Annotated in this window: 83 protein-coding genes and 5 pseudogenes; 43 read left to right on the top strand and 45 right to left on the bottom strand. The window is 71.9% G+C overall.

Going from position 1 to position 93211, the window contains the following annotated elements; all coding sequences use genetic code 11:
• Positions 1-91: 91 nt before the first annotated feature.
• Positions 92-385: pseudogene (locus ACF1A1_RS36235) on the bottom strand (IS630 family transposase); the annotation flags it as partial.
• 227 nt (positions 386-612) lie between these two features.
• Between ACF1A1_RS36235 and ACF1A1_RS36240 the strand changes: the two are divergent.
• The 3 genes from ACF1A1_RS36240 to ACF1A1_RS36250 all read left to right on the top strand — a co-directional run bounded on the left by ACF1A1_RS36240 (position 613) and on the right by ACF1A1_RS36250 (position 1957).
• Positions 613-891: a hypothetical protein gene (locus ACF1A1_RS36240; protein ID WP_392005978.1), complete on the top strand. Its 279-nt coding sequence runs from the start codon at positions 613-615 to the stop codon at positions 889-891.
• 176 nt (positions 892-1067) lie between these two features.
• Positions 1068-1547: a nuclear transport factor 2 family protein gene (locus ACF1A1_RS36245; protein ID WP_392005980.1), complete on the top strand. Its 480-nt coding sequence runs from the start codon at positions 1068-1070 to the stop codon at positions 1545-1547.
• A 185-nt stretch (positions 1548-1732) separates the two neighbouring features.
• Complete coding sequence (locus tag ACF1A1_RS36250) at positions 1733-1957, top strand: hypothetical protein (protein ID WP_392005982.1); 225 nt, start codon at positions 1733-1735, stop codon at positions 1955-1957.
• 63 nt (positions 1958-2020) lie between these two features.
• Here ACF1A1_RS36250 and ACF1A1_RS36255 read toward each other — a convergent pair.
• The 3 genes and pseudogenes from ACF1A1_RS36255 to ACF1A1_RS36265 form a co-directional block, all read right to left on the bottom strand.
• Positions 2021-2791, bottom strand: a pseudogene (locus ACF1A1_RS36255) (transposase).
• 309 nt (positions 2792-3100) lie between these two features.
• Positions 3101-3703, bottom strand: a complete 603-nt coding sequence (locus tag ACF1A1_RS36260) for a hypothetical protein (protein WP_392005984.1) — start codon at positions 3701-3703, stop codon at positions 3101-3103.
• Between the two features lie 377 nt (positions 3704-4080).
• Positions 4081-4203: a hypothetical protein gene (locus ACF1A1_RS36265; protein ID WP_392005986.1), complete on the bottom strand. Its 123-nt coding sequence runs from the start codon at positions 4201-4203 to the stop codon at positions 4081-4083.
• Between the two features lie 188 nt (positions 4204-4391).
• Between ACF1A1_RS36265 and ACF1A1_RS36270 the strand changes: the two genes are divergently transcribed.
• Positions 4392-7211, top strand: coding sequence for a tetratricopeptide repeat protein (locus tag ACF1A1_RS36270; RefSeq protein ID WP_392005988.1), 2820 nt, complete (start codon positions 4392-4394; stop codon positions 7209-7211).
• Between the two features lie 262 nt (positions 7212-7473).
• Positions 7474-8034 (top strand): hypothetical protein, encoded by a 561-nt coding sequence (locus tag ACF1A1_RS36275; protein WP_392005990.1) that lies wholly within the window; start codon positions 7474-7476, stop codon positions 8032-8034.
• 81 nt (positions 8035-8115) lie between these two features.
• On the opposite strand, the gene ACF1A1_RS36280 is transcribed toward ACF1A1_RS36275, so the two are convergent.
• Positions 8116-9081: a trypsin-like serine peptidase gene (locus tag ACF1A1_RS36280; protein WP_392005992.1), complete on the bottom strand. Its 966-nt coding sequence runs from the start codon at positions 9079-9081 to the stop codon at positions 8116-8118.
• Positions 9082-9384: 303 nt separating this feature from the next.
• Entirely contained in the window at positions 9385-9786 is a 402-nt protein-coding gene (locus tag ACF1A1_RS36285; RefSeq protein ID WP_392005994.1) for a hypothetical protein, read from the bottom strand.
• Positions 9787-10257: 471 nt separating this feature from the next.
• Here ACF1A1_RS36285 and ACF1A1_RS36290 point away from each other — a divergent pair, with 471 nt between their 5' ends.
• Positions 10258-10809, top strand: coding sequence for a DinB family protein (locus ACF1A1_RS36290; RefSeq protein WP_392005995.1), 552 nt, complete (start codon positions 10258-10260; stop codon positions 10807-10809).
• A 159-nt stretch (positions 10810-10968) separates the two neighbouring features.
• Here the strand turns inward: ACF1A1_RS36290 and ACF1A1_RS36295 are convergent, their stop codons facing one another.
• From ACF1A1_RS36295 to ACF1A1_RS36310, 4 genes are all read right to left on the bottom strand, one after another.
• Complete coding sequence (locus ACF1A1_RS36295; protein ID WP_392005997.1) at positions 10969-11433, bottom strand: hypothetical protein; 465 nt, start codon at positions 11431-11433, stop codon at positions 10969-10971.
• A gap of 894 nt (positions 11434-12327) precedes the next feature.
• Complete coding sequence (locus ACF1A1_RS36300) at positions 12328-12864, bottom strand: AAA family ATPase (protein WP_392005999.1); 537 nt, start codon at positions 12862-12864, stop codon at positions 12328-12330.
• A gap of 219 nt (positions 12865-13083) precedes the next feature.
• The gene (locus tag ACF1A1_RS36305; protein WP_392006001.1) at positions 13084-16455 is read right to left on the bottom strand and encodes a S8 family peptidase; all 3372 of its coding nucleotides are present in this window, start codon (positions 16453-16455) and stop codon (positions 13084-13086) included.
• 277 nt (positions 16456-16732) lie between these two features.
• Positions 16733-18097 carry a pyridoxal phosphate-dependent decarboxylase family protein gene (locus tag ACF1A1_RS36310; RefSeq protein ID WP_392006003.1) on the bottom strand — a complete coding sequence of 455 codons (1365 nt, stop codon included), beginning with the start codon at positions 18095-18097 and terminating at the stop codon, positions 16733-16735.
• A gap of 117 nt (positions 18098-18214) precedes the next feature.
• Between ACF1A1_RS36310 and ACF1A1_RS36315 the strand changes: the two genes are divergently transcribed.
• Together ACF1A1_RS36315 and ACF1A1_RS36320 are read left to right on the top strand one after the other, a co-directional pair.
• Entirely contained in the window at positions 18215-18706 is a 492-nt protein-coding gene (locus tag ACF1A1_RS36315) for a MarR family winged helix-turn-helix transcriptional regulator (RefSeq protein WP_392006005.1), read from the top strand.
• A gap of 98 nt (positions 18707-18804) precedes the next feature.
• Positions 18805-18930, top strand: a complete 126-nt coding sequence (locus ACF1A1_RS36320; RefSeq protein ID WP_392006007.1) for a hypothetical protein — start codon at positions 18805-18807, stop codon at positions 18928-18930.
• A gap of 230 nt (positions 18931-19160) precedes the next feature.
• Here ACF1A1_RS36320 and tpg read toward each other — a convergent pair whose 3' ends face one another.
• Together tpg and tap are read right to left on the bottom strand one after the other, a co-directional pair.
• The gene (gene tpg / locus ACF1A1_RS36325; RefSeq protein ID WP_392006009.1) at positions 19161-19715 is read right to left on the bottom strand and encodes a telomere-protecting terminal protein Tpg; all 555 of its coding nucleotides are present in this window, start codon (positions 19713-19715) and stop codon (positions 19161-19163) included.
• Between the two features lie 12 nt (positions 19716-19727).
• Complete coding sequence (gene tap / locus ACF1A1_RS36330) at positions 19728-22058, bottom strand: telomere-associated protein Tap (RefSeq protein ID WP_392006011.1); 2331 nt, start codon at positions 22056-22058, stop codon at positions 19728-19730.
• 181 nt (positions 22059-22239) lie between these two features.
• Here tap and ACF1A1_RS36335 point away from each other — a divergent pair.
• Positions 22240-22515: pseudogene (locus ACF1A1_RS36335) on the top strand (IclR family transcriptional regulator C-terminal domain-containing protein); the annotation flags it as partial.
• A 5-nt stretch (positions 22516-22520) separates the two neighbouring features.
• On the opposite strand, the gene ACF1A1_RS36340 reads toward ACF1A1_RS36335, so the two are convergent.
• Genes ACF1A1_RS36340 through ACF1A1_RS36350 form a run of 3 tightly spaced genes read right to left on the bottom strand, consistent with a single transcriptional unit; the run spans position 22521 to position 24685 of the window.
• Positions 22521-22832 (bottom strand): hypothetical protein, encoded by a 312-nt coding sequence (locus tag ACF1A1_RS36340; RefSeq protein ID WP_392006013.1) that lies wholly within the window; start codon positions 22830-22832, stop codon positions 22521-22523.
• Positions 22829-24214: a hypothetical protein gene (locus ACF1A1_RS36345; protein ID WP_392006015.1), complete on the bottom strand. Its 1386-nt coding sequence runs from the start codon at positions 24212-24214 to the stop codon at positions 22829-22831. Before ACF1A1_RS36345 ends, ACF1A1_RS36340 begins: the two co-directional genes overlap by 4 nt.
• Before the next feature lie 6 nt (positions 24215-24220).
• Entirely contained in the window at positions 24221-24685 is a 465-nt protein-coding gene (locus ACF1A1_RS36350; protein ID WP_392006017.1) for a hypothetical protein, read from the bottom strand.
• 538 nt (positions 24686-25223) lie between these two features.
• Between ACF1A1_RS36350 and ACF1A1_RS36355 the strand changes: the two genes are divergently transcribed.
• On the top strand, positions 25224-25766 hold the full coding sequence (locus ACF1A1_RS36355) for a GNAT family N-acetyltransferase (protein ID WP_392006019.1): 543 nt from the start codon (positions 25224-25226) through the stop codon (positions 25764-25766).
• 377 nt (positions 25767-26143) lie between these two features.
• Positions 26144-26272, top strand: a pseudogene (locus ACF1A1_RS36360) (DNA-binding response regulator); the annotation flags it as partial.
• A 22-nt stretch (positions 26273-26294) separates the two neighbouring features.
• On the opposite strand, the gene ACF1A1_RS36365 reads toward ACF1A1_RS36360, so the two are convergent.
• Entirely contained in the window at positions 26295-26765 is a 471-nt protein-coding gene (locus tag ACF1A1_RS36365; protein ID WP_392006134.1) for a hypothetical protein, read from the bottom strand.
• Positions 26766-27743: 978 nt separating this feature from the next.
• Here ACF1A1_RS36365 and ACF1A1_RS36370 point away from each other — a divergent pair.
• Positions 27744-28421 carry a serine hydrolase gene (locus tag ACF1A1_RS36370; RefSeq protein ID WP_392006020.1) on the top strand — a complete coding sequence of 226 codons (678 nt, stop codon included), beginning with the start codon at positions 27744-27746 and terminating at the stop codon, positions 28419-28421.
• A gap of 394 nt (positions 28422-28815) precedes the next feature.
• Complete coding sequence (locus tag ACF1A1_RS36375) at positions 28816-29673, top strand: hypothetical protein (protein ID WP_392006022.1); 858 nt, start codon at positions 28816-28818, stop codon at positions 29671-29673.
• 786 nt (positions 29674-30459) lie between these two features.
• On the opposite strand, the gene ACF1A1_RS36380 is transcribed toward ACF1A1_RS36375, so the two are convergent.
• Positions 30460-30813: a hypothetical protein gene (locus ACF1A1_RS36380; RefSeq protein ID WP_392006024.1), complete on the bottom strand. Its 354-nt coding sequence runs from the start codon at positions 30811-30813 to the stop codon at positions 30460-30462.
• Positions 30814-31171: 358 nt separating this feature from the next.
• Here ACF1A1_RS36380 and ACF1A1_RS36385 point away from each other — a divergent pair, with 358 nt between their 5' ends.
• Positions 31172-31909 (top strand): flavodoxin family protein, encoded by a 738-nt coding sequence (locus ACF1A1_RS36385; RefSeq protein WP_392006026.1) that lies wholly within the window; start codon positions 31172-31174, stop codon positions 31907-31909.
• 101 nt (positions 31910-32010) lie between these two features.
• Here the strand turns inward: ACF1A1_RS36385 and ACF1A1_RS36390 are convergent, their stop codons facing one another.
• Both ACF1A1_RS36390 and ACF1A1_RS36395 read right to left on the bottom strand, forming a co-directional pair.
• Positions 32011-32877, bottom strand: a complete 867-nt coding sequence (locus ACF1A1_RS36390) for a GyrI-like domain-containing protein (RefSeq protein ID WP_392006028.1) — start codon at positions 32875-32877, stop codon at positions 32011-32013.
• Between the two features lie 739 nt (positions 32878-33616).
• The gene (locus tag ACF1A1_RS36395; protein WP_392006030.1) at positions 33617-34408 is read right to left on the bottom strand and encodes an MBL fold metallo-hydrolase; all 792 of its coding nucleotides are present in this window, start codon (positions 34406-34408) and stop codon (positions 33617-33619) included.
• Between the two features lie 121 nt (positions 34409-34529).
• On the opposite strand from ACF1A1_RS36395, the gene ACF1A1_RS36400 reads away from it, so the two are divergent.
• Positions 34530-35126: an ABATE domain-containing protein gene (locus ACF1A1_RS36400; protein WP_392006032.1), complete on the top strand. Its 597-nt coding sequence runs from the start codon at positions 34530-34532 to the stop codon at positions 35124-35126.
• A 231-nt stretch (positions 35127-35357) separates the two neighbouring features.
• Here ACF1A1_RS36400 and ACF1A1_RS36405 read toward each other — a convergent pair.
• Positions 35358-35694: pseudogene (locus tag ACF1A1_RS36405) on the bottom strand (SDR family NAD(P)-dependent oxidoreductase); the annotation flags it as partial.
• Positions 35695-35735: 41 nt separating this feature from the next.
• Between ACF1A1_RS36405 and ACF1A1_RS36410 the strand changes: the two are divergent.
• The 3 genes from ACF1A1_RS36410 to ACF1A1_RS36420 all read left to right on the top strand — a co-directional run bounded on the left by ACF1A1_RS36410 (position 35736) and on the right by ACF1A1_RS36420 (position 37013).
• A complete protein-coding gene (locus ACF1A1_RS36410) occupies positions 35736-35951 on the top strand; it encodes a hypothetical protein (protein ID WP_392006034.1) in 216 nt (71 codons plus the stop codon).
• A 235-nt stretch (positions 35952-36186) separates the two neighbouring features.
• Complete coding sequence (locus ACF1A1_RS36415) at positions 36187-36813, top strand: hypothetical protein (RefSeq protein WP_392006036.1); 627 nt, start codon at positions 36187-36189, stop codon at positions 36811-36813.
• 44 nt (positions 36814-36857) lie between these two features.
• A complete protein-coding gene (locus ACF1A1_RS36420; RefSeq protein ID WP_392006038.1) occupies positions 36858-37013 on the top strand; it encodes a hypothetical protein in 156 nt (51 codons plus the stop codon).
• A gap of 684 nt (positions 37014-37697) precedes the next feature.
• On the opposite strand, the gene ACF1A1_RS36425 is transcribed toward ACF1A1_RS36420, so the two are convergent.
• The 3 genes from ACF1A1_RS36425 to ACF1A1_RS36435 all read right to left on the bottom strand — a co-directional run bounded on the left by ACF1A1_RS36425 (position 37698) and on the right by ACF1A1_RS36435 (position 39615).
• Positions 37698-38156 carry a nuclear transport factor 2 family protein gene (locus tag ACF1A1_RS36425; RefSeq protein WP_392006040.1) on the bottom strand — a complete coding sequence of 153 codons (459 nt, stop codon included), beginning with the start codon at positions 38154-38156 and terminating at the stop codon, positions 37698-37700.
• 488 nt (positions 38157-38644) lie between these two features.
• Complete coding sequence (locus tag ACF1A1_RS36430) at positions 38645-39172, bottom strand: hypothetical protein (protein ID WP_392006042.1); 528 nt, start codon at positions 39170-39172, stop codon at positions 38645-38647.
• 143 nt (positions 39173-39315) lie between these two features.
• Entirely contained in the window at positions 39316-39615 is a 300-nt protein-coding gene (locus ACF1A1_RS36435; RefSeq protein ID WP_392006044.1) for a hypothetical protein, read from the bottom strand.
• A gap of 244 nt (positions 39616-39859) precedes the next feature.
• On the opposite strand from ACF1A1_RS36435, the gene ACF1A1_RS36440 reads away from it, so the two are divergent.
• Together ACF1A1_RS36440 and ACF1A1_RS36445 are read left to right on the top strand one after the other, a co-directional pair.
• Positions 39860-40387: a SigE family RNA polymerase sigma factor gene (locus ACF1A1_RS36440; RefSeq protein WP_392006046.1), complete on the top strand. Its 528-nt coding sequence runs from the start codon at positions 39860-39862 to the stop codon at positions 40385-40387.
• Positions 40388-40516: 129 nt separating this feature from the next.
• Entirely contained in the window at positions 40517-41719 is a 1203-nt protein-coding gene (locus ACF1A1_RS36445; RefSeq protein ID WP_392006048.1) for a hypothetical protein, read from the top strand.
• A 298-nt stretch (positions 41720-42017) separates the two neighbouring features.
• Here ACF1A1_RS36445 and ACF1A1_RS36450 read toward each other — a convergent pair whose 3' ends face one another.
• From ACF1A1_RS36450 to ACF1A1_RS36460, 3 genes are read right to left on the bottom strand one after another with little or no spacing between them, the layout of a single operon-like run.
• Complete coding sequence (locus tag ACF1A1_RS36450) at positions 42018-42716, bottom strand: PaaI family thioesterase (RefSeq protein ID WP_392006050.1); 699 nt, start codon at positions 42714-42716, stop codon at positions 42018-42020.
• Positions 42717-42762: 46 nt separating this feature from the next.
• Complete coding sequence (locus ACF1A1_RS36455) at positions 42763-43773, bottom strand: zinc-binding dehydrogenase (protein WP_392006052.1); 1011 nt, start codon at positions 43771-43773, stop codon at positions 42763-42765.
• Positions 43766-44215: a 4-oxalocrotonate tautomerase family protein gene (locus tag ACF1A1_RS36460; protein WP_392006054.1), complete on the bottom strand. Its 450-nt coding sequence runs from the start codon at positions 44213-44215 to the stop codon at positions 43766-43768. The genes ACF1A1_RS36455 and ACF1A1_RS36460 overlap by 8 nt, the downstream gene beginning before the upstream one ends.
• A gap of 210 nt (positions 44216-44425) precedes the next feature.
• Here ACF1A1_RS36460 and ACF1A1_RS36465 point away from each other — a divergent pair, with 210 nt between their 5' ends.
• A complete protein-coding gene (locus ACF1A1_RS36465) occupies positions 44426-45073 on the top strand; it encodes a TetR/AcrR family transcriptional regulator (protein WP_392006056.1) in 648 nt (215 codons plus the stop codon).
• 142 nt (positions 45074-45215) lie between these two features.
• On the top strand, positions 45216-45959 hold the full coding sequence (locus tag ACF1A1_RS36470; protein ID WP_392006058.1) for a class I SAM-dependent DNA methyltransferase: 744 nt from the start codon (positions 45216-45218) through the stop codon (positions 45957-45959).
• 132 nt (positions 45960-46091) lie between these two features.
• Here the strand turns inward: ACF1A1_RS36470 and ACF1A1_RS36475 are convergent, their stop codons facing one another.
• Both ACF1A1_RS36475 and ACF1A1_RS36480 read right to left on the bottom strand, forming a co-directional pair.
• The gene (locus ACF1A1_RS36475; protein WP_392006060.1) at positions 46092-46742 is read right to left on the bottom strand and encodes a response regulator; all 651 of its coding nucleotides are present in this window, start codon (positions 46740-46742) and stop codon (positions 46092-46094) included.
• On the bottom strand, positions 46739-47986 hold the full coding sequence (locus tag ACF1A1_RS36480) for a sensor histidine kinase (protein ID WP_392006062.1): 1248 nt from the start codon (positions 47984-47986) through the stop codon (positions 46739-46741). The genes ACF1A1_RS36475 and ACF1A1_RS36480 overlap by 4 nt, the downstream gene beginning before the upstream one ends.
• Before the next feature lie 130 nt (positions 47987-48116).
• On the opposite strand from ACF1A1_RS36480, the gene ACF1A1_RS36485 reads away from it, so the two are divergent.
• Positions 48117-48899 (top strand): class I SAM-dependent methyltransferase, encoded by a 783-nt coding sequence (locus ACF1A1_RS36485; protein WP_392006064.1) that lies wholly within the window; start codon positions 48117-48119, stop codon positions 48897-48899.
• 374 nt (positions 48900-49273) lie between these two features.
• On the opposite strand, the gene ACF1A1_RS36490 is transcribed toward ACF1A1_RS36485, so the two are convergent.
• The 3 genes from ACF1A1_RS36490 to ACF1A1_RS36500 all read right to left on the bottom strand — a co-directional run bounded on the left by ACF1A1_RS36490 (position 49274) and on the right by ACF1A1_RS36500 (position 52839).
• On the bottom strand, positions 49274-50224 hold the full coding sequence (locus tag ACF1A1_RS36490; RefSeq protein WP_392006066.1) for a serine hydrolase: 951 nt from the start codon (positions 50222-50224) through the stop codon (positions 49274-49276).
• Positions 50221-51126 (bottom strand): LysR family transcriptional regulator, encoded by a 906-nt coding sequence (locus tag ACF1A1_RS36495; RefSeq protein ID WP_392006068.1) that lies wholly within the window; start codon positions 51124-51126, stop codon positions 50221-50223. Before ACF1A1_RS36495 ends, ACF1A1_RS36490 begins: the two co-directional genes overlap by 4 nt.
• A gap of 243 nt (positions 51127-51369) precedes the next feature.
• On the bottom strand, positions 51370-52839 hold the full coding sequence (locus tag ACF1A1_RS36500) for an FAD-binding protein (protein ID WP_392006070.1): 1470 nt from the start codon (positions 52837-52839) through the stop codon (positions 51370-51372).
• A 581-nt stretch (positions 52840-53420) separates the two neighbouring features.
• Between ACF1A1_RS36500 and ACF1A1_RS36505 the strand changes: the two genes are divergently transcribed.
• The 4 genes from ACF1A1_RS36505 to ACF1A1_RS36520 all read left to right on the top strand — a co-directional run bounded on the left by ACF1A1_RS36505 (position 53421) and on the right by ACF1A1_RS36520 (position 59552).
• Positions 53421-53573, top strand: coding sequence for a hypothetical protein (locus ACF1A1_RS36505; protein ID WP_392006072.1), 153 nt, complete (start codon positions 53421-53423; stop codon positions 53571-53573).
• Positions 53570-55717: an RNA polymerase recycling motor ATPase HelR gene (gene helR, locus ACF1A1_RS36510; protein ID WP_392006074.1), complete on the top strand. Its 2148-nt coding sequence runs from the start codon at positions 53570-53572 to the stop codon at positions 55715-55717. Before ACF1A1_RS36505 ends, helR begins: the two co-directional genes overlap by 4 nt.
• Before the next feature lie 379 nt (positions 55718-56096).
• Positions 56097-57746, top strand: coding sequence for a PucR family transcriptional regulator (locus ACF1A1_RS36515; RefSeq protein ID WP_392006076.1), 1650 nt, complete (start codon positions 56097-56099; stop codon positions 57744-57746).
• 345 nt (positions 57747-58091) lie between these two features.
• A complete protein-coding gene (locus ACF1A1_RS36520; protein ID WP_392006077.1) occupies positions 58092-59552 on the top strand; it encodes an amino acid permease in 1461 nt (486 codons plus the stop codon).
• A gap of 113 nt (positions 59553-59665) precedes the next feature.
• Here the strand turns inward: ACF1A1_RS36520 and ACF1A1_RS36525 are convergent, their stop codons facing one another.
• Positions 59666-60523, bottom strand: a complete 858-nt coding sequence (locus tag ACF1A1_RS36525; protein WP_392006079.1) for a DMT family transporter — start codon at positions 60521-60523, stop codon at positions 59666-59668.
• 360 nt (positions 60524-60883) lie between these two features.
• On the opposite strand from ACF1A1_RS36525, the gene ACF1A1_RS36530 reads away from it, so the two are divergent.
• Complete coding sequence (locus ACF1A1_RS36530) at positions 60884-63160, top strand: catalase (RefSeq protein WP_392006081.1); 2277 nt, start codon at positions 60884-60886, stop codon at positions 63158-63160.
• 96 nt (positions 63161-63256) lie between these two features.
• Complete coding sequence (locus ACF1A1_RS36535) at positions 63257-63736, top strand: MSMEG_6728 family protein (protein WP_392006130.1); 480 nt, start codon at positions 63257-63259, stop codon at positions 63734-63736.
• Between the two features lie 22 nt (positions 63737-63758).
• Here the strand turns inward: ACF1A1_RS36535 and ACF1A1_RS36540 are convergent, their stop codons facing one another.
• Entirely contained in the window at positions 63759-65186 is a 1428-nt protein-coding gene (locus ACF1A1_RS36540) for a 3-hydroxybutyrate oligomer hydrolase family protein (RefSeq protein WP_392006083.1), read from the bottom strand.
• Between the two features lie 892 nt (positions 65187-66078).
• Positions 66079-66621, bottom strand: a complete 543-nt coding sequence (locus tag ACF1A1_RS36545; protein ID WP_392006085.1) for a DUF1707 domain-containing protein — start codon at positions 66619-66621, stop codon at positions 66079-66081.
• Between the two features lie 90 nt (positions 66622-66711).
• On the opposite strand from ACF1A1_RS36545, the gene ACF1A1_RS36550 reads away from it, so the two are divergent.
• On the top strand, positions 66712-66930 hold the full coding sequence (locus ACF1A1_RS36550; protein WP_392006087.1) for a hypothetical protein: 219 nt from the start codon (positions 66712-66714) through the stop codon (positions 66928-66930).
• 18 nt (positions 66931-66948) lie between these two features.
• On the opposite strand, the gene ACF1A1_RS36555 is transcribed toward ACF1A1_RS36550, so the two are convergent.
• Positions 66949-67356, bottom strand: coding sequence for a DUF6336 family protein (locus ACF1A1_RS36555; RefSeq protein WP_392006089.1), 408 nt, complete (start codon positions 67354-67356; stop codon positions 66949-66951).
• Between the two features lie 462 nt (positions 67357-67818).
• A complete protein-coding gene (gene pip, locus ACF1A1_RS36560; RefSeq protein WP_392006091.1) occupies positions 67819-68799 on the bottom strand; it encodes a prolyl aminopeptidase in 981 nt (326 codons plus the stop codon).
• 47 nt (positions 68800-68846) lie between these two features.
• Here pip and ACF1A1_RS36565 point away from each other — a divergent pair, with 47 nt between their 5' ends.
• The 3 genes from ACF1A1_RS36565 to ACF1A1_RS36575 all read left to right on the top strand — a co-directional run bounded on the left by ACF1A1_RS36565 (position 68847) and on the right by ACF1A1_RS36575 (position 73063).
• Entirely contained in the window at positions 68847-69323 is a 477-nt protein-coding gene (locus ACF1A1_RS36565) for a MarR family winged helix-turn-helix transcriptional regulator (RefSeq protein WP_392006092.1), read from the top strand.
• A gap of 310 nt (positions 69324-69633) precedes the next feature.
• Positions 69634-72498: a DNRLRE domain-containing protein gene (locus ACF1A1_RS36570; RefSeq protein WP_392006094.1), complete on the top strand. Its 2865-nt coding sequence runs from the start codon at positions 69634-69636 to the stop codon at positions 72496-72498.
• A 34-nt stretch (positions 72499-72532) separates the two neighbouring features.
• Positions 72533-73063, top strand: coding sequence for a hypothetical protein (locus tag ACF1A1_RS36575; RefSeq protein WP_392006095.1), 531 nt, complete (start codon positions 72533-72535; stop codon positions 73061-73063).
• Positions 73064-73186: 123 nt separating this feature from the next.
• On the opposite strand, the gene ACF1A1_RS36580 is transcribed toward ACF1A1_RS36575, so the two are convergent.
• The 4 genes from ACF1A1_RS36580 to ACF1A1_RS36595 form a co-directional block, all read right to left on the bottom strand.
• On the bottom strand, positions 73187-73765 hold the full coding sequence (locus tag ACF1A1_RS36580) for a DM13 domain-containing protein (protein WP_392006097.1): 579 nt from the start codon (positions 73763-73765) through the stop codon (positions 73187-73189).
• A gap of 157 nt (positions 73766-73922) precedes the next feature.
• The gene (locus ACF1A1_RS36585) at positions 73923-75563 is read right to left on the bottom strand and encodes a sigma-70 family RNA polymerase sigma factor (RefSeq protein WP_392006099.1); all 1641 of its coding nucleotides are present in this window, start codon (positions 75561-75563) and stop codon (positions 73923-73925) included.
• Between the two features lie 201 nt (positions 75564-75764).
• On the bottom strand, positions 75765-75989 hold the full coding sequence (locus ACF1A1_RS36590; protein WP_392006101.1) for a hypothetical protein: 225 nt from the start codon (positions 75987-75989) through the stop codon (positions 75765-75767).
• A 687-nt stretch (positions 75990-76676) separates the two neighbouring features.
• Complete coding sequence (locus ACF1A1_RS36595; RefSeq protein ID WP_392006103.1) at positions 76677-77195, bottom strand: hypothetical protein; 519 nt, start codon at positions 77193-77195, stop codon at positions 76677-76679.
• Here ACF1A1_RS36595 and ACF1A1_RS36600 point away from each other — a divergent pair.
• Together ACF1A1_RS36600 and ACF1A1_RS36605 are read left to right on the top strand one after the other, a co-directional pair.
• On the top strand, positions 77194-77364 hold the full coding sequence (locus ACF1A1_RS36600) for a hypothetical protein (RefSeq protein ID WP_392006105.1): 171 nt from the start codon (positions 77194-77196) through the stop codon (positions 77362-77364). The genes ACF1A1_RS36595 and ACF1A1_RS36600 overlap by 2 nt on opposite strands.
• Positions 77365-77483: 119 nt before the next feature.
• Positions 77484-78017: a DoxX family protein gene (locus ACF1A1_RS36605; protein WP_392006106.1), complete on the top strand. Its 534-nt coding sequence runs from the start codon at positions 77484-77486 to the stop codon at positions 78015-78017.
• Between the two features lie 218 nt (positions 78018-78235).
• Here ACF1A1_RS36605 and ACF1A1_RS36610 read toward each other — a convergent pair whose 3' ends face one another.
• A complete protein-coding gene (locus ACF1A1_RS36610) occupies positions 78236-78757 on the bottom strand; it encodes a GNAT family N-acetyltransferase (protein ID WP_392006108.1) in 522 nt (173 codons plus the stop codon).
• Here ACF1A1_RS36610 and ACF1A1_RS36615 point away from each other — a divergent pair.
• Together ACF1A1_RS36615 and ACF1A1_RS36620 are read left to right on the top strand one after the other, a co-directional pair.
• A complete protein-coding gene (locus ACF1A1_RS36615) occupies positions 78756-79346 on the top strand; it encodes a helix-turn-helix domain-containing protein (RefSeq protein WP_392006110.1) in 591 nt (196 codons plus the stop codon). The genes ACF1A1_RS36610 and ACF1A1_RS36615 overlap by 2 nt on opposite strands.
• On the top strand, positions 79343-80542 hold the full coding sequence (locus ACF1A1_RS36620) for an MFS transporter (protein WP_392006111.1): 1200 nt from the start codon (positions 79343-79345) through the stop codon (positions 80540-80542). Before ACF1A1_RS36615 ends, ACF1A1_RS36620 begins: the two co-directional genes overlap by 4 nt.
• 264 nt (positions 80543-80806) lie before the next feature.
• Here ACF1A1_RS36620 and ACF1A1_RS36625 read toward each other — a convergent pair whose 3' ends face one another.
• A complete protein-coding gene (locus ACF1A1_RS36625; RefSeq protein ID WP_392006113.1) occupies positions 80807-81250 on the bottom strand; it encodes a prolyl oligopeptidase family serine peptidase in 444 nt (147 codons plus the stop codon).
• A 310-nt stretch (positions 81251-81560) separates the two neighbouring features.
• The gene (locus ACF1A1_RS36630) at positions 81561-83969 is read right to left on the bottom strand and encodes an ATP-binding cassette domain-containing protein (RefSeq protein WP_392006115.1); all 2409 of its coding nucleotides are present in this window, start codon (positions 83967-83969) and stop codon (positions 81561-81563) included.
• Positions 83970-84817: 848 nt separating this feature from the next.
• Between ACF1A1_RS36630 and ACF1A1_RS36635 the strand changes: the two genes are divergently transcribed.
• Entirely contained in the window at positions 84818-85192 is a 375-nt protein-coding gene (locus ACF1A1_RS36635) for a helix-turn-helix transcriptional regulator (protein ID WP_392006132.1), read from the top strand.
• A gap of 10 nt (positions 85193-85202) precedes the next feature.
• Positions 85203-85619, top strand: coding sequence for a VOC family protein (locus tag ACF1A1_RS36640; RefSeq protein ID WP_392006116.1), 417 nt, complete (start codon positions 85203-85205; stop codon positions 85617-85619).
• 199 nt (positions 85620-85818) lie between these two features.
• Here the strand turns inward: ACF1A1_RS36640 and ACF1A1_RS36645 are convergent, their stop codons facing one another.
• Positions 85819-86142 (bottom strand): alpha-amylase, encoded by a 324-nt coding sequence (locus ACF1A1_RS36645; RefSeq protein WP_392006118.1) that lies wholly within the window; start codon positions 86140-86142, stop codon positions 85819-85821.
• A gap of 400 nt (positions 86143-86542) precedes the next feature.
• On the opposite strand from ACF1A1_RS36645, the gene ACF1A1_RS36650 reads away from it, so the two are divergent.
• From ACF1A1_RS36650 to ligA, 3 genes are all read left to right on the top strand, one after another.
• Positions 86543-87808, top strand: a complete 1266-nt coding sequence (locus tag ACF1A1_RS36650) for a glycosyltransferase family 4 protein (RefSeq protein WP_392006120.1) — start codon at positions 86543-86545, stop codon at positions 87806-87808.
• On the top strand, positions 87805-88659 hold the full coding sequence (locus ACF1A1_RS36655; protein ID WP_392006122.1) for a transferase: 855 nt from the start codon (positions 87805-87807) through the stop codon (positions 88657-88659). Before ACF1A1_RS36650 ends, ACF1A1_RS36655 begins: the two co-directional genes overlap by 4 nt.
• Before the next feature lie 106 nt (positions 88660-88765).
• A complete protein-coding gene (gene ligA, locus ACF1A1_RS36660) occupies positions 88766-90862 on the top strand; it encodes an NAD-dependent DNA ligase LigA (protein WP_392006124.1) in 2097 nt (698 codons plus the stop codon).
• A 20-nt stretch (positions 90863-90882) separates the two neighbouring features.
• On the opposite strand, the gene ACF1A1_RS36665 is transcribed toward ligA, so the two are convergent.
• Positions 90883-91911 (bottom strand): saccharopine dehydrogenase NADP-binding domain-containing protein, encoded by a 1029-nt coding sequence (locus ACF1A1_RS36665; protein ID WP_392006126.1) that lies wholly within the window; start codon positions 91909-91911, stop codon positions 90883-90885.
• 100 nt (positions 91912-92011) lie between these two features.
• Between ACF1A1_RS36665 and ACF1A1_RS36670 the strand changes: the two genes are divergently transcribed.
• Complete coding sequence (locus ACF1A1_RS36670; protein ID WP_392006128.1) at positions 92012-93037, top strand: helix-turn-helix domain-containing protein; 1026 nt, start codon at positions 92012-92014, stop codon at positions 93035-93037.
• Positions 93038-93211: the final 174 nt, after the last annotated feature.

Below are 93211 nucleotides of genomic sequence, written 5' to 3' on the forward strand. Positions count from 1 at the left end.
CGTCCGTGAGTTCGTGTCGCCGCACCATACGGGCGTCCTGCCCGGCCAACTACGAGATCCACCCAGCCCAGCAAGAGCCATCAGAAACGACCTAGTTCTCTGAGTCCGGGATTCCGTCCCGACAACTGGCGAGGCGTTCGAGGATCTCGTCTGCGGTCTTCCTCCATACGTAGGGCTTCGGATCGGTGTTCCGTGCGGCGATCCGGGCACGGAAGTCCTCCTCCAGGACCTGGACGGACTGGTGGGCGCCTCGCCGTATCCGCTTGTTGGGCAGTTCCGCGAACCAGCGTTCCACCGGGCTGAGCCAAGACGAGCTGGTGGGCGTGAAGGGCAGGTGGAAGTGGGGGTGGCCCAGCAGCGAGGTCTTGATGGCCGGGGTCTTGTGGATCACCGGCAGCATCAGGAACGCGGCATGTCACCCAGGGCGGGCCGGATCACGGGGGTGGGCCCTTTCGTGGTGTTCCGTTTCAGGTATGCGGTGATCTCGTCGCGGCGGGGCTGCGGCCGGTGCTGCAGCAGCGGTGGCGGGGCGGGCGGGTGGCGAGTCGCTGGGGCGAGTCGTTGGGTCGATGCGGTCGATCCAGGCGGTGGTGTTTGCGGGGGGCCGGGCAGGTGGGGGGACGGCTCAACCGCGTGGTCGCCGTCGCCATGGTGCACGGTCCCGCCGCCGGACTCGACCTGCTCGCGACCCTGCAACCCGACAAGCGCATGGCACGCCACCGCCGCCTGCTCGCCACCAGGGCCCACCTCATGGAGATGCTCGGTCAGCACGACGCAGCGGCGGACGCTTACCGCGATGCCGCCCGACGCGCCACCAGCGCACCGGAACGGCGCCACCTGGCCTCCCGCGCAGCACGACTCTCAGTCCGGTCGGGTGTTGGGCCTGCCTGAAACCCCGGACGCGCCCATTGTCCAGGGGCTATCACGCTCGAACTCCAAAGGCTGCGGACGCAACGGCAGCCGTGACTGTGACGGGTTGGCCGTGGTGATCGATCCACACGCTCGGTCGGTTGGACTCCGGGCAGACGCCTTGACCTCAAGCATGCTTGAGGAAGGAGGCTGTTGCCATGGACACCGAAGAGATGCGGCGGCAGCTGCAAGCCCTGACCGACCGCGCTGATATCACCGACCTGCTGGACCGCTACCTGCGTTCCCTGGACAACGGCATGTTCGACGAGGAGTGGGCTCGCGCGTTCCACACCGAAGACGTCACCGCGGAGATGCCCGTCGGCACCGTCCATGGCCGCGATGCCCTGCTGGCCCGTATCCGGCGGGCCATGGCGCTGTTCGACCGGACCGTGCATGTGGGCACCAACACCGTCATCGAGATCGACGGCGCCCGGGCCACTGCCCGTGGCGCCCAGCTGAGCACCCACGTGCTGGCAGATGGCTCGGGCAGCGTCTTCATCTCCGCCGGCCATGCCGACACCGAACTGGTCAGGACGGCTGACGGCTGGCGGATCTCCGCCTCGTCGCTGCGCGTGGTGTGGACCCAGGGATCTCCGCCGCGGCTGCCGGACGAATTCGCCTCTCCGCCCGCGGCCTAAGAGGTGTCCCGTAACGATCGGCGCCACCCCCTGAGAGTCCGTTGCCTCTGCGACAGGAGGTCGAGGATTCGCCCTGGGAAGGCTGGGGCTAGGTTCTTCGCATGCCTTCGCATCTCAGTCATGGTGCTTCCGGAGCCCTCCGACGCTTCGCTGGATGGCTCGCCCGGGGGTCGGTAGGCCACCCAATGCTGGAGGGGGTCGACTACTGGGAGGAGTTGCGTGAGTCGCCCTCCCAGATGGAGATCTGCGTCGCGATCTTCGCCAACGTCCTCGAACTGGATGAGCAGGGAGAACCGGTCAACGAGAAGCACGCGGAGCGCAGGGCCGCAGCCTGGCTCTACCGATACTGCACCGGGGAGCTGCCCCCGGGGGAGCCGGACATCGAGCCGTGGGAATGCCAACTTCATTGACCGTTGACGTGCGACGTCATGCGATTAAGGCAGCCCCGCCCTCGATCGCCCTGCGCGGTGGGGCTATCCGGTGAGGGCGAGGTTGTGCAGTCGGGCGATGCCGTGCATCGCGTGGTGTACGCCGTCGCCCCGCAGGCGGCAGTCGCGCAGGAGCTTTTACGTCTTCATCCGGGCGAATACATGCTCGACACGGGCGCGGACCTGCTTGTGGGACTTGTTGTGGGCGGCTTTCCAGGCCGGTAGTTCCTCGTCCTTGCAGCGCCGTCGGTGCGGGATCACCAGGCCCGTTCCGCGGTAGCCGCCGTCTGCAATGGTCATCGTCTTGCCGACGGCGTCCCTGGCGCCGGATTCGGCCCAGGCCCGAGCGTCATGGCGATTGCCCGGCAACGGTCGGCCGACCACGACGACCAGGCAGGTGTCTGCGTCGACGACGACCTGGTGGTTGGTGGAGTAGCGGTAGTTCTTGGACTGCTCAGCGACCTTGTGGTCACGGGTGGGCACCAGGGTGCCGTCCACGATGAGCACGGTGCCCTTCGTGAACCGCTTGCGCGGTTGCAGCGCGAGCTGCGGTCCGACATGGTCGATCACTCGATTGGCTGCCGACTTCGACACCCCGAACAATGGGGCCAGCTGCCGCAGCGTCAGGTTCGTTCGCCAGTACGCAGCAACGAGCAGCACCCGGTCGGCAAGCGGCAGCTTCCAGGGCCGGCCTCGGCCCGGCTCGCCGGCGCTCTCCCGGCGCAGCTGGGTCACCAACTTGCTGAAGGTACGCGGGCTCAGCCCGGTGAACGGGGTTATCCAGGACGGATCCGACGCCGTGACCACAACAGTCACAACCAAGATCATGGCGCAGCAAGATCGCTAACGGGAAAGCCCTTAGTTGTATTGACCGGCAGGGGGGACGGCACCCGTGGGCGGCGATGGGCCGACCATCACCGCACGCTCGAGGCCATCGCCTGGAAGCACCTTGCCTTGTGGTCGCAGCCCAGCGCACGGAACTCGGGCAGCACGGGCAGTCGCTGCGGCGCAGGCCGGCGACCTGGCCGCGGCGCCGCCCCGCCCTCGGGTGCGCCAGAACATGGAGTGACCCGCCGGGGCGACCGGGGCGATCGGCGTCGCCCCGGCAGAAGTGCCTCGCCGACGTCAGAACATCGGCTCGTCCAGCTGTGGCTTCAGCCGCACCTCGGTCACGCTCACACCCTCCGGCGCCCCGAACGCCTCGACCATCACCCCGAGGTAGGTGCCGGTGACTTGGAGAGCGAGGTGGTCGCCGTCCCACTGGCGCAGGTCGATGCGTGCCCGAGGGGAGCCTCCGGAGTCCGTCATCCGGTGGATCCGCGACGCCGGGTAGTCCAGTTCCGTCAGCTTGGCGTGCAGCGCCTCGTAGCTGCCGTTCGCGCCGGCCTGCCAGAACGCGTCGTTGATGCGCTCCGCGTGCACTTCGCCGGCGCACTGCTCGACAGCGGTCAACGGCACCTCCTCGACCGGAACGGGCTGGGTGGAGTCGATGCCCTCGGACTCGGACGAGGGCTCGGACACGTCATCGACGACGCCACCGCCGCCGGGCGGCACCGGGGTGCAGTAGTCCGTGATGCCGGTCGTCAACTGGACGAACCGCGCCTCCGCATCGCTGTCGGTGGCGGCAGCGGCGTTCTGGGCGCCGAACCCGCACAGGACGACACAGCCAAGGGTGGCCGCCAGCACGGACTTCACCCGCGTGGACTTGGGAAGGCATCTTGATCTCATGCACGTACATTGCAGGCCGCCGACCGCCTCCGACATGAGTACACGTACTCAATCCACCAGGTCCGCCGCCGACAGCACACCCGCAAGTCCAGCCAGGAAACGGGGAAAGCGGCCGCAACGGGGATGTGCGTCCCGGCCACCACCCCCCTACGTGGTGGTGACCTGCACGGATTTCAGGACGCGGCGAGGGCTCGCGCACCATCTACCGCAGCACCCAGCGCAACAGATGCCGCGGCCCCTGGGGCCCTTCTCGGTCGGGTGAAGCCCGCGCATCGCAGGACCTCCGGGCTCGCTGCCGCGTAGCTACTCGATGCCCTTGCGGGCGCGATGCGGTGTCTGGTGCCGTGCCCGCGTTGGTCTGCGCCGGACTGGTGGCGTCACTTGTCCTTGAGGAGCCAGGCGACGAAGGCGTGGGCGGCGCCGGAGAGGGCGCCTGCGGCGAGGCGAACGAGCAGGGCCAGGCGGCTGGGGCGGTCGGCGGGGGGCGGGGTGGTGGTCATGGTGCTCCTTTCGAGGACGGTTCCGGCCGCCGGGGTGTTCCCAGCGGTGATGCCATCAGCTCGCGTCCAAGGGGTTTCCGGCGAAGGGGGTGCGGTGGGGTGGGGGGCGGCTAGCCTGGTCAGCCGGGGAGTACGGGTTTTCCAGCGGTGCTTTTTCCTGGGAAGCCATATGGCCGGGGGAGAGCGTGATGGCAGGTGCCGCGGACCGGTTCTGGGCGGAGTTGAAGGCGTTACACGAGGCGGCCGGCCGGCCGACGCTGGAGAGTCTGGGGAATCTCCGGGGGGCGAAGCGGCCGGGGCGTGCCACGATTGACAACTGGCTGTCGGGTCGGACCGTCCCCGGGGGCGACAATCAGGCGTACTTCCTGATGATGGTCGCCGAGCTGGAGGACCGGGCCGCGAAGGCAGGAACGTACGTGGCGCGGCCGCAGGGTTCGTGGTCGCTGCTCCTCAAGGCGGCGCGGGCGGAGCGGGACGAGGCGCGCGGCGGGCGGCCGCGCGGTGCGCGTCCGCCGGCCGAGAGTGCGGGCCCGGTGATGCTCCCCGCGGGTCCGCGTGATCTGGTCGGCCGTCGCAAGCCGCTGGAGGGAGTTCTGGCCTGCTTGAGGCCCGACCAGACGTTGGACGCGAGCCCGCAGCCGGGAGCGGTGGTGGTGTCGGCGGTGGCCGGGATGGGCGGGGTCGGCAAGACCGCGTTGGCCCTGCACGCAGCGCACCAGGCGGGTCGGCGCGGATGGTTCCCCGGCGGCGTTCTCTTCGCGGACCTGCGGGGGTACAGCACGGACCCCGAAGTCGGCCCGGCGGCCGTGGCCGACCGGTTCCTGCGCGCGCTGGGTGTGAAGGCCAAGGACCTGCCTGCCGGTGCGCAGGAGAAGCTGGATGCCTGGCGGATCCTCGTCAACGACCTGGCCGGCAAGGGCCGCCCGCTGCTGGTGGTGCTGGACAACGCCCGCACCGCCGACCAGGTGGCACCCTTGCTGCCCCCCTCCCCGCACCGCGCTCTGGTCACCTCCCGCCAGACCCTGTCTGCGCTGCCCGACGTCCGCCGCGTCACCCTCGACGCCCTCGAACCCTGCCACGCGCTCGATCTGCTGGAACGCGCCCTGCGCGCCGACCGCGCCGATGACGACCGCGTCGCAACCCAGCGCGAGGACGCCCAGCGCCTGGCCGCTCTGTGCGGCCACCTCCCCCTGGCCCTGCGCATCATCGCCGCCCTGCTGCGCGATACCCCCACGCGCTCCCTCGCCGACCAGGTCCAGGACTTGGAGGACGTCCGCACCCGCCTGGACGCCCTCGCCTACGACGACAACGACAGCGAAGGTCGGCCGCTGGCGATCCGGGCCACCTTCGAACTGTCCTACCGACACCTGACCGCCGACCAGGCCCGCGCGTTCCGCCTGCTGGCCGCTGCCCCCGGCCCCGACATCTCCACCAGCGCCGCCACTGCCCTACTCGACCACCCTCGCTCCCCTCGCCTGCTGGCCGCCCTGGCCCGCGCCCACCTGCTGCACGCCGACCCCGACCGCCCCGACCGCTGGTCCATGCACGACCTGGTCCGCCTCTTCGCCGACGACCACGGCCGCACACACGCCGACACCGACCAGCGCACCGCCGCCCAGGTCCGCCTGCTGGATCACTGCACCACCCTCGCCGCGGCAGCCGACACCCACCTGGAAACCAGGGGCAACCAGCTCGCCTCCGACCGGTTCGGCGGCCGGAGCCAGGCCTTGGCGTGGCTGGACGCCGAACACCTCTTCCTCGTCAGCGCCGCCTCGTTCGCACGCACTTTGGGCCACACAGCCGCAACGGATCTGGTTTTCGCGCTCGCTCGCTTCTTCGAACGCCGCCGCCACATCGACGACTGGATCGCCCTTGCCACCGCGGCCGCGGAGATCTACGAGCAGGCCGAGGACTACCCCAACCAAGCCGCGGTACTGGTGACGCTGGGGCATGCCTACGTGAAAGCGCGGCGTTTCGAAGAAGCCATCGACGCGCTGCCGTTCGCGGCTGCCGTCTTCCAGGTGATCGGTGACCGCCGATCTCAGGCCGTGGCACTGACCCCTTACGGGCTCGCCTTGTGGGAGGCGCGCCGGTTTGATGAGGCGATCACCGCGCTGAGCACCGCCGTACGCTTCTACGAGGAGGTGGGCGACCACCACGGCAGAGCCGGAACGCTCACCGATCTCGGACTCGTCCTCGCCCAGGTTGGACGCTTTGCGGAGGCGATCGCCGCACACGTCCAAGCGGTTGTCGTCCATCGGGAAACGGGTGACGATCACGGCCGTGCCGCAGCGTTGACCAACCTGGGAGCCGCCCTGATACCGGTACGTCGGTTCGATGAGGCGATCACCGCGCTCAGCACTGCGGCCGACACCTACCGGAACGCTGGTGACCAGCATGGCGAAGCCGCGGCACTCGCCAACCTCGGAGCCGCGTTCTGGCGAGTACAGCGATTCGACGATGCGATCAGGACGCTGCGCGACTCCGAGCGCATCCACCACGACGCGGGCAATCCCCACGGCAGAGCGGGAGCACTGACTGACCTCGGGGCGGTCCTGGCGCAGGCCGGCCGGCTTGAGCAGTCGATCAGCGAACTGCGTACCGCGGTCACCATCTATCAGCAGCTCGGTGACCTGAATCGAGAAGCCAGAGTGCTGGCCAATCTCGGAGGCGCGCTGACGAAAGCGGGCCGTCACGACGAGGCCTTGACCGCTCTCACCGCGTCCGCCGCCGGCACGAGGCAGACCGATGACCGTCACGGCGAGGCCGTGGCATGGAACAATCTCGGCAACCTTCACACGGAGACGAAGCGCTTCCAGAAGGCGATCACCGCGTATACCCGTGCGGTCGCCGCCTACCGGGACTCCGGCGATCGACACGGCGAGGCGGACGCACAGAACAATCTCGGCCACGCCCTGCGAAAGGCCAGGCTCCTCCAAGAGGCCATCGACGCCTGCACCGCCGTCGCGGACGGCACCGGAGACGACCACGGTGAAGCCGCCAGCTGAGCGGGTTTTGCGGTGACTCACAACGAGCACGGCTCCGGTACGACGGGAGCGGCTCGCGTCCGCAGGAGCCGTCGATGACCCGCCGGGTGTGAGCGTCTCCCAGCGCCCAGCGCCCAGCGCCCAGCGCCCAGCGCCCACAGCACGATCACTCAGACCGGCACCGAGTCCCACGCCCTCACCCACACCAAAGCCCTGGCCGAACAGATGCAGGCCGGCTGACCGGGCACCACACAGGAGAGGCCACTGGGTAGTCGATCGTTAAATGAGTAGCGTGTTGTTACGGGTGTCGGAACACTGCGTCGGTGACCCATACGGCACTGCCTCAACTGCTTCGACCTCGTGCCCTGGCGCCCGGAGATCTCGTCGTCATCGCGTCGCTGTCCGGGCCGCTCCATTGATCGGCGGCCTGCTCAATCGCCTCGTGCTGGCGCAGGCGACGCCTTACGCGCTGCCGCTCGAGTGGTTCGACGGCGCGGTGCTGTTCTGGGAGGAGACGGGCGGCCTGGCATCGCACGTGTGGAGCTATCTGCAGATACTGCGACACTGCGGCATCCTCGATCGAATCTCCGGCATGGTCGTGGGCGTTCCGCACGCGATCAGTGGACTCGAGGCGCCCGCCGCGTCCCCGACGCTCCCCGAGATGGTCCTCGACGTCCTCGGCGACCGTGACATCCCCGTCCTGGGCAACGTCGAGTTCGGACACGCAGGCCCGAATCTGCCGATGCCGGTCGGCATCCGCGTCGGCCTCGATGCCCGGCAGCGGACATTGTCGCTGCTCGAACCGGCGGTACGACCGCACGCGATGACGGAACCGGTCGGCTGAACAACGCGGAACAGCGGGCATGGGCCGGAGAGCAGGGGTGAGGTCCGGCGGGACTCGCCCGCCGGACCTCGTCAGGGTCGGTCAGGACGTCTGGGCCTTGTCGTAGAGGGCCTTGGCGTCATTGCCGAAGTACGGGCCGAACATCCGGTTCGGCAGGAAGGTGTAGCCGAAGCTGTTCACCGAGACCTGCAGGCCCGTGCCGGCCGACTCGCTGAAGCCGGTGAACCAGGGGCCACCGCTGGAGCCGCCGGTCATGTTGCAGCCGAGGCTGTGGTCCTGCGAGAACAGGAAGTCCTTGGAGGAGTTCCCGCTGCAGTAGACGAGCTTGGAGCCGTCGTACGGCGACGCGGCCGGGAAGCCGAAGGCGTACATCGGCTTGTTGTAGCCGCCGTTGAACTGGATGCCCTGGGCTCCGGTGACCGAGGTGAGCTTCTGGCCGTTCAGCGGGGCGACCACGGCCGCGCCGATGTCGTAGTTGATGTCCTCGCTCGCCTCCCACTGAGGTGTGGTCAGTGTCTTGGACGCGGTCCACTGTCCGTACGGCGCGCTGCCGTTGTCGTACGCCGGGACGAAGATCCAGTTGGTGTGCCAGCTGCCCTGGTACTTCACGCAGTGCCCGGCCGTGATCACCGTGCTGGCGTTCTGGCTGGTGACCGCGTTGCCCGAGCAGGAGGCCGTACGCCCCTGGAAACTGAAGAACACCCGGCCCGAGGTCTTCACGACCGCGCCGCCGCCGGTCCACGCGCCGCCCGCCTGCGGGAACGCGGTGGGCGCGACGGTCGTCGTCCTGCCGCCCGGCTTCGGTGTCTTGAGGCTCTTGAGCGCGCTGGGACTGAGCGACAGGTCGAGCGGGGTGGCGCCGCGCATCCGCTCGGCGGTCCAGAAGCTACTGGCCTGGCGCTGCTCGGCGGCGGATGCGACACGGGCGGCGGGGGCCTCGGCGGGCCCGGGGGTGGCCGCGCTGGCCGCGCTCGCGGCGGACAGACCGCCGGTGAGCAGGGCGCCCACTGTCAACAGGATGGCCGTGGCTGTGCGTTGGCGTCTCACGCAGGTCTCCTTCTGCCAGGGCAGGTGGGGGCTGAGAACGGTGCGGATCGGCTTGCGTGAGGCAGCGTGCCACGAGAGCGGGGTGTTTGTCAGGGGCGCGTCAGGCGTAGGTTGCGGGGGCATGGGAGCGGGGCTCTCGTAGGACTCCGTCAGGTCGGAGTGGGTGCTGGTGCACGGTGTCTGCGTGATGTCCTGGCAAGGGGTGGTGGCAGGTGGTGCCGGTGCCGTGCCGGTGCCGGTCCAGCCACAGGATCGACGCCGACCGCGACGGCTGCAGCAAGCGGCCAGTTCGGGTGCCGGGCATCAGTCCCAGGAGTTGAAGAGCGTCGCGCCAAGGTTCCCCGGCCGCCAATGCTTGATCTGATGCCACTCCGCCGCAGACAGAGCAGAGGTGTCCGACTCCGCCAGCGGTGACAGGAGCCGTCTTGCGCTCAATACGACAAAGCCGACGTCGCTGAGTACGGTGGCCCAACTCGGAGATTCCCGGAATTCGTCGGTGTACCAATAGCGCCGGTCACCGACGAAGGCAACCAGTGGGTAGTGAGCGTGGAACAGCGCGGTATGCGTGCCACCCCGATCACTGATCGTGGCACTGTGGAAGTTCTGCGGGTACTCCTGCTCCGCGAAGTCCTCGACCTGCCCACCCGCAGCCCGCGCCGCGGCATACCAGGCGGCACGGCACGCCCTGGGATCAGTACTCGGCACGGGCGGGTCACTCAAGTCGCGGAACCCGGTTACCCCCCTCTCCAAGCGGAAAGCAACCTGTGCCCCGTCCACCTTCACCCCCAGCTGGCCGTTCCGAGTTTGACAGCACAACCTACTGACAGGCAGCCCCCGTTGGCACCGGCAAGTAGCCAAGGGTGTCGACCACCCGGTGGGGCTGCACCCCGGGCGGGCTGGGATGGCCCTGCCGTCCGGCAGTACTGCGGCGCCGGCGTGCGGTGCTGCCCGGGTCTGCGGGAGTGCACCTGCCCAGCCATCCGCCGTGGCACTGCCGGTCCGTCCGCGACCTCAACGCCAGGATCCGCGCGTGCATCGACGGCTGGGACGGCCGCGCACACCCGAGCGGCCGGAGGAAAACCGCCGACCTCCGGATCGTCAAGAACGCCAACCACGTAGAAGGCCACTGGCGTAGAGCATTAGCGACTCGGGCCCTCACGGACGAGCATGGAAGGCATGAGTGACCAACCCGGACGATGGACCCAGGCAACCGTCTACCCCGACATGTGGGCTGACCCGGACGACGACCCCCGCAACACCGATGGAGTCGGTCTGGACGGCGAACTTGCCACGCTGCAGGATTTCCTGACGAACTACCGCATGACCCTGCGGATGAAATGCGAGGGCCTGGACGCGGAGCAACTGGCCCGTCGGTCGGTTCCGCCGTCGACGATGTCCCTGCTCGGCCTGATTCGGCACCTCGCCGAGGTGGAGCGGGACTGGCTCAACTGGATCAGCGACGAACCGCTGCCTGCGCTGTACGGCGAGGGCGACGCGGACGGAGCTGTCGCCGAGCAGGCCGAGGTCGACGCCGCCTACTCCGCGCTGGCGCGCGAACAGGCCGCGACCGACGCCGAGTTGGCCAAGCACCCGGATCTGAGCGAGCGATTGGGGAAGGACAGGATCGCAGTTCGGGAGCTGATGGTGCACAGGATCGAGGAGTATGCGCGCCACTGCGGGCACGCCGACCTGCTGCGCGAGTGCATCGACGGAAGGGTGGGGCAGTGACGGGGCATCCGGGCTGCGTTGTCGTTCGCCGCGATTCCGTATGCGCCTCGGGCAGCCCCACCGCGTCATCCAATCCGGCGAAGCCATGGGGGTCACAGCGCTGGAGCCCGATCCGATCCGGCAACCGCTCGCCCGCCGACGACCGCACCCAGACCTACCTCAATCCTCGGTCACGGTGCCGTCAGGCCAGAACTGCAGGAGGAAACAGGCCCCCACGAGGTCGCTTGCCGCTGCCCCCCAGGGGAGTTCCTCAGGCTTTTCACGTCGACTGATTCGCAGCTGCCATCGGCCGGGCGATGACAGCTGCGGTCCCTTGGCCGAGCCCGCGTCGCTTTGATCCACCAAGAGGCGTGCCGTGGGCAGATCCAGCGACAGGCACACCTGATCAGGCCAGTACGCTTCATCGATCTCAGCGGCTCCGTCCCACCCCTCCACCCGAAGCCTCGCGCGGATGATCAAGCTGTCGGCCGTCTCCAGGAACACCGAGCCGGAACTCGCACGAACCCAATCACTTCCTGGTGCGCGGTCCGGCAGTCCTTCGCCCTCACACGCTTCATCAACCAGCCCGAACATGCCATCCACGACATATACGTCCTGCTGCATGGCGATCGACATCCGTGCCATCCAGGTCTCCTCCTGCCAACAAGAAGGCGTTCATGGCGCCGTGCCGGCACACTCCGGCCGGTGCGCATCGCAATCGTGTGTCTGATCCTGCCGGACATGATGATCACAGACCCACCTCGCGCCGCACACTCCAACCCGGCGCATGTAAGCGGTCACAGCGCCAGTGACGCTGATGCGTGTGCCGGTCGCGACTGCTATGGCCCGCGCGTTCGATGGGCCCACGCCGCGGGTGGGGTCGGGGTTGGGGTCGACGATTACGCCACCCGCAAGGCGCCTGCCAGGCGGGACCCCGAACGAAGTCGCAGTCGGCCGGGCGGTGAAATCGCCCACGCTGCCTCCCCCGTCACCCAGCCGCAGGCAGCGTCGGCGGGAGCCGTCCGCCTGTTCGCCGTGGCGGGCGGTCCTGCTGGTGTGTCCAGAGATCGAGGTCGGCGGCGGCGACGTAGCGTCTTGGGCCGCTAGACGACACCGGCCAAAGCCGGCGGCGGGATTCGAACCCGCGTTGCTCTCTTTGCAGGAGAAGTAGCCGCAGCCTGCGCACCTGGACACTGTCACCATAGCCGCGTGCCCTGCGCGCAGGGCACGTCAATAACTCCCCGCCGGCCGGGGAGCGGCGGGGACAATCCCGCAACCTCGTTGCAGACGGCGGTGAACAGGTCATCTCCGTTACAGCGATGAGCTGTTGATGGTCGATCGGTGTGGTGGGAGGCGTTCACCGGGCTGCGGGGCGAGCCCGGGCGGCTGCTGAGGCTTTCCGGGAATGCTGCCCGTCGTTCCCAGCGGACGCAGGCGTCGGCGGCCGTGCAGCCGCGCGGAACGCCGCTCGATCAGTTCGCCATGCGAGTCGAGAGCGACGTCGGTATGCAGCCGCCTTCGGCTCTGCCCCGCGCCCTGTCAGTGTTCGAGCGCGGGAAGGCAGGCCAGGCCGGTGTCGAGCATGATGCGGTCGACCGTCTCGTTCAGGGTGCTGTCGGCACCGATGACGGTTTCGATGCCGCCGGGCAGCAGATCAAGCTCCCGGTACCAGTCACGCAGCTGCGGCTCGCCGACCTCGTTCGCGATCGGCTTGGTGGCGTGGCGGGCGAGGGTCTGCTCGAGCGGCACGTGCAGGTAGTAGGCGTGGGTCGGGCCGCGGTGGTCGGCCCGTAGCTGGGCGAGCATCTCGCCGTAGCGGTCGGCGTACAGGATCCCTTCGACGACGACGTGGTACCCGGCGTTGAGGGCGTAGCGGGCCGTCAGGTCGATCAGGCCGATGTTCGCCGCGCCGGGTCGGTCCCGCTCGCGCAGCACGATGCGGCGCAGGTTGTCCTGGCCGACCAGGGCCAGGCCGCGGCCGAACTTCTCACGGATGCCGGCCGCGACGGACGACTTCCCCGACGCGCTGTTGCCGCGCAGCACGACCAGCCGGGTTTCCTCGGTGCCCACCGTCATGGCGGTCACGCTACCGACGGACGGTGACACCGGCGGGGCGTTTCCCGGGCACTGCCCGCACCATCGCCCCGCACGGGTGACCCCTCCCCCGCGACGCGCGGCCGGCGGACGAAGCTCGGCGGAGGCGGAAACCCGCCTCTCATTGGCCGGGCCAGAAGAGACATGGTGGAGCGGCCCGGCCGATGGCTGTCGGCCGGGCCGCCGTGGCACCGTGCGGGCTCACTTGCCCCGGTAGGCGTTGCGGATCGTCTGGGTCAGGGTGTTGCCCTGCTTGTCGACCACGACGGCGCGCAGTGAGATGCCCTGGCCGGCCGTGGGGTTGCGGACGAGGAACCCGCTGTTGCCCACCTTCACCTTCGTCCAGGTCTTGCCGTCGTAACTGACCTCGACGGTGAGCGACTCGAGGTTGTCGCCGGCGGCGGCGCCGAGGACGGTCACCGGCACTCGGGTGAGCGCTCCGGCCCTCGCCGTCGAGTCGAGGCCGAGGCGCGGCGCGAAACGGACCACGGAGACGGGCAGCGCCTCCTCGGCGGTGGTGTGGCCCGAGGTGAAGGTCCAGTCCGCCGAGACCTCGGTGGGGGCGGCGGAGGGGCCGCCGCGGGTGGCCGTGGCCGTGAGCCGGAAGTCTCCGGTCTCCGCCGGGACGGTGACGCCGTTCCAGCAGCGCAGGAGGTCCGGTGAGGAAGCGACCTCGATCCCGTCCCGGTACAACGTGGCCGAGAAGGAGTCCTCGTTGGTGTAGCTCGAGTTGCCCGCACCGTCCCTGAGGAGCTCGAGGCACGCCGTGATCCGGTCACCGTCGCGCGTGACGCCCTCGCCGGTTCCCAGTGCGGGACCGAAGACGCCGACACCCATGGCACGGCGGTACGACGCTCCGGCTTCGTACCGCTGTATCCCCGCGCTGACGGTCTGCTCGGGGTAGCTCCCCGTGTCGTCGAGCTGGTCGAGCCACATGACCCAGTCGTGACCCGCCGTGCTCACATACGTCGTCGTCGCCACGGGCAGCGGACGTCTGACGTTCGGGCTGAAGATGGAGCCGAAGATGTCCGGGACGATCGGGCGAGCGACGAGTCCCCCCTGCTTTCCGGGGACCGTGGCGCCGAGCCGTGTGCCGATCCGCGCCATCTCCTCCGGCTTCGCCTGCCGTGCGAAGCCCGTGGCCAGGCGGTTCACCTTGTCGCCGTAGACGAACCGGTACTCCTTCGTGTCATTGACGTCGAAGGCGCTGAACTCCTGGTACAGGGTGCCCTCGGTCGCGAAGTCCGGACCGAGTTGTGCGCTGCGCATGGTCGCGAAGGACGTACCGATCATGCCGGTCGAGGTGGTGAAGTCGGGGGTGACGAGCTCGGTGAACATCTCGGCGTGCACCCGTTCCGCGTCCGGGTCGAAACCGGTGATGTCGATCGGCTTCGCGGTGCGCGCGTCCAGCGTGACCGTCGTGTCCTTCGTGACCTCGAAGTGTGGTGCCGTGATCCGGCTCCGCACCCCGTCCGAGCCGGTGATCGTCGCATCGAGGTAGTAGACCCCCTTCGGCAGGCGCGCCGTGTAGGTGCCCGTGCGGTTGACGCTCGCGTAGTCCTCGCCCGCGACGCCGGCACCGGTGAGCCGCAAGAGCTCGGGCCAGTAGTCGGTGGCCGGCTCGCCGTCGGCGCCGATGTGCCGCACCGTCACGTCGTACGTCTCGGTCTCACGTTCGACGGCTGCCGTCGTCCTGACGTTCTGGTCCGTGCCCCGGGCCGTCACGACCGCGGTGTACACGCCGTTGAGGTCGCCTCCGGGCCGGGTGTCGGCCGTCAGACCGACCGTGGCGGTCCCGTTGGCGGGAACGGTCAGCCGCTGCGCGTCGAGCGTGAACATGCCCGCCGGCGCGGGCTTTGCGTCGGGTCCGACGGCGGCCACCGACAGGTCGAAGGCGACCGGCTCACTGCCGAGGTTGCGGTAGGTGATCCGCTCGGTGGCGGGTGCGTCGTCCGCGTGGGGGTAGGACTGCCGGGCGAACGTCACCGATGTGGGCTCGGTGACCACCGTCTGTCCGAGAGCCGCGGCGACGTCGACGCGACCGCCGCCCTCCGCCGACGCACCCGCGCCGGCCGGCCGGGCGGCGGCGACGAGCGCGGCCTTGAGCTGCGCGCTCTTCCAGTCGGGATGCCGCTGCTTGAGCAGCGCCGCCGCGCCAGCCACATGCGGGGTGGCCATCGACGTTCCCGAGATCGTCGCGTATCCGGGCGGCTGTTCACCGGCTTCCCCGGCGATCCGGCTGTCGGGCGCCACCGCGGCGGTGATGCCCACTCCGGGCGCCGTGATGTCCGGCTTGATCACCAGGCCGTCGGCAGTCGGACCGCGGCCGGAGAACGGGGCGACGGCGTCGTTCCCGTCGACCGCTCCCACCGACAGTGCCTTTTCGGCGCTCCCGGGCGAAGCGACGGTGCCCGCGCTGGGGCCCTTGTTGCCCGCGGCGGCGACGAAGAGGATGCCCTGCTCGGCCGAGAGCCGGTTGACGGCCTCTTCCAGCAGGTCGACGCCGGGCCGGTCCTGGCTTCCCAGACTGAGGTTGACGATGTCGGCGTTCTGGGCGGCCGCCCACTCCATGCCGGCGACGACGTCGGACTCACTGCCGTACCCGTCGTCGTCGAGCACCTTCGCGTCGAGGATGCGGGCGCCCGGGGCGACGCCCTGGAAGGTGTTCGCGGACCTCGCTCCCGTACCGGCCGCGATGGACGCCACATGGGTGCCATGGCCCACGCGGTCTTCGGTGTCGGGCGAGTCGGAGAAGTTCTGCTCGGCGTCCTGCCGGCCCTGCAGGTCGGGGTGCGTCTCGTCGACTCCGGTGTCGAGGACCGCGATACGCACGCCGCGGCCGTCGTAGCCGGCCTGCCGTGCGGCGGGCACGCCGATCTGCGCCGTGCTCTTGTCGAGGCTCGCCCTGTGCATGCCGTCGAGGGAGATCCGCCGCAGCCCGGGGTCGGCGGTGCGCTGTCCGGGACGGGCCGGGCCGGAGGGCCGGGTGAGGGTCTCCCAGAGGTTTCCCGCCGAGGCGTCGGGCACGGTGACGGCCTCGGCGCCGAGCCGGGGGAAGGAGCGGCGGACCTCGGCTCCGCCGTTCTCACGCAGTTCGGACTTCAGACTGCGGGCCGCTTTCGCGGCGGCGCCCCCCGCCGCCGAGTCGTGGTAACTGACGATCAGCCCGGTGCCCGACGCATGATGCTTCCGATACGCGGCGCCGCTGAGTTCCTTGATGTCGAACAGCCGCTCGTCGACCCGGCCCGTGTCGATGAGCGGCCGGGCGTCGAGCGGGACGACGAGGGTGTGGTCCTTGGTTCTCTCGACCCTGACGGGTATGGTCTCGCGCCCCTTGCCGGGGACGATCCGGACGGGCTCGCCCGCCGCGCTCACCCCCACCCTGTCGCCCGTGACCAGGGTGATCCAGCGAGCCGCTGGGGCGGCGCCCGTGCCCGCGACGGTGGGCGATCCGGTGGCGGTCAAGGCCGTGGCGAGCCCGCCGGGTGGCGGCGTGGCCGACGCCGGGGCGGCGGTGGCGGTGGCGGGAAGAACGGTGACCGCTCCCGCGGCCAGCGCGAGTGCCGCTGCCATGACGACCTTGCCGGGTCCGTTGTGTCTCCTGCACGACTGTCGCAACTGTTCCCCTCCGAGAGGCGGTTGGGGCACACGAGGGAACATGTGCCTCCACTCAGAAGAGACGCGGTGAGCGGACCGGAATGTGTCACTACCAGTTCGTCACGGCTCTTGATGAGTCGTTCGCCCGCGCATACGCACGGCGCGCCGGGCGTCCGTCTGCACCGCTCGGCGTGCCTGCGCACCGGCGGAGCCACTCACCTTGCCGGGAAGGGACACGACGCGTGGTCCTCCCTTACCGGGACCGGGCGATCTGTTCGACTCGGGTGTGCAGGTGCTTGACGTGGTGCTCGGATTCCGGCTTCATCAGGACGCTGCGGAGGATCCGGGCGCCGTCGGCGTCCGCGGTGATCTTGGGGTGGCGGGCGGTGAAATCCTCACGGCCGGCCTTGAGGGTGCTCAGGAACACCGGGTTCTCGCTCGCCATGCCCTCGGCCAGGATGCGGGCGGAGGCGGCGTCGGTGCCGGTCAGGGTGGCGGGTTCGACGACGGGGAAGTAGCTGACGATGTCCAACTCGGGCGGCTGGTAGAGCTCCAGGACGTCGGATGCGGTGATCAGGTCCGCCCACTCCAGCGCGGCGCGGCGCCCGGCTGCCAGGATCCGGCCGAGTCCGTCCGGGGTGGGCGGCAGGAGCCGGAGGGTGAGCCAGAGCGCGGCGGCGGAGGCGCCGGCCCGTGAGCACTCCAGGCTGATCTCACCGAGGTGGAGTTCGGTGGAGGTGAAGTAGGTATACGGCGAGTCGTGGAGGTAGAAGCGGCCCACCTCGGGGTCGCGGAACAGCACGGCGCCGCAGCCGTAGGGCTGGAGCCCGTGCTTGTGCGGGTCGACGACGATCGAGTCGCACCGCGCGATCGCCCGCCAGGGCTCGGCGGGGAGTCCCTCGGGCCCGTCGGCGCCCGCGAGCAGGGTGAAGAAGCCGCCGTAGGCGGCGTCGACGTGGAGGCGGACGCCGTAGCGCTCCTTGAGTGCCAGGGCCTGGTGGATGGGGTCGACGACGCCGAGTCCGGTGGTGCCGGCGGTGAGGACGACGGTGCCCACGTCGCCGGTGCGCAGCAGGTCTTCCAGGGCGTGCGGGTCGAGGCGGCCGCGGTCGTCGGTGCGCACCGGGTGGCCCTTCACGCCGAGGACGTGGCACATGCGGCCGTGGGTGTAGTGGGCGTCCGCGCTGTAGGCGACGCCCCGGCCGGGGTGGAGCTCCCGGGCGACGAAGAGGGCTTCGAGGTTGGCGATGGTGCCGCTGGTGGTGAGATGGCCGAGGTGGGTGTCGTAGCCGAACATCGTGGCGAGCTGTGCGACGGCCTCGCGTTCCATCGCCGCGGTGGCGGGTCCGCCGTCCAGGGCGTGGTTGTTGGGATTGATCAGCATGGCGGTGAGGTAGCCGACCACCGCGGCGGGGTGCGGGGGCTTGAGCATCTGTCCCGCGTAGTGCGGGTGGAAGAAGGGGTAGTTGTCCTCGAGTCTCCCGGTGAACTCCCCGAAGGCGTCGGCGAAGCGGTCGTCGTCGACGTGCAGGGACGGGTGGGGCTCGTAGGTGCCGAAGGTGTCGGCCCAGTCCTGTATCGCGTGGGTGGCTCGGCCGAGCCAGTGCTGGAGGTCCACTGCTCTCCCTCTCGCTCGTGGGGACGGGGACCCATCGTAGGACTTCGTTGACTAATCAGCAATTGACTGATCAGCATTTGAGGTGGCAGTAGGTGAGGCAGCAGTAGAGTCGGTCGGGTGAACGCCGTGAACCGAGAGAACGACGAAGCCGCCGCCCGCGCCGCGAACAGCCCGCTCGTGCGCGACTTCGGGCTGCTGATCAAGTCCGCCACCCGCCTGGAACAGCGGATCGACAGCGCGGTACGGCAGGAGTGCGGCATCAGCCACACGATGCTGGAGGTACTCATCCGGCTCTGCCGGCAGCCGGGCGAGGAGGTCTCACAGCGGCAGCTGGCCGACGACCTCACGCTCACCAGCAGCGGCACCACCCGTCTGATCGACCGCATGGAGAAATCCGGCCTGGTCCGCCGCCTGCCGTCTCCCGAAGACCGCCGCGTGGCGCTGGTCGAACCGACCGAGCGGGGCCACGCGGTGTTCCTCCAGGCTGCCCACGTCCACGCCCGCGTGATCCAGCGGTACTTCGTCGACCCGCTGGACGCCGAGTCCTACGCCCGGCTGACCCGCGCACTGGGCGACATCAACAGCGCCCTGCGCGAAGACGCCGGGTGACGACGCCGAGGCGGGCGGCCGAGGAAGCCGGAGGTTCGCCTCCCCGTCCTCGTGCGGAGCGGCTGCCTCGGGATCCTTCCCGGGTCACCCATGTTTTGGTGGCGGCGTTTCCGGCCCGTCTTGCCGGTGACGTGCGGAGCGTCCTGGCGGTCGTGCCGGACGCCGGGCTCGCGCCGGTGGAGCCCTTCGAGGTCGAGGTGCAGGGCGAGACCGTCGCCATGTGAGCTACTGGTCGTGCCACTACCGCTCGACGTACGCGGTGTTCGGGAGGTATCCGAGGTGCGCACTGATGGAGGCAGTTCCGGGACGCCGCGTGGGAACACCTGGGGGCGCGGTGGCCGCGGCGTACGCCATCCGCGGCATACGCCATCCGCGTCGGCGGGCCCGGCCGGCGGGTTTGCGTGAGCGCTGGTCTCACCGCTGTACCCATGTTCTGGAAGGCGAGCAGACCGGGTCAGAGGTCGAACTCGAGGTGTTCGAGGTCGGTGAACTCGACTTCCAGGCCGTGGGCACGGCGGCCGCTGTCCCGGAAGTAGACCTCGCCCAGCGCCTCGGCCGCGATGCTCCGCAGCTGCTGCTCGGTGCCCCCGGCGTCCCTGGCCTCGAAGAGTCGGGCGGCGTACTGCGGGGGCAGGGCCACGGTGAGGTGGCGCAACCGGGCGTCGTCGGTGGTGCCGGGCGCTGCGGTGTACCCGAACCGGGCGCGGGTGTCGATGACGATGCCGCCGGTGGTGGCGGCGGTCTGCTTGGCCTTGACCCTGATCTGCGGCTGCCACCGCGTCCTGACCTCGCGCTCCATGCGCTGCGCCAGCTCCGGCCGGGGCTTTCTGATCTGGTCCTTCACATACCGCTCGACGGTGCGCTGGGTGATGCCGAGCAGCTCGGCCACCGGCCTGGTGCCCTTGAGCTGCCTGACCAGGTACCGCATCTGCGCGCCCGCGCTCTTCGGGATCGGGCGCGTGAACGCCTTCTGCAGCGCGGCGTCGAGACCGTCCCCGACCGTGTCCATCGACTCGCTCCCCTACTCTCCGTCGTCCTTGGCGGTGACCTCGCCCGTCTTGATGTAGCGGGCGAGGTTGAGGACCCGGCCGTGCTTCTCGCGCACTTCCTCGGCCCACAGGGTCGTCTGGGTGCCCTCGTGCTTGACCATCCCGGGCGAGACACCGAGGCGGAAGCTGCCGGGCACGGTCTTGCCGTCGGCGTTGTAGGGCAGGACGTCCAGCGGGCTCGGTCCGTCGGCGGCGTAGACGGCGCAGTCGGACAGGATCGCCACCGGGTACCGGCCGGTGGCGGCGGCCAGGCTGAGCATCTTGCGGTGCATGTTGACGCGGGCCCGGGAGATGACGACGGCGCGGATGTCCGGCCGCCAGGTCGGCCGGGTCAGGGCCGGCCACGCCTGCCCGGGCTTCCAGCCTCCGCCACGCGCCCGCTCGCGCAACTTGCCGATGCCGCCCTTCACCGTCGACTTGATCGCGTCCAGGACGATCGCCATCTCCGGGTCGCGCCGCTTGTAGCCGTCCATCGCCTGGAGGAACTGCTCCGGGGGCAGCTTCTCGCCCACGCCCAGGTCCGTCATGGTGTCGACGTACGCGTCGCGCAGTCGCTTGTACCAGCCGTCCAGGAACCTGCCGTTCTCGCGGCGCACCCAGGCCTCGATCGGCGCGACGTCGTAGCCGAGTTCCACCGCGTACGCCACTGTCGGCGTCGCGTACCAGGCCGGGCCCGTCGGGCGCTCGCCGGTCGGCGTGAACGGGTTGGGCAGCAGCGTGCCGTCGAGCTGCCGCCACTGCTTGCCGACCAGGACGTGGGAGACGTCGACGTGGGAGAGGTCGACCAGCCACGCCCCCGGCAGCGTCGGATCGAACTCGGGGTCGGTGAGGTGTACCGGCGGCCGGGAGAGGCCGACGACCGCGCCGTTGGCGGCCGCGCCGAAGGCGAGGTTGACGTCGATGCCGACCAGGTAGCGTCGCATGCACTCGGCATCGGTGAGTTCGCGCGCCCAGTCGTACGCCTCCTCGAACAGCATCTCCGCGGGGCCGCGCTGGTGGAAGCGGGGCAGTCCGGCGAGGAGCGGGTGCCCGTCGGGGGCCTCGCACGGCGCGCAGTCGATCGGGTGCTCGCCCAGCGAGCCGGGCCGGTGTTCCTTGTGCCGCTTCCCCGTCTCGTCCGGCTCGCTCGCGCGGGTCGGCGGGTTCAGCGCGGTCATCAGCTCCAGGCCGGTGACGGCCGTTGAGCCGCGCGGCGTCATCACCCGCTGCGCGTACGTGCCGAGCAGCCTGGCGAGTTCCGGCGGCTCGAGCCGCGCGGCGTCGCCCCAGGTGCGCGTGTCGAGCGCGTTCCAGGACAGGACGCACAGCTGGACGCACTGCCGCTGACGGCCCTGGGCAGGCCGGTAGATCCGTGCCCACGGCCCGAACCCGCGCTTCGTCAGCCGCCAGTCCGCCCGGTCGAGCTGCTTGAGGACCTTGTGGCCGTCCGGGATCCGCCCGGCGAGCCGCTCGGACTCCGACAGCTGTGCCGGGAGTCCGTACCGCTCGCACGCGGCCGGGGTGAGCACGAGCAGCGGGTCGGCGTCCTTGCCGGAGCCGTGCAGTGCCGGGGCCCCGAGCTGCGCCTCCTCCAGCGTCCACTCCACCAGCGTGGGCAGCGACTTGGCGGGCACGTCCAGGACCAGGCCGCCGACGCCGTAACCGGTCACACGGCGGTCGGCGTCGGCGTCGATCACGAGCAGCGGGCCGTTGGCGAACCGGCCGGTGCCGGCGGCCGGGCTGTTCGTGGCCGCCTTCCTCGCGCCCGCACGGTGTGGCGTCGATGACGGCCTGGTGGTGGCTGCCGGACGCGCCACAGCGGTTGGGGCGGCAGGGTCGGCACGGCGGGGCGCGGTGTTCCCGGCGGCGGCACGGCGGGGCGCGGTGTTCCCGGCTGCGGCACGGCGAGGTGCGGTGTTCCCGGCGGCGGCACGGCGGGGCGCGGTGTTCGCGGCGGCGGGTCGCGGGGCCGGGTCTGTGGATGCGGTGCGGGCCTCCGTCGGTTCTGCGACCGGCGGCGCGGGCGCGGCGGGGTCGGCAGCCGTCTCGGGAACGGTCGTGTTCCCGGGGGGCGCCGCGGCGTCGGCGGGGTAGAGCTCCGCGAGCTTGTTCAGCAACCGGGCGTACGCCTCACGTTCCGGCGGGCGCGGTTCGGTCTTGCCCGACTCCCAGCCACTGACGGTCGCGCGCCTCACCTGCAGGGCGCCGGCCACCTCGTCCAGCGTGAAGCCGTGCGCCTGCCGCAGCCGCTTCCGCTCTGCCGGCGGGGGAAGCGGGGACCTGGACGCGATCAGCGCGTCGACCGCGTCGAACAGCTCCGACATGGGACACCTCCTGTACCGCCAACCGTATCGCGAAGCGCACTTTTCTCGTACCAAGGGCGTACGGATTGCGTAAATCTCCCGTGCACGCGTACGGCACCGGGATGGTCGTCCTCTCAGCCGTCAACCGTGCCGCCGAGTCAGCCGGGGCAGTGGCTGCGCCAGCACCTCCTCGATCAGCTCGTCGCCCCACTCGGTCACGGACCCGGCCCGGCTGCGCACCGCCATCGAACAGATCCAGGTCGGCCTCGCCTACGAGGAGCAAGAGGCGGCGCTCGGCGTCAACTGCATCGCCTCGCCCGTCTTCGACGGGACGACAGCGGTGGCCGCCCTGTCCGTGGCCGTGCCCCGCGCCCGCTTCCGCCCCGCCCGCCCGGCTCCCGCCGTACGCACGGCCGCCCTCGGCCTGTCCCGGGTACTGCGCTCCGGCAGTGACACACCGCGCGACACCCGCCCCTGACGGACTCAGCCGCCGGGGCCCTGGGGATAGGTCTGAACGATGTACGTCCAGCGTGCGGCGCCTACCGCCAGGAAGACGAGTGCCGGCGCCAGCCACCAACGGCTGAGGGTCCGCCGCCGCACGGGGAGCAGGGTGAGCAGGAAGGTGATGACGCCGAGGGTGATCAGCAGCGCCGAGGCGAACTCGATGCCCGTCAGCGTCTGTTCGTCCCAGGCCCCCTGCGGCTGAGTGACAAGTGCCGCGTACGCGACGTAGGCGTTGAGCAGGTTCGCGAGGATGAGGACGACTCCCCATGGCCCTCGCAGCAGGCCGGTCACTTCAGGGAACTCCTCGCGTCGTCCAGATTCTTGTCGAAACCACGGCCGTAGGCCTGGGCCTTGTCGTCCTGCCAATAAGGGCCACCGTTGTAGCGGGCGGCGAGTTCCTGGCGCTGCTCGCGCGTCATTTCGTCCGCGGGCACGTCGGCGAAGCCGCTCTCCTCCTTGAGCATCGCCAGATACTCGGAGGCGATGAAGATGTTCTGTCCGGGATCCTGGAGCGAGGCCTCGATGGTGTCCCGTTGCCCTTCGGTGAGGTTCGCCGGATCGTATCCCAGGACCTCCGCGGCCCTCCTCACCTGGATGGCGATGGGACCGAAGGACGTCTCGTCCGGCGAGCCACCGAGCCGTGAGGGCAGGTTCTCCGGCGTGTCGGACAACCAGCCGTCGCGGGCGAGTTCACGGACGGTGTCGACACCGTCGTCCATCCAGCCCCACTGTCCGCCCACCTCCTGCCAGGCGATGCCCGCGACCATGTCGGGCGGCAGGCCGGATCGTTTCGCCGCCGCGGTGATGATGTCCTTGTTCGCGGCGATCCACTCGCGCCGTTCCTCGGCGTTCCTCGGCACGGCCCAGTAGGCATCGGTGGCCTCGGGAAGCTCGGTGAGGCGCATCCTGATGTCCATGAGGGACGGCGAGACGTCGTCCTTCCCCACTGCCTTGGTGAACTCCGCCTTGGGTCCGCTGCCGGCGAGACGGGTGAGCGAGTCGCTGCTGGCTTCTGCGGCTTCGGCTCGCAGGGCAGGAATGGCGTCGATCAGGCTCTTCGCGTCCACGAAGTCGCCACCGCGGAAGTCGGGGAGGACCTTGTACGCCTCGTCCAGCGCCGCCGTGCAGGCGTCCCGGGCCTCTTCTTCCACCGTCTTGGCGCGGTGATAGGCCGCGCTGGCCTGATCGTGAGCGCGGTTCGCCTCGTCCTTGATGTCGTCGATGTCCACCGTGAGCTCGGCGGCCCAGTCCAGGAACCCCGTCGTACCCCGCAGGTCCTCCCACTGATGCATCGGCCCGGCTTCTTGCGCCTCGCGCGTCTCGGCGTCCGCGACCTGGGATATGAGGCCGGCCAACGTCTGCTCCGCCGCCTTGCCGTCCGAGTAGTGGGACCGGGCGGTCTCGAGCGCCGACGCGTAGTGCAGGAGCGCGCTCTGGGCCTTGTCGTACCCGTTGGCGAGGTGCGTGATCAGATCACGTGCCTCCCGGAGGCGGTTGTCGTACGGCTTGCGGTTCTCACTCACCCACTGGGTGCGGGTCGCGGCCCGCTTCGCGCCGGGCTCGACGTCGAGCAGCAGATCGCGCAGCCTCTTGAACTCCAGGGCGTTGCGCTCCACGAGAGCGGCATTGCAGTCCTCGAGGAACCTGACGTCCTGTCGATAGGTGTAGGCCATGGGGGCTCACCTGTCTTCCGGGGCTGTGTACTGCCCCAGCTCGAGAAGGGCGTTCATCATGCCGCCGGCCACCTCGCCGTCGTAGGCGACGAACGTGCCGTTCGCCTCTCTGAGCCGCGTGGACAGCGCGGCGAGCAGCGACGTCACGTCCTGGTACTGGTCGTCCGCGAAGCGGGCGAACCGATCGACCTTCGCCGCGACGTCCGGGTGTGAGCGCGGCGCGCGTGCCGTCGTGCAGAGGTCACCGTCGGGCCGTCCTTCGTAGAGAAGACCGGCCAGTTCGATCAGGAAGTTCGAATTCCCGTTGAGTGAATCGTGGTTGACGCGGAGCTCATCGCCCTTACCCCCTGGGTGGGACTGACCTCCGCCTCCGCCTCCACCGGCATCGGCGGGATACTGGTTGAGCCGCATCTGCGCCGATTGTTGCTCCGCCGCCTGCGTCTTCAGCTGTTCCCACTCGTCCCACGCCATACATCCCTCGTCCCCCGACGTTCCGCGCGGCGCGTTCCGCCGCGTGGGTTCCATGATCCCCCAGACTGTAGTGACCGACCGGCCCGCCCCCCCTCCGATAGACGCGAGCCGGTGGGCCCGTCCGCCAGAGATCTCCGCCTTGCCTTCACACCGGGAACGAGGCGGGGTCAGGCGGACATCCGTCACCACGCTCATCGCACGCCCGCGGAGCCACGAGCCTGTGCCGGTCGTGGAGCTTCCGGGCATGGGGATGGTCGAGCGGTCGGTGCCGGACGAGTTGTGGGGATCGTCCGAGGACACGGCCCCGCAGGCGCCAACGCGTCGGCAGCGTGGCCCTGTCCGGGCTGGGTGGCTGCGTCCGGGCTGACTGGCTGCGCTGAGTGGCTGTCTCCGTCTGCGTCGGCGCTGCGAGCGCGAAGCCGAGCGCTTCCGGGCTTTCGCCGGCGTCGCCAACGCCCCCATCCGTCATCGCCGTTGCACCGACTGAGCGGGCTCTATTCGTTTGCCGCAGGCCGGCCCGGTCGGATAGGAAGCCTGCATGCTGAAGGGCAACAAGGTCGGGCTGAGGGCCCGGCACGAGGAAGACATCCCGGTCCTGCGGACCGAGCTCTACGACGACGTGGTCAACTCCTCGCGGGCCGAAGGTGGGCCGTGGCGGCCGATCACGCCGGGTTCGAAGGACCCTCGGCTCGTGGTGGACGACAAGGAGCAGGGGCTCGTCCCGTTCTCCGTGGTGGAGCTGGACGGCGGGACGCTGGTCGGAACCGCGACGCTGTGGGGCATCGACCATCACAACCGGTCCGCGCACATCGGGCTGGGGCTGCTGCCGTCCTCGCGCGGCAAGGGCTACGGCACCGACGTGGTCGCGGTGCTGTGCCACTACGGTTTCGTCGTGCGCGGCTTGCAGCGGCTTCAGATCGAGACGCTGTCGGACAACGCCGCGATGCTGCGTTCCGCCGAGCGCAACGGCTTCGTCCGTGAGGGCGTGCTGCGTTCCTCGGCCTGGGTGATGGGCGAGTTCCTGGACGAGGTGCTGCTCGGGCTCCTCGTCCAGGACTGGAAGCCGGATTCGAAGGGCTAGGCTGCCGCCCGACGGTCGAAGGGCGGGCCGCGGAGCCTGCATGGACCTCGGGGCCGCGCGGATGAGCACGGCACGAACTGGTCGTCGGAAGGCGGCCTGCACGAGTTCGTCTCCGCGCGGGACCGCAAGCACGCCGACGGAGCCGAGGTGACCGTACGCGTCGACCACCGGTCGCCGACCAGTGAGGTCGAGATCACCAACACTCCTGGAACGTCCCGCACGGACGCCGTCGGCACCGGATAGGGGCTCGTCGGCCTGCGCGAACGCGTGACCGCCCTCGGTGGTCGGCTCACGGCCGGACCGGCGGGCGCGGGCGCCTGGCGGGTGGCAGCCCGCATCCCCCACCCCGCCGCCACCGGAGAGAACGGCATCCGCACATGATCCGCGCAATGATCGTCGACGATGACGCCCTGGTCCGCCTGGGCCTGGCCGACCTCCTCGACTGCGACCCGGGCATCGACGTGGTGGCCCAGGCCGCCGACGGCCTCCAGGCCGCCGAGCAGGCGAATCACGGGAACGAACGCCCCGTCAGGTCAGCCGTTTCGCCGCGGCCGCGTCGCCCGCGTCGGCGCGGGCCCGCAACTCCGCGATCGCGGCCTCATCACCCCGCTCGGCCAGCAGCTGGGCCAACTCCTCCGCCTCCATGAAGGCCCAATCCTCGGGATCGTCCTCGTCCAGGCGGTCGTCGTCATCCAGGGTGTCCAGGTACTCGGCGTGGAGACCGGCCGGGTTCTGCCACACCACGTCCGAGAATTTCCACACCTTCACGGCGCCTGACAGATCGCCCCCCTCGGCCAGCAGTTCGGCCAACCGCCTCGTCGTGGGCGAGTCGTCGCCGTAGGCCCGGACCCACACCCGCAGAGCACCTTCCGGATCGCCGCGGTTGGCCAGCAGCTCCCCCAACCGCCCTGCGGCGTTCCGGTCGCCGGCATCGGCCCGGGCCCGCAGTTCCGCGAGGTGATCCTGGTGCGGGCCACTGCTGCCTGATCGATCTTCCACTACCGGTCACCTCATCCGCGAGCCCGAGGAGCGCTGGCAACGGCACAGCCGTTCCATGAAGCGTAGACACTCCACGGGGCCAGGACGAGCCCTCGACGCATCGTCAGACGAGGACTGGACGACCCCACCGGAGCCAGGCCGTGACAGACCTGATGAGTCGCCACCTCACCGGCGAGGCCACCCTGAACCGACGCGGAATCCGACCTGGGACCGAACGCCCCTCATCGGACGAAGCGCAGCCCGGGCGCCGTTGCCCGGCGGTAGGTGAGTGGTCCGCCGCCCAAGGGGTCGACGACACCCACGGCCGCGTCGCCCAACTCCCCCAAACGCCGCACGGCGCTCACCGGCAAGAGTGGCGTGCGGTGGCGTGCCCCGGCCCCGGCTTCGGGGATCAGGGGCGGGGTCGTACGGCAGGGTGGTGCGGGGCAGGCGCGCAGGGGCGGGAGCGACCGGCCTTCGTCTCGTTTCCAAGGGACCGTCAGCCGACGTCCGTGGTGGGCGTTTTGCGCCTTGAGGGGGAACCCGTCCCGGGATGCGGCGTGAGTCGCCCCGGAAAAGACTGGGGGCATGCCTTTCCGTTCCCTCCGCCGCCCGCTCGCGCGACCGAGATTCCCGGCGCATCCGCATCATGCAGCCTGTCCGCCCCCCGGGACGGGGCACGAGTCCGTCCCGCCCCACCCGATCGGACACGACAAGGACCACGCGCGTCGGGAGCGGATCCAGTCGGCCCTGGCATGCTCAGCAGTGGGCATGCTGCTCACGGGCTGCGTCGCCGCCGGTCACCACGGAACCGGTGACCGGGTCGGACGCCCCCCCGCGCAGAACCAGACACCTTTGACGTCGGTGAACAGCGAGCCGGCCCAAGCGCCGCCGGGCAGCCGCGGGACGCGGGCCCCGGCGTCGACGCCGACGCCGACGGATGTGAACAGCGCGCTCGTTCGTCTCCTCGAACCGATCCGGACACGGAGCGGCACCCAGGTGTCGGTCGCCGTCCTGGAGCCCAGGAACGGCCGGCGGGCTGTGTACGGCTCACAGGCGCACGTCACCGCGAGCCTGGCGAAGGTGAACATCCTGGCGGCCCTGCTGCTGCGCGCCCAGCGCGAGCGACGGTCACTCACCCCGTGGGAGACGGGGAACGCCGCCGCAATGATCCAGAGCAGCGACAACGACTCCACAGATGCCCTGTGGCGGCATATCGGCGGCGGCCCAGGACTCACTGACGCCAACAGGACCCTGGGGCTGACCTCCACCCAAGCAGGACCAGGCCCCAACTGGGGTCTGACCCGCACCACCGCGGCAGACCAACTGGCACTGCTGACCGCCGTGTTCGCCGCCCCCTCGCCGCTCAGTGAGGCCTCACGCCGCCTGATCCAGACCTTCATGGGCCGGATCGACGCCGACCAGGACTGGGGAGTGTCCGCGGCAGGCAGCCATTGGCAGCTCAAGAACGGCTGGCTGCCCCGCCGGCACTCTCAGCGCTGGGTGATCAACAGCATGGGGCGAGTCGAAGCACACGGGAGCACGTTCTACCTCGTCATCCTCTCCCACGGCAGCCGGACCATGTCCCACGGCATCTCCACGGTGGAACGAGCAGCGCAGTCAGCCGTACACGCCCTGTGCAGCACTCCCCCTCCCGTGCCCCCGATCATCCACTGACCTCTCGCCCGCCGACTGGAGGCCCCGGCCTGCCGGAGTTCTACGAGCAGGGGCAGACCGGTCACGGGGGGAAACCGAGCCTGCCCCTGCACGTCGGCGCCCGCATGCCTCCCCCCGGAGGACGGGCGCCATGCCCCCCGGGTCACTCCCACCAGCGCAATGTGCGACGGGAGTGTCACGCGCGGGCGGAGATGACCACAGGACCGACACCTTCGTGAAGGTGCGGGTTCGCGGCCGTCACGAACCGGTCGGAACCTGCGCAGGAGTGCCACACAGGCTGCACACAGCCTTCCGAAAGCCTCGTTAGCGTTGCTGGCCGCTCGATCCCCTGTACGAGCGGGACCAGGCCGCGGCCGAGGGAGGCCGACGGCACAGGCAACCAGGAAGACCGCAGATGGACTACTGCTCCACATGTCGTCGGCATCTCAACGGCGCTCTGGTGTGCCCCGGGTGCGGCGCATACGCACCGGACATCGCCCCGCCCATCGCCGGCGGCCCCGGCGGACCGGTCGGGGCCGCCGCCTCCGCGACGACGCTCGACGCACCCGGCGCAACGGCCGCCCCGGAGCCCACCGTCGCGTCCGCCCGGCAGGACGGCTCCCTGCGTGACGACGCAGAACTCGCGGCCGGCATGAACGATGTCCCGGGCACCGGCCCGTCCGGCGACATCGAGGGAGCGCCGGTCGCGCGGCAGGGGCGAGCGGCACGGCGTCGTCAGCTGGCCCGCTGGAAGAAGAACCAGCGCCGAGCCGTGGTCGCGACGGCGGTCGCCCTCATGGGTGGTGGTCTGACCGTCGCCTCGATGGACCGGCACTCCACCGACCGGGCACAGGCCGCCACGGGGCCGGACGACGGGAGCACGGGCGCGGCGGCGGAAGGCGGGACGGAGCGCGACCGTCCGGAGTCGACGCCACCCTCCTATCACCGTTCGTCGCGCTCGGCTGCGCGGGCACACCCGTCGGCAACCCACGCCCCGGCACAGCAGCCCCTCGCCGCCACGCCCGACGCGACGCCGCAGACCACCCGGCCGGACGCCGCCATGGCACCCCGCCTGGTCGCGCCCTCGGCCCCACGGCCGCAGTCCACGCCCCCGTCCTCCGACGCGACGGCGCCTGACCGGACCGATACGGCGGAGCAGCAGACCCCGCCCTCCCCCACTGACAGCAGGGATGCGGGCACGGCGCAGACCAGTCCCGCACCGGCCTCGACGTCGCCGACGGACGTCTGCCTGCTCGTGCTGTGCCTGGGCTGACCGGGTTCAGTTCCCGCTGGGCCTGGGCTGACCGGGTCCAGTTTCCGCTGCGCCTGGGCTGACCGGGTTCAGCTTCCGGGGCCGGGTTCAAGGCCGGACAGGACGTGGGGCAGCGGGTGTTCAGGGGCGGCGGGAGCGGACCCCGCCGCCCGTCGGTCCGGCCACCGCGAAAAGCCGGCCGCCCGGTAAGCGCTCGGCTCCCGCCGTCCGTGTGGTCGCCGACGGCCTGTGCGTGAGCCGGGGAGCCGTCGGCCACCTGCTCGACACGTCCCCGCCCGAGTCGTCCCGCTTCGCGCAGGTGCGGGGCTGGGAGTCGGTGCCCGAAGACGAGTGCGGGTCGGAGGGTACCGGCCTCCCCTCCCTCAGCGCGTCGTGCACGTGGGCACAAGGGGAGGCGCCAGGGGGCTCCCGTACGAATGCCCTGAGGGCAGCGCGTGTTGGCCGACGACACGGTTCCGTCGAAGCGGTCGCCCGGGCCCGGAAGGGTGACGAGACCGCGGTCGCCGTTCCCGCTCTGTCATCCCCTTGGCGGGTGCGGCTGGTCCGCTCTCGGTCCGCCCAGCAGTTCCGCGGCCCGGTGCTGCGTGTGTTGTGCCGCCTTCCGGGCTTCCGCGACGACGTCGCCCCGTTCGCGTAGCAGGTCCTCATAGATCGGCGGGTGTTGGTTTCCGCTGGAGGTGCGTGACACAGTGCCGTCCTTTCACGCTGTCGTGTTTCCGCCCGCCGCCGGCCGGGCCGACGCCCGGCCGCTTTGCGGCAAACTCTCTTATGCCGATTCCGGCGACGTCAGGCCCGATTGATCCGGGAGGCGATCCCGTGCCCGATCAGCAAATAGATGACGGCCGGAAGCCCGTAATTGAGAACGACTCGTAGACCCTCTGTGTCCATCGTGAAAATATCCTGTGCCCACCAGGCCAGCCAGTCCGCCGTTTCGCGTACGAACTCGACGAACGGGTTCCCCCGGTTCGCGTCGAGCAGGAAGAGCAGTACCCACAGGCCCAGCAAGCCGGCCGCGATGTCGGCGACCGTGCAGACCGCCAGGGCCGTCCGCCGTGCGGCGGTCTGGTTGCGCAGGGAGCGGTCGGGCTCCGGGGGCTGGTCGTAGTTCCGGTATCCGGAAACCGGGTCAGTGCTGCTCATGAGAAATCCGATCTGAGGTGTCGTTCCGTCGGCAAGTCACCCAAGCACTGAGATTCAGCCTCGGACCGCGACCCGCTTCTTATCGGTTCTGCGTCCCACACCCCTGCCGCGTTACACCGCCATCCGAAATGGCCAGAATATGGCCACCTATTCGGCCACTTACCGAAATGCATGAGCGCGAGGGGGCATTTGCGGATGCTACGACCTGCCCGCGACCGCGACCGCGCGGGTCGTTCGGCTGTCGGGGTGGTTGCCGGGGATCGGTGGGGGCGCAGCCACCGCGACGGCCCGCCGCGCCAGCACGATGGAGGCGTTGCGCCACTGTGAGGGCACGGTGGCACGTACCCCTGGAGGGCTTGTGACCGACCAGTCACCGATCGCCGACGCACCGCCCGCGCGCTACGACGACCTGCGCGCCCTCATCTTCAACTGCACGCTCAAGCGGTCACCGGAGCCCAGCAACACCCAGGGGCTCATCGACCGCAGCGTCCGCATCATGGAGGCGCAGGGCGTCCAGGTCGACGTCGTACGCGCGGTCGACCACGACATCGCCACCGGAGTGTGGCCCGACATGACCGAACACGGCTGGCGGAGCGATGTCTGGCCGGCGCTGTACGAACAGGTTCTGGCGGCTGACATCCTCGTGCTGGCCGGGCCGATCTGGCTCGGCGACAACAGCTCGGTCACCAAGCAGGTGGTCGAACGCCTCTACGCCTGCTCCAGCCTGCTCAACGACAGGGGACAGTACGCCTACTACGGGCGCGTCGGCGGCTGCCTGATCACCGGGAACGAGGACGGCGTCAAACACTGCGCCATGAACGTCCTGTACAGCCTCCAGCACCTCGGCTACACCATCCCCCCGCAGGCCGACGCGGGCTGGATCGGTGAAGCCGGCCCCGGGCCCTCCTACCTCGACCCCGGTTCCGGCGGCCCGGAGAACGACTTCACCAACCGCAACACCACCTTCATGACCTGGAACCTGCTGCACCTGGCGCGCCTGCTCAAGGACGCCGGAGGCATCCCCGCCCACGGCAACCAGCGCACCGCCTGGGACGCCGGCTGCCGCCACGACTACGAGAACCCCGAACACCGCTGATGCCGAGCCCGGCCGAGCCTGTGCGGGGAGCAGCCGATGGCCGTTCCCGCCCCCCCTTGCCCGGGGTCCCGAGCGGGGAACGCGGGAAGTCGGCAGGTTTCTCAGCCCTGCTGCCGTTCCACCGGAAGCCACAGCTCGGCGTCGGCTTCGGTGTTGTCCGGTGACAGGCGGGTGCGCAGGATCTCCGGGCCGGAGCGACTGCGGTACGGGTTGGACGGGAACCACTCGGTGAACACGTCCCGCCACAGTTCCTGGATGGCCTGCGGAACCGGCCCGGAGGTGGTGAAGACCACCCAGGTGCCGGCCGGGACGGCCAGTGCAGTCGTGCCTTCTGGGGCAGCCGCGGACGTGGTCACCCCGTGGTAGTAGTCGAGTTCGGTGCCCTCGGCACGGCTGGGGTCCAGGTCGTCGCAGACCGCGACGATGCCCTGCGGCTCCTGGTCCGACAGCTTCTCCAGGCGCTCCAGGGTCCGCGGGTCGATCCCGCGGACGAAGTCGATGATCGCCTGGTTCGGCCCCGTGTGCACCAGTGGCACCCGGGCCTTGAGGCCGACGACGGTGAAGGCCGGCCGGTTCACGATGCGATAGCGCATGCTGCTGCTCCCTTCGACGGTGAGGCGGAAGGACAACCGGGGCTGGGAGACGAGCGTGCTGCCGGTGCGCCGGGCCTCGCCCGGCCCGACACCGTGCATGGCGCGGAACGCCCGCGCGAACGCCTCGCCCGAGCTGTAGCCGTAGCGCACCGCGATCTCCAGTAGCGACTCACGTCCGGCAAGCACCTCGGCACCCGCGACGGTGAGCCGCCGGCGCCGGATGTACTCCGACAGCGGCGTGCCCGCGAGTGCGGAGAACATCCGGCGCAGGTGATACTCCGAAGTGACCGCTATCCGCGCCAGCTCTGCCACGTCGATCGACTGGTCGAGATGGGTGTCGATGTGCTCCATGGCCTGGTTGAGCCGCTCCAGCACTCCCGGCCTCCTTCCTCTTTCGCGATCACCACGCTAGGCAACCGGCATCCGGCCGGACCCGACATCCTGTGCCCGATCAGGTCGGGTGCACGCGGCAGCCCACCGAGTGGAGCGCAGCGGCGTCCGGCCCGGCTCGTCTTCCCATGAAGAGCAGTCAGCCGCCACTGGTCGTTGGGCGTTGGGCCGGGCACGCCGCCCACCCGGGCCGACGCAACGGTTGTGACCGTGCTGCCGGCCGGCCGCAGGCCATCCGGCTCAGCGGTCCGGATGGCCGCACCACTCGCCGGGACTCCTTCGCGGCACCTGCACGCCGGCCGTCCCGCAGTCGCCCATCGACGAGCTGCCGCGCGCGGTCGCGGGTGTGCCGGTCGCCGTTCCCGGGCGGCGGTGAACCGTGTCGTAGGCCGCCCGGTCCAGCCCGGTCGGTGTCCGGGATGCCCATCGGCTCATGGGCTGGCTGAATGGCAGAGCAGCCACGGCACGCGGTGGCGCGGTCAGGCAAGGAGCAGTGGGCATGTCGGATGTCCGTGTCCCTCATGGGACCCACCCACAGGACTACGTGGATGCCGTGACCCGGTTCCTTCGGACGGCATAGACCGCACCGGGCGGCCGACAGGATCTGGGGTGCGCACTTCCCCGCCGGGACCTTTCGGCGTGCCCCGCCGAGCTTGTGGATGTTGGACGCGTAGTCGCGACCCACGGGTCCTCGAGGCGTTTGGAGGAGGGAGCAGGTGGCCGGTCAGCCGCGCCGGCCCCAGTCCAGGCGGTCGGACAGGCCCGCCGCGGTGAAGGCGGCCGCCAGTTCGTCGCGCCCTTCGGTGAAGTGGGCCCAGCTGTCGTAGTGGACGGGGACGATCCGGCGGGCGTCGAGGATCTGGGCGGCCTCGGCGGTCCGGGCGCTGTCGAGAACGACGCAGGCGCCGTCGTAGATGACGGAGAAGCGGGGCGCGCCGGCGAAGAGAAGGGCGGTGTCCACCGGGGCGAAGCGCGCGGCTGTCTCCTTGACCGCGTCGAGGGAGGCGTTGTCGCCGCTGACGTAGACGGTCGGCAGGCCCTGCCCCGTCAGGACGAAGCCGACGACCTGGCCGGTGATCCGCTCGACCTGCTCGCGCGGGCCGGGACCGTGGACGGCGGGAACACCGGTCACGGTGACCGTGCCGCCGCCGGGGCGCTCCAGCTCGACCGACTCCCAGTCGGCCAGGCCCTTGGCCCTGCCCCCCAGGCGCGTGCCGCCGCCGGGGGTGGTGAGGGTGAGCGGGACATCGGCGAGCAGGGCCCGGCCGGAGTGGTCGAGGTTGTCCGCGTGCTCGTCGTGGGAGAGCAGGACCACGTCCACACGACCGAGGTCGTCAGGGGTGCCGGCGGAGGGTGCGGTCTTGGTCAGAACCGGGCCGCCCGGCACCGGGTAGTCGCCGGGCGCGTCGAAGGTCGGGTCGGTCAGGAAGCGCAGGCCGCCGTACTCGAAAAGGGCGGTCGGACCGCCGAAGACGCGAACGGCGAACTGCTCGGTCGCCGCGGTGGAAGAGGACACGGAGAAAACTCCTCACGGATGGGGTCTGGTTGAACCGTGAGGTGACCGTAGCCTGTTCTCACGGATGACCGCAAGCAATACCGTGAGAGTCATGGATGCCGGAGGTCGTACCATGAGGGCCATGGAAGAGATCGCGACCGCGGAGTCGGCCGTGCCTCCCGCGCCGGGCGCGGAGCGGTACCCCTCTCTCGCCCTCGCCAACAGCGCCGTCGCACTGCCCGGTGGGCACTACATCGACCAGCTCGGCACCCCCGCCGGAGCGAACCAGTGGCTGACGGAACGCGGCCTCGCCCCGGCGGACGCCGGCATGCAGGAGATGTGCGCGACACAGCTGCGCTCCCTGCGCGAACAGATCAGGTCGCTGTTCGCCTCCCGTGTCGCGGCACTCCCCGCCCTCCCCGCCGCCCTGAGCGCCGTCAACGACGCCCTCACCCGCGTGCCCACCGCCCCCCTGCTGCGGTGGGACGACAAGGCCGGCCCTTACCGCGCCGCCCCGCACCCCACCACCCAGATCGTCGACCACGCCCTGGCAACCCTCGCCGCCGACGCCGCCGACCTGCTCACCTCTCCCGACGCCGAGCGCCTCACCGCCTGCGGCTCCACCCCCTGCAACCGCTACCTGCTCCGCCACGGCCGCCGCCACTGGTGCTCCACCCGCTGCGGCGACCGCGCCCGCGCCGCCCGCGCCTACGCCCGACGCAGCGGCAACGCCGGGTAACGCACCAGCGGCAACAGCCGGGGTTCTCCTGCTCCTTGCCCCGGCGCCCCACCCCTGACCGTGTCCCGGGCCGACCGTGGGGCCACCCGGGCGGCGGATGGTCGTTGCCGCCGGGCGCCCCGGCCGTGCCCGGTGCCCGCCGCCCAGCACCGGTGTGACAGCGCCGCGCGTCGCCGGCTGGGAACCGGGCGGGGCGGGCCCGGCTGCCTGCGGTCCGATCGAGAGGGTTGGTCAGTTGCGTCCGGCCATGACGCCGCCGTCGACGTCCCAGACCGCGCCGGTGACCCAGTCGGTGTGGTCGGACAGCAGGAACGCCACCGTGGCGGCGACGTCGTCGGGCGTTCCCGTACGGCCCGGGGGGTGGAAGGAGTCGAACCCGTCGAGCGCGGAGTCGATGTCCGCCTTGGGGATGAACTCATCGTGGATGGGGGTGCGGACGACGGCGGGGGCGACCGCGTTGCCCCCGGATGCCGTGCCGGGCGAGTTCCAGGGCCAGGTGCTGGGTGAGGGAGTGCAGTCCGGCCTTGGCCATGGAGTACGCCGACGACGGCGTCGCGGCGATGGCCTGGTGCGTTCCGCGACACCGTCGCCGAACGCGTGCACGGCCGGATGAACGACATCGCCGTCGGCCGCGTCGCCGCCCCGGCCCAGCTCACCGTCGTCGCCACCCATCTCCTGGTCGCCCTCATCAACCACGAGTACCAGCACGACCAGTGGATCGGCCAGGTCCGCGCAGGCGACCTCGGCCACGCCCTCCCGCCCGACCCGGACACCGGCCGGGTGTCCCGCCTGGACGGATACCTCGTCCTCGACCCCCTCGCGTGAGCCGCACGCCCCCGCGAACTGCCCCACCGGTAGCCGGTGAACGGAAGAACCACCGTGTGAGCTGCCACGAGCGCACCCACCACGGGTATCGACAGGCGCTGCCGCCGGATTCACCTCGGCGGCGGCGCCGTTGGCCACCGCGCCCCAGGGCCGTCCACCGCCGGGACACCGCGGTCGGCAGGCGAATGCGCGAACCGCGCCCGACCGGTTGGCCTCACCGCCTACACTGCGGGCCATGTCCGATGCAGCAGCAGCCACCGCGACCCCTGGCAGGGGGTCGTACCGGCATGTCACATCGGTAGCACCCTTGTCCGACGTCGACTTGACGTTGATGCTCGGAGCAAACTCCAGCGTCATGGCGAGCGTGTTGGAGTCGCTGCGGCTGATGCGCACGGCCCTGCTTCAGCACTACACGGGGACGGGAAAGACCCGTGCCGCAGGGGAGGCCCTGCACGTCGTTCTCGTTGTCGACGACTTGAGAACGGCCCTGGACGAAGCCCAGGAGCATTGGGACGCCGTCGAGTTCACCCGGTCACTTCTCAGGTCCGCTGAGGAAGCAACCCGGGTTCCGTCGATCACGGCACCGACAGCCGACTCGACTCCGGTGTGGATGGCAGGACCCCTGCCGACGCTCGACGAACTCGTCGACGCGGCCGAAGCTGCCGGACGGTTCCAGCTCCTCGCTGTGGAGCTCCTGCACGCGGTGCTCGGTGCCGGCCGCCACGGGTTCCGGTCACCAGCGCCTCCCCACGAGTCGTCTCCCTGCGGGGTGATCCGCCTCGCCGCGCCGCTCGTCCCTCGAGCGCCCGGAGGACCGGCCGCGTCGCCGTTCTCCTCCAACTCCTGCGTGCTCGCCGCCTGACCTTTCGACAGAGGCGGTAGCCGCCGCTTTCGAAAGGTGCGTCAGTGGAAGGTCCGACCCTGTGGGTGCTCGCGGTGATCGGATTCATCAGTCTCGTGTGCGTGCTGGGCGCGAAGCTCGCCAGCGACTTCGAGACACTCGCCACAGCGTGGATCGGCGCGGTCCGAAGGCTGCGTGAACTCCTGCGGCGAGACCGGTAGGTCCCCAGTCCCAGGCAACGCGCCCGGGCTCCGCGATGGCCCGGCGCGGGCGCCCGGCCGGTGGCCCGCCCTCGAGGACGCCTCTCCCCCGGCTGTTGCACGGGGGAAGAGGTGTGTCGCGGACAGGTGCACGACCGCTCGCCGGGCGGCCACCAGGCGCGCCTGACGGTCACGGACGAAGGCGCGCTGATCCCGCGCTGACGTCGGTGTGATCGTCTCTGCCGTGTCAGGCAGGGACCTGCCGCGGTCGCCGGCGCCGGACGCGCCGTGGGGTCGGCCCCGTTGGTGGTGACACCTGCGCCGACGCGCACTCGGGGCGGGGGCCCGGCGCCTCAGCACTGGGTGACCGACAACGGCATCAGCGGGGTGAGGGCCGTGTTCCGGCCTGCTCCTGTCGTATGGGGGAGGTCCGAGCAGGGCCGGGGTCGTGTGCCGGGCGGAAGAGCGCGCGCACCTGCCACCGGCCAGGCAAGACGATGCCGTGGTGATCGAGATGACCGGTGAGGCCCTCGAGGCCGCTCTCATCGGGCCGCCGCGTCGGCCCTGACCAGCGCCGCGTGATGTGGTCGGATCGTCGCCCCTGCGGGCATGGATCCGGTTCGGGACGCCGCCGTGGCCGTCCCGGCGACGGGTGACGCGGGACGCCGTAGGACAGCCCTGCGGGGCCCGGCCGCCCCCGCGCCCTCAGGGGGCGCAGGCCTCGGCGATCGACAGGCTGTTCTCGTAGAGGTGGTGCCGGGTGATCCGGCCGTCCTCGACGGTGAGGTGCAGCGCGAACGGGCCCTCGAAGGACTTTCCCGTCGCGCGTACGGTCCCCGCCACGTGCCCCATCAGGACGGCGTCGGTGCCGTCGACGAGGAAGGTGCGGACGGAGGCGCGCGCGTCCTCGGGCACGGTGTGCTCCATCAACTCCGTGAACTGGGCGGCGCATTCGGCGGCGGTGGACCGCGGGCGGATCCACGGGACGGTGGGGTTCTCGGCGAGCATCCAGTCGACCTCGTCGGCGAAGAGCTCGACGAGCCGCCCGGTGTCCCCGGCCACCCGGGCGGTAACGAACTCCTGCACGACGGCCCGGGTGGCCTCGGTGACGGAACGTGTAGCGGTGGCTGAACTCGTCGTCTCGAAAGGGGACTTGACGGACATGGCGCTCTCCTCGCGGCTGCGGGGCTCGGATCCCGGCGGGGGTTCCCGTCGATGTGCTCGATCGTGCCGCGGGGTGGGCAGGGGGTCGATTACCCCCGGGGTAATGAGCGGCCAACAGCGACGGGGCGCAGTCTCTTCGACGGAGGTCCGTGGGAGGAAGACGGTGGCCGCCATACTGCTGCCCCCGCTCGTGCCATCACTGCGGCGGATCGGACTGAACACCTCCGGAGCAGACGGACGTGTTTGCGGTTCCCGGGCGGGGCGGGGCGGCAGGAGGTCCAGGTCACGGTCGTCGGTGGCGGTCAACTGCCGTGAGGAACCATGACCGGCACGACGGGGATGATCACCCTGGAGTCGCGGGCGGCCGCTTCCTGCGTGTCGAGAGCGCGGTTCTCTGCCCGGCGAGGTACGCGCGAACGGCCTCGACGTCCTGGCCGCGACGGGGGCCGGCGCCGACCGGTGGTCGGCTTGCGGGAGGCCTGTTCGTTCTACGCGGTGCCGACGGCTGCGTGGGCTGCTTCGATGAACTCTTCCAGACGGTGCCGGAAGCGTTCCTGGGCTTCGTCGAAGCGTTCACGTGCCTGTGGTTCGCCCTCGGCAACGCGCCACAGGGCCGAGTTGGCCTCGTAGGCCGCTCCCAGCACGCCGCGGGCGGCCTGGGCCACGGTCTCGGGGCCTTCCAGCACGATGACGCGCACACAGCGCATGAGCGCGTCGAAGGCGTTGCGCAGGTGGGTTCGGATGTCCTCGATGCGCGCCAGCCGGTCGGCTTGGTCGGTGAGTTGCACGTACACGTCGCCGACTCTCCAGTACAGCTCGCCGGTGGCGTGTGCCTGCTCCATCAGATCCAGGTAGGCGTTGCGCCGGCTGTTCCTGACCCGGTCACGGTGCTGGGCCTGAACGGACGTCTCCGCCTGGACCCTTGCCGCCCGCGCGTTCCCGAGAGTGGTCACCCAGCTCGCCAGGACCGCCGTGCCGCCGGTGAAAACCGCAACCCACACCGCGCTGTCCCCCACGATGCCCAGTGTCGGCGAGCGGCTTCGGTGTGTCGAGGGTGCCTCCCACCGCCTCCCCCGGTCCGGGCCGGGCCGGGCGAGCCAGCGGTGTGGACCGGGACCTCCCCCGGCGGGGCGGTCCCGGTCCACACGGCTGCCGGCGCTCAGGCGTCCGCGTGACGACGCCACACCATCCTCCGCTGGGCGGCGTGGTGGGCGGGCGCGGGCCTCCCCGTACCGGCGGCCTCCTGCCGCCACAGCCACAGGGACGTCACGGCCAGCAGACCGGTGAAGACCGCCAGGAAGAGCACGGAGACCCACATCTGCCGGCTTCCGGGGTCGTCCCATCCTCCCCATGCGGCCGATGCCGCCCACAAGAGGGCGCCGCCCGCGTAGAGAGTGCGGATCCGGCGCAGCTGCCGCACGGCGCGGACGGCTTCGGCGTGATCAGTGTTCGGTGCCATGCCGGCCCAAGTACCCCGATACGCCTCCTCCATCGGCCCTCGGCGAAACCCGTGACAGGTCGCCGCCCCCCAGGTGTCGCGGAATTGCGTCAGGGGTTCCTATGCCGGCGGCGGGAGCCCCGGGGAGCACGGGCATCGTCGGTGACGGTGCTGCCGGAGTGGTGGGGGAATCCATCTGCAACATTTGCCGCTGTCCACCGCGTCAGTGAGGTGTAGGCCGACGGAAAGGCGCCGAGGGGTGGGAATGAGAAGGTCCTGGACGTTATCCCGGACGGATGAGTTCATGGAGTTCGCCGCAGGGCGCGCGGGTCATCTGCACCGCTCCGCGTGCCTGCTCACCAGCGGAGACACTCACCTCGCCGAGGATCTGGTGCAGGAGACGCTGAGCCGGATGTACACCCTGTGGGGTCGTATGTCCCGGATCGACAACCCCGCGGCGTACGCGCAGACCGTTCTCGTCCGTACGTTCCTCACCCATCGGCGGCGGTACTCCGCCGCCGAACGCCCCCTGGCGGAACTGCCGGACGGCCCGCCCCTCCACGGCGCGGACGACCCGGCTCTCAGGCTCGCGCTGTTGCAGGCCCTGAGGGAGCTGCCGCCCAAGGACCGGGCGGTCGTGGTGCTGCGGTACTGGGAGGACCGCAGTGTCGAGGAGACGGCCGACGCGATGAACGTCAGCTCCGCCGCCGTACGCAGCCGGTCGAGCCGGGCGCTGGCGAAGCTGCGCGAACGGCTGGGAGGCAGTCTCGCCGAGCTGACCACCCCGGCCTGACCTCCTGGCCGTTCACTCCTCCACGGCAGACAGCCGGGCCGGCGCCCGTCGCCGAACGGCGCGACGGCCCGGCCCCGTCACCCGAATCCGCTTCGCGTCAGCACCAACACAGGAACTGGTGGTTTCCGTATGCCCTTCGAAGACGAGCTCGGGAAGGCGCTCCGCCACACAGCGGGCACCTTCACCGCCGACCGGCTTTCCCTGGTGGAAGGCAGCCTCGCCCGCGGCCGCCGCCGACTCGCCCGCCGCCGCGCTTCCGTCGTCGCCGGGAGCGCGCTGGCCGTCGCCCTCGTGGCCACGGCCGGCCTCCGACTGGGCGGGGAGCACGACGGTGACGGCAAGACCCGTGGCGGCCATGCCTCGACGCCGCGACCGGCGGCTGACTACCGGCACTTCGCGGTCACCGCAGAAGAGATGGAGAACATGCTCCACAACGGCATGAACCGCGCCGGGATCGCCGTCGCCCACCCGAAGGTGCACGCGGCGGGCAGCACCCAGCGGACCCGGCCCGCGACGGCCACGATCGACTTCAAGGACGGCTGGGGCCCGGCGAGGGTCACGGTCTCGGTACGCCGTGTCGACCCGGACGAACAGGACCTGAGGAAGCTGATCACCTGTCCGCCCGAGAAGGATTCGCCGTACGAGGAGTGCACGACACAGCCCGACAACCGGGCCGTGAAGGGATACACCGAGGCCGGCAAGGCGGGCGGGATCAAGAGATGGGCGGTCACGATGCTCTCGCCCAACGGCTACCTCATCGAGGTAGCCACCCAGAACGTGCCGTCGGCGACGCAGGCCGACGCAGCGCCCGTGACCCGCGATCCCCGGATGAACCCGGGCAAGTTGCGCCATCTGGCGATGTTCGTCGACAACTCGTTCGGCCGTGACGGGGAACCCAACGCCTTCGGGACGGTCGAGCCGGGATCCGAGGCCGAGCCGGGCGACATCCTGCCCATCCTGAAGGCTCTGCTGCCCGAGCGCCTCCACGTCCACTCGGAAGGCGGCTCGGGAGCGGAGGGTCACGTCGTCGTGTCCGACCCGAAGACGGGACAGCGGACCTACATCGAGGCCGTACGGACCGCCGGCGACAAGGAGACGTGGAACGAGACCCTCGACGACGGCACGAAGGTGAGCACCCGGCGCCTTCCCGGCAAGCAGCCGGGAGTCGAGCAACTGCGCATCGACGCACTCCGGGTGAACGGGCTGTGGATGTCCGTCTCCGCCTACAACGCGCCCAGCCCCACGTCCGCCAAGAGCGGCGCCGAGCACCTGATCACGGTCGAGGAACTCAAGGCCGTCGCCACGAGCCGGACCTGGCTCGTCGCGCGATAGCGGGGGCGGCCACCGACGACGCGGGGCGGTCCGCACCACACGGCGGCTCGCGCCGGGCATCCGCATCGCCCTGCCCTGCCGTCCGTGGCGCGGGCCGGCGCCACGCCGCCGGTTCGCGGCAATGGACCTGGTGGCAGGTGTCGGGATCATCGGCAGGTGATCGGCGGGATTCCGCAGCGGGGTGCGGGCCGGCGCTCGACGGCGGGATCTGCCGGAGCACGTGCGTACGACCTTCGCCCGCCTCCCTGTCGAGGGAGGCGGGCGAAGGCGGCACGCTCATGTGGGCATCCGCAGGCGCTCAGGGTTCCGTGCGCAGCTCCGGGAACAGGGCGCGGGTGCGGTGCGGGTCGGGGGCGACGAAGACCCCGTCGGCCGTGACCAGGTCGGTGGCGGGGTCCGCCGCGGTGGTGATCGATCCGGTCACGAAGGACTTGCGATGGCCCGTGCCGGTGACCCGGGCGACGATCCGCAGCGGCGTCTCCAGCGGGACGGGCCGGTGGTAGCGCATCTGGAGGGAGATCGTCAGGCCGGCCATGCCGGCCGCCGCACAGGCGCGACCCATGAGTTCGTCCAGGAGCATGGCGCTCATGCCGCCGTGGCCGTAGCCGGGCGGGCCTTCGTGGGCGATGCCCAGGACGCACTCGCCCGTCAGGCCGTCGTCGGCGAGCGTGACCCGCATCGGTGGGGCGAGCGGGCTGCCGGCCCCGGTGACCGGGCTGTACATCCGTGGCCCCGCGGGGAATTCGTCCACCTCGGGGATCTCCGCTCGTGCGCGCCGTCGTCCCGTCAGCTGGCCGGTGACATGACGGACGCCGTCGGCCACCCGGTGGAGGGTGTCCGGGGAGGCGGCGGTGCGGACGGTGGCTTCCACCAGGGCGCGCAGTTCGCGGCCGAGGCGGGTGATGGCCGCCTTCCGGTGCTCCAGTTCCTCGTCTGTCGTAGGCGTGGGTTCGGTGGCGGCGCCGCTGGCCGGCGGGTCGGTGAGGGAGGTGTGCATCGGGTTTCCCGGTGCCGTGGGGTGGTGGGGTGGGGTCCGGGTGTGTTCAGCCATCGGCCCGGACGAAGACGGGCTTGAGGTGCTTCTCCGGCAGGGCGCCGGGCAGGTCCTCCCAGTCGATGACGTGGGAGACCACGTTCCGCGGGGCGACCTTGCCGCCGGCGGCCAGTTCCAGGGCGTCGGGGATGTGGGCGCGTACGTTGTCGCGGGCGACGCGCAGGGTGACGCCGGTGAGGTACATGTCGAGCAAGGGCAGCTCGCCGGGGCGGAAGTGGTTGCCCGCCGACTCGCAGATGCCTTCCGGGGCCAGGCACTTGACGGCCAGGGCGAGCTGGCCGACGCGGCCGGTCGCCTCGACGGCGATGTCGAAGCCCTGCGGGACCGGTTCCAGGGCTTCGGCGGTGTCGGCCCCGAACGTGCGGGCCAGGTCGCGGTGTTCGGGCTCGGGATCGACGTAGAGCACCTCGGAGGCGCCGAGCGCGCGGGCGATGTCGCACACGTACAGGCCGATGCTGCCGCGGGCGACGACCAGTACCCGCGCTCCGGGCCGGGCCTTGAGGTGGGGGGCGACCAGACGCCACGCCAGGGACCAGTTGTCGCTGGCCGAGGCCATGGCGACCGGGTCCAGCCCGGCGGGCAGCGGGACCAGCATGGCGTCGGCGTAGGGCACGCGGACCAGGTCGGAGAAGAGTCCGCCCCACCTGCCGCCGATCGGCGCGCCGTACATCGCCATGTACGGCACGGCGGTGCAGTGCGCGGTCAGCCCGGCCCGGCAGCGGTCGCAGGCGCCGCAGTTGATGGACCAGGGCACCACGACCAGGTCGCCAGGGGTGACGGTGGTGACGGCGTCGCCGGTCTCCACGACCCGGGCGACGCACTCGTGGCCGAGGGCGAACGGCGGGTCGACGAAGCCGTGACCGGCCAGGATGGAGGAGTCGACGTCGCACGGCGTGGCGGCCACCGGTGCGACGATCGCCGCCCCGTCGGACCCGAGCTCCGGGTCGGGCACCTCGCGCCACTCGACGGTGCGCCGCGCGACGTAGGTCAGTTCACGCATCGCTCTCCCCCGCCTGCTCCGCCTTGTCCCGCTGGGCCAGGGCCACGAGGTCGGCGAAGCGGACGACGGAGCCGCCCGCGCCCCAGGTGCCGTCGGGCTGCTCGTGCACCAGCACCCACACCCGCGGGGCGTCGTGCTGGGCGAGGCCGGCGGCGGACAGGACGGTCTTCGTCGCCTCCTCGACCAGGCCCGCCTTGCGGCGCTCGGACAGGGCCCCCTGCGGGACGGTGACCTCCACCAGGAAGCGGGGCGCGTCGTCCTCGGCGGTGATCTGGGCGCCTTCCGGGAGTTCGGCGAGGTAGCTCCACGCCTGGGCGCGGAAGAACGCCGTGTCGGGTGCGCCCTCCCAGCGCAGCAGCACGGCCGCGAGGTCGCGCTGAACGCTCTCGCGGCCTTGTTCGGTCAGGGCACCGGCGGGGGCTGTGAGCCGGATCATCGGCACGGGCACACCTCTCTCTTCGCTCCGTCGGACGACGCGTGGAAACGATGCGTGCGAACGACGCATGGGGACGACGCGTGGAAACGACACAAGGGGACGACGCGTGGAAACGACACAAGGGGACGACACAGGGCTATGACAGTCGTCATAGCCGACGGTCAGGCTAGACTATGACGGTTGTTATAGCCAGGGGGATCAGAAGGGATCGCGTACGTGACCAAGCCCAGTCCGACGGCGCGTGAGCGGATCGTGGCCGGCGCGGCCGACATGATCAGCCGGCGCGGCCTGAACGCGACGAGCATCCGCGAGATGGCCAAGCACGCCCGGGCGCCGCTCGGCTCGACGTACCACTACTTCCCCGAGGGGAAGCAGCAGTTGGCCACCGAGGCCGTCCGCCACACGGGCGAGTGGGTCTCGCGCAGCCTGCGCAAGGAGCTGGAGGCGGGCCCGGTCGCCGGGCTGCGGGCCTTCCTGGATCTGTGGCGCAAGATCGTCGTCGACAGCGACTTCCGGGCCGGCTGCCCCGTCCTCGCCGTCTCGATCGAGGAACCTCCGACGGACGAGACGCCCGCCGCCCTCGCGGCCGCCGCCGACGTCTTCAGCGCATGGGAGGGCCTGCTGGCCGCCTCGCTGCGCGAGCACGGCGCCGAGCCCGAGCGGGCGGCGCAGCTCGCGACCCTCATCGTCGCGGCCGTGGAGGGAACCGTGGCCATGTGCCGCGCCAAGCGCAGCACCCAGCCCCTCGACCACACCGCGGAGCAACTGCGGACACTGATCCTCACCGCGATCGAGGACTCTCGGGACGGGGACGACGGGGACGGGGACGACGGGGACGCCCCAGCGCATACCCGAAGCCGGTAACCCTCGGATGTCAGGCACCCAGCGCGGCACGGACAGCCGCGGCCCTCTCCTCCCGGCGCCCGGTCTCTCCGCCGCTCAGCCGGTCCCGAGCCGAGCCGAAAACGACTGGACATCGCACAGGCCACCGGCGAGCGTTGACGGAATGCAGCAGGAGAAGATCTGGGACGCCGACACTGCGCGGCGCTACGACACGCCCGGCACCGGCATGTTCGCGCCTGAGGTGCTGGGCCCGGCCGTGGACCGCCTCGCCGAGCTCGCGGGCGACGGAGCGGCACTCGAGTTCGCCGTCGGGACCGGCCGGGTAGCCGTTCCGCTCGCCGGCCGAGGAGTCCGCGTCACCGGCATCGAGTTGTCGCCGCCGATGGTGGAACAGCTGCGCACCAAGGCGGACGAAGCGACGATCCCCGTGATCATCGGTGACATGGCGACCACCGTCGCCCCCGGCACCTACAGCCTGGTCTACCTCGTCTACAACACGATCTCCAACCTGCTCACCCAGGCCGAGCAGGTCGAGTGCTTCCGCAACGCCGCCCGCCATCTCACGCCCGGTGGCCGGTTCGTGGTCGAGCTCTGGGTCCCCGAGCTGCGCAAGCTCCCACCGGGCCAGACCGCCACCGTCTGGGAGTCCGCCGCCGACCACATCGGCCTCGACACCTACGACGTCCTGCGCCAGCGGGTCGTATCGCACCACTTCCGGTTGGACGAGACCGAGCAGGCGCGGCTGTTCCGCAGCTCCCACCGCTACATCTGGCCGGCCGAGCTCGACCTCATGGCCCAACTCGCCGGATTCGAGCTGGAGTCCAGGACCGCGGACTGGGCCGGCGCCGAGTTCACCGCCGAGTCGCGTTCTCATGTCTCCGCCTACCGCCTCCCGACCACGCGGTAGCCGCGCCTGGCGCGTCGCCCCGAGAGCGGCCGGGGGCGACCCGGGCGACCGGGCGACCGGCATGTCCCGGCCGGCCAGGACGGGTCCGGCGGTCGCACCGACTGCTCCGCCTCGGCCGTCACGGCACCGGCCTCACGCAAGCAGCCGTCGCTCCTTGGCGACCGCGACCGCGCCGGCCCGTGTCTCGACCCCCAACTTGGCGTAGATGCGGCCCAGGTGGGTCTTGACCGTCGCCTCGCTGATGAACAGGGCCCGGGCGATCTCCCGGTTGCCCAGGCCGCGGGCGAGCTGCCCGAGGATCTCGTGCTCGCGCGTGGACAGGGTGGGGGCCGGGCTGCGCAGTCGGGTCAGCAGCCGGTCGGCCACGGGCCCCGACAGCGCGGTGCGGCCGGACGCCGCGTCGCGGATCGCCGTGAACAGTTCCTCGGGTCGCTCGGCCTTGAGCAGGTAGCCCGTGGCGCCCGCTTCGATGGCGCGGGTGATGTCGGCGTCGGTGTCGAACATGGTGAGCACCAGCACGCGGGGGCCCGTCGTATCGCCGGAGGTCAGGCGCCGTGTGGCCGTCACGCCGTCCATGCCGCCGTCGAGCTGAAGGTCCATCAGCACCACGTGGGGGCGCAGGCGGGCGGCCAGGGCGAGCGCCTCCTCGCCGCTGCCCGCCTCACCGACGACCTCGATGCCGTCGGCGCTGGACAGCAGGGCGCGAAGACCGGCCCGTACCACGGCGTGGTCGTCGCACAGCACCAGTCTGACGGTGGGCGGTGGGGGCGCCGACGCGTTCACAGGGCGGCCTCCTCGGGGGTGTGGGGGACGGACGGGGCCGGGGAGGGCGAGGGCGGCAAGGGGACGGCCGCCGATACTACGGATCCCTCGCCCGGCGTGGACTCCACGGCGAGCGTGCCGCCCGCCTGCCGGGCCCGGATGCGCATGGCCGGCAGCCCGTGCCCGCGCGCCCGGCCCGGGTCCGACGCGGTCGGCGGGGCCGGGCGGTCCACGTCGAATCCGCGGCCGTTGTCGGCGACGTCCAGCGAGATCTGGTCGTCCAGGCAGGTCAGGGTCACCGCGGCCCGTGTCGCCGCGGCATGCTCGCGTACGTTGGCCAGCGCCCCCTGGGCGATGCGCAGGAGCGTGGCCTCCAGCCGTCGCGGCAGCCGGCCCGGATCGCCGTCGAGCCGGAACTCCACCGTCAGGCCCGGGCCGCTCTCCCGCGCGGCGAGCGCGGCGAGCGCGTCGGGAAGCGAGCGGCCGGTGAGATCGGCCGGCGCCAGGTCGTGAACGAACCGGCGGGCCTCCGCGAGGCTGCGGGAGGTGATCCCGGCCGCTTCGCGGACGTGCGCACGGGCCGCGTCCGGGTCCGTGCCCCAGACGCGGTCGGCCGTCTGGAGCAGCATCCGCTGGCTGGACAGGCCCTGCGCCAGGGTGTCGTGGATCTCCGAGGACAGCCGCTGGCGTTCTGCCAGCACCCCCGCCCGCCGTTCGGTGGCCGCGAGGTCGTGGCGGGTGCGCACCAGGTCCTCGATGAGGACCCGCTGCCGGGCCCCCTGCCGTTGCAGATGGACGAGTACGGCGGTGGCGACCGCGGCGACGGCCGGCGGGGCGAGCACCATGTTGGGGTTGAGCGTGCCGTCGGCCACCCGCACCTGGGAGGCGACGACCAGCGCGGTGAGCACGGCGGCGAGCGGCACCGCGATCCGCGGGGACAGTGCGTGCAGACCGGCGAACAGCAGGGGCATCGCGCACCACGTGGCGCTCGGCGCGAGGACGAGGAGCACCACCCAGACGGCGGACACCGAGCCCAGCCAGACCAGATGACGCGGTGTGGCCGGTGAGCCGGGACGTGGTGCCGGCGCCAGGGAGCGCCCGAGGACGTACAGCAGACAGAAGGCCGCGAACAGGGCCACCACCCACCCGGTGTGCGCCCCCTGGTCGCGGGTCAGGTAGCGGGCGAACGAGGAGCCGAGCAGCACGAAGAACGCGGCGTGCACGACCGCGGCCAGCCAGCGCTCGTCCGGATCGGTGTGTTCCATCCTCCGTGTCTAACGCGTCCACACCGGCACCGCATCAACCGATCGGCTGACATGGGAATCGCCCGAATGCCTTGGGGACCGCAGCGCGTTGACCGAGCCGGCGGCGCGGCTCGTGCCCGAGGCTGGAGCCATGACCGCCAAGAACCTCACCGCGAACCGCGCCGCCCTCGGCCACCGCATCGCCTACGCCATGCGCCACCCCGGCCGGGTGCCGCGCCATCTGGCCCGCGCCGGCCGGGACGTGTGGCTGCGCCGCCGGCACACCGACCACATCTCCTACTACCGCGCCGTGATGCGTTCCGACACCCGCGCCGACCCGGACGCGGCGGTCGGCAGCCGCAGCCGTGAGCGGTGGCTGGCGCTCGGGGCGATGCAGTTCGACTACCTGGTCGGGCACGGTCTGCGCCCCGAGCACCGCATGCTGGAGATCGGCTGCGGCAACCTGCGGGGAGGCTGGCGGTTCATCCGACACCTGGAGCCGGGGCACTACCACGGCATCGACATCTCCCCCGACATCCTCTTCGCCGCGCAGGACACCGTCGTGGAGATGGGTCTGCAACAGCGGCTCCCCACCCTGACCCCCGTCCGCGATCTGACCCTGCGGTTCCTGCCGGAGGCCCGCTTCGACGTGGTGCACGCGCACAGCGTCTTCTCCCACTCGCCGCTCTCCGTCATCGAGGAGTGCCTGGCCCACGTGGGCCGGGTGCTCGCGCCGGGCGGCTGGTTCGACTTCACCTTCGACCGGACCGAGGGCGAGGAGCACCACGTGCTGTGGGAGGACTTCTACTACCGCACCGAGACGCTCGTGGCCCTGGCCGAACGGCACGGACTGCGGGCCCGCTTCATGGACGACTGGGAGGAACTCCCGCACGGCCAGTCCAAGATCCGCGTCACCCACGGCGACGGGAGCTGACCGCCCGGGCCGGCCTTCGCGGAGCCCGGGGGCTCGCCGCAGGCGGCCACCCCCGGCGCGGTGGCGACGTCCGGTCGCCGGAGGCCGGCCCCGGCGCCGGAGGCCGGCCCCGGCGCCGGGGGCTGGGCGCGGTAGGGGTGCCGGTGCACGTCACTCGTCGATCGCGGCGCCGAAGAGCGCGTCCGTGCCCGAGGTGGCGAAGGAGCCGCCGCCGTACAGCCAGGAGCCGTCGGCGGTGATGCCGGTGGTCGCGGCCGGGAAGGCGATCACGACGCCGTCGCCCGTGTTCTCGCCGGCGACGGTCGTTCGGCGGCCGGCGCACCCTGCGTGCGGCGTTGGCGATGCGGCACAGGACCCGGCGCGGGCCGTCTGCCTCACCGCCTGTGAGCCGACCTCGAACGGAGCTCGTCGCGAAGGCGTCGGGCGACCTGTCCCATGAGGGCGTCGGCGGCGGGCTGGTCACCTGCGGCCACCCTCGACTCGGTCAGGACGGCCACGGCGTAGACGGGGCCGTCGGCGTGTTCGACGACGCCGACCTCGTGGCGCAGGTTGAGCAGGTTGCCCGTCTTCGACGACCAGGTGGTGACGTCGGAGGCGAAGTCCGGGGCGAGACGGTGGCGCACGAGATTGTCGGCCAGGAGGTCGCGCAGGCGTTCGGCGACCTCGGGGGGTATCGCCGGAGGGCTTGGGCGGGTGGAGTCGGGCCGCGCCCGCCAGATGGCCTGGAGGAGATCGACGAACGCGCGTGCCGTACCGGTGTTCGCGCGCGAGATGTCGAGTTGCGGCACCCTGTGGCCGCGCCCCGGGGTGCCGGCGTCGATCGCGAGAGCGTGGGCGAGGTGCACCTCCGCCGTGTCGAACCGCTCCACCGGGGTGTCGGTGAGCTCGTGCATCATGTGGCGCACGGCGATGCCGCGCACCCCGAACTGCCGCAGGTACTCAGCCACTTGGGAGGGCGGGGTGAGGGCGAAGAGAGCGTCGGCGGCGACGTTGTCGCTGATGCAGGTGCTGAGGTAGAGCAGGTCGTCCACGGCGATGCGGGCGGCGTGGCGGAACCGGCTCATTCCGGTCGGCCCCGGCGTGGTGATCCGTCCGGGTTGCACCTCGATCACGGTCGCGCCGTCGAGTTCGCCGCGCCGGATGCGTTCCAGTGTCGCCAGGGCGAGCGGGACCTTCACCAGGGACGCGGCCGGGAACTCGACGTCGGGGTCGATGCCGAGCTCCTCCCCCGTGTCCAGATCGCGGACCAGGAACGAGCCGTTGAGCCCGCCGTCCCGCAGCGACTGGCGCAGCTCCCTGAGGAGTCCGCCGGTGCCGGTGTTCACGGAGCCACCTCCGGGTGCTCTGCCGCGCCGAGGGATCGGGCGATACCGTGCGCGCAGACCTGACGGACGCGGGCGGCGTCGGAGTCCGCCTCTTCGGCCGCCGCCAGGGAGAAACCCCTCATGAGGCCGGGGCCGAGCTCGCCGACGGGCCGCCAGTGCAGGCCGAGTTCCCTCGCCTGTGTGGGCGAGCACAGCAGCGCGTCGGCCCCGCTCAGTACGTCCGCCGCGGCGGCGGCCACGGACGGGGCGACGGCGAGCTGTACGGGACGCAGTCCGACGGCGTCACACACACGGGCCAGACGGTCCCGGATGTGCGGCACGTCGTCCTCCGGCTGGAGCCACACGCGCCGGGGGCGTAGCGCGCGGTCGGCCCGGCCGGGGCGGAGGGTGTCCAGGTACATCGGCCCGTCGTCCGCGCCGTCCGCGACGGCCAGGCCCAGGGGTACGGTCCAGGCCGCCTCGGTGGCGGGCACCGCCAGCAGAGCCGCATGCACCTGACGGGTCGTCACGAGGTCGGCGCGCTCGGCCGCCGCGGCGGGGCGCGGTTCGAGGAGGATCCCGTGGCCGCGAGCGTCGGCGATGAGGCGGGCCAGCGCGCCGGTGGAGCAGATGGCGGGGACGGCGAGCCTCAGCGGCCGGTGCCGCGCGGCCTCCGCCTCGTGCTCGAGGCGCTCTGCGACCTGCACGAGTTGTCTGGCCGCCGGCAGCATGTCACGGCCGAACGGCGTCAGGGTCACCGCGCGGGAGGAGCGCTCCAGCAGCCGCCCGCCGAGGCGTTGCTCCAGTGCGGCGATACGGCGGCTCACGACGGACTGGGCCGTCCGGGCCGCCGCCGCGCCCACCGTGAAACTGCCGTGCTCGCTCACATTGACGAACGCACGGCACGCCGCAACAAGATCCACGGACCCCACTATGCCAAAGCGGTATGGGAGCGCGTCCGTGTCCTGCCGGCGGTGGACGCCGTCCTCCAGGAGTACGGGCCCGCGACGGACGGGTCGTCCCGGTTCGACGACCCGTCCGCCGGGAGCTTCACCGCGTGCGGGCGGGGAGGGAGGGGGCTCCGGTGATGTCGGGGCGGGGCGGTACGGCCTCGTCGAGGCCGGTACGGCGGCGAGGGACCGCCCGCCCCGGTCACCGGGGCGGGCTCAGAAGATGCCCTGGCCCGGGACCAGGATGCCCCCTGGGTCGTACGTGCGCTTCGCCGACTCCAGCAGCCGCCAGGCCGGGCCGAAGTGGGTTCGCCAGTCCGCGGGCGTGAAGGGGATGCTGCCGACGGGGTACTGGGTGCCGCCGGCCGCGGCGACGGCCTCGTAGGCGGACCGGTTGGCCGCCAGTTGGCGGTCGATGGCGGCGGTGTCGTTCGGCGGGACGGCGCTCAGGATGTCGAAGAGGTACGACACCTCCTCGTCGGAGGTGCGCAGCAGCGGGGTGGTGAGGCGGTCGCGCAGCAGGGGGTAGAAGAGGATGACGCCGGGGCCCAGGTCGGCCGGGGTGAGGGCGTCCAGCATCCGCGCGCTGAGGGTGGCGGCGGAATCCCCGGGGAGCATGAGGTTGAGCCAGGGGTGGGCGTACGACCAGACGCCGGCCTCCTTCATGGCCGCGATGACCGGGGCCAGCCGGTCGAGGAAGTCGTAGTAGGGCAGGTCGGCGCGGTGGACGGTGGAGGGATCGTGGCGCAGGCCGCGCAGGAGCGCCGTGTCGTCCGGTGCGGGACCGGCCGGCGGGCCGTAGGCCACCGCCTCCAGGGTGTAGACGCGGAAGGCTCCGTCGGCGTCGGCGGAGACCTGGCCCTCGACGTAGTCGAAGCGGCCCTCCTCGACGAGGGCGCGCTGGTCGTCGAGGAAGGTCTCCAGGTCGTCGTAGGACAACTGGTAGTGGCGTACGGTCTCGGGAGCGCGCACCAGGCGCAGGGTGGCTTCCACGATGATGCCGCACTGGCCGAGGCCGGCCAGGACGGCGTGGAAGAGGTCGGGGCGCTGGGACGGGGAGCAGCGCACCAGTTCGCCCGCCCCGGTGACGACGCGGAGTTGGGTGACGTTGTCGACCTGAGCACCGTGCCGGTGGGCCTGGCCACCCATGCCGCCGACGGACAGGGTGCCGCCGACGGAGAGTTCGAGGTAGTCGGTGAAGACGGGCGGAGTGAGGCCGTGGGCGAGTGTGGCCTTGGCCACGTCGCTCCATCTGGCGCCGGCGCCGACGGTGACGGTGGTGCTCTGCGGCCCCAGAGGACCGATGTCCGCGAGGGGCGTGGTCTCGACGACCAGGCCGTCCTGCACCTGTGCCTGGCCGAACGGGGCGTGCCCCTGGCCGCGCGGCGCGACCGGCAGGCGGTGCTCGTTGCAGAACCGGACCATGGCGACGACGTCCTGGACCGAACCCGGGCGCAGGACCGCGACGGGGCGGTGGTGCACGATGTGGCCGTAGTCGTCGGCTGCGGCGCTGAGTGACGACTCGTCCGTGTGGAGGGTCCCGGACAGCCGGGGTATCCCGGCCAGCTCCCTACCGGACTCGGACGCGGCGGCCCAGCTCCGGCCGGCGGGGTCGAAGCCGATCACCGCCGCCCCCGTCACGGTGAGTCCGCGCAGAACGGTACGTCTTGACGGTGTGCGGGACATGCGCACTACCACCTCTCAAACGCCGGGAAATGGCCAAATCCACGACATCCTAAGGGAGTTCACTCCGTCTCGTGCCGGATCCCACCGGTTCGCCGGTCCATCGGCGGCCCCGGCGGCACGAAGCCCGGCAGGACGAGGCCGGCGGCGGCCGGGGCGTGCCGGACGGCGGGGAGGGGAGTCGGGCGTCGCGTCGACCGTTTCTCATCCGGTCCGGGAGCGCGGTGGCCTGTGAGCGCCGGCGGCGAGGGGGGTACGGGGTCGGCCGCCGTCTCGCCTCTTCCACCGGAGTCTCGGTGGCGCGCCGCACCACACCGTGTGACGACCGAGGGCGGCGGCCAGGGGCAGCGGGGCAGCGGTCCGGCCGCACGAACGGGACTCGCGCGCGAGTGGTTGAGTAGCGGCTCTCAGGAACCGTCCGGTCGGTCATGTGGTTCCGCGACAGCGGACGGAGAAAGGCACAGCAGACCCACCCCTCGCCACTCTCAACCTATAGCGCACCGGGGGGCTTGCGGCAAGGCCCCGGTCGTGCCGCAGAATCGCTGGCCGAGGCCAGAAGCTGCGGAAACAAGGAGATTCACCAGGTGCATGTGTTGTTGTCGGTTGATGGGTCGAGCGGTCACGTCGAGCCGGTGGTGGAACTCGCGCTGCCGTCGCGGGCGCTCGGCGCCGAGGTGCGGGTGTGCGCGCCGCCGGACTTCGCGGGAGCGACCCCGGGGTCGGAGCTGCGGGCATGAGCCGCCTGACCACCAGCGCGTTCGACCTTCCCGACCACCTCTCCCCCAAGGCCGACCCGACCCTGATCGCGGGCGACGAGCGCCACTTCGCGGCCATCGCGGAGAGCCTCGAGCAGGCGATCGCCGAACTGTCCGACCGCCTCGAGGCCGAGCGCAGGGCGCCCGGCGGCATCGGCCGGCAGGCGATGGAACGGGACGTGGAGATCCACCGGCTGACCGGTCGCCTGCGCGCCTTGCGGCGCTTCGGCCTGGACCTGTGCCTGGGACACATCGTGGGCGCGGACGACCCCGAGCCCGTCTACATCGGACGGCTTGGCCTCACCGACAGCACGGGGCGCCGGCTGCTGCTCGACTGGCGCTCCCCCGCGGCCGAGCCGTTCTTCGCGGCGACCCACGCCAACCCGATGGGGCTGGCGAGCCGCCGCAGGTATCGCTGGACCCGCGGCCGGATCAGCGACTACTGGGACGAGGTGTTCGCCGCCGACGGGCTCGAAGGCCACGCCGCGCTCGACGACCAGTCCGCCTTCATCGCCGGCCTGGGCGGCAACCGGTCGTCCCGCATGCGGGACGTGCTCGCCACCATCCAGGCCGACCAGGACGCCATCATCCGGGCCGGATCCCGCGGCGCCCTCGTCGTCGACGGCGGTCCGGGTACGGGGAAGACCGTCGTCGCTCTGCACCGCTCCGCGTACCTCCTCTACTCCGACCCCCGCCTCGGTCACCGCCGCGGCGGCGTGCTCTTCGTGGGTCCGCACCAGCCCTACCTGGCCTACGTCGCCGACGTCCTCCCGAGCCTGGGAGAAGACGGCGTGCAGACCTGCACCCTGCGGGACCTGGTCGCCGAGGGAGCGGCGGCGGCGGTCGAGCCGGACCCGGACGTGGCCCTCCTGAAGTCGTCCGCGACCATGGTGAAGGCGATCGAGACGGCCGTCAGGTTCTACGAGGAGCCGCCCGCCAAGGGGATGACGGTCACCACCCACTGGTCCGACGTCTGGCTGAGCGCCGACGACTGGGCCGAGGCGTTCGAAGCACCGGAACCCGGTACTCCGCACAACGATGCGCGCGACCAGATCTGGGAAGCGCTGGTCACGACCCTGATGGACAAGCACGACGGCGACGTCCCGCCCGCCCTGTTCCGGAGGTCGCTACTGCGGAACACGGAGCTGACCGACACGCTCAACCGCGCGTGGCCGCTGCTCGAAGCGGCCGACCTCGTCGGAGACCTGTGGTCGGTACCCGCCTACCTGCGGATGTGCGCTCCCTGGCTCGGCCCCGATGACGTGCGGAAGCTGCAACGCGCGGACGCCCAGGCCTGGACGGTGTCCGACCTGCCGCTGCTGGACGCGGCACGGCAGCGGCTCGGCGACCCGAAGGCGTCGTTGCGCAAGCGTCGGCACAAGGCCTCCGTCGCCGCCGAACGCGAGCGCATGGCCGGCGTCATCGACGGCCTGCTCGAGGCCGACGACGACGGTGAGGGCGCGGTGACGATGCTGCACGGACAGGACCTGCGGGACAGCCTGGTCGACGAGACGGCTCTGCCCGGCATCGAACCGGACCTGCTCGCCGGCCCGTTCGCGCACATCGTCGTGGACGAGGCCCAGGAACTGACCGACGCGGAGTGGCAGATGCTGTTGCTGCGCTGCCCCTCCCGGAGTTTCACCATCGTCGGGGACCGGGCCCAGGCCAGGCACGGGTTCACGGAGTCGTGGCAGGAACGGCTCGGGCGGGTCGGGTTCGACCGGATCGGCGTGGCCTCCCTGAGCATCAACTACCGGACGCCGGAAGAGGTGATGGCGGAAGCCGAGCCGGTCATCCGGGCCGTGCTCCCGGACGCCAATGTGCCGACCTCCATCCGCAGCAGCGACGTCCCCGTCGTCCACGGATCCGTGTCCGATCTGGGGTCGGTCCTCGACACCTGGCTCGCCGCGCATGCCGACGGGATCGCCTGCGTCATCGGTGACCCCACGTTCCCGGCGACGCGCCGCGTGCGGTCGCTGACCCCGGAGCTGTCGAAGGGGCTCGAGTTCGACCTGGTCGTCCTCATCGACCCGGAGGCGTTCGGCAACGGTACCGAGGGAGCGGTCGACCGCTATGTCGCGATGACGCGGGCGACCCAGCAACTGGTCATCCTCACGAGCTCCTGACATCGGCCGAGGCACCGGGATCGCCGCCGTCCGCGCCGGGCCGAGTCGGACGCCCGTGAGGAACCGGGTGCGGGGCTGGCCGACGACCCCGCCGTAGGCGAGCCGGGCCCCCGGCCCCGGCACCGCCCGTACAGCACCCGGCGGCCGGCCGGGCGGGAGCAGGCTCCGGGGGGTTGCGGCGCGGATCCGGTCACCTGGGAGGCGGGAGCGGGCCGGGTGCCGCGTCGGCACACTGTGCCGGCGCCCACCGGGTCGGCCAGGGGGTGGACGGTGCTGCCGGCCCACCGTCCGGCCCCGGTAGGGTCCCTGTCGGCCGGACGGATAGCATCAGGTCCGGCGTGGTTCCCAGCAAGAGGCGACGTTCATGGATCCGGCCGCGGTGTCTCCGCCCACGACAGGCATCAGCATCAGTTTGCGCCAGTTGCTGATGGCGCTGGGTGACTCGCTGGTGGAGGTGCAGGCCGCTCCCGCCGGGCTGGACGCCGAGATCCGGGGCGTCGCCCTGCTCGACCCCGAGGACCCGCCGAGTGCCCGGCCGGGCGAGCTGGTCCTCGTCATCGGTGTCCGTGGCCGAGCCGCTCTGCCCGCTCTGCGGGCCGCCGCCCGCGGCGGAGCCTGCGCCGTCGTGGTCAAACTGGAGGGTCCCGGCCAGGCCGAGGCCCTCAGCGAGACGGCCGCCGAGACCGGGGTGGCGCTGCTCTCGCTGCGCAGCGACGCACGCTGGGAACAGGTGCACGCGGTGGCCCGTGCCGCCCTCGACGACGCGGCTCCGGGCCACCCCGGCGAAGCGGCCGAGGAGGGCGACCTGTTCTCGCTCGCCCAGACCACCGCCATCCTCACCAGCGGCATCGTCAGCATCGAGGACGCCGCCAACCGGGTACTGGCCTACTCCCGCTCCACCGACTCCGACGAGATCGACGACCTGCGGCGGCGTTCCATCCTGGGCTGGCAGGGACCGGAGGCGTATCTGGCGAAGCTGCGCGAGTGGGGCGTGTTCCAGCACCTGCACTCCAGCGACCAGGTGATCGGTGTCGACAGCCACCCGGAGCTGGGGATCCGCCGCCGACTCGCGGTGGCCATCCGCTCCGGGGACCGCCAACTGGGAACGATCTGGGTGCAGGAGGGCTCGACGCCACTGTCCGACCACGCGGAGCAGGCGCTCCTGGGAGCCGCCCGCATCGCCGCGCACCACCTGGTACGCCGGCGCCGCGAGCTCTCCCAGGACGTGACGCTCACCCGGACCCTGCTGGCCGGACTGCTGGAGGGGAGCACCGGACCGCAACCCCTCGCCACCCACCTGGGATTCGACGCCACCCGCCCGGCCGCCGTCCTGGGCTTCTCGTACGGCACCGCGGCCGTCGTCGCCGCACCCGGGACGAGCCATGCCGGCGCCGCACCCGAGCTGACCCACACCGAGGTCACCAACCTGATCTCGGTGCACATCGCCGCACGGCACCGCAGCGCGCTGGTCACCCAGCTCGATCCCCGTATCTACGTGCTGCTGCCCCAACTGCCCCGCAGCATCGACACGGACACGCTGCGCGGCTGGGGCCAGGAGATCACCGACGCCGCACGCCGCCACCTGGGCCTGCCGCTGCGCGGCTCGGTCGGCTGCGTGGTGTCCGGGCTCGGGGACGTCCCCGAGTCGCGCCGGGAGGCCGACCGCATCCTCGACGCCATGATGGGCGCCGGCCTGTCCACCGCGGTCGCCGCGCTGCCGGACATACAGGCGGAAGTACTGGTCAGCGAGATGCTGACGCTGCTCTCCGCCCACCCCGAGATACGGGACCCACGGCTGACCGCGCTGGTGGCGCACGACAGCCGGCACCAGGGCCGGCTGGCCGAGTCCCTGCTGGCGTACCTGAACTCCTTCGGTGACGTCCGGGCGGCCGCCGCCCAGCTGCACGTGCACCCCAACACGCTGCGCTACCGCATTCGCCGGGCCGAGGAGCTGACCGGTCTCGATCTGAGCCGTCCCGACCAGCGTCTGCTGGCCATGCTCCAACTGCGGCTGCCGCCCACCCCCTGACCGGGACTCCGCATTGGCCTGCCGGACAGCCATCGGGGGCGAGTTTGTCCCGGTGAACAAACACCTCGCCCCGTGACCACCCATACGCTTGCGCAAATCCGTTTCCGCAAGTGATACGGCCCACCTCCCACAAGGAGACGGAGCGAAGCGCGGACGTGCGGTGACGACCACGTCACCGGTGCGGCATCCGGATACCGCTCCACGCCGTGAACGCCTGCGGGAATCGTCAGGACCATGGCCGTCCCTGCCCTCCCCGCGCCCGGCCCGCTCGTCCCCCACCGAAGCGCTCCGGCGATCCGGGCAGCCGCTCCCCCATGGCCCCCAACCACGCAAATGGATGTCGACATGACTACTCGTCCCCTCGATTCCCCGCCCCCCGGCACCGTCCCGCCGACCGGTGGTCAGCCCCCGGAGCAGGCAGGTCTGCGGGCCGGGCTCAAGAACCGCCACCTGTCGATGATCGCCATCGGCGGGGTGATCGGCGCCGGTCTCTTCGTGGGCTCCGCCTCCGGTATCGCCGCCGCCGGGCCCGGCATCCTGCTGTCGTACGCGCTCGTCGGCGCCCTGGTCGTCTTCGTGATGCGGATGCTCGGTGAGATGGCCGCGGCCAATCCGACGTCCGGCTCGTTCTCCGCGTACGCGGACCGGGCGCTGGGCCGCTGGGCCGGGTTCTCGATCGGCTGGCTGTACTGGTTCTTCTGGGTGGTGGTGCTCGCCGTGGAGGCGACCGCGGGCGCGGTGATCCTGGAGGGGTGGGTGCCTGCCGTACCGCAGTGGGCCTGGGCACTGATCGTGATGGTGGTGCTCACCGCGACGAACCTGGTTTCGGTCGGCTCCTTCGGCGAGTTCGAGTTCTGGTTCGCCGGCATCAAGGTCGTCGCCATCGCGGGCTTCATCGTGCTCGGCGGCCTGGCGATCTTCGGTGTGCTGCCCGGCACCGACCACGCCGCGACCGGTTTCGGCAATCTCACCGAGCACGGCGGCTTCCTGCCCCACGGACCCGGCGCGATCCTCACCGGCATCCTGCTGGTCGTCTTCTCCTTCATGGGCAGCGAGATCGTCACCCTCGCCGCCGGTGAGTCCGCCGACGCGCGACGGGCCGTCGCCAAGGCCACCAGGAGCGTGATCTGGCGGGTCGGCATCTTCTACGTCGGCTCGATCCTCGTCGTGGTCTCCCTGCTGCCGTGGAACGATCCGGCGATCGTCAAGAAGGGCTCGTACGTTGCCGCCCTCGACTCGATCGGCATCCCGCACGCCGGGCAGATCATGAACTTCATCGTGCTGACCGCCGTGCTGTCCTGTCTCAACTCCGGCCTCTACACCGCCTCCCGGATGGCCTTCTCCCTCGGGCAGCGCGGCGACGCCCCCCGGTCCTTCGTCCGCACCAACACCCGTGGCGTCCCGCAGCCCGCGATCCTGGCCTCGGTGGCCTTCGGCTTCGTCGCCGTCGCCTTCAACTACCTGTGGCCGGACACGGTCTTCCAGTTCCTGCTCAACTCCTCGGGCGCGGTCGCGCTGTTCGTGTGGCTGGTCATCTGCTTCTCGCAACTGCGGATGCGGGGGATCATCCTGCGCGAGAGCCCGGAGAAGCTCGTCGTCCGGATGTGGCTCTTCCCGTACCTGACGTGGGCGACGATCGCGATGATCTCGTTCGTGCTCGTCTACATGCTCACCGACGACAGCGAGGGCGGTGGCCGCAGTCAGGTCCTGCTCTCCGTGCTCGTCGCCGTGCTGGTGATCGCGGTCGCCCTGGTCCGGGAGCGGATCCGCCGCAACGACACCGAGGACGCGGTCGCGCCCCGGTAGCCGCCGCGGACCGCCGTACCACCTCATGGGCTCCCCGCCGCTTCCGGCGGGGAGCCGTTCCCGTTCGGGCCGGCTGCACGAGGGCGTCGGGCCCGCGCACACGGTCGGCGGCTTCAGCGCACGACATCGGCGAGATGGGGCACCACGCGGGTCAGCCGCAGCACGCCCCACAGGATCAGGAGGACGCCGGTCACCTCGGGCAGCAGCCACCAGCCCGTACGAATCGTCTCGTCGAACAGGACGACCCCCAGCAGGAGGCTCACCGCCGCGTCCCCGACGGTCAGCGCGGGCTGTGACGCGGCCAGCGGGCCGGCTTGCAGCGCGTTCTCCAGCAGCAGGAGCGCCGCGACGCCGGAGAGCGCGAAACCGTAGGTCTGCCAGGTGGTGAGAAAGGTGGGCAGCCCGGCGTCGGCGAGGCGCCCGGTGGCCGACTTCATGAGCGCGGCGGTCAGGGCGTTGCCGACCGCGGCCGCCGTCGCGAACGCGGCGGCCCGGAACAACGGCGAGGCCGAGGAACGGGCGAGGACGGTCGCCGCGGCCATCGCCCCCAGGGCGAGCGCCAGTACCGGCATCCACCGGTCCATCGCGGCCTGTTGCCGGATTCCCGAAGGGGCCGCCGAGGCCAGGAGCAGGACGAGTCCGGCCACCACCGTCCCGACCGCCCACCAGCCGTCGGCCGACAGCCGACGGTGCAGCAGGGGCACGGCGACCAGCAGAGCGAACGGCAGTTCGAGCATGAACAGGGGCTGGACCAGGGCCATGGGCCCGTTGATCAGGGCCAGGGCCTGAAACACCGCGGCTCCCGTCACGCCGGCGATACCGATCGCCCAGGCGGGCCGTCGCGCCAGGGCGAGCAGCAGCCGCACCCCGCCGCCGCGGGGCACGGTGGAGGCGGCCTTGCGCTGGAACGCCGTGCCCACCGCGTTGCTGGCTGCACCCAGGACGGCGAAGAGCACGGCGAGTCCGATCATGACTCCACCATGCCCGCCTTCCGCCACCCGCTCAGCACGGGCGGCATCCGACCATGGCCCACCCGGGTGCATGCGGGCCGCTCCCCGGGAGACGCGAACGACGGCTTTGGGCCCGGCACGCTCGGCCTCGACCGCTGTCGCCCTCCGACTCTCACAGGTGCGCACCCGCGATGCGTGGGTACGCGCATACGGCGTTCACCCCATCGGTGCGCGCTTGGTGCGGGGCTCTCCGCAGCGTGAGAGCTTGACACGCCACATGTCCTTTTCGAGAGCTTTGACCCGTCGGCTCGTCGGCCGTCGGTTTCTGCACAGGCGGCCACGCCGACCGTGGTCCGGTACGAAGCGGAGGAATGTCACCTGATGAGTGAGACCAATCCCCTCAAGCGGGCGGCCCGGAAGATCACCGACAGCCTGCAGGCCGACGGCGCCGCGCCGGAGGAGGGGATTCCCGGAAAGCCCGGTCCCCAGTCCCCGTCGGTCGCGGAGCCGACGGAGCCCCGCGACCCGCTTCCGCCGAAGCCGGACCAGAGCGGTCCCGACACCGTGTCGCCGACGGGGCAGCCGACGGGAGCGGAACAGGCGCGGATGGCGCAGTCGGGCAGCCACCTGACGACCGCCCAGGGCGCGCGACTGCACGACACCGACCACTCGCTCAAGGCCGGGCCCCGTGGGCCGGTGCTGCTCCAGGACCACCATCTGCGCGAGAAGGTCATGCACTTCGACCACGAGCGCATCCCGGAGCGCGTGGTCCACGCCCGCGGAGCGGCCGCGCACGGCGTGTTCCAGAGCTACGGCACGGCTGCCTCGGTGACCAAGGCCGCGTTCCTCGCGGAGGACGAGGAGACGCCGGTGTTCGTGCGTTTCTCCACGGTGCTGGGATCGCGGGGATCGTCGGACACCGTAAGGGACACCCGGGGATTCGCGACCAAGTTCTACACCAGCGAGGGCGTCTTCGACCTCGTCGGCAACAACATCCCCGTCTTCTTCATCCAGGACGCCATCAAGTTCCCCGACGTCATCCACGCCGGCAAGCCGCACCCGGACCGGGAGATCCCCCAGGCGCAGAGCGCCCACGACACGTTCTGGGACTTCGTCACCCTGCACACCGAGGCCACCCACCACACGCTGTGGAACATGTCCGACCGGGGCATCCCACGCTCCTACCGGACGATGGAGGGCTTCGGCGTCCACACCTTCCGCCTGGTCGCCGCGGACGGCGGTACCACGCTGGTGAAGTTCCACTGGAAGCCCAAGCTGGGTGTGCACTCGCTGGTGTGGGAGGAGGCGCAGATCATCAACGGCGTCGACCCGGACTTCCACCGCCGGGACCTCGCCGACGCCATCGAGGCGGGCGCGTACCCCCAGTGGGAACTGGGGATCCAGACGTTCCCCGACACCCCGGACCAGACCTTCGAGGGCATCGACCTGCTGGACCCGACGAACATCGTGCCGGAGGAGCTCGCTCCGGTGCAGCCGGTCGGCCTGCTCACGCTCAACCGCAATCCGTCGAACTTCTTCGCCGAGACGGAACAGGTCGCCTTCCACGTCGGCCACCTCGTCCCCGGCATCGACATCACCGACGACCCGCTGCTCGCGGGGCGCCTGTTCTCCTACCTGGACACCCAGATCACCCGCCTGGGCGGTCCCAACTTCCCGCAGCTGCCCATCAACCGGCCGCAGGTACCCGTCAACGACATGCTGCGCGACGGCATGCACCAGACCGCCGTGCACCGGGGCGTCGCCCCCTACCGGCCCAACTCCCTCGACGGCGGCTGCCCGTTCACCGCCGGAGCGGACACCGGGGCCTACGTCGAGACGCCCGTGCGCGTGCCGGAGGCCACCAAGGTGCGGGAGGCGCCCGAGTCGTTCGCGGACCACTTCAGCCAGCCCCGGCGCTTCTGGCTCAGCATGTCCCCGGTGGAGCGCGAGCACATCATCGGCGCCTACACCTTCGAACTCGGCAAGTGCTACGAACAGGCCGTCAAGGAGCGGGCGTTGCAGGTGCTGGCCAACATCGACCCGGAGCTGTGCGGCGAGGTGGCCGCTGGCCTCGGCCTGCCGGCGCCCGAGCCCACCGTGCCCCTGGCCGACGTCGAGCCCAGCCCCGCCCTGTCGCAGGTCGGCCAGAGCTGGCCCACGGACGGCCGGATCATCGGCATCGTCGTCGGTCCGGACGGCGACCTGGACGGCGTACGCGCCGTGCGTGAGGCGGTCGTCGAGAGCGGCATGGTCCCCCTGGTCGTCGCCCCGGCCGGCGGCGTCCTCGGCTCGGGCGACGGCGCGGTGACGGTTCAGCGCACCTACGCCACCGCGCGGTCCGTCGAGTTCGACGCGGTGCTGCTGGCCGGAACGCCCGGGGTGGGCGGCGACGCGTACGGCGCCCGCGACGCCAAGGCGTACCCGGCGGCCGCGGCGCACCTGGCGGGCGACCCGCGCATCACCCTGCTGGTGTCCGAGGCGTTCCGGCACGGCAAGGCCGTCGGCGCCTGGGCGGGCGGCGAGACGGCCCTCGAAGCGGCCGGAGTACCCGTCGGCGCTCCGGGCGTGGTGGTCGACGACACCGGCACGGCCACCCTTGCGCAGGTCGTCCGTCTGCTGGGCGAACACCGGGTGTGGGACCGGTTCACCGCTGCCTGACGCCGTCCCTGCGGTGTCCGGCAGCCCCGGGGCGCGCACGGCTGAGGCGTCTCACACGCGGTTGCGGCGGCCCTCCGCTCGTGCGGTGGATGGATGATGCAGACCTTCCTGCCGTATCCCGGCTTCACCGCGTCGGCCGCCACCCTGGACCCGCGCCGACTGGGCAAGCAGCGCGTCGAGGCGCTCCAGGTGCTGCGCGGCCTGACGGTCGCGGGCTACGGCTGGCGGCACCACCCGGCGGTGCGCATGTGGACCGGGTACGAGGAGGCGCTGGTGCGCTACGGCCTGGACGTCTGCGGTGTGTGGACGGCGGCCGGACGCGCCGACACCTGCGCCGCCTCGCTGGTGGCCGGCCTCGGCGGCCTGCGTGGTGGAGCCGACATCCGCACGCAGGAGCAGCTCGCCGAGGACGGTGAGCTGCCGCCGTGGCTGGGCGATCCCGCGTTCCACCGCAGTCACCAGTCGGCGCTCGTACGCAAGGACCCGGCGTTCTACGCGCCGCTCTTCCCGGGCGTCCCCGACGATCTGCCCTACGTCTGGCCGGCGTCGGACCGTGACGCCCGGCGCGGGGTGTGACCGTCATTCCCGTCCGCGTACCTCACCCGTCGAGGCGGCAGCCGGTGAGCAGGGCGGAGGGGGAGGCGTCTTCCGGCCGGGGGACGGTGCGGTCGGCGGGTGGGCGGTGGCCGGCGGTGAGCCAGTCCTCCAGGGCGGTGAAGGCCGAACGGTGGCAGGGCAGGAGGGGCCGGAGCCGGTCGGGGAAGATGTCGACCAGGGCGTCGGTGTGGGTGCCGTCCTCGATGCGGTAGTACCGGTGCAGGTCGCCGCGGCCCGCTTCCCTGACCATGCGGGCGTAGACGTCGGAGTCCCGGCCGATGGGGAGCAGGACGTCGAGGGTGCCGTGGATCGTGATCAGCGGTCGGCCGATGCGGCCGGTCAGCGAGACGCGCTGCACCGCCTGGTGGACGTCGGCGGGGCGGGCCGGGTAGTCGTAGTCGGCGTCACAGCCCGGGGCCGAGCCGGGGGCGCAGTAGGGCGTGCCCGCCTCCGTCGCGCCGTCGAAGGCGGGGTCGAACTCCTCTCGGTAGATCCGCTGGGTCAGGTCCCAGTAGACCTGGTGGTGGAACGGCCACAGGAACTCCGAGCCGGCCGGGAAGCCCGCGCGGTGCAGTTGCTCACGCGCCTGGTCGGCTGCGGGCCCGCCCGCCGCGTGGACGGGGTGATGGTGCAGGGCGGACGGCAGGAAGGTGAACAGGTTGGGGCCGTCGGAGCGCCAGAGGGTGCCCTCCCAGTCGACTCCGCCGTCGTACAGCTCCGGGTGGTTCTCCAGCTGCCAGCGCACGAGGTAGCCGCCGTTGGACATCCCCGTGACCAGGGTGCGCGCGGGTGGCCGGTGGTAGCGCTGGGCGATCACCGTGCGGGCGGCGCGGGTGAGCTGGGTGAGCCGGGTGTTCCATTCGGCGACGGCGTCGCCGGGACGGGACCCGTCGCGGTGGAAGGCGAGGCCGGTGTTGCCCTTGTCGGTGGCGGCGTAGGCGTAGCCGCGGGCGAGGACCCAGTCGGCGATGGCCCGGTCGTTGGCGTACTGCTCGCGGTTGCCGGGAGTGCCGGCCACGACCAGGCCGCCGTTCCAGCGGTCGGGCAGCCGGACGACGAACTGTGCGTCGTGGTTCCAGCCGTGGTTGGTGTTGGTGGCCGAGGTGTCGGGGAAGTAGCCGTCGATCTGGATGCCGGGCACTCCCCTGGGGACGGCCAGGTTGCCGGGGGTCAGCCCCGCCCAGTCGGCGGGGTCGGTGTGGCCGGAGCCCACGGTTCCTGCCGTGGTCAGCTCGCTCAGGCAGTCGGCCTGCTGGTGGGCGGCACCCGGTACCCGCAGGTGAGGGAGGTGGGCGCAGTGGTGTGCGGGGTCGGCGGCCGGCCGGGCGACGGCGTGCGACGGGAGCAGGGCTGCCGCGGCGGCCAGGGCGACGGCGCCGAGGGCGGTGCGTCTCCGTGAGGGCGAGGCGGCACCGGGGAGCAGGTCCATGAACGGCCTCCTGGGTGCGGGAAGGTGACGGGCTGGAGGCTAGGCGGCCCGCGAAGGGACCGGCCATGTGCGGGCCCACCATGACGGCCGGTCCTGTTGAGTGGGCCACCGCCATGACGGTCATGGGCAGGTTCCGTCCGCGACGGTGACGTAGCCGGCGGGTGACTCCTTCAGGGGGTGGGCGACCAGGACGTTGCCCGGGCCCGGGCCCAGGCCCAGGCCCACGGCCTGCCGGGAGCCTCTGGCGTGGGTGGAGCCGCCGCCGGTCGTGGCGCGGCCCGCCCGGACCTGGGCATGGTGGGTGGCGGTCCGGCGGACGGCCGTGGCACCGGCGGTCCGCGCGGTGACCGTGCGACGTGCGGCCGCAAGGTGTTCGCGGTCGGCGACGGCATCGAGGCGGGCCGCAGGAAGCCGTGGGTGTCTACGGCGCTGGCCTGGAGGCCGACCTCGACGAGGCTCCCGACGGGGGTCCGTCCGGCCGTCGGCGTCGCGGGGCGGCGACCGCGTGGGTGTGGGACGAACCCGGGGACAGGCCGGTGTCCGTGTACGACGTCGCGCCGGGCGTGGCGACCGGTGCGCCGTCGCGGTGGACGACGTGGTTGGTGGCCGCGTCGACGGGGTTCCACCGCAGGCCGATGCGCCGCCGGGCGGCGTCTGCTACCGCTGCGCCCGCCGCAATTCCCCCGCTGTGCACCGGAGTCGGCGGTCGTCCGCTACGGCTCCCGTTCGCCGCGGCAGCAGCCACTGCTGTGACCGCGTGGGTTCGCCGGGTGGGTGGTCGTGACGGTCGGATGTGCGGTGACGGCCGATCCGGCCACTGGAGGCGCGGTCGCTGATCCTCTCCGTGTGCGCGGACCGGCCGACCAGGAGGGGCGATGACGGTGACGGAGCCTCAACGCCGGGCGTGGCGGATCCTCAGTCGTCCGAACCCCATGGTCCCGGAGATCCGGATCTTCGGCCCGCCGGGGCCGGAACGCCGCGGGGGCCGGTAGCGCAGGTCCTTCCACTGGGTGCGCAGTCCCCCGACGTCAACGACCGCGTCGCGAGGCACCGTGATCCTGGCCCCGCCGGTTCCGAGTTGCAGCTCGATGTCGACGACCGGATGCTCGATGACCGCCCGGGACAGATCCAGGCGCACCCTTCCGTACGCGGATCCGACCTTGAGGATCCGAGGTACCCGCCATGCGCCGCGCCGCCGGATCCGTCCGCCGGCGGCGGCGATCGTCGACGTGGTGCCGGGGCGCTCCTGCGGGAGCGAGGCCAGAGCCGACACGAGTTCGCTGTGCGCCTCGGCGGTGAGCACCTGGTGGAGGCGTTCGTCCAACTCCTCGTGCGGGATGAGCCCTTCGGCGTACGCATCCTGCAGGCGCCGCACGGCCGTATCGCGGTCCTCTTCGCCGACCAGCGGCGGCGAGTCTTCCGGTAAGGGGGTCACCGTTTCACCCTACTGCCGTGCCGCCGACGTGAACTCGCCAACGTCCGCGGCGGTGCGGCCCTTCGCCCGGGAGGGCGCCCACGCGCTCTCGTGGCCCGCACCGAGTCCCAGCTCCAGGCCGTGCCGGAGGAGATCCGCGCGGCCTGCGGCACCGCGCACCCCGTGCGGTGCGACCTGACCGACCCGGCCTCCCCGGGCCGGGCCGCCGGCCCGGAGGAGATCGCCCGGGCCGCGGCCTGGCCGCTCGGCGACCGTGCCTCCCGCGTCGCGGGCACGGTCCTGCGCGTCGACGGCGGTAGGCGCGCCTGACGGCGCGGTCCCGCTCGTTCAGTAGCTGTACAGCCAACTGCCGTAGGGGGCGGCGTCCACCACGTGGTACAGGCCGATGGCGGCGGGGCCCAGCACCACCAGCAGCGCACCCAGCCGCACGGCCGCCGGCCCGACGACGGTGGCCGCCGCGGTCTGTCCCTTGATGGTGCGCCAGTCCCGCCAGCGCCGGGCGTCGCCCCCACTGGCCCACCAGAAGCCGGCGCCGACCACGAGCAGAACCGCGCCGAAGATCAGCGAGATGCCGCCGACGACGGACAGGAACTCCTCGCGGTCGTGGTGGTCGGCGATGCAGAAGGCGACCACGGAGAGCGGAACGATACCGATCAGACCGAAGCGAACTCCCCTGGCCAGCACGTCTTTCGGCCGCAGCCGCGGCACCATGACCCCTTCTTCGTCCACCGTCACGGCGACACCCTAACCCGCTCGTCCGGCACTGATCACCGCCCTCACGGGCCGGGGCGCCGGCTGCCGGTTCTCCACCGCGAGCACCGAACCCGCGCCGCTCGCGGTGGGTCTGCTGCTCGCACCGTCCCTCGGCCGCTGCCGCGCCGGCCCACTTCGTCACGCGGTGGATCCGGACAGGCCGGTCGGCGTCCCGGCGGCCGTCTCGGGTGCCCGCAGATCCGGCTCGAGGCCGGCCGGGTCAGGCGCGGGGTGGAGTCGGAGAACGCGCAGCCATCCTGCTCGGCGGCCGTCAACGCCGCGGCCTGGCCGGCGAGTTCCACGTGGGCCGGGAACATCACCCGTTCGCCGTCCGGGATCTCCTCGCTCCGCTCGGCCCCGGCGACCAGTGTCCGCCACCGCCCGGTGCGCTCACCGGGTTCGGCGCCGGCCGACGTGCGGGCGGCCGGGGCCTCGCGCCATGTCTCAGCTGTGACCACTGGTGGTCCGGACCAGCCGGAACCGGTCCGTGGCCGCCAGCAGCGCCTCCGTCGTGGCGTCCCCCGACAGCCCGTGCCCCTCCTCGTCGATCAGGACGAGATCCGCGTCGGGCCACACCTGGGCCAGCCGCCACGCGACGTCCGGGGGGCCGCTGATGTCCATCCGCCCGTGGATCATCACGCCGGGTATGCCGGCGAGCTTCGCCGCGTCGCGCAGCAGCGCCCCGTCCTCCAGGAAGCCGGCGTGCCGCCAGTAGTGCGTGACGAGGCGGGCGAAGCGCAGCCGGAAGCGCGGGTCCTCGTAGCGGGGATCGGGCTTGTGCCCCCGGTGGGTGGCCACGTGCACGTCCTCCCAGCGGCACCATTCCCGCGCCGCCCGCTCCCGTACGGCCGGATCGGAGGCGGCGAGCATCCGGGCGTACGCCTCCACCAGGCTGCCGTCGCGCTCCGGCTCCGGTACGGCGTCGCGGAACCGGGCCCATTCCTCGGGGAAGATCCGCCCCATGTCGCGGGTGACCCACTCCACCTCGCGGCGGGTGGTGCTGGTGACGCTGAAGAGCACCAGCTCGGACACGCGTGCGGGGTGCTGCTGGGCGTAGGCCAGCGCGAGGGTCACGCCCCAGGAGCCGCCGAGGACCAGCCATTCCCCTATGCCGAGGTGCTGCCGCAGCAGTTCGGTGTCGGCGATCAGATGGGGGGTGGTGTTGGCGGCGAGCGAGGTCCGCGGATCGGCGGCGTCGGGCGTGCTCCGGCCGCACCCGCGCTGGTCGAAGAGGACGATGCGGTACGCCGCGGGGTCGAACAGCCGGCGCCAGAACGGCCCCGCCCCGGACCCCGGTCCGCCGTGCAGGACGAGGGCGGGCTTGCCCGCGGGGTTGCCGCAGGTCTCCCAGTACACGCGGTTGCCGTCACCGACGTCGAGCATGCCGTGCTCGTACGGCTCGACGGGTGGATAAAGTCCGGCCATGGGGACACACCCTTCTGGGGATCTGACAGCGCTGTTAGATTATCCCCATGAGGAGTCACCCGGACCAGGCCGCCGTGGGCACCCTGCTCCGCCACGTCCTGGAACTGCTCGACGGCGACGTGGCCAAGGTCTACGAGGAGCAGGGCCTCGCCGAGTACCGGCCCCGCTTCTCCCCGGTCGTACGGGTCCTCCTGGCCGAGGGTCCGCTCCCGGTCCGCGACCTGGCCGCGGCGGTGGGCGTCACGCACTCGGCCGCCAGTCAGACGGCGGCCCAGATGGCCCGCGCGGGTCTGGTCACCCACACCCCCGATCCGCGGGACGCGCGCCGCCGGCTGGTCGAGCTCACGCCGAAGGCCCACGCCCTGCTGCCGCGGATCGAGGCGGAGTGGGAGGCGACGGCGGCGGCGATGGCGGAACTGGACGCGGAACTCCCCATGCCACTGGGGCACCTGCTGACGGAGGTCGTCGAAGCGATACGCCGCCGGCCGTTCCGGGAGCGGATCGCGGCGGCCTGCCGGTCCTGAGGAGGTGCGCCGGCCCTCGGAGCGAACCCGGGAAGTGCCGCACCGCGCCGATCCCGTGACTGACAGTGCACGCCCGCCTGCCCGCCAACACCGTCATCTCGGGCGATCTGCACCTAAGTCGCGCGGTTTGATCAGGTACCACGCGCTTTCGCGGGGTGAGTGCCGACGGGACGAAGGAGGCACGGTGCGGAGTTCCGCGTTCCGGCGTTGGCATGATCACGCGTCAGCACCGAGATGAAGCATGGACATTACAACTGGATCATTGGCAGCATGCGCACGTCTGTTCCCTTTTTCACAGAAGGAGTACGGCGTGCACAGATCCACCAGCCGGTCCCGCGGACCGGCTCGACGGGGCCGGACACCCGGCCTCGCCCTTCCTCTGGCACTGGTTCTCCTCGCCGAAGCCGGCGTCGCGCTGAGCCTCACGCCCGTCGCCACCGCCGCGGAACCGGCGGCCGCCACCCGGGCCGAGGCCGCCGCCCCCGCCGCGTCCGCGGCCGCGCGTGAAGAGGCGAACGCGCGGCTGACCGCCCAGGCGCAGGGCCGGCGCATCGAAGTGACCGGCGCCCGCACCGAGACCACGACCCTGTGGGCGAACCCCGACGGCACCATGTCGCAGGAATCCTTCGCCGGACCGGTGCGCTATCGGGAGAAGGGCCGCTGGGTCACCGTCGACGTCGACCTCGTCAAGAACCCGGACGGCTCGGTACGGGCCAAGGCGCACCCGCGGGGGCTGCGTCTCGCCGGGCGTACGGGGGCCTCCGGCGGTGACCTCGTCACCCTGGGGCAGGGTGACCGGGAGATCGCCCTCGGCTGGCGGGGCACGCTGCCCGAGCCGAAGCTGGACGGCCCGAAGGCCACCTACGAGGACGTCGCGCCGGGGACGGATCTCGTCGTCGAGGCGACCCGGACCGGGTTCGAGCAGTACCTCGTGGTGGCGGACCGTCAGGCGGCGCAGCGCGCCACGACCTTCACCCTGCCCGTACGCGCCAAGGGGCTGAAGGCAGGCCAGAAGGCCGACGAGTCGCTGGTGCTGACCGACACCCGCACCGGCGAGGAAGTCGGCCACGCGCCGACGCCCTTCATGTGGGACGCCTCCGCGGGAGGCGACGGCGCGGTCGGCGCGCGCAAGGCCCGTGTGGACCTCGACGTGGTCCAGCAGGCCGAGGGCTTCGACCTCACGGTCCGGGCCGACAAGGGCTTCCTGGCCGACAAGAGCACGAAGTACCCGGTCACCATCGACCCCGCCGTGTACTTCGGGACCAACTTCGACACCTTCGTCCGCAACGGCGACACCGCGGACTTCTCCGGGAACGCCGGCCTCAACGTCGGCCGGGAGTGGCAGAAGGGCGAGGCCCGCTCCTTCATCAACTTCCCGCGCAGCACCGCGGTCACCGGGCAGGACATCCTCAACGCCGAGCTGAACCTGTACGCGACCTGGTCCGACTCCTGCGAGGCCCGCTCCTGGGAGATCTGGGACACCGGCACCGCATCGGCCGCCACCCGCTGGAGCAGCCAGCCCGCCTGGCGCTCCAAGGTGACGACGTCCACCCAGACGCACGGGTTCACCGACTGCGGCCCCCGGTGGATCACGGAGGACATCACTCCCCTGGTCAAGCAGTGGTCGCAGACCGACCGCACGGTGGACACGGTCGGCCTGCGGGCGACCGACGAGACGGACTACAAGGCGTTCAAGATCTTCGCCTCCGCCGACGCGCCGCAGGCGCCGTCGATCCTCGTCACGTACGAGACTCCGCCGGACCCGGTGAAGGACCACGTCGTCTACTGGAACGACGTGCTCCAGACGACCTTCCGGCAGGTCGGCGGGGCCCCCGGCCCGCTCGCCCGCGCGGGCGCGATGATGCACGGCGCGATCTACGACGCGGCCAACTCCGCGCGCTGTGCGGAGGGCGCGACCCAGTGCCTGGGCGCCGCCTACTTGGTGAAGGCCACGGCCACCAACGGCGCCGTGCCGGACGTGAACAGCGCCATCGACCACGCCGCCTTCGACGTCCTCAGGTCGGTCTTCCCGGGCTACAACTTCGACGACGAGATCGCCACCGCCCGTTCGACGATCCCGGCCGCGGTCACCTCCGCGCAGCGCGCGGCCGGCACCGAGGTCGGCCAGAAGGCCGCCGCGGCGATGACCGCCGCCCGGCAGAACGACGGCTCGGCGCCCGCCGCCCCGTACACCGGCAGCACCCAGCCCGGCTTCTGGCGGCCGACCGGCACCGGTGACGGCGCCACCCCGGAGTGGGGCAAGGTCAAGCCGTTCGGCATGGCGTCCAGCACCCAGTTCCGTACGGCCGGGCCCGGCGGGCACACGCAGATGAGCACGCTGCTGCCGAGCCAGGCGTACGCCACCCAGGTCAACGACGTGAAGAACCTCGGCCGGGCGGAGTCCACCAGCCGCACCGCCGACCAGACGCAGGCGGCCCTGTTCTGGGCGAACGACCTCGACGGCACCTACAAGCCGCCGGGTCAGCTCTTCGAGCACACCCAGATCCTCTCCCGCCAGCAGGGGATGACGGTCGCGGGCAACGCCAAGCTGTTCGCCCTCACCGCCTTCGCGATGGCGGACGCCGCCGTCGCCGCCTGGGACATGAAGTACCAGACCGCCATCGACCTGTGGCGTCCGGAGAGCGCCGTCCGCCTCGACGGCGACGGCAACGCGAGCACCACCGCCGACCCCAACTGGCAGCCGCTGTCCCAGGACCGCAACGGCAACCACTTCAGCCCCGCCTTCCCCGCATACGTCTCGGGCCACGCGACCTTCGCGGGCGCCTGGGCCAAGGCCACCCAGGACTGGTTCGGAACCGACCAGATCACCTGGACGGCGACCACGGAGGACCCCAACGCCCTCGGGGTGACGAGGACGTTCTCCACCATCTCGGCCGCAGCGACGGAGAACGCGGTCGGCCGCGTCTGGCTGGGCGTGCACTACCGGTGGGACGGCACCGACGGCGTCAGCGCCGGTACCAACGCGGCCGCCTACACCACGGCGAACCGGCTGAAGCCCAACACGGCGTCCGCCTGGACGAAGTACGAGGACCTGCACAACCTCGCGGGCTGCCAGGAGGTCGGCAAGCGGCTGGTCGCCGAGCACCGCTGGACGTCCTACCAGTGCACCCAGATCCAGGCGCCGGAACCCGGCCACACGCTCTACGTCAAGTAGCCGCCCGATGAGGAGAGAAGAGACAGTCATGCGTGTGCGGAAAACGTCTCGCAAGCGCCCGGGGCGCGCTGTGTTCGCCCTGGTCGCGGCCTGCGCGATCGGCGCCGTCGCGGCCCCGTTCGCCATCGCCGGCGCCTCGTCGCAGCCCACCGTCCGGGCCGCCGCGGAGGGACCGGGCGACCTGCTCCTGCCCACCCCGGAGGCGCCCCGGATCTCCAACGGGCCGTACGCGGGCTTCCAGCTCTGCGGCAGCCCTGCCGGGGACCCGGTCGTGACCTCCGGTACCCCGACGCTGGCCGCCACCCTGGAGTCCGTGGCTCCGCCCGGGACGGTCGAGTCCGCCCAGCCGGGCCCGCGTCGCAGGGTGGAGTTCCAGGTCGACACGGCCGCCGGGGCACCCGTCACGCACAAGCAGCTGACCAGTGACACCAGCCACGACGCCGCGTACCAGCTGGCCGAGGGCACGCTGACCGACGGCGCCTACCGCTGGCGCGTGAGGGTCAAGGACGGCGCCACGGAGTCCGCGTGGACGGCCTGGTGCTCGTTCACGGTCGCGCTCCGCTGACGGCCTGAGCGAGAGGTACCACCCACGACCCGGTGCCCCGGAGCGCTCCTCGCGCTCCGGGGCACCGGCGTGGTGCGAGCACCGTCCTGGCGCCGGGCGGCGCCGCGGTGCCGCCGAGCGCCGTCAGGCGCGGGCGAGTTCGGCGGCGCCGAAGGAGACGTCGAAGCGGTCGCACCAGATGCTGACGCTGGTGTAGCGGGAGGGGTCGACGCCCTTTGGCACGGCGTAGTTCTGACTGCCCTTGTTGCCCTTGAGCTTGCCCAGGCTGACGTACTCCCCGTCGTCGAAGACGTGCCATCCGCCGCGGCCCTGCGTCACCGGCGCGTCCGTCAGCCACACGCGCAGGTCCGGCCCGTTGCTGGTGTCGAGGTTCTCCAGCCGTACGACGTGCGAGCCGTCGGCGAGCCGTACGAGCTTCACCGTGCCCGACGTCGCGTGTTCGTGGCTGACCAGTTCCCCGTCGGCCAGCGTCCGCGGGCCGGGGTCCTCGGACGCCGGCGGCGCCGCCGAGGGGGTCACGGACGGCCGGGGCGAGGGGGTGGCGGCCGGCGCGGTGACGCCGGGCAGGGCCTCGTCCACGGTCTCGTCCTGCCACAGCTTCCAGGGCTGGAACCAGTACAGGCCGAAACCGGCACCGGCGACGGCCACCACCAGCACCCCGATGACCAACCGTCCGCCCCACATGTTCCTCGCCCGCCTCATCTCGCCCCGCTTCTCGTGAGTAACGCGTCGTCACCCCATTCAACAGAACGAGCGGCCGGCCCGTGCCCCGAAAGAGATGACGGAACGCTTACGTCACCGGACCGCGTCCCGTGACACCCGGTGGACCGGGACGTCCGGCGCCCGCGGTCCACCCGCGTCACTGCTCGGTGCCGAAGTTCTGGGTCCAGTAGGGGCCGCCGTCCCCCTCGTGCACGCCGACGCCGATCTCCTCGAAGGCGCAGTTGAGGATGTTGGCGCGGTGGCCTGGGCTGTTCATCCAGGAGGTCATCACCGCTTCGGGAGTCCCCTGGCCCTTGGCTATGTTCTCCCCGTACGTGGACCAGCGGTAGCCCGAGGCCGTGACGCGCTCGCCGGGGCCGTCTCCGTCCGGGTTGGTGTGATCGAAGAAGTCGCGGGCGGCCATGTCGTCGGAGTGGCCCTGGGCGGCGTCGCGCAGCTGGGCGTCCTCGCCGAGCGGGCCGCAACCGGCGGCCGACCGCTCCTTGTTGACCAGGGCGATCACCTGGGCCGCGGTGCCCGACGGGGCCGACGGCGCCTCCGGTGTGCTCGACGCCGGCTGCCGCGGCGGAGCCGGCTCCTTCGGGGCCGAGGTGCTCCTGGTGGCGCGAGGGCTCGGGGAGGCACTCGTACGCGGTGACGTCGACGCGGACGGTGACGGAGACGGGGACGGGGAGGCGGACAGGGCGCTCTCCCGAACGGTGTCGGGTGTCGGGCGCGCCGGTATCGACGCCTCGTCGACGGTCCGCGCCGCGCTCGTCCCGTCGCTCCCCGATCCGGGCTGCGTGCCGAAGTGGTAGAGGCCCCCGCCGGCCACGCACGCCGCCACGACCGCGCCGCCGACCACCCGCCGCCGGTTGCGCCGCCGACGGCGGGCCGCGCCACGGGAGAGAGCCTGCCGGCCCGTGGCACCGTGGCCTCCCTGCCGCGACTGCCCGGTCGCGTCGTTCCCCCCGCCGAGCGGGGAGGCCGAACCGGCCGGCGCGATCGTGCCGGAGCGCATCTTCGCCAGCAGCGCGGGCGAGGCCGCCACCAGCGCCAGGCCGGCCAGCAGCCCCTCCGCGGGCAGCAATCCGCTCCACAGGCCGGAGCAGCTGGTGCAGCCGCGAGCGTGCCGGGCCACGCGCTTGCGCCACAGCGTGGAAGGACGGCCGTCCCAGTCCGCGAGAGTTCTTCGCAGTTCCTCGCACGGCGGCTGCGCGTCGAGTGCCCGCACGACCACGCGTGCCGCCTCCAGCTGCGCCTTCATCCGCTGGACGCGAACCGCCGTGTGCTGCGGAGACAGCCCCAGTGCCTCGGCGACCTCGGCGCGGCTCAACTCCCCCGCGCACTCCAGCCACCACAGCGACAACAGCCCTCGGTCGTCGGGATCCAGCCAGCGTGTCGCTCGCGCGGTCTCCTGGCGCTGCCCCGACAACTGCAACTGCACGATGGTCAGGTCCACGAAGTCGGCGCCCGGATCGGCGATGTCCGCGGCCTGTTCCACGGGGGCGTGAGCCGACTGCCGGCCCTGCCAGTACGCCCGGACCTGGTTCATGGTGATGGCCACCAACCAGGAGCGGAAGCTTTCGGGAACCCGGAGGGCGTCCAGCGAGTCGAGGGCCCGGAGCATGGTGTCCTGCACCACGTCGTCCACGTCCACCGACCCGTTCAGAGCCCGGCCCACGATGTTGTAGACCAGCGGGAGGTGGATGCCGACGAGGGCGTCCTGAGCCTCCGTGTCTCCTGCTCGGGCAGCGGTCACCAGTGCCGCCGGCTCCACCGTGTGCCGTGTACTCATTGCAGCTTCCCTGTCGTCGACGCCGAACGTTTCTGTCCGTCACAAGGGAGATCCCTGGGGAAACCTTGGATAACAGTTCTTCGGAAATCCGTGCGAGGAGAGGTTGGCCGCACCGGCCGGGCCACCGCAATGGGCGCGGTCACACTCGGCGGAGGTTCCGGCGACGGTGCCTGGTGGTGAACGTGTCCGGGTCCGGATGCCTCAGGCGCCGGCCGGCAGCGGGTCGTGGGCGCTCGAGCGCCGCCGGCCGGACGTGCAGGAGAGGAAGTCCCTCATGAACGCCCTGCGGGAGCAGGTGTTTTGGGCGTCGGCGTCGGCCATCGGCCTGAGCAGGGCGCCGGCTCGTCGCATCCGGTCGCGCAGCGCTGTCAGGGTCCCGGCCCGGGGATCGTCGTTGTCAGGTGACCACGAGAACAGGTCGGCCACCGTCCGAGCCCGCCCGACGTCGGGGCAGTCGTCGTTCCCGGCTGGGATGCGGTGACGTACGTCCGCCGGCCCACGCACGGTCGCGTCCGTCCGGGTGGCGTCGGCCCAACGGCGAACCGACTGGGGCCTGACCGGCGTTGTGCAGGACCCATCCGTCAGCACCGGGAAAGGTTTCTTCATGCGACGTACCGTCCTGTTCGCCGCCTGCGCTCTCATCACGGCCGCAGCCACCGGGTTCTTCGCCACCAGCGCCATCCGGGGCCGCTGAACCGGCACGGCGGAATCGAGGCGGGGCGGCGGGTCACCGCGGAGTGAAGCACCTCGCGGCTACGCGCACCAGTGGGTTCCGGGCGCAGCGAACCGCGAACGGTGCGGCCCTCCGCCCGTGCGGGCCACCGCCCCGTGCGGGCCACCGCCCCGCGCAGGCCACCACCCCGGGCCTGCCACCGCCCCGCGCGGCCGACCGGTTCACCCGACGGGGTCCGGAGTACGGCGGATCCGGGGCCGTGGTGGCCGTCGCCGCGCCCGGATCCGCCGTCCGAGCACGCCTGCCGCATCCCGCGTCGCGCGACGACCGTCGATGTCACCCCCGCCGCTGGTCAGGGGCTGTCGAGTCGTCCGGTTCGCCGTTCCCCTGCCAGGGCCGCGCGAGTCCGACCAGGGAGAGGGCCGCCGCGGACACGGCGATCAGCATGACCAGCGCCATCGGCAGGGAGCTGTCCTCGCCGAACAGACCGACCAGTGGTGAGGCCAGCGCCCCGAAGAGGAACTGCAGACCGCCCAGCAGCGCCGACGCGGCACCGGGGCCACCCGGCCCACCGCCTGGCCGAGGCTCATGCCGCCGGGGAAGACCAGGCCGATCCCGCCGGCGGTCACGAACAGCGTGATCCACGTGCCGGCCAGGGTCTCCCCCACGGTCGCGACCAGGAGGACCTGGGCCAGCGCGCCCAGCAGGCAGAGACCGACACCGGCCGCGAGGAGGGTGTTCAGGTGCCGCTTCCCGGACAGGCGGGAGAAGACCGCTCCGCCGAGCAGCATGCCGACCGCGTTGGTGGCGAAGATGAGGGAGTAGGTCGTCGCGGAGACGCCGTGGAGGCTCTCGAAGACGAAGCTGGAGCCGCTGATGTAGGCGAACAGCGCCGCCGACACGAAGGCGACGACCAGGACGTATCCCATGAAGGCACGTCGGCCGAGCAGCGCGCCCATGGCGCGGAAGGTCACGGAGCCCGGCGCCCGGGCGGTCGACGACGTCTTCCCCCGCCAACTCGCCGCCGAGGTCACCCTGCTGGCGGGACTCGGGGACGACCGGGATTGGGTCCTCAAGGCGCTGGGGCGGCTGGTCGAGGCGATGGAGGGCCAGTCGAGCCGCGACTGAACGACATGCGGCGGGCCGATGTACCTGCCGGGCGGCGCGGGGGCCCGTCGAATGACGGGCCCTCCGGCGGGGAACACGGGGGCCACCTTTCGTGTCCGGTCAACCTGTCTGGAGAGACCATGAGTCTGCTGCGCCTGGTCGGTCGCCCCCTGCTCGCCTCGATGTTCGTCTCGGGCGGCCTTCAGTCCCTGCGAGCGCCCGAGGAGCTCGCGCCGACCGCCGAGTCCGTCGTGCGGCCCGTCACCGACCGGGTGCCGGCACTGCCCGACCGCACCGAGGAAGTCGTACGGCTCACCGGGGCCGTGCAGGTCGCGGCCGGACTGCTGCTCGCCACCGGGCGCGTCCCCCGGGTGGCCGCACTCGCCCTCGCCGCCACCCTCGTGCCCACGACGCTGGCGGCCCACCGCTTCTGGGAGGCGGAGGACCCGGACGAGCGGGCTCAGCAGCGCATCCAGTTCCTGAAGAACGCCTCCATGCTGGGCGGGCTGATGATCGCCGCCGCGGACACCGCGGGCAACCCGTCCCTGGAGTGGCGCGGCCGGCACGCCGCGCGGAGCGTCCGGCGCGACGCCCGGCTGGTCCGACGGTCGGTCCGGGCCACCGCCCGCCCCGCGGCCACCGCGGGCGCGGTCCGCGCGAAGCTGTCCCGCTGATCCGCCGTCCTTGGCCCACGGACCCCGACCGACGGATCCGCCGCCCGGCTGACCTGCCGCCCGGTTGACCTGCCGCCCGGTTGATCCGCTGATGGACCGCCCGGCTGCACCGCGCCCGTACCCGCGACGAGGATCGGCCGCCGTCACCGTGCGCAGCACTGGCCGGGCGCGCGTCGCCGAGCCGGCCGGTCCGTGCGCTCCCCTTCGCCGGCCGGCTCTCAGGCCTCCAGCGGCAGTTGCATGAGCGTGAGGTCGAACCACCGCCCGAACTTCCGACCCGCCTCGCGCACCGTGCCCACGACGGCGAACCCGAACCGCTCGTGCAGCCGGATCGAGGACGCGTTGCCGGACTCGATCCCGGCGATCATGCTGTGATGGCCCGCGCGGCGCGCCGAGTCGATCAGCGCGGACAGCAGCGCGCCTCCGACACCGAGGCCCTGGCTGTCCTCACGGACGTAGACGGAGTTCTCGACGGTGTGGCGGTAGCCGTCGAGTTCCCGCCAGGGGGCGTAGACGGCGAAGCCGACGACCCGGCCCCCGGCCTCGGCCACCAGCGCCGAGCCCCGGTCGAGGTGCGCGGCGAGCCAGGCCCTCGCGTCGGCCGGGGACTGCTGGGTCTGCGTCCACAGTGCCGTGGAGGTCGCCACCGCGTGGTTGCGGATGGCGCGTACGGCCTCTCCGTCGGCTTCGCACGCCGGTCGGACCCGCACCACCTCACGGTTCTCGTATATTGCCGTCATGTCCAACATAGTAGACCCCCTGGTAGGGCGGATCGCGGCGCGTGTGCGCGCCGAACGGGAGCGGCGGGGCTGGACGCTGACGCAGCTCGCCGAGGCCTCCGGTGTCTCCCGCGCGATGATCAACCGGATCGAACGCGGCGAGAGCAACCCCACGGCTGTCGTGCTCGGCAAGCTGTCGGCCGCCTTCCGGCTCAGCGTCTCCTCCCTGCTGGCGCTCGCCGAGGGAGAGTCGCACGCAGCGGCCGTCGCGGGCGGTGTGCGCCGCCACGAGGACACGGCCGAGTGGCGCGATCCTGCCACCGGCTACCGGCGCCGCCAGATCACCGGACCTCACTTCCCCGTGGAGACGGCGGAGATCCGGCTCCCCGCCGGTGCGAACGTGGCGTACCCGGCGGCGTCCTTCGCCTTCGCCCGTCAGGTCGTGTGGGTCCTGGAGGGCCACCTGACCTTCCACGAGGGAAGCGTCGTCCACGCCCTCGGTCCCGGCGACACCGTCGAACTCGGCGAGCCCGCGCCGTGCGCCTTCGCCAACGACACCGACACCGAATGCCGGTACGTGGTCATCCGCGCCCAGGCGGAACAGCCATGAGCGAGCAGCGGTCCCTTCCCCGCTACGGCACTGTCCTGCTCGCCGGGACGGCGGCGACGGCGATCGCCAACAACTACGCCCTCCAGCCCGCCCTCACCGACGTGGCGGACGACCTCGGGCTGTCCGCCGCGGTGACGGGACTGGTGCCGACCGCCGCCCTCGCCGGCTGCACGGCCGGGTTCGCGCTGCTGCTGCCGCTCGCCGACCGTGTCGCCCCGCACCGGCTGGTCGGCGCGCAGTTGTGCGCCCTGGCCGCCGCGCTCACCCTCGCGGCGGCCGCGCGGGACGCGGCCGTTCTCCTCACCGCCTACGTGTTCATCGGCGCGACGGCGGGTGTCGCGGCGCAGGCCGGCGCCATCGCGGGCCGGTACGCCGCGCCCGGTCGGCGTGGCACGGCGATGGCCACCGTCGCCACGGGACTGTCGGCCGGCATCCTGCTGAGCCGCTGGGCCGGAGGCACCCTCTCCGACCTCCTCGGCTGGCGGCGCATGCTGCTGGTCTTCGCGGGCCTCGCCCTGCTCGCCGCGCTCGCCACCGCACGGCTCCTGCCGCGTGAACGGCCGCGTGCGCAGGGCCGTTACCTCGCCACGCTGGCGGGACTCGCGCCACTGCTGCGCCACCACCGCGCGCTGCGCCGCGCCGTGCTCACCGGTGGTCTGTGGTACTTCGCCTTCAACGTCGTCTGGGTGGGGCTCGCCCTGACGCTGGCGCGTCCGCCCCACTCGCTCGACGCCACCGCCATCGGCCTGTACAGCCTGGCCGGACTCCTCGGGTTCGCCGCCCTGCCGTTCACCGGGCGTCTGGTCGACCGGTACACGCCGCACCGGGTCACGGCCGCGGCGATGGCGGTCGCGGCGGCGGGTACGGCGGTGCTGGCCACCGGTCTCCGGCACCCCGCGATCACCGTGCTCGGGCTGGCCCTGTTCGACGCCGGGTGCTTCGCCGCCCAGGCGGCCAACCAGAGCCGGATCGTCGCCATCGACCCCCGGCGGGCGGGCAGCGTCACCGGCGTGTACCTCGTGCTCTACTTCGCCGTCGGGGCGCTGGGCGCGGCCGCCACCGCCCCCCTCCTGGACGCGCTCGGCTGGCCGGGCACGGTCTGCGTGGCCGTGACCGCCCTCCTCGCCGCCGGGGGCCTCGCCGCCGCGGGCGAGCGACGCGCCGGAGCACCGGGGGCCGCCCCCTCGGCCACCTGACCGCGGCGGGCGCTGGCCCCCGCCCGCGCCTGCCCGACGACTGCCGCGCGTTCGTCACCACCGACGGCGACGGCGGCGGCGGCGCAGGTTCCGGGCGCCGACGCGTGGCGGGCGGCACCGCCGGCGCCGGCCCGGCCGAGGACCGCCCGTGCGCGGACGTCCCGGCCCTGGGGCCACCGGGGTCCGCTGTCCCACCGACCGGGAGGAACGCATCCCCGCCTGGAGTCCGGCCCCTGCCGGCAGGCGGGGCAACGCCCCGCACGGTCACCCGACGCGCTGCTGGATCCAGCGCAGGGTGCGGCCGAAGACGTCGTGGACCTGGTCGTCGGAGAGTCCGTGCCAGACGTGCTCCGCACCCGGGACCGTGCACAGGTCGACCTCGGTGCCGGCCTCGCCGAGGCGGGCGGCGAGCCGGCGGCTGTGGTCGCAGTCGACCATGGAGTCCTCCTCGCCGTGCACCAGGAGGAAGGGCGGGGCTCCCGGCCGGACCTGGGCGACCGGGCTCGCCTCCCGCGCGAGGTCGGGTACGTCGGCGGGGGCCGCGCCGAGCAGGAGCGCCTCGGGGCTGCTCGCGCCGTCGCCCTGCCGTGCGAGGTCGCTCGGCGCGTACCAGGCGACGGCGCCCCTCAGCGGGGGTGTTCCCGGGGACAGGGCGAGCAGCGCGGCGAGGTGCTGATCCGCCGCACGCCGAAGGGCCGACGCGCGCACGAGCGGGCGACGGCCATCCTCGACGGGCTCGAGCGCGTCCTCGCCGCGCGGATCGGGGAGCGGTCCGTCACGGAGCTTCGAACGGTGTTGGAGATGCCCTGGGGTGAACCGCCCGGGCCTTCCGCCCCTGACGAGTGAGCGGGCCGCGGCGCCCCGCCACGTGACGGGTCCCCAGGGGCCCGCCGACCGGCAGGTGTCCCCGGGGGCCGGCTCACGTCCTGGTCGGGGCCTGAGCGTGCTGCTCAAGCCGTGTCGTCCGTCCGGCTCGGGCGTGTCGTCCGCCCGGTTCAGGCGGTGTCATCCGCTCGGTTCAGGCCGTGTCATCCGCTTCGGCGAGGCCGACGTAGGCCGCGAGGTGCTCGCCGGTGACGGTGGAGCGGGCGGCGACGAGGTCGGCGGGTGTGCCCTCGAAGACGATCCGGCCGCCGTCGTGGCCGGCGCCGGGGCCGAGGTCGATGATCCAGTCGGCGTGCGCCATGACCGCCTGGTGGTGCTCGACGACGATGACCGACTTGCCGGAGTCGACGAGCCGGTCGAGCAGCCCGAGCAGCTGCTCGACGTCGGCGAGGTGGAGACCGGTGGTCGGCTCGTCGAGGACGTAGACGCCGCCCTTCTCGGCCATGTGGGTGGCCAGCTTGAGCCGCTGCCGCTCGCCGCCGGACAGCGTGGTGAGCGGCTGGCCGAGGGTGAGATAACCGAGACCGACGTCGGCGAGCCGGCCGAGGATCCGGTGCGCGGCCGGCGTGCGCGCCTCACCGTCGGCGAAGAACGCCTCGGCCTCGGTCACCGACATCGCCAGCACCTCGCTGATGTCGCGGCCGCCGAGGTGGTGGTCGAGGACGGATGCCTCGAACCGCTTCCCCTCGCAGTCCTCGCAGGTGGTGGCTACGCCGGCCATCATCGCCAGGTCGGTGAAGATGACGCCGGCGCCGTTGCAGGTGGGGCAGGCGCCCTCGGAGTTGGCACTGAACAGCGCCGGCTTCACGCCGTTGGCCTTCGCGAACGCCTTGCGGATCGGGTCGAGCAGTCCGGTGTACGTCGCCGGGTTGCTCCGTCTCGAGCCGCGGATCGCGCCCTGGTCGACCGAGATCACGCCCTCGCCGGCGGGGATCGACCCGTGCACGAGCGAGCTCTTGCCGGAACCGGCGACCCCCGTGACGACGACGAGCACGCCGAGCGGGATGTCGACGTCGACGTCGCGCAGGTTGTGCGCGCTCGCGCCGCGGATCTCCAGCGTGCCGGTGGGCTTGCGCACCGACTCCTTCACGGCGGCCCGGTCGTCGAGATGACGCCCGGTGATGGTGTCACCGGCGCGCAGCCCCTCGACGGTGCCCTCGAAGCAGACGGTGCCGCCCGCCGTCCCGGCGCCGGGACCGAGGTCGACGACGTGGTCGGCGATCGCGATGACCTCCGGCTTGTGCTCCACGACGAGCACCGTGTTGCCCTTGTCGCGCAGCCGCAGCAGCAGACCGTTCATCCGCTGGATGTCATGGGGGTGCAGGCCCGTGGTGGGCTCGTCGAAGACGTAGGTGACGTCGGTGAGCGAGGAGCCGAGGTGGCGGATCATCTTGACGCGCTGTGCCTCGCCTCCCGAGAGCGTGCCCGACGGCCGTTCGAGCGAGAGGTAGCCGAGGCCGATCTCCACGAAGGAGTCGAGGGCGTGCCGCAGCTTGGCGAGCAGCGGCGCCACCGACGGCTCGTCGAGGCCGCGGATCCATGCGGCCAGGTCGCTGATCTGCATCGCGCAGGCGTCCGCGATGCTGATTCCCCGGATCTTCGACGAGCGGGCCGCCTCGCTGAGCCGGGTGCCGTCGCACTCGGGGCAGACGGTGAACGTCGTCGCCCGCTCCACGAAGGCGCGGATGTGCGGCTGCAACGCGTCGACGTCCTTGGACAGGAACGACTTCTGGATCTTCGGGATCAAGCCCTCGTACGTCAGGTTGATGCCGTCGACCTTGATCTTGGTGGGCTCCTTGTGGAGCAGGTCGTGCAGCTCCCTCTTGGTGAACGCGCGGATCGGCTTGTCCGGATCGAAGAAACCGCAGCCGCGGAAGATGCGGCCGTACCACCCGTCCACGCTGTATCCGGGGATCGTGAGCGCGCCCTCGCTGAGCGACTTGCCGTCGTCGTACAGCTGGGACAGGTCGATGTCGGAGACCGTGCCCATGCCCTCGCAGCGTGTGCACATGCCGCCGGTGCGGTGGTAGGTCGCCTTCTCCACCTTCTTGTCGCCGCGCTCGACGGTGATCGCGCCGCTCGCCCGTACCGAGGGGACGTTGAAGGCGTAGGCGCCGGGCGGGCCGATGTGGGGCGTGCCGAGCCGGCTGAAGAGGATGCGCAGCATGGCGTTGGCGTCGGTGGCGGTGCCGACGGTGGAGCGCGGGTCGGCGCCCATCCGCTGCTGGTCGACGATGATCGCGGTCGTCAGCCCTTCGAGCACGTCGACCTCGGGCCGCGCCAGCGTGGGCATGAAGCCCTGCACGAAGGCGCTGTACGTCTCGTTGATCAGCCGCTGCGACTCGGCGGCGATCGTGTCGAACACCAGGGAGCTCTTGCCCGAGCCGGAGACGCCGGTGAACACCGTCAGGCGGCGCTTCGGGATCTCGATGCTCACGTCCTTGAGGTTGTTCTCGCGCGCGCCGTGCACGCGGATCAGATCGTGGCTGTCGGCGGCGTGCGACGCCGGTGACTGCGTGTCCGTGCTCGTGGCCATGCTCATCGTGACTCCATCCGTGTCTGTCGGGCGGGGCCGCCTGCGCGGTCTCCGTCGGCGTGGCCCGGCTCGATCCGACCAGCTTCCCGTCGTGCGTGTCCACCGGATTCGGCGGTGCCGCCCGGGGTGGCGCGACGCCGGTGCGGGTGTCGCCCGCTCCCAGCCGAACGGTCCCGGGCTCGGCCGGGTTCGGGCTGGTCGGGCTGGTCGGGCTGGTCGGGCTGTCCGGCGGCGTGGCCGTCGGCCGAGCCTGGCCGTCCCGGCCGAAGGACGGCGGCGGCGGTGACGGTGGCCCCCGGGCGTCCGTCGCCGGCGACGTGCGCGGGCTCCGTCACGGCGCCGTCCGGGCGGGCCGGGGCTGCGACCGCCGGACGGCTCGGCGAAGCTCCGGGGTGCGGACCGGGGCGCCCGGGGTCGCGGCCGGCGCCGTCGGGAACGCCGTCGTGTCCGGCGTCACCGCGGGCCTCGAAGCCGGGGGTGTCGCGGCGGGCGGCCGGAGAGGCGTCCGGGGCGGCGTGCGGGAGGAGATTCGCACGGGTGGGGAGGTGCATGGCAGTCACGCTAGGCGGGGCGGGCGGGCCGGTGCTTCTCCATTCCTGATCGCTTCGGTCGTATTTCCTGACCGCGTCGGTCGCCTGCTTCGCCCCGCGCGGTCGCCCGGCTCGTCATCGGTCGGCTCGTCATCGGTCGGCTCGTCATCGGTCGGCTCGTCATCGGTCGGCTCGTCATCGGTCGGCTCCGGAGCCGGGGCGTCGCCCCGTTCCTCGTCGCCGGGCTCGGCGGCGTGGGAAACTCGTCGGGTGAGACGGCAGAACCTCGACGACCTCGTGCGTCTGCGGCGGGCCCGTGACCGGATGGACCGCGACTACGCCGAGCCCCTCGATGTCGCGGCGCTGGCGCGTGACGCCCTGATGTCGCCGGGCCACTTCTCCCGCAGCTTCCGCGCCGCTTACGGCGAGACGCCCTACGGCTACCTGATGACCCGCCGCATCGAGCGGGCCAAAGCGCTGCTGCGGCGCGGCGACCTCACGGTGACCGAGGTCTGCTTCGCGGTCGGCTGTACGTCGCTGGGATCGTTCAGCTCGCGCTTCACGCAGCTGGTCGGCGAGAGCCCGAGCGCCTACCGGGCCAGGAACCACGACCACGGCGCCGCCATCCCGGCGTGCATCGCGAAGATCCACACGCGGCCGGTCAGGAACGGAGAAGCCGGCCGCGCCGCCCGGCCGTAGCGTGAACGGCATGGACATCAGACTTTCCCAGTGCTTCATCGCCGTCGACGACCACGACAGGGCGATCGCCTTCTACCGCGATGTGCTCGGCCTCGAGGTACGCAACGACGTGGGGTTCGAGGGGATGCGCTGGGTGACCGTCGGGGCGCCCTCGCAGCCGGACGTGAACATCGTCCTGGAACCGCCCGCCGCCGACCCGAACACCTCACCGGCCGACAAACGGGCCCTGGCGGAGCTGATGGCCAAGGGCCTGCTGCGCGGTGTCATCTTCGCGACGGACGACTGCGACGCCACCTTCGAGCGCCTCGACGCCGCGGGCGCCGAGGTGTTGCAGGAGCCGATGGACCAGCCCTACGGCGTCCGCGACTGCGCGTTCCGCGACCCCGCCGGCAACCTGCTGCGCTTCACCCAGCCCCTCGGGAAGTGAACCCCCGAGCGGGGCGGGCCCCGCTCGGGGTCCGGCGCGCTGACGGCGCCCCGATCCCTGCCTGCCGTCGGCAGACCCGCGCCCGGCACACGAAGGCCGGCTCAGGCGCCTTCGGACGGCCGCTCTTCACCGTGCCCCCTGGGCTGCGTCCACCTCGAACGGCCGGCGGTATCGCGGTGCGGGCGGCCGCCCCGCGCGGTCAGGTGGTCCCGGGGACACAGGTGCGCAGGCCGACGACGTGGTTCTGGTCGAAGCCGTAGCCGGCGAAGGTGGCCGCATCGCCCGGAGCGAGGGTCCGGCAGGGGGCCGGCCGGCCGTTGGCGTACTCGACGGTGACGCTCACGGTGGTGTCGCAGTCGTTCACGACGGTGGTGTAGCGCCAGTCGGAGTAGTGGTGCACGCACTCGGGTGCGGGTTTGGGAGGCGGATCGGCGGCCTCGGAGCGGCCGCCCGCCAGGCCGGGCAGCAGGGCTGCCAGCGTGGCGGCAGCGGTGACGGTGACCTGTACGAGGAGATGCGGCATGGCTCTTCCTGTGAGGAGGGCGATGGGGCAGCGCCATCCTTGTGGGGCCTTCACGGCTTGCGCAAGAAGATGAATGTGTTTTCAGACGTTGTCCAACTCTGAAGCAAAACCCCTGTTCACATGCGATTCATGAGCCTGCAACGCTTGCAGAGCACAGGGTTTTCGGAGGGATGCCGACCGGGCTGCGCGCGGGTGCGCGCGGTGTGAGACTGCTGTCGGGACGATCGAGAGGCGAGGTGGTGGCGGCGTGCCGGCCCGGCCTCAACCTGACCGTGACGTCCACCCGCCCGACCCCCCGGGCAGGTCCCGGCCCGCCTCCGGTGCACCGGAGGTTCATCGGCATGACCACAAAGCGATAACAGCGTGCAACTGTAAGGGAGTCGGTGGAGTCTAGTCCGCCATGAAGATCTCTTTCCTGATTCACAACGCCTACGGGATCGGAGGCACGATCACCACCACGTTCAATCTGGCCCAGGCTCTGGCCGAGCGGCACGAGGTGGAGATCGTCTCCGTGCTGCGCCACCGCGAACGCCCCAACTTCACGCTGGATCCGCGGGTGTTACTCCGGCCTTTGGTGGACCTGCGCCAGGAGAAGAACCATCCGCTGCATCTGCGACCGGCGCAGGTGTTCCCCGCCGCCGAGTACCGCTACCGGCAGTACAGCGAGCTGACCGACCAGCGGATCGGCGAGAGCCTCGCGGCGACCGACGCCGACGTGGTCATCGGCACGAGACCGGGGCTCAACGTGCATCTCGCGGTGCAGGCCCCGCAACGGGTCGCCCGCATCGGGCAGGAGCACCTCACCCTCGACAACCACTCACCGCGGCTGCGCACCGCGCTGCGCCGGGCCTACCGCCGGCTCGACGTGCTCACCACGGTCACGGAGGCGGACGCCGCCGCCTACCGGCGCAAGATGCGACTGCCCGGCGTCCGGGTGGAAGCTCTTCCCAACAGCGTCCCCGACCCGGTGCTGCCCGCCGCGGACGGCACCGCGAAGGTGGTGGTCGCGGCCGGCCGGCTGGTCCCGGTCAAGCGTTACGACCTGCTCATCGAGGCGTTCGCCCTGGTCGCCGCCGAACACCCGGACTGGCAGCTGCGCATCTACGGCAAGGGCGAGGAACACGCCCGACTGCAAAGGCTCATCCACGACCTCGGTCTGTACGAGAACGCTTTTCTGATGGGCGCGGCAGCCCCCATGGAGGCGGAGTGGGTCAAGGGCTCGATCGGCGCGGCCACGTCCAGCTTCGAGCCGTTCGGCATGACCATCGTCGAGGCGATGCGCTGCGGACTGCCCGTGGTGAGCACCGACTGCCCGCACGGACCCCGCGAGATCATCGAGGACGGGGTCGACGGCCGGCTGGTACCGGTCGGCGACCGCGACGCGCTGGGCGCCGCGCTGCTGGAACTCGTCCGCGACCACGAGCGGCGCCGGCTGATGGGCCGTAAGGCGATCGAGAACGCGCGACGGTTCGCCCCGGTCCCGGTCGTGCGGCAGGCCGAGCGCCTGATCGACGAGGCGATCTCCGCGAGGACGACCGGGCGACCGATCGCCCCGGAAAGCACCCGGATCCACCGCACCCTGATCAGCCAGGGCTTCGCCGCACGCGACGTCGCCCACACCGCGGCCGGCCGCGCGCTGCGCACGATACGGAGGGGACGGCGATGACCGAGGCATCCCGCACGACACCAGGCACACACCCGCGTGCCGACTGCACGGTGGACACGGACGGCCGGATCGTCTTCTCCCTCCGGACAGGCGAGGCGGTCGCCTCCCCGTCATCCCGGTCGCCCCGGTTGCTGCTGCGGCTGCGCACCGGGAAGGACCAGCCCGAGGAGGTCCTGCACGTCCTCGATCTGGAGCCCGGGGACGACGGCCGCCGACGTGCCGTCCTGGAGCCGCGGCCCACTCTGACGGAAGGGCGGTGGGACGTGTACCTGCTGCCCGAGCCGGGAGCGGAGCGGCAGCGGCTGCGCCCCGGTCTGCGCGACCTGCGGGCCCTCGTCGACGGACAGTCCCGTGACTGGCCGGCACCGGTGGCCGTACGGGTTCCGTACACCACCAAGGACGGCTACCTCGCGGTACGGGCCTGGCTGCGCACCGCCCACGCGGAGGTCGAGGGCATCGACGTCACGGACCGGTCGGTGACGGTCAGGGCCCGGCTGCACGGCGCCTCGCTCTCCGGGGAAAGCGCCGTACTCCTGCGCCCGCGGGACGGGAACGGCGCCGAACGCTCCCTGGCAGCACGCCCCGGGGGCGACGGCCGGACGTTCTCCTTCACCGTCGACCACGAGGAGCTGGTCACCGACGGCGGCACCGCGAGCCGCGTCTGGGACATCGGCCTGCGGACCGCATCCGGCACTGAAGCCCCTTCCCTCCGGGTCGGCCGTCTCCTGGACGACATCGCGGACCGCAAGGAGATCTTCGTCTACCCGGCGGCCACGGTCGGCGCAGTCGCCGTACGTCCCCGCTACACGATCGACAACGACCTCTCCGTGGAGGTGACACCGGCGACGTGACCGCGCCCGCCGCCGGCCCCGGTGGGCCGCGGCGCCGGGCGGCCACCGCCTCGGCGGCCACCGCCCGGCGGCCGTCGCGGCGGCGTTGTCAGTGGTGGCGGGCAGGATGACGCCCATGACAACACCTGTTGCAGTGATCGTGGACGCCGTCGGCTACGCGCAGGCGGTCGAGGACGCGGTGAAGGCGTCCGCCGCCTACTACTCGGGGGGCACGTCGGCGCTGGACGACGACGCCTACGACCGGCTGGTGCGCGGTATCGCGGCGTGGGAGGCCGGCCATCCCGAGCAGGTGCTGCCCGACTCGCCGACCGGGAAGGTCGCCGGCGGAGCCGTGACGGGGGACGTGCCGCACACCGTGGCGATGCTGAGTCTGGACAACGTGTTCTCCCCGGAGGAGTTCACCGCGTGGACCGCTTCCCTGGCCCGGCGCGTCGACCGCGACGTGGAGCGGTTCAGCGTCGAGCCGAAGCTGGACGGTCTCGCGGTCGCGGCCCGCTACAGCCGCGGCCGCCTGACGAGACTGATCACCCGGGGCGACGGGACGGCCGGGGAGGACGTCTCGCACGCCATCGGCACCATCGAGGGCCTGCCCGCCCAACTGGCCGTACCGGTCACGGCAGAGGTGCGCGGCGAAGTCCTGATGACCACCGCCCAGTTCGAGCACGCCAACGACGTGCGCACCGCTCAGGGCGGGCAGCCGTTCGCCAACCCGCGCAACGCCGCGGCGGGCACCCTGCGCGCCCGGGACCGCGCCCACACCGTGCCGATGACGTTCTTCGGCTACGGCCTGCTCCCCCTCGCGGACACCGGGACCGCGCTCGCCGCCCGGCTGCGCGAGAGCGCGCACAGCGACCTCATGGACCAGGCCGCCGGGCTCGGCGTGAACACCACCGCCACCACCGCCGTACCCGGCATCACCGCCCGCACCGTGGAGGAGGTCCTCGCCCGGGTGCAGGAGATCGCCGCGCTGCGGCCGGAGCTGCCGTTCGGGATCGACGGCATCGTCGTCAAGGCCGACCTGGCCGCCGACCAGCGGGCCGCCGGCTGCGGGTCGCGGGCACCGCGCTGGGCGATCGCCTACAAACTGCCGGCCGTCGAGAAGATCACCCGCCTGCTGCAGGTGGAGTGGAACGTGGGCCGCACCGGAGTCATCGCCCCCCGCGCCGTCCTGGAGCCGGTCGAGATCGAAGGCTCCACCATCACCTACGCCACCCTCCACAACCCCGCCGACATCACCCGCCGCGACCTGCGCCTGGGCGACCACGTCATGGTCCACCGGGCCGGCGACGTCATCCCCCGGGTCGAAGCCCCCGTCGCCCACCTGCGCACCGGCGACGAACAGCCCATCGTCTTCCCCGACACCTGCCCCCGCTGCGGCTCCGGCATCGACACCGGCGAGCAGCGCTGGCGCTGCGAGAACGGCCGCGACTGCCACCTCGTGGCCTCCCTCTCCTACGCCGTCGGCCGCGACCAGCTCGACATAGAAGGCCTCGGCCACACCCGTGTCGTCCAGCTCGTCGAGGCCGGCCTGGTCGCCGATCTCGCCGACCTGTTCGCACTGACCCGCGACCAGCTGCTCGGCCTGGACCGGATGGGCGAGACCAGCACCGACAACCTCCTCGCCGCGCTCGCCGCGGCCCGGAACCAGCCGCTGTCCCGCGTCCTGTGCGCCCTCGGCGTCCGCGGCACCGGCCGCTCCATGTCCCGCCGCATCGCCCGGCACTTCGCCACCATGGACCACCTGCGCGCCGCCGACGCCGAAGCGATCCAGCAGGTCGAGGGCATCGGCACCGAGAAGGCACCGTCCATCGTCGCGGAACTCGCCGAACTCGCCCCGCTCATCGACAAACTCGCCGCGGCCGGGGTCAACATGACGGAGCCCGGTGCCACCCCGCCCACCACGACGGACACGGCCGCCGACGGCGGCACGGTGGCCGCTCAGCGGCCGGCCGGCCCGCTGGCCGGCATGTCGGTGGTGGTCACCGGCACGATGACCGGCCCCCTGGAGAAGCTCAGCCGCAACCAGATGAACGAACTCGTCGAACGCGCCGGCGGCCGCTCCTCCTCCAGCGTCTCCAAGAAGACCACCCTGGTCGTCGCCGGCGAAGGAGCGGGATCCAAGCGCGTCAAGGCCGAAACGCTGGGCGTGCGTCTGGCCACCCCCGACGAGTTCGCCGCGCTCGTCGCCGACCACCTCGACTGACGTACCGCGGACGGGCCCGGCTACCGCGTCGCGAGGGACAGGTGCGCGGACAGCGCGCGCAGGAAGTCGGGCGCGTCGAAGAGCTCACCGGCGGAGGCGACACCGACCGTCCTGGTCCGCCCGGTGAGGATGCGGTGGACCGCTTCCACCGCGAGCGGCGCGCTGACGGCGTAGATGTCCTGCCCCCGCGCCACAGCGCGCCGTTCCTCTCCCCCGGAGCGCACGACGACGTCGACCAGGAAGGTCTGCGCGGACCGCCCCCGCTCGTCGGCCGCGGCCGGTGCCGGCGTGTCCGGAGCCGACAGGTCCCTGGCCGCCTCGAGGGTCATGTAGGTGCGCACCTCGGGAATGCGCAGGTGGCTGGGGACGGTGACGACGTCGGCCATCGTGAACTCCCCGATGACGGCCCGGGTGCCCAGCGGGTCGGGAAAGGCCCACTCCAGGACCGGCGGGTCGTCATCGCGGTACTCCAGCCGGCCGTTCGTGTAGCGGACGCGTCGGCCGCCGCGCCGCGCCCGGGAGATCCTGCCCGCGGCGCGCGTCCCGGCAGTGGGGTGCCAACTGTTCAGCCCGTACGCGATGTGCGCCTCGTCGGCGGACGTCCAGTCGCCCATCGCCGCGGTGACCAACAGGTCGCCGAGACCGCCGTAGAAGGCCATCGCGGGGACGACCACGGCTCCGGCGGCGCGGGCGCGGTCCGTGTAGTGCGCGAACGTGTCGACGTTGGCCTCGATCTCGGCCGCCACGTCCACATACGGGATCCCGGCGCGCAGTGCCGCCTCGATCAGGGGGGCGGCGGTCGTGGTGAAGGGCCCGGCGCAGTTGATCACGGCCGCCGCGCCGGCGAGTGCGCGGTCGAGCGAGGCCGCGTCGTCGACCGACGCGGGCCGGATGTCGGGCCGGGAATCGGCCGCCGCCAGCGCCCGCAGCCTGTCGGCGTCGCGGCCGGAGAGCACCGGGGCGAACCCGCGCTCCCGCAGCTCCGCCACCACGAAGCGTCCGGTGTGCCCGTACGCGCCGAACACCGCCACCGCGTGCCCCGTACCCATGTCTTCTCCCCGCGTTCGAATGATCCGCCGGGGACATCCTGACGAGGACGGACACCCCGGCACGAGTGTCCGGAACGACATGCCCCATACAATTCCGGACATGGGAACTGTCGCGCTGGCCGTCACCGACGGGATGCTGCACTTCGAACTGTCCGTGGCGTACGAGGTGTTCGGCGCCGCCCCGGACGGCGTGGCCGTCCCGTGGTACGACGTCGCCGTCTGCGGGCCGGACGCCGTGCGGGTGGGCCGGTTCCGGCTCGAGCCCGACCACGGGCTCGACCGGCTCCAGCACGCCGACACCGTGATCGTCCCCGCCTGGGCGGACGTCGACGAGGACCCGCCCGCCGACCTGGTCGACGCGGTGCGCGCGGCCCATGAGGCAGGCGCGCGCGTGGCCTCCCTCTGCACCGGCGCGTTCGTGCTGGCCGCCGCCGGCCTGCTGGACGGGAAGCGCGCGACCACGCACTGGGCGCACACCGGGGCCCTGGCCGCCCGCCGCCCCGAGGTGGAGGTCGACCCGGACGTGCTCTACGTGGACAACGGCAGCGTGCTCACCTCCGCCGGCAAGGCCGCCGCACTGGATCTCTGCCTGCACCTCGTCCGTCTCGACCACGGCTCGTCGATCGCCAACGCCGTCGCCCGCCGACTCGTCGTGCCGCCGCACCGGGCCGGCGGCCAAGCGCAGTTCGTCGCCGCCCCGGTGCCCGCCCGGGACGACCACCCGCTCGCCGCACTGTTCCCCTGGGTGGTCGAACGTCTCGACCACCCGCTGACCGTCGAGGACCTGGCACGCCAGGCACGGATCAGCTCACGCACCCTGGGCCGCCACTTCCGGGCGGCGACCGGCACCACCCCGCTGCAATGGCTGCTGACCCAACGGATCCGCCGTGCGCAGGAGTTGCTGGAGACCACCGACGACAGTGTCGACAGCATCGCGGCCGCCACCGGCATGGGCACCGCCACGACACTGCGCCGCCACTTCAACCGCACGGTCGGCGTGCCTCCGGACACCTACCGCCGCACCTTCCGCTCACGCTCCCGCCCCCACCCGGACGCCACCGCGCGAGCCGCCACCGCACCACTGCCCCGGTCGAATGACTCGGGCCGGAGGCGTTCACCCAGCTGAGCGCCTGGAGTGGTGGCGGTCCGATAAGTGACTGACGGTGGACCACGTCGAGGTCGAGTCAATTCGGCTGACGAAACGTCGGCTGCTCGGTCTCGGCGGAAGGAAGCTCAGATGCGCTCTGCTCGCCTGCTCCTGGCCACCGCGACGGCCTCGGCCGCCCTCGCCCTCGCCGCA

Source organism: Streptomyces sp. NPDC014995 (assembly GCF_043080745.1).
In the GTDB taxonomy this organism is placed as follows: Bacteria; Actinomycetota; Actinomycetes; order Streptomycetales; family Streptomycetaceae; genus Streptomyces.

What these genes read in the sequence shown, in the direction of transcription:
- ACF1A1_RS36245 (WP_392005980.1), top strand. Translation starts at nt 1,068, where the DNA reads ATGGACACCGAAGAGATGCGGCGGCAGCTGCAAGCCCTGACCGACCGC.
- ACF1A1_RS36250 (WP_392005982.1), top strand. Translation starts at nt 1,733, where the DNA reads ATGCTGGAGGGGGTCGACTACTGGGAGGAGTTGCGTGAGTCGCCCTCC.
- ACF1A1_RS36260 (WP_392005984.1), bottom strand. Translation starts at nt 3,703, where the DNA reads ATGAGATCAAGATGCCTTCCCAAGTCCACGCGGGTGAAGTCCGTGCTG.
- ACF1A1_RS36265 (WP_392005986.1), bottom strand. Translation starts at nt 4,203, where the DNA reads ATGACCACCACCCCGCCCCCCGCCGACCGCCCCAGCCGCCTGGCCCTG.
- ACF1A1_RS36270 (WP_392005988.1), top strand. Translation starts at nt 4,392, where the DNA reads ATGGCAGGTGCCGCGGACCGGTTCTGGGCGGAGTTGAAGGCGTTACAC.
- ACF1A1_RS36275 (WP_392005990.1), top strand. Translation starts at nt 7,474, where the DNA reads ATGAGTAGCGTGTTGTTACGGGTGTCGGAACACTGCGTCGGTGACCCA.
- ACF1A1_RS36290 (WP_392005995.1), top strand. Translation starts at nt 10,258, where the DNA reads ATGAGTGACCAACCCGGACGATGGACCCAGGCAACCGTCTACCCCGAC.
- ACF1A1_RS36295 (WP_392005997.1), bottom strand. Translation starts at nt 11,433, where the DNA reads ATGGCACGGATGTCGATCGCCATGCAGCAGGACGTATATGTCGTGGAT.
- ACF1A1_RS36300 (WP_392005999.1), bottom strand. Translation starts at nt 12,864, where the DNA reads ATGACGGTGGGCACCGAGGAAACCCGGCTGGTCGTGCTGCGCGGCAAC.
- ACF1A1_RS36305 (WP_392006001.1), bottom strand. Translation starts at nt 16,455, where the DNA reads ATGGCAGCGGCACTCGCGCTGGCCGCGGGAGCGGTCACCGTTCTTCCC.
- tpg (WP_392006009.1), bottom strand. Translation starts at nt 19,715, where the DNA reads ATGGACACGGTCGGGGACGGTCTCGACGCCGCGCTGCAGAAGGCGTTC.
- tap (WP_392006011.1), bottom strand. Translation starts at nt 22,058, where the DNA reads ATGTCGGAGCTGTTCGACGCGGTCGACGCGCTGATCGCGTCCAGGTCC.
- ACF1A1_RS36345 (WP_392006015.1), bottom strand. Translation starts at nt 24,214, where the DNA reads ATGGCCTACACCTATCGACAGGACGTCAGGTTCCTCGAGGACTGCAAT.
- ACF1A1_RS36350 (WP_392006017.1), bottom strand. Translation starts at nt 24,685, where the DNA reads ATGGCGTGGGACGAGTGGGAACAGCTGAAGACGCAGGCGGCGGAGCAA.
- ACF1A1_RS36355 (WP_392006019.1), top strand. Translation starts at nt 25,224, where the DNA reads ATGCTGAAGGGCAACAAGGTCGGGCTGAGGGCCCGGCACGAGGAAGAC.
- ACF1A1_RS36375 (WP_392006022.1), top strand. Translation starts at nt 28,816, where the DNA reads ATGGACTACTGCTCCACATGTCGTCGGCATCTCAACGGCGCTCTGGTG.
- ACF1A1_RS36380 (WP_392006024.1), bottom strand. Translation starts at nt 30,813, where the DNA reads ATGAGCAGCACTGACCCGGTTTCCGGATACCGGAACTACGACCAGCCC.
- ACF1A1_RS36400 (WP_392006032.1), top strand. Translation starts at nt 34,530, where the DNA reads ATGGAAGAGATCGCGACCGCGGAGTCGGCCGTGCCTCCCGCGCCGGGC.
- ACF1A1_RS36410 (WP_392006034.1), top strand. Translation starts at nt 35,736, where the DNA reads ATGAACGACATCGCCGTCGGCCGCGTCGCCGCCCCGGCCCAGCTCACC.
- ACF1A1_RS36415 (WP_392006036.1), top strand. Translation starts at nt 36,187, where the DNA reads ATGTCCGATGCAGCAGCAGCCACCGCGACCCCTGGCAGGGGGTCGTAC.
- ACF1A1_RS36425 (WP_392006040.1), bottom strand. Translation starts at nt 38,156, where the DNA reads ATGTCCGTCAAGTCCCCTTTCGAGACGACGAGTTCAGCCACCGCTACA.
- ACF1A1_RS36435 (WP_392006044.1), bottom strand. Translation starts at nt 39,615, where the DNA reads ATGGCACCGAACACTGATCACGCCGAAGCCGTCCGCGCCGTGCGGCAG.
- ACF1A1_RS36440 (WP_392006046.1), top strand. Translation starts at nt 39,860, where the DNA reads ATGAGAAGGTCCTGGACGTTATCCCGGACGGATGAGTTCATGGAGTTC.
- ACF1A1_RS36445 (WP_392006048.1), top strand. Translation starts at nt 40,517, where the DNA reads ATGCCCTTCGAAGACGAGCTCGGGAAGGCGCTCCGCCACACAGCGGGC.
- ACF1A1_RS36450 (WP_392006050.1), bottom strand. Translation starts at nt 42,716, where the DNA reads ATGCACACCTCCCTCACCGACCCGCCGGCCAGCGGCGCCGCCACCGAA.
- ACF1A1_RS36455 (WP_392006052.1), bottom strand. Translation starts at nt 43,773, where the DNA reads ATGCGTGAACTGACCTACGTCGCGCGGCGCACCGTCGAGTGGCGCGAG.
- ACF1A1_RS36470 (WP_392006058.1), top strand. Translation starts at nt 45,216, where the DNA reads ATGCAGCAGGAGAAGATCTGGGACGCCGACACTGCGCGGCGCTACGAC.
- ACF1A1_RS36480 (WP_392006062.1), bottom strand. Translation starts at nt 47,986, where the DNA reads ATGGAACACACCGATCCGGACGAGCGCTGGCTGGCCGCGGTCGTGCAC.
- ACF1A1_RS36485 (WP_392006064.1), top strand. Translation starts at nt 48,117, where the DNA reads ATGACCGCCAAGAACCTCACCGCGAACCGCGCCGCCCTCGGCCACCGC.
- ACF1A1_RS36500 (WP_392006070.1), bottom strand. Translation starts at nt 52,839, where the DNA reads ATGTCCCGCACACCGTCAAGACGTACCGTTCTGCGCGGACTCACCGTG.
- helR (WP_392006074.1), top strand. Translation starts at nt 53,570, where the DNA reads ATGAGCCGCCTGACCACCAGCGCGTTCGACCTTCCCGACCACCTCTCC.
- ACF1A1_RS36520 (WP_392006077.1), top strand. Translation starts at nt 58,092, where the DNA reads ATGACTACTCGTCCCCTCGATTCCCCGCCCCCCGGCACCGTCCCGCCG.
- ACF1A1_RS36525 (WP_392006079.1), bottom strand. Translation starts at nt 60,523, where the DNA reads ATGATCGGACTCGCCGTGCTCTTCGCCGTCCTGGGTGCAGCCAGCAAC.
- ACF1A1_RS36530 (WP_392006081.1), top strand. Translation starts at nt 60,884, where the DNA reads ATGAGTGAGACCAATCCCCTCAAGCGGGCGGCCCGGAAGATCACCGAC.
- ACF1A1_RS36535 (WP_392006130.1), top strand. Translation starts at nt 63,257, where the DNA reads ATGCAGACCTTCCTGCCGTATCCCGGCTTCACCGCGTCGGCCGCCACC.
- ACF1A1_RS36540 (WP_392006083.1), bottom strand. Translation starts at nt 65,186, where the DNA reads ATGGACCTGCTCCCCGGTGCCGCCTCGCCCTCACGGAGACGCACCGCC.
- pip (WP_392006091.1), bottom strand. Translation starts at nt 68,799, where the DNA reads ATGGCCGGACTTTATCCACCCGTCGAGCCGTACGAGCACGGCATGCTC.
- ACF1A1_RS36565 (WP_392006092.1), top strand. Translation starts at nt 68,847, where the DNA reads ATGAGGAGTCACCCGGACCAGGCCGCCGTGGGCACCCTGCTCCGCCAC.
- ACF1A1_RS36580 (WP_392006097.1), bottom strand. Translation starts at nt 73,765, where the DNA reads ATGAGGCGGGCGAGGAACATGTGGGGCGGACGGTTGGTCATCGGGGTG.
- ACF1A1_RS36585 (WP_392006099.1), bottom strand. Translation starts at nt 75,563, where the DNA reads ATGAGTACACGGCACACGGTGGAGCCGGCGGCACTGGTGACCGCTGCC.
- ACF1A1_RS36600 (WP_392006105.1), top strand. Translation starts at nt 77,194, where the DNA reads ATGGCGCGGAAGGTCACGGAGCCCGGCGCCCGGGCGGTCGACGACGTC.
- ACF1A1_RS36595 (WP_392006103.1), bottom strand. Translation starts at nt 77,195, where the DNA reads ATGGGCGCGCTGCTCGGCCGACGTGCCTTCATGGGATACGTCCTGGTC.
- ACF1A1_RS36605 (WP_392006106.1), top strand. Translation starts at nt 77,484, where the DNA reads ATGAGTCTGCTGCGCCTGGTCGGTCGCCCCCTGCTCGCCTCGATGTTC.
- ACF1A1_RS36615 (WP_392006110.1), top strand. Translation starts at nt 78,756, where the DNA reads ATGTCCAACATAGTAGACCCCCTGGTAGGGCGGATCGCGGCGCGTGTG.
- ACF1A1_RS36610 (WP_392006108.1), bottom strand. Translation starts at nt 78,757, where the DNA reads ATGACGGCAATATACGAGAACCGTGAGGTGGTGCGGGTCCGACCGGCG.
- ACF1A1_RS36620 (WP_392006111.1), top strand. Translation starts at nt 79,343, where the DNA reads ATGAGCGAGCAGCGGTCCCTTCCCCGCTACGGCACTGTCCTGCTCGCC.
- ACF1A1_RS36630 (WP_392006115.1), bottom strand. Translation starts at nt 83,969, where the DNA reads ATGAGCATGGCCACGAGCACGGACACGCAGTCACCGGCGTCGCACGCC.
- ACF1A1_RS36635 (WP_392006132.1), top strand. Translation starts at nt 84,818, where the DNA reads ATGGACCGCGACTACGCCGAGCCCCTCGATGTCGCGGCGCTGGCGCGT.
- ACF1A1_RS36640 (WP_392006116.1), top strand. Translation starts at nt 85,203, where the DNA reads ATGGACATCAGACTTTCCCAGTGCTTCATCGCCGTCGACGACCACGAC.
- ACF1A1_RS36645 (WP_392006118.1), bottom strand. Translation starts at nt 86,142, where the DNA reads ATGCCGCATCTCCTCGTACAGGTCACCGTCACCGCTGCCGCCACGCTG.
- ACF1A1_RS36650 (WP_392006120.1), top strand. Translation starts at nt 86,543, where the DNA reads ATGAAGATCTCTTTCCTGATTCACAACGCCTACGGGATCGGAGGCACG.
- ACF1A1_RS36655 (WP_392006122.1), top strand. Translation starts at nt 87,805, where the DNA reads ATGACCGAGGCATCCCGCACGACACCAGGCACACACCCGCGTGCCGAC.
- ligA (WP_392006124.1), top strand. Translation starts at nt 88,766, where the DNA reads ATGACGCCCATGACAACACCTGTTGCAGTGATCGTGGACGCCGTCGGC.
- ACF1A1_RS36665 (WP_392006126.1), bottom strand. Translation starts at nt 91,911, where the DNA reads ATGGGTACGGGGCACGCGGTGGCGGTGTTCGGCGCGTACGGGCACACC.
- ACF1A1_RS36670 (WP_392006128.1), top strand. Translation starts at nt 92,012, where the DNA reads ATGGGAACTGTCGCGCTGGCCGTCACCGACGGGATGCTGCACTTCGAA.